General features: G+C 62.5%; 111 protein-coding genes and 1 pseudogene (1 of these 112 running past the window's edge). 57 read left to right on the forward strand and 55 right to left on the reverse strand.

The window, feature by feature from the left end; all coding sequences use genetic code 11:
* Positions 1–59 precede the first annotated feature (59 nt).
* Both trxA and P1M51_RS06655 read left to right on the forward strand, forming a co-directional pair.
* Positions 60–473, forward strand: coding sequence for a thioredoxin (gene trxA / locus P1M51_RS06650; protein WP_276247399.1), 414 nt, complete (start codon positions 60–62; stop codon positions 471–473).
* A 45-nt stretch (positions 474–518) separates the two neighbouring features.
* Positions 519–1,622, forward strand: a complete 1,104-nt coding sequence (locus tag P1M51_RS06655; RefSeq protein WP_276247400.1) for a CNNM domain-containing protein — start codon at positions 519–521, stop codon at positions 1,620–1,622.
* Here the strand turns inward: P1M51_RS06655 and P1M51_RS06660 are convergent.
* Both P1M51_RS06660 and P1M51_RS06665 read right to left on the reverse strand, forming a co-directional pair.
* Complete coding sequence (locus tag P1M51_RS06660) at positions 1,612–2,031, reverse strand: universal stress protein (RefSeq protein ID WP_276247401.1); 420 nt, start codon at positions 2,029–2,031, stop codon at positions 1,612–1,614. The two genes, P1M51_RS06655 and P1M51_RS06660, sit on opposite strands and share 11 nt — an antisense overlap.
* 95 nt (positions 2,032–2,126) lie before the next feature.
* A complete protein-coding gene (locus P1M51_RS06665; protein ID WP_276247402.1) occupies positions 2,127–2,357 on the reverse strand; it encodes a hypothetical protein in 231 nt (76 codons plus the stop codon).
* 136 nt (positions 2,358–2,493) lie between these two features.
* Here P1M51_RS06665 and P1M51_RS06670 point away from each other — a divergent pair, with 136 nt between their 5' ends.
* Together P1M51_RS06670 and P1M51_RS06675 are read left to right on the forward strand one after the other, a co-directional pair.
* Positions 2,494–2,937, forward strand: coding sequence for a universal stress protein (locus tag P1M51_RS06670; protein ID WP_276247403.1), 444 nt, complete (start codon positions 2,494–2,496; stop codon positions 2,935–2,937).
* 75 nt (positions 2,938–3,012) lie between these two features.
* A complete protein-coding gene (locus P1M51_RS06675; protein WP_276247404.1) occupies positions 3,013–3,942 on the forward strand; it encodes a DMT family transporter in 930 nt (309 codons plus the stop codon).
* On the opposite strand, the gene P1M51_RS06680 is transcribed toward P1M51_RS06675, so the two are convergent.
* From P1M51_RS06680 to P1M51_RS06700, 5 genes are all read right to left on the reverse strand, one after another.
* Positions 3,931–4,989 (reverse strand): phosphotransacetylase family protein, encoded by a 1,059-nt coding sequence (locus tag P1M51_RS06680; protein WP_276247405.1) that lies wholly within the window; start codon positions 4,987–4,989, stop codon positions 3,931–3,933. The two genes, P1M51_RS06675 and P1M51_RS06680, sit on opposite strands and share 12 nt — an antisense overlap.
* Positions 4,986–7,079 carry an acetate--CoA ligase family protein gene (locus P1M51_RS06685; protein WP_276274907.1) on the reverse strand — a complete coding sequence of 698 codons (2,094 nt, stop codon included), beginning with the start codon at positions 7,077–7,079 and terminating at the stop codon, positions 4,986–4,988. Before P1M51_RS06685 ends, P1M51_RS06680 begins: the two co-directional genes overlap by 4 nt.
* Positions 7,080–7,138: 59 nt before the next feature.
* Positions 7,139–7,615 carry a YbaK/EbsC family protein gene (locus P1M51_RS06690; protein WP_276247407.1) on the reverse strand — a complete coding sequence of 159 codons (477 nt, stop codon included), beginning with the start codon at positions 7,613–7,615 and terminating at the stop codon, positions 7,139–7,141.
* 64 nt (positions 7,616–7,679) lie between these two features.
* Positions 7,680–7,982 (reverse strand): MazG nucleotide pyrophosphohydrolase domain-containing protein, encoded by a 303-nt coding sequence (locus tag P1M51_RS06695; protein WP_276247408.1) that lies wholly within the window; start codon positions 7,980–7,982, stop codon positions 7,680–7,682.
* Between the two features lie 45 nt (positions 7,983–8,027).
* Positions 8,028–9,371 (reverse strand): transposase, encoded by a 1,344-nt coding sequence (locus P1M51_RS06700; RefSeq protein ID WP_276274908.1) that lies wholly within the window; start codon positions 9,369–9,371, stop codon positions 8,028–8,030.
* Between the two features lie 178 nt (positions 9,372–9,549).
* On the opposite strand from P1M51_RS06700, the gene P1M51_RS06705 reads away from it, so the two are divergent.
* The 3 genes from P1M51_RS06705 to P1M51_RS06715 all read left to right on the forward strand — a co-directional run bounded on the left by P1M51_RS06705 (position 9,550) and on the right by P1M51_RS06715 (position 11,629).
* Complete coding sequence (locus tag P1M51_RS06705; RefSeq protein ID WP_276247410.1) at positions 9,550–10,863, forward strand: MFS transporter; 1,314 nt, start codon at positions 9,550–9,552, stop codon at positions 10,861–10,863.
* A 63-nt stretch (positions 10,864–10,926) separates the two neighbouring features.
* Positions 10,927–11,379, forward strand: a complete 453-nt coding sequence (locus tag P1M51_RS06710) for a bifunctional nuclease family protein (protein WP_276247411.1) — start codon at positions 10,927–10,929, stop codon at positions 11,377–11,379.
* Positions 11,372–11,629 (forward strand): hypothetical protein, encoded by a 258-nt coding sequence (locus P1M51_RS06715; RefSeq protein ID WP_276247412.1) that lies wholly within the window; start codon positions 11,372–11,374, stop codon positions 11,627–11,629. Before P1M51_RS06710 ends, P1M51_RS06715 begins: the two co-directional genes overlap by 8 nt.
* 69 nt (positions 11,630–11,698) lie before the next feature.
* Here the strand turns inward: P1M51_RS06715 and P1M51_RS06720 are convergent, their stop codons facing one another.
* A complete protein-coding gene (locus P1M51_RS06720; protein WP_276247413.1) occupies positions 11,699–12,391 on the reverse strand; it encodes a hypothetical protein in 693 nt (230 codons plus the stop codon).
* 105 nt (positions 12,392–12,496) lie between these two features.
* Here P1M51_RS06720 and P1M51_RS06725 point away from each other — a divergent pair, with 105 nt between their 5' ends.
* Positions 12,497–13,144 carry a hypothetical protein gene (locus P1M51_RS06725; RefSeq protein WP_276274909.1) on the forward strand — a complete coding sequence of 216 codons (648 nt, stop codon included), beginning with the start codon at positions 12,497–12,499 and terminating at the stop codon, positions 13,142–13,144.
* A 106-nt stretch (positions 13,145–13,250) separates the two neighbouring features.
* Complete coding sequence (locus P1M51_RS06730; protein ID WP_276274910.1) at positions 13,251–13,712, forward strand: HTH domain-containing protein; 462 nt, start codon at positions 13,251–13,253, stop codon at positions 13,710–13,712.
* Here P1M51_RS06730 and P1M51_RS06735 read toward each other — a convergent pair whose 3' ends face one another.
* The 6 genes from P1M51_RS06735 to fabG form a co-directional block, all read right to left on the reverse strand.
* Positions 13,713–14,117 carry a VOC family protein gene (locus P1M51_RS06735; protein ID WP_276247416.1) on the reverse strand — a complete coding sequence of 135 codons (405 nt, stop codon included), beginning with the start codon at positions 14,115–14,117 and terminating at the stop codon, positions 13,713–13,715. It abuts the gene before it with no gap.
* Positions 14,118–14,221: 104 nt separating this feature from the next.
* On the reverse strand, positions 14,222–14,587 hold the full coding sequence (locus P1M51_RS06740) for a Zn-ribbon domain-containing OB-fold protein (protein WP_276247417.1): 366 nt from the start codon (positions 14,585–14,587) through the stop codon (positions 14,222–14,224).
* Positions 14,584–15,735: a thiolase family protein gene (locus P1M51_RS06745; protein ID WP_276247418.1), complete on the reverse strand. Its 1,152-nt coding sequence runs from the start codon at positions 15,733–15,735 to the stop codon at positions 14,584–14,586. The genes P1M51_RS06740 and P1M51_RS06745 overlap by 4 nt, the downstream gene beginning before the upstream one ends.
* A 43-nt stretch (positions 15,736–15,778) precedes the next feature.
* Complete coding sequence (locus tag P1M51_RS06750; protein ID WP_276274911.1) at positions 15,779–16,132, reverse strand: hypothetical protein; 354 nt, start codon at positions 16,130–16,132, stop codon at positions 15,779–15,781.
* A complete protein-coding gene (locus tag P1M51_RS06755) occupies positions 16,129–17,688 on the reverse strand; it encodes an acyl-CoA carboxylase subunit beta (RefSeq protein WP_276274912.1) in 1,560 nt (519 codons plus the stop codon). The genes P1M51_RS06750 and P1M51_RS06755 overlap by 4 nt, the downstream gene beginning before the upstream one ends.
* Positions 17,689–17,691: 3 nt before the next feature.
* On the reverse strand, positions 17,692–18,435 hold the full coding sequence (gene fabG / locus P1M51_RS06760; protein ID WP_276247421.1) for a 3-oxoacyl-ACP reductase FabG: 744 nt from the start codon (positions 18,433–18,435) through the stop codon (positions 17,692–17,694).
* A gap of 289 nt (positions 18,436–18,724) precedes the next feature.
* Between fabG and P1M51_RS06765 the strand changes: the two genes are divergently transcribed.
* From P1M51_RS06765 to P1M51_RS06785, 5 genes are read left to right on the forward strand one after another with little or no spacing between them, the layout of a single operon-like run.
* On the forward strand, positions 18,725–19,891 hold the full coding sequence (locus P1M51_RS06765) for an alpha-1 4-glucan-protein synthase (RefSeq protein WP_276247422.1): 1,167 nt from the start codon (positions 18,725–18,727) through the stop codon (positions 19,889–19,891).
* 49 nt (positions 19,892–19,940) lie between these two features.
* A complete protein-coding gene (locus P1M51_RS06770; protein ID WP_276247423.1) occupies positions 19,941–21,146 on the forward strand; it encodes an extracellular solute-binding protein in 1,206 nt (401 codons plus the stop codon).
* A gap of 7 nt (positions 21,147–21,153) precedes the next feature.
* Positions 21,154–22,788: an iron ABC transporter permease gene (locus tag P1M51_RS06775; RefSeq protein WP_276274913.1), complete on the forward strand. Its 1,635-nt coding sequence runs from the start codon at positions 21,154–21,156 to the stop codon at positions 22,786–22,788.
* A complete protein-coding gene (locus P1M51_RS06780) occupies positions 22,778–23,935 on the forward strand; it encodes an ABC transporter ATP-binding protein (RefSeq protein WP_276247425.1) in 1,158 nt (385 codons plus the stop codon). Before P1M51_RS06775 ends, P1M51_RS06780 begins: the two co-directional genes overlap by 11 nt.
* The gene (locus P1M51_RS06785; RefSeq protein ID WP_276247426.1) at positions 23,928–26,129 is read left to right on the forward strand and encodes a glycosyltransferase family 39 protein; all 2,202 of its coding nucleotides are present in this window, start codon (positions 23,928–23,930) and stop codon (positions 26,127–26,129) included. Before P1M51_RS06780 ends, P1M51_RS06785 begins: the two co-directional genes overlap by 8 nt.
* On the opposite strand, the gene P1M51_RS06790 is transcribed toward P1M51_RS06785, so the two are convergent.
* From P1M51_RS06790 to P1M51_RS06820, 7 genes and pseudogenes are all read right to left on the reverse strand, one after another.
* Positions 26,126–26,824, reverse strand: a complete 699-nt coding sequence (locus tag P1M51_RS06790) for a dolichyl-phosphate hexose transferase (protein WP_276247427.1) — start codon at positions 26,822–26,824, stop codon at positions 26,126–26,128. The genes P1M51_RS06785 and P1M51_RS06790 overlap by 4 nt on opposite strands.
* Positions 26,825–26,912: 88 nt before the next feature.
* On the reverse strand, positions 26,913–28,028 hold the full coding sequence (locus tag P1M51_RS06795; protein WP_276247428.1) for an AI-2E family transporter: 1,116 nt from the start codon (positions 28,026–28,028) through the stop codon (positions 26,913–26,915).
* A gap of 52 nt (positions 28,029–28,080) precedes the next feature.
* The gene (locus P1M51_RS06800; protein WP_276274914.1) at positions 28,081–29,559 is read right to left on the reverse strand and encodes an AMP phosphorylase; all 1,479 of its coding nucleotides are present in this window, start codon (positions 29,557–29,559) and stop codon (positions 28,081–28,083) included.
* Positions 29,560–29,665: 106 nt separating this feature from the next.
* Positions 29,666–30,640 carry a transcription initiation factor IIB family protein gene (locus tag P1M51_RS06805; RefSeq protein ID WP_276247430.1) on the reverse strand — a complete coding sequence of 325 codons (975 nt, stop codon included), beginning with the start codon at positions 30,638–30,640 and terminating at the stop codon, positions 29,666–29,668.
* A 119-nt stretch (positions 30,641–30,759) separates the two neighbouring features.
* Positions 30,760–31,918, reverse strand: a pseudogene (locus P1M51_RS06810) (putative manganese transporter).
* Positions 31,919–32,395: 477 nt separating this feature from the next.
* A complete protein-coding gene (locus P1M51_RS06815) occupies positions 32,396–33,454 on the reverse strand; it encodes a tyrosine-type recombinase/integrase (protein WP_276274915.1) in 1,059 nt (352 codons plus the stop codon).
* A complete protein-coding gene (locus tag P1M51_RS06820; RefSeq protein WP_276247432.1) occupies positions 33,441–33,842 on the reverse strand; it encodes a DUF5805 domain-containing protein in 402 nt (133 codons plus the stop codon). The genes P1M51_RS06815 and P1M51_RS06820 overlap by 14 nt, the downstream gene beginning before the upstream one ends.
* A gap of 1,973 nt (positions 33,843–35,815) precedes the next feature.
* Here P1M51_RS06820 and P1M51_RS06825 point away from each other — a divergent pair.
* Positions 35,816–36,601: an HpcH/HpaI aldolase/citrate lyase family protein gene (locus P1M51_RS06825; RefSeq protein WP_276274916.1), complete on the forward strand. Its 786-nt coding sequence runs from the start codon at positions 35,816–35,818 to the stop codon at positions 36,599–36,601.
* On the opposite strand, the gene P1M51_RS06830 is transcribed toward P1M51_RS06825, so the two are convergent.
* Together P1M51_RS06830 and P1M51_RS06835 are read right to left on the reverse strand one after the other, a co-directional pair.
* On the reverse strand, positions 36,602–36,964 hold the full coding sequence (locus P1M51_RS06830; protein WP_276247434.1) for a hypothetical protein: 363 nt from the start codon (positions 36,962–36,964) through the stop codon (positions 36,602–36,604). It abuts the gene before it with no gap.
* A 51-nt stretch (positions 36,965–37,015) separates the two neighbouring features.
* Entirely contained in the window at positions 37,016–38,686 is a 1,671-nt protein-coding gene (locus P1M51_RS06835) for an aldehyde ferredoxin oxidoreductase family protein (RefSeq protein WP_276274917.1), read from the reverse strand.
* A 117-nt stretch (positions 38,687–38,803) separates the two neighbouring features.
* Between P1M51_RS06835 and P1M51_RS06840 the strand changes: the two genes are divergently transcribed.
* The gene (locus P1M51_RS06840; RefSeq protein WP_276274918.1) at positions 38,804–39,496 is read left to right on the forward strand and encodes a hypothetical protein; all 693 of its coding nucleotides are present in this window, start codon (positions 38,804–38,806) and stop codon (positions 39,494–39,496) included.
* A gap of 56 nt (positions 39,497–39,552) precedes the next feature.
* On the opposite strand, the gene P1M51_RS06845 is transcribed toward P1M51_RS06840, so the two are convergent.
* Together P1M51_RS06845 and P1M51_RS06850 are read right to left on the reverse strand one after the other, a co-directional pair.
* Positions 39,553–40,779 (reverse strand): CaiB/BaiF CoA-transferase family protein, encoded by a 1,227-nt coding sequence (locus tag P1M51_RS06845; RefSeq protein WP_276247437.1) that lies wholly within the window; start codon positions 40,777–40,779, stop codon positions 39,553–39,555.
* A gap of 6 nt (positions 40,780–40,785) precedes the next feature.
* Complete coding sequence (locus P1M51_RS06850; protein WP_276247438.1) at positions 40,786–41,949, reverse strand: acyl-CoA dehydrogenase family protein; 1,164 nt, start codon at positions 41,947–41,949, stop codon at positions 40,786–40,788.
* Positions 41,950–42,075: 126 nt separating this feature from the next.
* On the opposite strand from P1M51_RS06850, the gene P1M51_RS06855 reads away from it, so the two are divergent.
* The 9 genes from P1M51_RS06855 to P1M51_RS06895 all read left to right on the forward strand — a co-directional run bounded on the left by P1M51_RS06855 (position 42,076) and on the right by P1M51_RS06895 (position 51,822).
* Positions 42,076–42,867 (forward strand): SDR family oxidoreductase, encoded by a 792-nt coding sequence (locus P1M51_RS06855; RefSeq protein WP_276274919.1) that lies wholly within the window; start codon positions 42,076–42,078, stop codon positions 42,865–42,867.
* Between the two features lie 79 nt (positions 42,868–42,946).
* Positions 42,947–43,294, forward strand: coding sequence for a cupin domain-containing protein (locus P1M51_RS06860; RefSeq protein ID WP_276274920.1), 348 nt, complete (start codon positions 42,947–42,949; stop codon positions 43,292–43,294).
* Positions 43,295–44,113 (forward strand): fumarylacetoacetate hydrolase family protein, encoded by an 819-nt coding sequence (locus tag P1M51_RS06865; RefSeq protein WP_276274921.1) that lies wholly within the window; start codon positions 43,295–43,297, stop codon positions 44,111–44,113.
* A 302-nt stretch (positions 44,114–44,415) separates the two neighbouring features.
* Positions 44,416–45,414, forward strand: coding sequence for a TAXI family TRAP transporter solute-binding subunit (locus P1M51_RS06870; RefSeq protein ID WP_276247442.1), 999 nt, complete (start codon positions 44,416–44,418; stop codon positions 45,412–45,414).
* Between the two features lie 9 nt (positions 45,415–45,423).
* Positions 45,424–45,918 (forward strand): DUF1850 domain-containing protein, encoded by a 495-nt coding sequence (locus tag P1M51_RS06875; RefSeq protein ID WP_276247443.1) that lies wholly within the window; start codon positions 45,424–45,426, stop codon positions 45,916–45,918.
* Positions 45,915–47,909, forward strand: coding sequence for a TRAP transporter permease (locus tag P1M51_RS06880; RefSeq protein WP_276247444.1), 1,995 nt, complete (start codon positions 45,915–45,917; stop codon positions 47,907–47,909). The genes P1M51_RS06875 and P1M51_RS06880 overlap by 4 nt, the downstream gene beginning before the upstream one ends.
* A 159-nt stretch (positions 47,910–48,068) precedes the next feature.
* Complete coding sequence (locus tag P1M51_RS06885; protein ID WP_276274993.1) at positions 48,069–49,955, forward strand: ABC transporter ATP-binding protein; 1,887 nt, start codon at positions 48,069–48,071, stop codon at positions 49,953–49,955.
* Between the two features lie 36 nt (positions 49,956–49,991).
* Positions 49,992–50,372 carry a hypothetical protein gene (locus P1M51_RS06890; protein WP_276247445.1) on the forward strand — a complete coding sequence of 127 codons (381 nt, stop codon included), beginning with the start codon at positions 49,992–49,994 and terminating at the stop codon, positions 50,370–50,372.
* 88 nt (positions 50,373–50,460) lie between these two features.
* On the forward strand, positions 50,461–51,822 hold the full coding sequence (locus tag P1M51_RS06895; protein WP_276274922.1) for a GntP family permease: 1,362 nt from the start codon (positions 50,461–50,463) through the stop codon (positions 51,820–51,822).
* On the opposite strand, the gene P1M51_RS06900 is transcribed toward P1M51_RS06895, so the two are convergent.
* Entirely contained in the window at positions 51,819–53,144 is a 1,326-nt protein-coding gene (locus P1M51_RS06900) for a glycerate kinase (protein ID WP_276247447.1), read from the reverse strand. The two genes, P1M51_RS06895 and P1M51_RS06900, sit on opposite strands and share 4 nt — an antisense overlap.
* A gap of 124 nt (positions 53,145–53,268) precedes the next feature.
* Here P1M51_RS06900 and P1M51_RS06905 point away from each other — a divergent pair, with 124 nt between their 5' ends.
* Positions 53,269–54,654, forward strand: a complete 1,386-nt coding sequence (locus P1M51_RS06905) for a lamin tail domain-containing protein (RefSeq protein ID WP_276247448.1) — start codon at positions 53,269–53,271, stop codon at positions 54,652–54,654.
* Positions 54,654–54,938 (forward strand): DUF3006 domain-containing protein, encoded by a 285-nt coding sequence (locus P1M51_RS06910; protein ID WP_276247449.1) that lies wholly within the window; start codon positions 54,654–54,656, stop codon positions 54,936–54,938. The genes P1M51_RS06905 and P1M51_RS06910 overlap by 1 nt, the downstream gene beginning before the upstream one ends.
* A gap of 15 nt (positions 54,939–54,953) precedes the next feature.
* Here P1M51_RS06910 and P1M51_RS06915 read toward each other — a convergent pair whose 3' ends face one another.
* Genes P1M51_RS06915 through P1M51_RS06925 form a run of 3 tightly spaced genes read right to left on the reverse strand, consistent with a single transcriptional unit; the run spans position 54,954 to position 56,967 of the window.
* Entirely contained in the window at positions 54,954–55,328 is a 375-nt protein-coding gene (locus tag P1M51_RS06915; RefSeq protein ID WP_276247450.1) for a VOC family protein, read from the reverse strand.
* Positions 55,329–55,371: 43 nt separating this feature from the next.
* A complete protein-coding gene (locus P1M51_RS06920) occupies positions 55,372–55,854 on the reverse strand; it encodes a DUF4112 domain-containing protein (RefSeq protein ID WP_276247451.1) in 483 nt (160 codons plus the stop codon).
* Positions 55,855–55,893: 39 nt separating this feature from the next.
* Positions 55,894–56,967 carry an NADH:flavin oxidoreductase/NADH oxidase gene (locus P1M51_RS06925; protein WP_276274923.1) on the reverse strand — a complete coding sequence of 358 codons (1,074 nt, stop codon included), beginning with the start codon at positions 56,965–56,967 and terminating at the stop codon, positions 55,894–55,896.
* Positions 56,968–57,079: 112 nt separating this feature from the next.
* On the opposite strand from P1M51_RS06925, the gene acnA reads away from it, so the two are divergent.
* Positions 57,080–59,857, forward strand: a complete 2,778-nt coding sequence (gene acnA, locus P1M51_RS06930; RefSeq protein ID WP_276274924.1) for an aconitate hydratase AcnA — start codon at positions 57,080–57,082, stop codon at positions 59,855–59,857.
* A gap of 119 nt (positions 59,858–59,976) precedes the next feature.
* Here the strand turns inward: acnA and P1M51_RS06935 are convergent, their stop codons facing one another.
* Positions 59,977–61,014, reverse strand: a complete 1,038-nt coding sequence (locus tag P1M51_RS06935) for a sodium:calcium antiporter (protein ID WP_276274925.1) — start codon at positions 61,012–61,014, stop codon at positions 59,977–59,979.
* 129 nt (positions 61,015–61,143) lie between these two features.
* Between P1M51_RS06935 and P1M51_RS06940 the strand changes: the two genes are divergently transcribed.
* The 6 genes from P1M51_RS06940 (at position 61,144) to P1M51_RS06965 (ending at position 66,691) form a co-directional block, all read left to right on the forward strand.
* Complete coding sequence (locus P1M51_RS06940; protein WP_276247455.1) at positions 61,144–61,971, forward strand: M48 family metallopeptidase; 828 nt, start codon at positions 61,144–61,146, stop codon at positions 61,969–61,971.
* Positions 61,972–62,116: 145 nt separating this feature from the next.
* On the forward strand, positions 62,117–62,467 hold the full coding sequence (locus P1M51_RS06945) for a hypothetical protein (RefSeq protein ID WP_276247456.1): 351 nt from the start codon (positions 62,117–62,119) through the stop codon (positions 62,465–62,467).
* Between the two features lie 57 nt (positions 62,468–62,524).
* Positions 62,525–64,099: a succinic semialdehyde dehydrogenase gene (locus P1M51_RS06950; protein ID WP_276274926.1), complete on the forward strand. Its 1,575-nt coding sequence runs from the start codon at positions 62,525–62,527 to the stop codon at positions 64,097–64,099.
* Positions 64,100–64,103: 4 nt separating this feature from the next.
* On the forward strand, positions 64,104–65,192 hold the full coding sequence (locus tag P1M51_RS06955) for an SDR family oxidoreductase (RefSeq protein ID WP_276274927.1): 1,089 nt from the start codon (positions 64,104–64,106) through the stop codon (positions 65,190–65,192).
* 479 nt (positions 65,193–65,671) lie between these two features.
* Positions 65,672–66,352, forward strand: coding sequence for an AzlC family ABC transporter permease (locus P1M51_RS06960; protein ID WP_276247459.1), 681 nt, complete (start codon positions 65,672–65,674; stop codon positions 66,350–66,352).
* Positions 66,353–66,691: an AzlD domain-containing protein gene (locus P1M51_RS06965; RefSeq protein WP_276247460.1), complete on the forward strand. Its 339-nt coding sequence runs from the start codon at positions 66,353–66,355 to the stop codon at positions 66,689–66,691.
* Here P1M51_RS06965 and P1M51_RS06970 read toward each other — a convergent pair.
* Entirely contained in the window at positions 66,688–68,202 is a 1,515-nt protein-coding gene (locus tag P1M51_RS06970; protein ID WP_276274928.1) for a DASS family sodium-coupled anion symporter, read from the reverse strand. The two genes, P1M51_RS06965 and P1M51_RS06970, sit on opposite strands and share 4 nt — an antisense overlap.
* 86 nt (positions 68,203–68,288) lie before the next feature.
* Here P1M51_RS06970 and P1M51_RS06975 point away from each other — a divergent pair, with 86 nt between their 5' ends.
* Entirely contained in the window at positions 68,289–68,675 is a 387-nt protein-coding gene (locus tag P1M51_RS06975; RefSeq protein ID WP_276247462.1) for a hypothetical protein, read from the forward strand.
* 15 nt (positions 68,676–68,690) lie between these two features.
* Here P1M51_RS06975 and P1M51_RS06980 read toward each other — a convergent pair whose 3' ends face one another.
* A complete protein-coding gene (locus tag P1M51_RS06980) occupies positions 68,691–69,386 on the reverse strand; it encodes a CAP domain-containing protein (protein ID WP_276247463.1) in 696 nt (231 codons plus the stop codon).
* Positions 69,387–69,637: 251 nt separating this feature from the next.
* On the opposite strand from P1M51_RS06980, the gene P1M51_RS06985 reads away from it, so the two are divergent.
* Positions 69,638–70,543, forward strand: a complete 906-nt coding sequence (locus tag P1M51_RS06985; protein WP_276247464.1) for a plastocyanin/azurin family copper-binding protein — start codon at positions 69,638–69,640, stop codon at positions 70,541–70,543.
* A 9-nt stretch (positions 70,544–70,552) separates the two neighbouring features.
* On the opposite strand, the gene P1M51_RS06990 is transcribed toward P1M51_RS06985, so the two are convergent.
* Both P1M51_RS06990 and btuC read right to left on the reverse strand, forming a co-directional pair.
* Positions 70,553–71,791 carry a heme ABC transporter ATP-binding protein gene (locus P1M51_RS06990; RefSeq protein WP_276247465.1) on the reverse strand — a complete coding sequence of 413 codons (1,239 nt, stop codon included), beginning with the start codon at positions 71,789–71,791 and terminating at the stop codon, positions 70,553–70,555.
* Positions 71,788–72,897 carry a vitamin B12 ABC transporter permease BtuC gene (btuC, locus tag P1M51_RS06995; protein WP_276247466.1) on the reverse strand — a complete coding sequence of 370 codons (1,110 nt, stop codon included), beginning with the start codon at positions 72,895–72,897 and terminating at the stop codon, positions 71,788–71,790. Before btuC ends, P1M51_RS06990 begins: the two co-directional genes overlap by 4 nt.
* 61 nt (positions 72,898–72,958) lie before the next feature.
* Between btuC and P1M51_RS07000 the strand changes: the two genes are divergently transcribed.
* From P1M51_RS07000 to P1M51_RS07015, 4 genes are read left to right on the forward strand one after another with little or no spacing between them, the layout of a single operon-like run.
* Positions 72,959–74,050, forward strand: coding sequence for a PGF-CTERM-anchored ABC transporter substrate-binding protein (locus P1M51_RS07000; RefSeq protein ID WP_276274929.1), 1,092 nt, complete (start codon positions 72,959–72,961; stop codon positions 74,048–74,050).
* A 57-nt stretch (positions 74,051–74,107) separates the two neighbouring features.
* A complete protein-coding gene (gene srp19 / locus P1M51_RS07005; RefSeq protein WP_276247468.1) occupies positions 74,108–74,386 on the forward strand; it encodes a signal recognition particle subunit SRP19 in 279 nt (92 codons plus the stop codon).
* The gene (locus P1M51_RS07010) at positions 74,383–74,604 is read left to right on the forward strand and encodes an H/ACA ribonucleoprotein complex subunit GAR1 (RefSeq protein WP_276247469.1); all 222 of its coding nucleotides are present in this window, start codon (positions 74,383–74,385) and stop codon (positions 74,602–74,604) included. Before srp19 ends, P1M51_RS07010 begins: the two co-directional genes overlap by 4 nt.
* Before the next feature lie 36 nt (positions 74,605–74,640).
* Entirely contained in the window at positions 74,641–75,627 is a 987-nt protein-coding gene (locus P1M51_RS07015; protein ID WP_276247470.1) for a presenilin family intramembrane aspartyl protease PSH, read from the forward strand.
* Between the two features lie 52 nt (positions 75,628–75,679).
* On the opposite strand, the gene P1M51_RS07020 is transcribed toward P1M51_RS07015, so the two are convergent.
* Both P1M51_RS07020 and P1M51_RS07025 read right to left on the reverse strand, forming a co-directional pair.
* Entirely contained in the window at positions 75,680–76,690 is a 1,011-nt protein-coding gene (locus P1M51_RS07020; protein ID WP_276247471.1) for an ornithine cyclodeaminase family protein, read from the reverse strand.
* Positions 76,691–76,803: 113 nt separating this feature from the next.
* On the reverse strand, positions 76,804–77,037 hold the full coding sequence (locus tag P1M51_RS07025; protein ID WP_276247472.1) for a hypothetical protein: 234 nt from the start codon (positions 77,035–77,037) through the stop codon (positions 76,804–76,806).
* 427 nt (positions 77,038–77,464) lie between these two features.
* On the opposite strand from P1M51_RS07025, the gene P1M51_RS07030 reads away from it, so the two are divergent.
* Positions 77,465–78,721 (forward strand): MFS transporter, encoded by a 1,257-nt coding sequence (locus P1M51_RS07030; protein WP_276247473.1) that lies wholly within the window; start codon positions 77,465–77,467, stop codon positions 78,719–78,721.
* Here the strand turns inward: P1M51_RS07030 and P1M51_RS07035 are convergent.
* Together P1M51_RS07035 and P1M51_RS07040 are read right to left on the reverse strand one after the other, a co-directional pair.
* Positions 78,709–79,095, reverse strand: a complete 387-nt coding sequence (locus tag P1M51_RS07035) for a DUF3054 domain-containing protein (RefSeq protein WP_276247474.1) — start codon at positions 79,093–79,095, stop codon at positions 78,709–78,711. The two genes, P1M51_RS07030 and P1M51_RS07035, sit on opposite strands and share 13 nt — an antisense overlap.
* Before the next feature lie 9 nt (positions 79,096–79,104).
* Entirely contained in the window at positions 79,105–79,707 is a 603-nt protein-coding gene (locus P1M51_RS07040) for a class I SAM-dependent methyltransferase (RefSeq protein WP_276247475.1), read from the reverse strand.
* A 99-nt stretch (positions 79,708–79,806) separates the two neighbouring features.
* Here P1M51_RS07040 and P1M51_RS07045 point away from each other — a divergent pair, with 99 nt between their 5' ends.
* Positions 79,807–81,024: a hypothetical protein gene (locus tag P1M51_RS07045; RefSeq protein ID WP_276247476.1), complete on the forward strand. Its 1,218-nt coding sequence runs from the start codon at positions 79,807–79,809 to the stop codon at positions 81,022–81,024.
* A gap of 38 nt (positions 81,025–81,062) precedes the next feature.
* On the forward strand, positions 81,063–81,575 hold the full coding sequence (locus P1M51_RS07050; RefSeq protein ID WP_276247477.1) for a GNAT family N-acetyltransferase: 513 nt from the start codon (positions 81,063–81,065) through the stop codon (positions 81,573–81,575).
* An 18-nt stretch (positions 81,576–81,593) separates the two neighbouring features.
* Here the strand turns inward: P1M51_RS07050 and P1M51_RS07055 are convergent, their stop codons facing one another.
* Positions 81,594–81,788 carry a cold-shock protein gene (locus P1M51_RS07055; protein WP_276247478.1) on the reverse strand — a complete coding sequence of 65 codons (195 nt, stop codon included), beginning with the start codon at positions 81,786–81,788 and terminating at the stop codon, positions 81,594–81,596.
* Positions 81,789–81,878: 90 nt separating this feature from the next.
* Here P1M51_RS07055 and fen point away from each other — a divergent pair, with 90 nt between their 5' ends.
* Complete coding sequence (gene fen / locus P1M51_RS07060; RefSeq protein WP_276247479.1) at positions 81,879–82,859, forward strand: flap endonuclease-1; 981 nt, start codon at positions 81,879–81,881, stop codon at positions 82,857–82,859.
* 6 nt (positions 82,860–82,865) lie between these two features.
* Here the strand turns inward: fen and P1M51_RS07065 are convergent, their stop codons facing one another.
* The gene (locus P1M51_RS07065) at positions 82,866–83,582 is read right to left on the reverse strand and encodes a hypothetical protein (RefSeq protein WP_276247480.1); all 717 of its coding nucleotides are present in this window, start codon (positions 83,580–83,582) and stop codon (positions 82,866–82,868) included.
* Between the two features lie 98 nt (positions 83,583–83,680).
* On the opposite strand from P1M51_RS07065, the gene P1M51_RS07070 reads away from it, so the two are divergent.
* On the forward strand, positions 83,681–83,926 hold the full coding sequence (locus P1M51_RS07070; protein ID WP_276247481.1) for a BolA family protein: 246 nt from the start codon (positions 83,681–83,683) through the stop codon (positions 83,924–83,926).
* 20 nt (positions 83,927–83,946) lie between these two features.
* Here the strand turns inward: P1M51_RS07070 and P1M51_RS07075 are convergent, their stop codons facing one another.
* From P1M51_RS07075 to P1M51_RS07090, 4 genes are read right to left on the reverse strand one after another with little or no spacing between them, the layout of a single operon-like run.
* Positions 83,947–85,080 (reverse strand): ABC transporter ATP-binding protein, encoded by a 1,134-nt coding sequence (locus P1M51_RS07075; RefSeq protein WP_276247482.1) that lies wholly within the window; start codon positions 85,078–85,080, stop codon positions 83,947–83,949.
* Between the two features lie 31 nt (positions 85,081–85,111).
* On the reverse strand, positions 85,112–86,002 hold the full coding sequence (locus tag P1M51_RS07080) for a carbohydrate ABC transporter permease (RefSeq protein WP_276247483.1): 891 nt from the start codon (positions 86,000–86,002) through the stop codon (positions 85,112–85,114).
* A complete protein-coding gene (locus tag P1M51_RS07085) occupies positions 85,999–86,979 on the reverse strand; it encodes a carbohydrate ABC transporter permease (protein ID WP_276247484.1) in 981 nt (326 codons plus the stop codon). Before P1M51_RS07085 ends, P1M51_RS07080 begins: the two co-directional genes overlap by 4 nt.
* Before the next feature lie 6 nt (positions 86,980–86,985).
* On the reverse strand, positions 86,986–88,299 hold the full coding sequence (locus P1M51_RS07090; protein WP_276274930.1) for an ABC transporter substrate-binding protein: 1,314 nt from the start codon (positions 88,297–88,299) through the stop codon (positions 86,986–86,988).
* A 165-nt stretch (positions 88,300–88,464) separates the two neighbouring features.
* Here P1M51_RS07090 and P1M51_RS07095 point away from each other — a divergent pair, with 165 nt between their 5' ends.
* The 3 genes from P1M51_RS07095 (at position 88,465) to P1M51_RS07105 (ending at position 90,890) form a co-directional block, all read left to right on the forward strand.
* Complete coding sequence (locus P1M51_RS07095) at positions 88,465–89,874, forward strand: aspartate ammonia-lyase (protein ID WP_276274931.1); 1,410 nt, start codon at positions 88,465–88,467, stop codon at positions 89,872–89,874.
* A gap of 101 nt (positions 89,875–89,975) precedes the next feature.
* A complete protein-coding gene (locus tag P1M51_RS07100; protein ID WP_276247487.1) occupies positions 89,976–90,407 on the forward strand; it encodes a hypothetical protein in 432 nt (143 codons plus the stop codon).
* Positions 90,408–90,491: 84 nt separating this feature from the next.
* On the forward strand, positions 90,492–90,890 hold the full coding sequence (locus P1M51_RS07105) for a hypothetical protein (protein WP_276247488.1): 399 nt from the start codon (positions 90,492–90,494) through the stop codon (positions 90,888–90,890).
* Here the strand turns inward: P1M51_RS07105 and P1M51_RS07110 are convergent.
* Entirely contained in the window at positions 90,887–91,561 is a 675-nt protein-coding gene (locus tag P1M51_RS07110) for a DUF47 domain-containing protein (RefSeq protein ID WP_276247489.1), read from the reverse strand. The two genes, P1M51_RS07105 and P1M51_RS07110, sit on opposite strands and share 4 nt — an antisense overlap.
* A 135-nt stretch (positions 91,562–91,696) precedes the next feature.
* Here P1M51_RS07110 and gatE point away from each other — a divergent pair, with 135 nt between their 5' ends.
* Complete coding sequence (gatE, locus tag P1M51_RS07115) at positions 91,697–93,565, forward strand: Glu-tRNA(Gln) amidotransferase subunit GatE (RefSeq protein WP_276274932.1); 1,869 nt, start codon at positions 91,697–91,699, stop codon at positions 93,563–93,565.
* 66 nt (positions 93,566–93,631) lie between these two features.
* Positions 93,632–94,087 carry a hypothetical protein gene (locus tag P1M51_RS07120; RefSeq protein ID WP_276274933.1) on the forward strand — a complete coding sequence of 152 codons (456 nt, stop codon included), beginning with the start codon at positions 93,632–93,634 and terminating at the stop codon, positions 94,085–94,087.
* Between the two features lie 47 nt (positions 94,088–94,134).
* Here the strand turns inward: P1M51_RS07120 and P1M51_RS07125 are convergent, their stop codons facing one another.
* From P1M51_RS07125 to P1M51_RS07150, 6 genes are all read right to left on the reverse strand, one after another.
* On the reverse strand, positions 94,135–94,533 hold the full coding sequence (locus tag P1M51_RS07125) for a cyclic nucleotide-binding/CBS domain-containing protein (RefSeq protein ID WP_276274934.1): 399 nt from the start codon (positions 94,531–94,533) through the stop codon (positions 94,135–94,137).
* 50 nt (positions 94,534–94,583) lie between these two features.
* On the reverse strand, positions 94,584–96,281 hold the full coding sequence (locus P1M51_RS07130; RefSeq protein WP_276274935.1) for a hypothetical protein: 1,698 nt from the start codon (positions 96,279–96,281) through the stop codon (positions 94,584–94,586).
* Positions 96,278–98,194, reverse strand: coding sequence for an asparagine synthase-related protein (locus tag P1M51_RS07135; RefSeq protein WP_276247494.1), 1,917 nt, complete (start codon positions 98,192–98,194; stop codon positions 96,278–96,280). Before P1M51_RS07135 ends, P1M51_RS07130 begins: the two co-directional genes overlap by 4 nt.
* A gap of 728 nt (positions 98,195–98,922) precedes the next feature.
* The gene (locus tag P1M51_RS07140) at positions 98,923–100,059 is read right to left on the reverse strand and encodes a hypothetical protein (protein ID WP_276274936.1); all 1,137 of its coding nucleotides are present in this window, start codon (positions 100,057–100,059) and stop codon (positions 98,923–98,925) included.
* A 218-nt stretch (positions 100,060–100,277) separates the two neighbouring features.
* Positions 100,278–101,015 carry an RNA methyltransferase gene (locus P1M51_RS07145; RefSeq protein WP_276247496.1) on the reverse strand — a complete coding sequence of 246 codons (738 nt, stop codon included), beginning with the start codon at positions 101,013–101,015 and terminating at the stop codon, positions 100,278–100,280.
* Positions 101,012–101,545 carry a hypothetical protein gene (locus P1M51_RS07150; protein ID WP_276247497.1) on the reverse strand — a complete coding sequence of 178 codons (534 nt, stop codon included), beginning with the start codon at positions 101,543–101,545 and terminating at the stop codon, positions 101,012–101,014. Before P1M51_RS07150 ends, P1M51_RS07145 begins: the two co-directional genes overlap by 4 nt.
* Before the next feature lie 88 nt (positions 101,546–101,633).
* On the opposite strand from P1M51_RS07150, the gene folP reads away from it, so the two are divergent.
* The 3 genes from folP (at position 101,634) to P1M51_RS07165 (ending at position 105,035) form a co-directional block, all read left to right on the forward strand.
* Positions 101,634–102,764 carry a dihydropteroate synthase gene (folP, locus tag P1M51_RS07155; RefSeq protein WP_276274937.1) on the forward strand — a complete coding sequence of 377 codons (1,131 nt, stop codon included), beginning with the start codon at positions 101,634–101,636 and terminating at the stop codon, positions 102,762–102,764.
* A 122-nt stretch (positions 102,765–102,886) separates the two neighbouring features.
* A complete protein-coding gene (locus P1M51_RS07160; protein ID WP_276274938.1) occupies positions 102,887–103,576 on the forward strand; it encodes a 6-hydroxymethylpterin diphosphokinase MptE-like protein in 690 nt (229 codons plus the stop codon).
* A 40-nt stretch (positions 103,577–103,616) separates the two neighbouring features.
* The gene (locus P1M51_RS07165) at positions 103,617–105,035 is read left to right on the forward strand and encodes an FAD-binding oxidoreductase (RefSeq protein WP_276274939.1); all 1,419 of its coding nucleotides are present in this window, start codon (positions 103,617–103,619) and stop codon (positions 105,033–105,035) included.
* On the opposite strand, the gene P1M51_RS07170 is transcribed toward P1M51_RS07165, so the two are convergent.
* On the reverse strand, positions 105,032–106,726 hold the full coding sequence (locus P1M51_RS07170) for a thiamine pyrophosphate-binding protein (RefSeq protein ID WP_276247501.1): 1,695 nt from the start codon (positions 106,724–106,726) through the stop codon (positions 105,032–105,034). The two genes, P1M51_RS07165 and P1M51_RS07170, sit on opposite strands and share 4 nt — an antisense overlap.
* Positions 106,727–106,823: 97 nt before the next feature.
* Between P1M51_RS07170 and msrA the strand changes: the two genes are divergently transcribed.
* Positions 106,824–107,366, forward strand: a complete 543-nt coding sequence (msrA, locus tag P1M51_RS07175) for a peptide-methionine (S)-S-oxide reductase MsrA (protein ID WP_276247502.1) — start codon at positions 106,824–106,826, stop codon at positions 107,364–107,366.
* Positions 107,367–107,453: 87 nt separating this feature from the next.
* Here msrA and P1M51_RS07180 read toward each other — a convergent pair whose 3' ends face one another.
* From P1M51_RS07180 to P1M51_RS07190, 3 genes are all read right to left on the reverse strand, one after another.
* Positions 107,454–107,870 carry an ester cyclase gene (locus P1M51_RS07180; RefSeq protein WP_276274940.1) on the reverse strand — a complete coding sequence of 139 codons (417 nt, stop codon included), beginning with the start codon at positions 107,868–107,870 and terminating at the stop codon, positions 107,454–107,456.
* 117 nt (positions 107,871–107,987) lie between these two features.
* Positions 107,988–108,998 carry a TIGR04024 family LLM class F420-dependent oxidoreductase gene (locus P1M51_RS07185; RefSeq protein WP_276247504.1) on the reverse strand — a complete coding sequence of 337 codons (1,011 nt, stop codon included), beginning with the start codon at positions 108,996–108,998 and terminating at the stop codon, positions 107,988–107,990.
* A complete protein-coding gene (locus P1M51_RS07190) occupies positions 108,995–109,771 on the reverse strand; it encodes an SDR family NAD(P)-dependent oxidoreductase (protein WP_276274941.1) in 777 nt (258 codons plus the stop codon). The genes P1M51_RS07185 and P1M51_RS07190 overlap by 4 nt, the downstream gene beginning before the upstream one ends.
* Before the next feature lie 136 nt (positions 109,772–109,907).
* Between P1M51_RS07190 and P1M51_RS07195 the strand changes: the two genes are divergently transcribed.
* The 3 genes from P1M51_RS07195 to P1M51_RS07205 all read left to right on the forward strand — a co-directional run.
* Positions 109,908–110,876, forward strand: coding sequence for an MBL fold metallo-hydrolase (locus P1M51_RS07195; protein ID WP_276247506.1), 969 nt, complete (start codon positions 109,908–109,910; stop codon positions 110,874–110,876).
* Positions 110,877–110,926: 50 nt separating this feature from the next.
* The gene (locus P1M51_RS07200) at positions 110,927–111,610 is read left to right on the forward strand and encodes an HAD family hydrolase (protein ID WP_276274942.1); all 684 of its coding nucleotides are present in this window, start codon (positions 110,927–110,929) and stop codon (positions 111,608–111,610) included.
* A gap of 67 nt (positions 111,611–111,677) precedes the next feature.
* Positions 111,678–111,728, forward strand: the 5' portion of a protein-coding gene (locus tag P1M51_RS07205) for an SDR family NAD(P)-dependent oxidoreductase (protein ID WP_276247508.1). Its footprint extends 726 nt past the window's final position; the window shows 51 of its 777 coding nt (coding positions 1–51); it begins with the start codon at positions 111,678–111,680; its stop codon lies off the right edge, out of view.

Below are 111,728 nucleotides of genomic sequence, written 5' to 3' on the forward strand. Positions count from 1 at the left end.
GTGTACTGAGCCGGCACACGAGCAATGTCATTAAAGCCGTTGGCGCAATATGTCTGGGCATGAGCGATTCATCGAGCACGGACGAGATTGACGCGATTCGCCAAAAGAAACTCGAAGAGATGCAATCGAAAGCGACCGGTGACACAGCGGAGTCGCCGGCGGAACCGATTCATCTAGAGAGCGACGCCCAGTTCGACGAACTCGTAGACGCCCACGACGTGGTGCTCGTGGACTTCTACGCGGACTGGTGTGGCCCGTGCAAGATGCTCGAACCGACCGTTAAGGAACTCGCCGCTGAAGGCAAGGCAACCGTCGTGAAAGTCGACGTAGACCAGCACCAGACGCTCGCCCAGTCGAACGGCGTCCAGGGTATCCCAACCCTCCTGCTCTACGCCGACGGCGAGCAAGTAAAACGCCTCGTCGGCGTCCAGGACAAGGCGACGCTGTCGTCGCTCATCGAACAGGTTGCCTGATTCGGCCCGTAGGTTTACCAACGCCTGGTTCAAACCACCGGGCAGATGAGTGAGGTCGTAACCGCATTTCGACTGCTAGGTGGCGTGTTATTGTTGCTTGCCAACGCTTTTTTCGTGACGACTGAGTTTTCGCTGACGAGAGTCCGGCAGTTCTCCCGTGAGGAGTTCTCGGGTGCGGGCCTCGACCGCGCCTGGGAGATGACCGACAAACTCGAAATCTATCTCTCGGGCTGTCAGGTTGGGATTACCATATCGAGCGTCGGCCTCGGCGTCGTCGCAGAACCGGCCGTCGCCGCAGTGATGTCGGGAGCGCTTGGCCTCGTCGGCCTGACGAGCGGCGGGCACACCGCACTCTCAGTCGTGCTCGCGCTTGGACTCATCAATATCGCCCACATCGTCGTTGGGGAGCAAGCGCCGACCTATCTCGGCGTCGAACGCACGAAGTTCGTCGCGAAGTATTGTGCGCCGGTGCTCTACTGGTGGACGAAGGTGATGGCGCCGGTCATCATCCTCTCCGATAAGATTGCGAAAGCGATTCTTCGGCTGTTCGGGGTCGAAATCGACCGCTCGTGGACCGAAGGCGAGGAGGGGGACGGCCCGAGCACGCGCCGGGAACTCAGAAGCCGTGTCGGCGACATGCTCGACGAAGGCGACCTCACGGAGGAACGACGCGATGAGGTCATAAACGCCCTCGAAATCGGAATGACGCCGGTCCACGAGGTCATGGTCCCCCGCGAGGAGATGGTGACACTCTCGACGGCCAATACGGTAGAAGAAAACCTCGACATCGTCGCCAACCAACCCCACGGTCGCTTTCCGCTGGTCGGTGAGACCCCCGAGGAGTTCCTCGGCATCGTCTACGTCCCCGCCTTGCTCCAGGACGTCGAAGCGGTGATGGACGGCTCTGTGACGCTCGAATCGGTTGCCGCTCCGCCAATGACGGTCGATGGTCGCACTTCCGTGAGCGAAGTCATCGACGAGTTCCAAGAGGCGAATCAGGAGCTCGCGCTGGTCACCGAGGTGCCGGATTCTGCGGCGGATGTAGACGACGTGACCGGGTCGGTAGTCGGCCTGGTCACCGCGACCGACGCCTTCGAAGCGATTACCGGCGACTTAGAAGACCCGCTCGACCGCGAAGCTACGTCGTGAGGACGGGCCGGTCCGCACTGCGAACGACGCGTTCTGCGACGCTGCCAATCGGAATTCTGTTCGACCCGGTTCGGCCGTGCGACCCAAGGACGATGAGGTCTGCGTCGATTTCGGCCGCGTAGTCGACGATTTCCTCGTGTGGAACGCCGTGACAGACGCGAGTGACGACCGAGAGACCGCTGTCGGTCGCCTGTCGTTCGACGTCGGCGATCAGTTCGGTCCCGATGTCCTCCATCTGCGTCATGATGAGTTCGATGCTGCTCAGCGCCGGGTCGCCGTATCGGCGGGTGTCCACGACGAACATCGTGTGGAGCGTCGAGTCGTTCTGTGCGGCGAGTTCGAGACCCTGTTCGACGGCCCGTGCGGCCGGTTCGCTACCGTCGGTCGGGACGAGAATGGTTTTGTACATGAATACCCCCTGTTGAAATCCCGCTTCTATAATGGTCCGTTTCGGGCTTAAGCCACGCGCAACCTGCCGGTTTTCGCGACACTGGGCGTCGGCAACTACTCCACGGTCACTGTCCGCTCGAACAATCTCGAGAGCAGCGCATACATCTCCTGTCTAATACCTTCGCGCGAGCGTGAGAAGCAGCCGCGGATGTGCTGGTATTCCAGTCTCAGGGTGAGCGCGTAGACGCGTTCGTCACCGGCGTAAATCACGAGCGCGTTCAGGTTGTCGACGGCGACCCAGCCGCTTTCGGACTCGACGTGCCGGAGGCCGTCTACGAACCGCATGAGAACAGACGGAGGTGTTCGAGCACCGCGGGTCAACATCTGCTTACGTCCACCCCGTGATAATTGTTTCTTGCAAGACAGTCGAGTCGGAGAAGAGCTGGCCGACCTTTTTGTCCTATCACGCGTACATCCTGTCATGTACGACGTGATTCTCGTGCCGACTGACGGCAGTGACGCAGCGCGAGCGGCCGGAACGTACGCCATCTCACTCGCTACAGAAGTCGGTGCGGCACTCCACGTCGTCTACGTCGTAGACGAGGGTGCAGCGAACCTATTGCTCAGTTCGCATTCGATGAGCGACCTGCTGAAGGGGCTAAACGAAGCGGGCGAACAGGCCGTCGGCGACCTTGAAGCCGCCGCGACGAAAGCGGGCGTTTCAGTGACGACCGAGGTCGTCCAAGGAATTCACGTGAACGAGGCCATCATCGCCGCTGCAAAACGGGCGGACGCGGACCTCATCGTGATGGCAACCTATGGTGAGCGTGGCCTCGAACACATCCTCGGGAGTACGACCCAGCGCGTCCTCGCGCGGTCGCACATCCCCGTCCTCGCGATTCCATCCGACGAGATGCCCACGTAGGCCAATTCCACGTGTTCTTTTCCAGAGTAAGAACTAGAATAATAACGGTGGGGGGCGAACCTTCAGCTGATCAAGGTGACACAATTTCGTTCCCTCCTGTTGTTTTGCCTGCTCGCGCTCCTGTTCGGCGCGTCGTTTCCAGCCATCAAACTCGGGCTCGAATACGCCCCACCGCTGCTGTTCGCCGCCCTCCGATTCGACGTGGCGGCGATTTTGCTGCTCTCCTACGTCGTGTTCGTGACCGACGATTGGCGGCCGACCACGAGGGGTGACGTTCTCTACATCGGCGTCGGTGGCCTGTTCCTCATCACGCTCGGCAACGCCCTCCTGTTCGTCGGGCAGGGTGGCACGACGACGGCCGTCTCGTCGGTGCTGTTCAGCCTGATTCCACTGCTGACGGCGCTGTTTGCCATCGCCATCTATCCGGAATTCAAACCGACCGTCTACTGCATCAGTTCGCTCATCCTCGGGCTCATCGGCATCGTCATCATCGCGAACCCCGACCCGGCGAACCTCTTTGGCTCTGCTGCCCTCCCGAAATTTCTCGTCACCGGGGCCGCGGCGAGCATCGCGCTCGGGAGCACCATCGTCTACCGCATCGAGCACACGATTTCGAACGAGGCCGCCGTCGCCTGGTCGATGGCCCTCGGCGCGGTGTTGCTCCATCTGCTCGCCGCGACGGTGACCAAGGAACCACTCTCTGCGGTAACGGTGACGCCAACGCTCGTCGGAGCCGTGCTCTACCTCGCGCTGTTCGCGAGTGCGTTCGCCTACCTCATCTACTTCCACCTGCTGCGCGAACTCGGCCCGCTCGAAGTCAATCTCAACTCCTACGTCGTCCCCGTCTATACGGTCGTTCTCAGTTGGGTGCTCCTCGACGAACTCATCGACCCCCAGACCGTGGTCGGGTTCCTCGTCATCTTCGCCGGATTCGCGCTGCTCAAGCGAAACGACATCCGCGAAAAATTCCCCCGATTCGGGCGAACGCCCTCCTCAACCGAGTAGGGCGTCCACGTCAACGTGAGCCGTGAGTAACTCGCGCATCGATTCGACCGTCTCCTCGTCGCGCGTCCGCCCAGCGCGAATCACGTCCTCTGCACGCTCGATGGTTGTCATCGTGTCCGTCTGCATGAGCAAGATTGGAATGCCACGCGACTCCGCCTTCCCGATGACGGCTCCCGGCGGGCTGAACCCGCCCGTCAGGAGCAGGCACTTGATTCCCGAGGCTTCGAGCGCCGCCGTCTGAATGTCGGTGCGGTCGCCGCCCGTAATCATGGCCGCGTCCTTCGAGCGTCTGAACTGGCTGAGCGCGGCCTCCGGTCCCATGGCTCCGACGACGAACCGCTCGACGAAACCGTCGGTGGGGGTGTTCTGCGTGACGATTTGCGCGCCGAGTTCGGCTGCGAGGTCTGCCACCGAGATGCCGGCGAGTTCGCGCTTTCGCGGGAGCACCCCGTAGACCGGGATGCCGCGGCCTTCGAGAAACGGAACGACATCCGTCGAAACCCGGTCGTAGCTCGCGTCCTCGACAGCGTTGAACAGGACGCCACCGAGGCGGTCACCAAACCGGTCTGCCGCCGCGAGCACGTCGTCTACGTCACCCGGTTCGCTGTACGTCGTCACCAGCACCACCTTCGCGTCGAGGAGGTCTGCGACGTCTGCGTCGGTGAGGTTCACGATGCCACCCGTGGTGTAACTCCCCCCGCCTTCGACGACCATCAGGTCGCGGTCTGTGGCGAGCGACTCGAAGTTCTCCCGAACCCGTGCCTTGAGATCGTCGGGGTTCTCCTGGCCGCGAAGCACACTCTCTACGAACGTCGGCGAGTAGACGATTGGCTCCATCTCGCTTACGTCCGCGTCGGTGTCGAGCAGGTCGCGGGCGAGCATCGGGTCCTCGTCGAGAATCTTGCCGACGTTCGACTGGAGACGCGTCCCCTTCGGTTTCATGTACCCGACCGCCTTGCCCTGATTCGCCGCGAGCGTCGCGAGCGACAGGGCAATGGCGGTCTTGCCGGTGCTTTCTTCGGTTGCAGTGATGAGTAACGTGTTCATTGGTCGATGGTGAGTCTGAGGTCGATGGCCGTCGCGCCCGCTGGTGTGGCGACCAGTGGGTTGATGTCCAGTTCGAGAATTTCGGGGAAGTCACAGACGAGCTGTGAGATGCGCTGGATGGTGTCTGCGATGGCCGCACGGTCCACTGGTTCGCGCCCCCGCGCCCCGCGCAGGAGCGGTGCGGTCTTGATTTCGTCGAGCATCGCCGTCGCGTCCCGTTCGCTCACGGGGGCGACGCGGAAGGTGGCGTCTTCGAGCACTTCGACGAAGATGCCGCCGAGGCCGAACATGACCAGCGGGCCGAACTGCGGGTCGCGATTCATGCCGACGATGGTCTCGGTTCCACCGGATACGTCCAGCAGTTCCTGGACCTGTACGCCGAGGATGGTCGCATTTGGCTGGTACTCCCGGGCGCGGGTCACGAGGTCCTCGTAGGCGTCGTAGACGTCTTCGAGCGCCACGCCGACTTTCACGCCGCCGATGTCGGACTTGTGCGGGATGTCCGGACTGACGATTTTCATGACGACTTCCGGGTCGCCGATGTCCTGGGCGGTCGAGACGGCGTCCGCCGCGGAATCGACCACCGCCCCCGTCGGCGTGGGAATGCCGTAGGCAGAGAGCAGATCCATCGCCTCGACGCCGAGTTGCGTCTGCCCGCGCTCTTTTGCGGCGTCGAGAATCTCGCGGGCCTGTTCGTGGTCCACGTCGAACTCCGTGGGTGGCTGGTACTCGCGGTCCCGAATCGTCCGGTACCTCCAGAGGGCGTCGAGACTTCGCACGGCCCGCGCCGGGTCGAAGTACGTCGGGATGCCGGCACTGTTGAGCGCGGCCTCGGCTTCACGGGTCGAATCGCCACCCATCAGGCAGGCGGCGACCGGTTTGTCGTGGGTCGCCTGCAGGTCGATGACCGCCGCCGCGAAATCCTCGAAGTCGAGGACGGCGGTCGGGCACGTCAGGACGACGGCGCACCCGACCCGGTCGTCGGCGAGTGCGAGGTCGATGGCCGTCTCGAACCGGTCGATTCCGGCGTCCCCGATGACGTCGATTGGGTTGTGGATGTTCGCCTCCTCGGGCATCGACTCACCGAGCGCGTCGAGCGTGGCCGGTGAGAGCGAAGCGAGCGAGAGCGACGAGTCGCCTACTGCGTCGGTCGTCATCACGCCGGGGCCGCCCGCGTTGGTCACGATGGCAACCTCTCCCGCGTTCGGGAGTGGCTGGCCCGAGAGAATCCCGGCGAAGTCGAACAGGTCCTGGACCGTCTCGACGCGGAGGACGCCCGCCTGTTCGAGCCCCGTCTCGTAGGCTCGTTCGCTCCCGGCGATTGCGCCGGTGTGCGAGGAGGCCGCGCGTGCGCCGGCCTCCGTGCGGCCGGATTTCACGAGGACGATTGGCGTGTCCTGAGTCACCTCGCGGGCGGTGCGGACGAACCCCTCGCCGTCCGTGATGGCTTCGAGGTAGCCCATGATGACGTCCGTCCCCTCGTCGTCGCCCCACTCGCGGATGAAGTCGGATTCGTCGAGGACGGCCTTGTTGCCGAGCGAAACCACGTCGCGAAAGCCGATGTCGCGGTCGTTCGCCCAGTCCAGGACGGCCGTGATGAACGCCCCCGATTGGCTCATGAACGAAATCGAGCCGGGAAGGGCGTTCTCCGGGCCAAAGGTGGCGTTCATGCCAACGTCGGTGGCGATGACGCCGAGGCTGTTCGGGCCGACGAGATTGAGGTCGTACTCGGTCGCGACGGCCGTGAGTTCTGCTTCCCGGGCGGCCCCGCCGCTGCCAGTCTCTGAGAAACCGGCCGTAATGACGACGACGTTCGCCACGCCCGCCTCTCCAACCTCGCGGACGACGTCCACGGCGACGGCCGGCGGCACGACGACGATGGCGAGATCCACGTCGCCGGGGACCGTGGCGATGTCTTCGTAACTCTCCACCCCGAGGACGGTGTCCGCGTTCGGGTTGACGGGGATAGTCTCACCGACGAAGTCGGCGAGCAAGTTTGCCGTGATGGCGCGGCCGACAGACCCCTCGCGCTCGGTCGCGCCGATAACGGCTACCCGCTCCGGTGCGAACAGTGACGATAGCGTTCCCATCTAGTGGGAGATGCTTCGGGACGCGGACAGATAATACCCGATGCGGAGGGGCGACCGATTTAGGTGCTCACGTCCACGACTCGCGCTTTCGAGTACGACGAGAGCGCGTCGGGGTCGATAGGAAAAACCGTCTGGGGCGTGCCCGCCGCCGCCCATACCTGCTCGTGGTTAAGCAGCGTCTCGTCCAGATAGACCGGCACCCGCGTCGAGTGGCAGAAGGGTGGCACGCCGCCAATCGACCAGCCGAGCGTCTCCTTTATCTCCTCCGGCGTGGCCATCCGAACCGTCCCCTCGGGGACTTCCTGTAAGTCTGCGACCTTCTCGAAATCGACGTGATTTGCCCCAGACGTGACGACGACGACGAGGTCGCCGTCCGCGACGATTGCGATGCTGCTCGCGATTTGCGCGACGGTACACCCGACGGCCTCGGCGGCGTCCGCCGCCGTCTTCGTGCCCTCCGGAAACTCGTGAATATCGACTGCAAACCCGTACTCCTCTGCGGCGCGTGCCGCGAACTGCGAGGCGCGTTCGTGCATATCCACCGATTTTTCCGCCATCCACCATATGTGCTGGTGTGGCGGCAGCGCCTACCCGAAGACGTCAGGTCGAATCGGGCGACCCGGTGTCTGCAATCCGGGACTCGTACTTTTCGAGACTGGTTTCGAGGGCGGCTCCAGCGTCCATTTCGAGGGCGTCCGCGAGTGCGAGCAGGGTGAACAGCGCATCGCCGAGTTCGTCGTCGCGAATCGAGAGGGCGGTGGGCCGCGCGCCGTAGTCGGTCGATTCGGTAGCGTCACCGGCGAGTTCACCCACCTCGGCGACGAGGTCAAGCAACCGGTAGGCGGGGGGCGCGTGCAGGTCGTGCGTCGAGAGGAATGCGGCGACTTCGTCCTGACTGTCCATGGCGGCCCGTCGCAGACGGGCGAGAAAGTCGTTCCCATCAGTGAACTACCCCGCCCTACTCAGCCGCTTCGCGGCTTCGTTGAGGGCGGGGCTTCCTGCTTCTGAGACGCGACTTGCATCCACGACGATTGACGATGACTCGCCACCGTCAGTAGACACAGCGGTCGCAGTCTCCACAGGCGGTAACGAATCGCGACGCGATTCGTTCGCACACCAGAACGCGCAGCGTTCTGGGGACGTTTCTTCGGAGTGAACCACTCCTAGTTTCTTCAGTCCTCGACTGAGGACGTTCAGCGCCGCGTTCCAATCCCTATCCGTCTCGAACCCACACGTTGGACACGAGTGGTCTCGAACCCACAACGGTTTATACACACTTGTTCCACACGATGCGCACTCCAACGTCGTGTTCTCTGGTTTCACCGTGACCACGTAGCACCCATTCTTCTTGCCATGGTGCTTGAAAATAGTGATGAGGTCACGCCACCCAGACTCAGCCTTGTTCCGCGCGTTCTGTGGGGCTTCGAGCAGTCCTTTCACATTCAAGTCTTCAAGCAACACCGCCTTGTAGTGCGTCGTGTAGTAGTGCGCGAGTTTGTTCTTGAAATCCCACTTCTTCTGATTCATTCGAGCATGGACTTTCGCAACCTTCTTCCGTTGCTTGTCCCAGTTGTTCGACTCGTGTTCTTTGCGAGATAACGCTCGTTGTTCGCGTTCAAGTCGGTCTCGGTCGCCGGACAAGTCAAGGCGGTCAACGACGAGACCGTTCGAGTCGTGGATGTAGTTGAGAACACCGAGGTCGATACCCACACAGTCATCGGGAGTGAGGGATTCGACTGGTGGTTTCTCAGGTTCTTCTACGTCGATGCAGAACGACGCATACCATGCCCCAGTCGGTTCTTTCTTCACCGTTACCTCTTTGATTTCGGCGTTTTCGAGGATGTCGCGGTGGAGACGGATTGGAATCCAACCGATTTTCGAGAGTCGAAGTTTGCCACGTCCGTTTGGGCCACTCTTGGTGTCGAGTTTGAAGCCCGATTGGTTGTACGTGAAACTCCTGAACTCTCGTGGTTTCTTCCAGTTCAACGAGCCGACGTTGTAGCCTTTCGCTTTGCGTTTCCCGAGGTTAGTGATGTTACGAGCGATGCGCTCGATGTGCGTCTGTAAGACCTTCGAGTACACGTCTTGCAAGTCAGTCCACCATGTTTTGAGTTCGGGTAGCTCGTTGCGGACTTGCCGGACTCGTTGTTTCACGGTTCCCTCGGATTCGTCGAGTTGGTTGAATCGGTAGAGGCCGTGATTGTACACTTGTCGCACAGTGTTTCGCGTCCAGTCCAGTGTGTCGCGTTGCTCTTTGGTCGGGAGCAAGCGGAAGCGTGGGCTGTACTCCATGCGACTTGTCAAAACATTCGAAACAGGGTGTATTAATGATATGGATGAGGGTGTTTGCAACTCGTGCGGGTGCTGTCTCCCCTCCCTACTCGCTCCACTTCGTTCGCTCCTTGAGGACGGGGGCTTAGCACCCTATTTTTCAGCTAAAGCAAAGTGGACGGTCTACGTTGCTGGCACTATGTCGGACGACCGCTGGCTCTACGCGTGGGGACTCGGCTACGCCGCCGTGGGAGCCGCCTCGCTGTTGATTCCGTTGTACGCACTCACACTCGGGAGCAGTGCGCTCCTCGTCGGTCTGATGGCCTCGACTGCCGCATTTGCGGGGGTTCCGGGGGCGTTGCTCTGGGGCAGACTCGCCACGCGAACCGGGCGACGCAGGCCGTTCGTCCTCGTCGCACTGGCCGCGGCGGCCATCGTCCTCGCCGTCGTGCCGTTCGTCACAGAACCGTGGTTGTTGCTGGTTGCGAACGCCACCCTCTGGTTCGTGGTCGCCGCGGCGGCTCCCGTGTTGAACCTCATCGTCGTGGACGGCGTTCCTGACACCCACTGGGACGACCGCATCGCACGGCTGAACGAAATTCAGGGGTACGGCTGGCTGCTCGGCCTCGTCTCGGGGGCTGGCTGGATGGCGCTCGCCGAACCGCGACTCGGGAACGTAGACGCCCAGCAACTGTTCTTCTCGCTCATCGCGACCACGACGTTTCTCGCCTTCCTGCTCGCGCGAACGTGGTATCCAGAGCCGTCGATGATTAGCCGCGACCGGTTCATCCGCGTGTACCGGACCCTCGGACGCGGCAGGTGGGGCGCGGGGCGCTACGTTCGCGCCATTCCGTACGGTCCCGCCCGTATCTACTGGGGGCTCGCCTCGTTCAACGTCCGGCGGTTTACCGACCGGGCCACCTCGTCGCTCGGGGCCTACTTGTTGGCTGCCGTCGTCTTCTTCGTTGGCTTCTCGGTCTACTTCGGCCCGCTCCCGGCGTACCTCACCGACCTCCAGTATTCGACTGACCAGATTTTCATCCTGTTCGTCGTGAACAGCGCGGGGTCTGCGGTGTTCTACGGTCGCGTCGGCGCACTCGCGGCGAAGTGGGAATCTCATCGCCTTCAGACGGGTGCGCTCGGTGCGCGAACCCTCTTGTTTCCCGGCGTGGCGCTGGTCGGCGGCATCGGCGCGCTTGCGGGGTTCTCCGGCCTGCTCGTGTTGTTCGCGCTCATCGGCGTGACGTGGGCCATCATCGCCGTCACCGCGACGAGCATCGTCACGCGCCTCGCGCCGGCCTCAGTTCGCGGCGAGGCGCTCGGGGCGTACACCGCCCTATCGAGCATCGGTGGGGGCATCGGCAGCGCAATCGGCGGCGCACTCGCCGACTCGATGGGCTACGGCGTCACCTTCGGCGTGGCCGCCGCGCTCGTCTTACTCGGCGCGGGGTTGGTCCTCGCCGGGCGAGCGGGAATCCTCGGGACGCGCAGTCCGTTCGGCGATACTATCTGAGAAACTGCGGTGGGCGTGACCACACCACAATCGCTTTTCATGGTGGGGGTCGTATGTCGTCGTATGACTCATCGAGCCGTCGTCCGGGGCGTCGGGGTCAGCGTGGGGAACGAGGGTCCCGGTGCACCTGCGGTGGTTCTCGAGGTGCGGGGCGAACTCCTTCCGATTTACGTGAGCGCAGACCAGGCCCAGTCGATGCAACTCGCGATGCGCGGCCGACACTTCGAACGCCCGTTGACGCACGACCTCCTCGTCGACATGGTCGCCGAGTTCGGAGGCGCAATCGACAAAGTTCGCATCGACGACCTCGCAGACGGCACCTTTTTCGCGAAAATCGACGCAGAACAGTACGTCGGCGGCGAGAGTCGTGAAGTCGTCTTCGACGCCCGTCCGAGCGACGCCATCGCTATCGCCCTCCGCGCTGACTGTCCCATCTTCGTCTCCGACGCCGTCGTCGACCGCGCTGGCTACCACCCCGAGGAGTTTTCGCTCCAGGGGTTCGACGAAGATGAGTGAGGCGACGCGGCTGTCGGTTTCCGTCCCGGAGTCGGTCTCTTCGTGGGTGCTAGACGAACTCCAGAGCGACGCCTACACGAGGTATCTGCGCCGGGTTCACGCCGGCCCGGTCGGACAGGGAACAGAGTGGGAGGAGTTCGTCAGTCGCGGCTGTGGGCTGCCGAAAACGGTGGTACTTCGCGTCGAAACGGTGACGGGCGGCGACGAAGTCGGCCGTGCCACGACGTTCGAGTTCACGAGACGGGCGTAGTGTGGGTCGGCCATCGGGAGGCCGGTACTAACTGGTGGTGGAAGCCGCGAACGGAGAAACTGTCGGGAGTTAGAGTGCGAGCCAATCGGTCGAGAGGCGACCGTCCTGTAAGTGCCAGCGCTGGTATTCGACGTCGCCCTCACAGCGCGTTTCGATGACGGCGTCGAACAGCGGCTCGATGAGCTGGACGGCTTCAGCGTCGTAGCTGAGCGGGAGGTGGAAGTGGCCCATGCCACCGACACGGTGGAGTTCACCCGCGAGCGCGTGGAGGAAGGCGAACACGTCTTCCTCGTCGTGGTCAGCGAGGAGCGGGACGAGCGAATCGATGCAAACGCGCAGTTGTGCCGCGTCGAGACCGTCGCTGATCATGTCGAAGGTCTCCATGTCCGCTGAGATAGCGCGGCCGAGTCCGGCGAGGTCGTCCTCGTCTACCGTCGTCGTCGGGAACGAAATCGAACCAGGCTGGGCGGTCGTCGCGGCACTGCGTGTCAGAACCGTCGAGTCGATGACTCGGACGCTGTCTCCTCCCCAGTTTCCGGAGGGAAGGCGGCGATCTACGTCGATTGGGCTGTCTGTAAATACGAACAGTCTGCGGCGGTCCTCTGCTGGGTCGTCGCCCAGCAGTCGCTTACAGGCGTGGTCGTGGGCTTCCTCACAGCCCGAACCGACGAGCAAAATGCTGCTCCCTCTTCGCTTTAGTGCGGCAAGTGCCTGCGTGATGGCCGTCGTTTCCGTCAGACCAGTTCCTCCCTCCGATGGCATCTTTCATATTAGGTGGAATTGGTCGCTAATAAAGATTGTGGAGGTCGTTCAGGGTAGCTTCGTCGAATTACCACCTTTTTCCATGCTGACACCGTATGCTATGCTATGTCATCAGACGCTCGCGACGACGTGCCTCGCCTCGTCGACGAACTGGAGGACACGCTCGCAGAACTCAGACAGGCGCTCGAACCGACGACCCGACGAGGGCTTCCGATGCCCCCCTCTCCACGCCGCCTCCTCTCGTTTACCGACGAGTACGCCATCCCGACGGCCATCGCCGTCCTCGAGGCGAACATCCGGGCACTCGAATCGCTCCAGGAGGTCATCCATCTCACGAACCGCGGCCTCGACGCGACGGAGTCCACTCAGGCCGGGTCTCGCCGCGCCCGCGACGTGAGCCAAAAGGCCGTCACCCGACTGGAGCGCGCGCTCACCGACATTCAGGTTGCCCTCGAAGAGGGCGCGCTCCCAGAGAACCCCGAGGCGAGAAAACTGCTCACCGAAGCCCGAGACCTTCGGACCGAAATCGACGACCGACTGGCCGAATCGAGGGGAACGACGCGACCCGCCGAACGCCGGGCCAGCAGCCAGCCAATCGTCATCCCGGTCGAACCGGACGACGAAGACCGGGCCGCGGACGAACAGGCAGCACACGAGCTAGAAGACGCCCTCGCGGAGGAGGAAATCGAAGCCGAACTGGAGACGATTCGAGAAGAACTCGACAAGGTCGACGACGAGGACGACGAAACCTGATTCCGTGCCTGACTGACGCTTCTGCCAGCAAAAATCTTCATACCCATGGGTTGTGTTAACAGTGCTAATCTAGCGTGCGAGAATCGTCCGCACCGGGGGACCCAAGATGAGAGATACGACCGTCAGCAGGGTGGAATTGTTCTACAGAGCGCACACGCCGGACGTGGCCCGCGTTTCACAGGACCTCGTTATCGACCGACTCGACGAACTCGACCACGCCGGCGCAGTGCGTATGGAGAAACACCTGTGGCCCAACCGAATCGTCCTCGAAGGCGACCACGACGAATCGACCACGCTGGCGCTCGATTCCTACGTCGCGTTCACGCAGTGGGCACGCGAACACCGCGTGGAGTTGGCTCCGTACTTCCACATCCACGAGTGCCACTGGTTCACCGGCGAGGACTGCACCGAACTCGTCCTGCCGGTGATGTGCCTCGCGGCCTACGACGACCGCGACCACCTCGTGAACGTGCTCCCGCACACGGCCGACGGTCGCCACGTCTCGGTGGTCGAGTTCGTCGCCAGCCTCGAAGCGAACGCTGGTCGTACCACTCCACCCGCCGTCTAATCACTCGACGTCCCAGTAGGGATTCCATGCGACCTCCCAGAGGTGGCCGTCCGGGTCTGCGAAATACCCAGAATATCCACCCCAGAACACCTCCTGTCCGGGCTTGACCAGCGTCGCACCTGCGGCGACGGCCTCGTCTAACTGCGCATTGACGGCGTCGGCGGACCGAACGTTGTGCGCGAGGGTGATTCCCGCGAATCCCTCACCGTCCGGCGAGACAGTCGCATCCTCGGCCAGTTTCTCGCGCGGGTACAGTCCCAATCGCGTGTCGCCGAGCGAGAAGAATGCTACGTCGCTGTCCGCCTCCCGGTCGTCCATCGGCAGTCCGAGGCCGTCGCGATAGAATTCGATTGCTCGGTGCAAGTCTGCGACGCCAAGCGTCACGAGGGTAAGCCGTGGCTCCATGCGAAGAAGACGACAACAGACTGCAAAGAAGTAGTGGTCAGTGAGCGTTACTGGAACCGCTCGAATCTCCGACTCGAACGTGTCTTACGCGACCTAAACATCGCTTATTGGACACGTTCGAATCGGTACCCATCCCACTCCTGACTCTCCGGCTCCCGGATTCCCGCGCCGGGTTCGCGGAGTTGCTCGACGTACACCGGGCGAACCTCGTCGCCGATGTCGATTTCGTCGGTCGTGGCCTGTCCGATGGCGCGGACAGGCTGGCCGTCTACGTCGAATTCGACGATTGCGAGCGTGTTCGGCGCGGTGACGCCCGGCGGCGTCGCGGTGCTCGTTGTCCACGTGACGACGGTGGCCGTCTTCTCAGCGAGGTCGATGGTCTCCTCCTGTTTCTCGCCGCACTCCGGACAGCGCGGGTGCTGGGGGTACGTCACGTGACCGTTGACACAGCGGAACGCATCCATGCTCATTGTCGGGCCTCCATGATGGTGGTGATGACACAATTCCCAAAGCCGCCGACGTTACAGCAGAGGCCGACGTCCGCCTCGACCTGTCGCTTCCCGGCGTCGCCCATGAGTTGCTGGTAGATTTCGTAGCCCTGGGCCACGCCCGATGCGCCGAGCGGGTGACCCTTCGACTTCAGCCCGCCGGAGGTGTTGACGGGGAGTTCGCCGTCGCGCTCGGTGACGCCCTCCTCGATGGCCTTCCAGCCCTCGCCCTGCTCGAAGAAGCCGAGGCCCTCGCTCTGGAGGAATTCGAGGATGGTGAACATGTCGTGAAGTTCGGCCACGTCGATGTCCTCCGGGCCGTAGCCGGACATCTCGTAGGCCTTCTTCCCGCTTTCGACGACGCCGCCCATGACCGTCGGGTCGTCGCGCTCGTGGACGACGTGGGTGTCAGTCGCGCCCCCGACGCCGGAGACGACGACGTACTCGTCTGTGTACTGCTTCGCGACTTCCTCGGGGCAGAACATCAGTGCCGCACTGCCGTCCGTAATCGGACAGAAGTCGTAGAGTCGAAGCGGGTCGGCCACGATGGGCGACTCCATGACCGTCTCAAGGTCCACTTCCTTGCGGAACTGGGCGTGGGGGTTATCCACGCCGTTTTTGTGGTTCTTGACTGCGACCTTTGCGAGACTCTCGCGGGGTGCGTCGTACTTATCGAGGTAGAGTCGGGCGGTGAGGCCGGCGAAACTCGGGAGCGTCACGCCGTGTTTGTACTCGACTGGGTGGGTAATCGAGGCGATGACGTCCGTCGCTTCCGCGGTGGAGCGATGGGTCATCTTCTCGCCGCCGACGAGCAACGTCATGTCGCTCGCGCCTGAGGCCACCGACTGCCACGCGTGGAACATCCCCGCGCCGCCGGAGGAACTCGTCTGGTCGATGCGGGCGCTGTACGCCGGCATCACGCCGAGGTCGTGGGCGAGCATATTGGGCACGCCGGTCATGCCTTCGAACTCGCCGCTGGCCATATTCGATACGTAAAGATGGTCTACGTCTGTAGGGGCGACGCCCGAGTCGTCGAGACACGCTTCGCCGGCCTCCGCGAGCAAGTCGCGAATCCAGCCATCGCGTTTCCCGAACTGGGTCATCGACGCCCCGATGATTGCGACGTCCATATGTTGGGTGATTCAGTGAAAGAGTGTGTTTGTTTCGGTGGGGCTAGCAGTGAAGGCGACCCGCGAGTTTCCAGGCGTCGCCCTGCGATGCGCGCGGCAGGTTGCGAGCGGCGCGGCCCGCCCCGGTGTGGCGGGCGACCGCCCAGTTGCTCACGTACTCGGACGATTGGGTTTGCTGGTCAGCCGTCGCCGCATCCGCGGAGAGATGGGCGCTCACGGCGGCAGCGATGGCTGCTGCTTCGGGAGCCGTTGCGTCAGCGGGGAGCGTCAGTTCGACGCCCGTTTCGAGTTCCACGGTCGGGCTGTCGGCCGCTTTCTGATCGGGCGATTCGGTCGGCTGCTGGTTGTCTGTTTGCTGTTCTTGTTCCGGTGGGCGCTGAAGGAGTTGTGGTGTCATAGTGGTATGTTTCCGTGTGCTTTGTCTGGTCTGTCGACGCGTTTTCGTTCGAGTAGTTCGAGGTCGTCGATGAGCCGCGCTCGCGTCTCGTGCGGGTCCAACACGTCGTCAACGTAGCCGCGCTTCGCCGCGGCGTACGGATTCGCAAACTCCTCCCGGAAATCTTCCATGAGCCGTTCTCGCTCTGCGTCTGGGTCGTCTGCGGCGGCGATTTGTTTTCTGAACAGGATGTTCACCGCACCCTGTGGTCCCATCACGGCCATCTCGGCCTCGGGCCAGGCGTAGTTCACGTCCGCCCCGAGGAATTTCGAGGCCATGACGATGTACGCCCCGCCGTAGGCCTTGCGCGTGATGACGGTGAGCAGTGGCACCGTGGCCTCCGCGTAGGCGTAGATGAGTTTCGCGCCGTGGCGGATGATGCCGTTGTGCTCCTGGTCGGTGCCGGGCATGAACCCGGGCACGTCCACCAGCGAGATGATGGGGAAGTTGAAGGCGTCACAGAAGCGGACGAACCGCGCTGCCTTCTCGCTCGATTTGATGTCGAGGGTGCCCGCGTTGACTTTCGGCTGGTTGGCGACGATGCCGACTGGCCGGCCGTCCATGCGGGCGAACCCGGTCACGACGGTGCGCGCGAAGTTCGGCTGGACTTCGAGGAACGACTCCTCGTCTGCGACGCGGTCGATGACGTCCCGGACGTCGTACGGCTTTTTCGGCGCGGCCGGCACGATGTCGAGGATGTCGTCCAATTGTCGGTCGGGGTCGTCCCACGACTCCACGCGCGGTGGGTCTTCCATGTGGTTCGACGGCAGGTACGAGAGCAACGCCCGAATGTGGTCTAACGCTTCCTTGTCGTCCTTGCAGACGAAGTGTGCGACGCCGCTCTTCTGTGAGTGGGCCCCCGCTCCCCCGAGTTCCTCCATCGTGATTTCCTCGCCCGTGACGGTCTTGATGACCTCCGGGCCGGTAATCATCATGTGGCTCGTATCCTCGACCATGATGGTGAAGTCAGTCAGCGCGGGCGAGTAGGTCGCCCCGCCGGCGCACGGCCCCATGATAGTCGAAATCTGTGGGATGACACCCGAGGCCTTCGTGTTCAGTTTGAACAGTTTGGCGAACCCGACGAGGGCGTCGAGTCCCTCCTGAATGCGGGCCCCGCCGGAGTCGTTGAGTCCGATGACGGGCACGCCGTTGTTGATGGCGTGTTCCATCACCTTCTCCATTTTCTGTCCGACGACTTCGCTTACGGACCCACCAAAGACGGTGAAGTCGTGAGCGAACACGAGCACCTTCCGGCCGTCGACCTCGCCGTAGCCCGTCACGACGGCGTCGCCAGCCTGTTTCTTCTCGTCCATGTCGAAGCTGGTACACCGGTGTTCGACGAACTGGTCGAACTCGCGGAAGGTCTCCTCGTCGAGGAAGTAGTCGATGCGCTCGCGCGCGGTCAACTTCCCTTTCTCGTGCTGTGCCTCGATTCGTGCTTTACCGCCACCGTTTGCGGCCTCTTCTCGTCGTTTCTCGAGCTCGCTAACCCTGGCAGTTCCCTCGTTCCCACTCATGGCCTACCACTCCATGCCGCCGTTAACGCCGAGAATCTGTCCGGTCATGTAGCCCGATTTCGGGCTCGCGAGGAACGACACCATTCCAGCGATGTCGTCTACCTCGGCGAATCGGCCGAGCGGAATCCGCGAGATGATTTTCTCCTGGACGCGGTCTGGAACCGTTTCGAGCATATCGGTCTTGACGAAGCCGGGAGCGACACAGTTTGCCGTGGCACGCGAGCGAGCCATTTCGAGAGCGATGGTCCGGGTGAACCCGAACAGGCCACTCTTGGTCGTCGCGTAGTTGGCCTGCCCGTAGTTGCCTTGCTGGCCCACGACGCTCGAAATGTTGATGAGGCGACCGTCTTTGGCGGTGGTGATGTCGTCGAAGAAAACCTTCGTACAGTTGTACACCCCGCCGAGGTTGATTTCCATGACCCGGTCCCAGTCCTCGCGGGACATGTTAGAGAACTTCTTGTCGACGGTGATGCCCGCGTTGTTCACGAGCACCGTCGCTGGACCGAACGCCTTGCTAACGCGCTCACGCATCGCCTCGACTTCCTCGAAGTTTGCGACGTCGGCCTGCACCGCGATGGCCGACCCGCCGGCCTCCTCGATTTCGTCGACGACGTCGTACGCCTCGCCCTCAGAGGAGCGGTAATTGACGACGACGTTTGCGCCTTGCTTGCCTAATTCAACTGCAATCCCTCGCCCGATGCCTCGCGAGCCACCGGTTACAACGCACGTTTGGTGTTCCAGATCCATTTTTTTATCTCCAGGTGGGATTCTGGGGGGTCAATCCTATCGAGGAATCTCGAAATTATAATTGTTCCTCACCCCCGTCTCCCTTATTCAAAGCGTCCCATGATAGAGGCATAAATATTGTCCTTATATGGGATAATATTCAAAATGTGAAACGGAATAGTATGGGTCTGTGCATCAAGATTCACATTCTCACACCAATAAATTATCGATTGTTACAATCTGGTTTTTCTGACTGTCTGCAAACGACAGGTACTTTAGGCCGACCTAAATAGGTAGCCCCAACTGACCAATGACGACCGACATCTGCGTCATCATCCCGACTATCCGCGAGTACGAATGCGTCCGGGCATACATCCAGAACGCCCGCGACCACGACTTCGACCTGTCGCGTCTACACTTCGTCCTCGTCACGGAGGACTTCTGTGACACCGATGCGATGGAAGCCATGCTCGAAGACGAGGGTGTCTCCGGCGAGGTGTTCGACGGCTCCAGTCGCGACGTGTGGTACGACGAACACGACGTCAGCGAGTACTCCCATATCGTCCCCGCCGCGAGCCACGCCGAGACGAGCTTCGGTCTGCTCTACATGTGGGCGAACCCGCAGTTCGACATCGGCTTCTTCATCGACGACGACACCCTGCCCCACGACGGTGACTTCTTCGGACAGCACCTCACCAACCTCAACTACGAGGGCGAAATCGAGGAAGTCAGCTCCGACACCCAGTGGGTGAACGTCCTCTACCAGAACGCCGACGACCATGGCCTCTACCCGCGAGGCTACCCCTACGCCGCGATGAACGAAACGGTGGAAACGGGCACGACCGAAATTTCGGACGTCGTCGCCTCCCAGGGCCTCTGGACCAACGTCCCCGACTTAGACGCCGTGCGCATCCTCATGGACGGCGACCTCGAGGGCCAGGCCCAGACGCGCACCGACCGCACCGACTTCACGAAGGACTTCGTGGCCGCCCGCGACAACTACCTCACCGTCTGCTCGATGAACCTCGCCTTCCGCCGCGAGGTCATCCCGGCGTTCTACCAGTTACCGATGGACGACAACGAGTGGAACGTCGGCCGGTTCGACGACATCTGGAGCGGCGTCTTCCTCAAACGCGCCTGCGACATCCTCGACAAAGAGGTCTACAACGGCTTCCCGCTCTGTGAGCACAACAAGGCGCCACGCTCTACCTTCGACGACCTGAACAACGAGGTTCCCGCCCTCGAACTCAACGAACACGTCTGGGAACTCGTCGACGAGGTTGGCGAGGATGCAGACACCTACGCAGAAGCCTTCGAGGCGATGGCCACGGCGCTCGCAGACGGCGACTTCGACCAGTGGAACAACGGCGAGTTCCTCAACTTCGTCGGCGACCACATGCACGACTGGCTCGCCTGCCTCGACGAACTCGGTGGCTTGCAGTCGACGCAAGTGGCAGAAGCCGTCGCCGACGACTGACCGCGAACCGGCACGGTTAAGTGATTTAGGCGGCCCTAAATTACTAACAATGGATTCGCGAGACACGTCCGGCGCCAGCGAAACTGGCGGCCGGAAGCGTCGGGCAGAATCGGCTGGCACGTCACGACGACGATTTCTGCAGTCTGCCGGCGTCACCGCTGGCATCGCATCGCTTGCCGGGTGTACTGACTTCCTCTCGGGCGAGAGTGACGAACCCGGAAACAACACCACGACCACCTCGGACTTCGGGCAAATCGGTTCCGGGCGAACCGGCGACCAGATTCAGGGCGGCACCTCGATGCAGGACATGCCGGACCTCTCCGGTGAGATTACCGTCTACTCCGGGCGCGGCGAGGCGCTCGTGGGCGAACTCATCTCCTACATCGAAGGGCTGTACCCCGACCTGACCATTCAGCCACGGTACGAAGGGTCAAGTCAACTCGTCCAGAAGATTCTGAACGAGGGCGAAAACAGCCCCGCAGACGTGTTTTTCTCCGTGAACGCCGGGTCGCTCGGCTTCCTCAAAGACGAGGGACGCACCGTGGAACTGTCCGACGAAATCACGGGCATGGTCCGAGAAGAGTTCCACGACCCCGACGGAAACTGGGTCGGCACCTCCGGGCGCGCGCGGACGATTCCGTACAACACGGACACGTTTTCCGAATCGGACATCCCGACGGACATCATGGCGTTCCCCGACGCAGACCAGTTCAGCGACGATATCGGCTGGGCCCCCTCCTACGGGTCGTTCCAGGCGTTCGTCACCGCCATGCGCATCCTGAACGGTCGTGAGGCCACGAAGCAGTGGCTCGAAGGCATGATAGAACTCGGCGTCCAGGAATACACCGACGAGTTCGCCATCGCCCTCGCCGTCGCAGACGGGGAGATTAGCGCCGGCTTCACGAACCACTACTACATCCAGCGCGTGCTCGCAGACCGCGAAGACGCCCCACTGGCAACCGCTTTCACCGAGGGCGACGCTGGCGCAATCTTCAACGTCGCAGGCGCGGCCGTCGTGGACACCGCACAGGACCAGGAGATGGCCGCAAACTTCGTGCGCCACCTGCTCTCCGCCGAGGCACAGGCGTACTTCGCCACGACGACGTACGAGTACCCACTCATCCCCGAGGTCGAACCCATCGGCGACCTGCCGACTATCGACGAACTCAACCCGCCTGCGGACCTCGACCTCACCCAGTTGTCCGACATTCGCCCCACCCTCGACCTGATGCGCGAAGTCGGAATCAGCGTCTAACCAAACTATGGCACCAGAAACAGACTCGCTGTTCGCCCGCGTGACGAGCAGCGAGTCCGAACTCCCACTCGGCCTCACGTTACTGTCTGGTGCCATCGCCGCCGCCGTCGTCTTCCCGCTTATCTGGATTCTCGCGAACGCACTCGAAGTCGGGGCCGGAACGGCCATCGACCTGCTCACTCGCGAGACGACCCTCCGCGTTTTCCTCAACAGCACGCTGCTCGTCGCCGTCGTCACGGGCGCGTCCATCCTGTTCGCCGTCCCGCTCGCCTTCCTCACCGTCCGAACGAACCTCCCGCTCAAGCGGTTCTGGACGGTTGCGCTCTCGATGCCACTGGTCGTTCCGAGCTACATCGGCGCGTTCGCCTTCGTCTCCGCGTTCGGCCCACGGGGCGAACTCCAGACGATGCTCGCACCGCTCGGCATCGAGAAGCTCCCCGAGATTTACGGCTTCACGGGTGCGGCGCTCGTGATGACCCTGTACACCTACCCCTACGTCTTCATCTCCACGCGGGCGGCCCTCAAGACGATGGACGCCCGTCTCGTGGACGCCGCCCGCACGCTCCAGCACTCGCGCTGGGAGGCGTTCCGTCGCGTCACGATTCCACAGATTCGCCCGGCGGTCACCGCCGGCGCACTCCTCGTCGCTCTCTACACGCTCTCTGATTTCGGGACGCCGGCAATCATGCGCTTCGACGTGTTCACGAAGGTCATCTACGCAGAACAGAACTCCCTTTCGACGTTCGGTCAAGACCTCGCCGCGCTGCTCTCGTTGCAGCTCGTCGTCGTGACGTTCGTCATCCTCGCTGTCGAGTCCCGCGTGCGCGGCGGCGACAACATCGCCACGAACCGAGCTTCGACCCGGGGCGCGATGGTACGCCTCGGGAAGTGGAAGTGGCCCGCGCTCGCCCTGTGTCTCAGCGTCGCCGGCCTCGCGCTCGTCGTTCCGGTGGGCATCCTCATGGCGTGGCTGATTCGCGGCGGGTCGTCCTCTGCGGCCGCGTCGCTCGAATTCCAGTGGCAGTACGCGTTCAACACCGTGGGCGTCTCCGCCATCGCCGCGCTCGTGGCGGGTCTCGCGGCGCTGCCCATCGCCTACCTCGCCGTGCGCCACCGCTCGCGGGCGTCGTGGCTCATCGAACGCGCCTCTTACGTCGGCTACGCCGTCCCGGGCGTCGTGATGGGCCTCGCGCTCGTCTACTTCGGCGCGCGCTACGGGGGGCGATTCTACCAGCAGGAACTCATCCTGTTCCCGCTGCTCATCTTCGCCTACGTGGTGCGCTTCCTGCCGCAGGCGGTCGGTTCGACTCGCGCAGGGTTCCTGCAGGTCAGTCCGACGCTCTCTGACGCCGCCCGCACTCTCGGGCGCTCGCCGGTGGCCGCGTTCCGCGAGGTGACGCTGCCGCTTGTCGCACCCGGCCTCATCGGCGGCGCACTGTTGGTCTTCCTCACGACGATGAAGGAACTGCCGGCGACGCTGCTCCTGCGGCCGACGGGCTTCAAGACGCTCGTCACCCACATCTGGTCTGCACAGGCCTCTGGCCACTTCGGGCACGCGGCCATCCCCGCGCTCGTGCTCGTCGTGGTCTCTGCGGTGTCGATGCTCGTGATGCTCGCGATGGAGGGATACGATGTCAAATAGCCACGTTGCACAGCGAAACGTCTCGGTCGATGAACAGCACTTCGAACCATCCGAACAGACCGTCCTCACGCTCGCCGACGTGGGCAAATCGTTCGGCAGCGAGTGCGTTCTGGAGAACCTCTCGTTTACCGTCCGCGAGGGTGAAATCCTCACCCTCCTCGGCCCCTCCGGCTGTGGGAAGACGACGACGCTCCGCCTCATCGCCGGTCTCGCCCGCCCCGACGAGGGTGAGATTCGGCTGAACGACACCGCCGTCGCCGGCAATGGGTCGTTCGTGGAACCAGAGACCCGCGGCATCGGCGTCGTGTTCCAGGAGTTCGCTCTCTTTCCTCACCTCACCGCCGCGGAAAACGTCGCCTTCGGCCTCAAAGACCGACCGAAAGCAGAGCGCGAACAACGCGTCGAGGAGCTCCTGCGGCTCGTCGGCCTCACCGAACACCGCGAGAGCACCCCAGACCAGCTTTCGGGCGGCCAGCAACAGCGCGTCGCTCTCGCCCGGTCGCTCGCCCCCGAACCGGAAATCCTCCTGCTCGACGAGCCGTTTTCCAACCTCGACGTGGACCTCCGCGTCGAGATGCGCGAAGAGGTCCGCCGCATCATCAAGGAAGCCGGTGTCACCGCGATTTCGGTCACCCACGACCAGGAGGAGGCCTTCTCGATCTCCGACCGTGTTGCGGTGATGAACGACGGCCGACTCGAACAGATCGGCACGCCAGAGCAGGTGTTCCAGCATCCAGAATCCCGCTTCGTCGCGGGCTTCCTCGGTCACGCCAGTTTCCTCTCCGGAACCGTCTCGGGCGACACCGTCCACACCGGCATCGGTGCGATTCCCCGCGAGCAGATTCACGGCCTCGTCGCGGAGTACGACGAGACGGAAATCGACGTTTTAGTGCGGCCAGACGACCTCGTCGCCCGCCCAGCGGACGAGAAACAGGCAGGGGGCCACGTCGTCTACCGCCGTTACCTCGGGCCAACAGTCCTTTATCGGGTCGAACTCGAAACTGGAGACGTATTAGAGTGCATGCACAACCACGATGCCCGCGTCTCCCTCGGGATGCCGGTCACGGTCTCGCTTGCGGCTGGGCACGAACTGGCGTGGTTCCCGCCGGACAGCCGCTGGAGGGTCGACAGCCCAGCGGATGACTGAGGATACGCCAGCGTCTCCGTCGTCAACGCCACCTGCAGGTGATTCGACCCGGGCAGACGAACGGGATACGGACCCCAATTCGGATTTTTCAGACCTGAAACGCGCCGTCCTCACGTCGCTCGCGTTCGCCCTCCTCGGTGCACTCGTCGGCGTCGTCATCTACGTCGTCGCTACTGACCTGTTTCCGTACCACTCCTCGAATCACGACGAGGGCGTCTACCTCCAGCAGGCAGCGTTGTTGCTCTCGGGCGAGCTCTGGTTCGCCACACCGCTCCCGGACGCCTTTCGCCCATGGTTTTTCGTCCAGGACGGCTTTCGCCTCTACCCGAAGTATTCGCCCGTGCCAGCGGCGATGTTCGCCATCGGAATGGTCCTCGGCGAACCGCGCATCAGCCTCGCGTTGATTGCGTCGGGGTCTGCCCTTCTCGTGGGCGCACTCGCCACGGAGGCGTTCGACGAGCGAACCGGCCTGCTCGCGATGGTCGTCCTCCTCGTGAGTCCGCTGTTTCTCATCTCCTCGTCGGTGTTCCTCCCGTACGCGCCGACGTTCTTCCTGAACCTGCTGTTCGCCCTCGGCTACGTGCGGGCGATTCGCCGCCGGAGCTATAGCTACGCCGCCCTCGCCGGCATCGCCATCGGCCTCGCCTTCTTCGCCCGGCCCTTCACCGCCGTTCTGTTCGCCATCCCATTTATTGTTCACGCCCTCGCTACTGTCGCCGTCTCCCTGCCCGCCGGTGAACCGTTGCTCACGGTCACCTTCAGAAACGGCGTCATCGCACTGCTCGGCGGAACAGGCGTCGCACTCGCGCTCGCGTACAACGCGGCCGTCACCGGGTCGCCGTTCCTATTCCCGTTCGAGGCGTTCGCCCCGCTCGACGGCATCGGCTTCGGGCGGCGCGCGCTGCTCGGCTACGAGCGCATGTACACGCCGACGCTCGCGCTCGAAGCCAACGCCCACGTCATCTGGGAGTTCGCCACGCGCTGGATGCCCGCCGGAATTCTCGGCACGGCGCTCGCCGCCCTCGGCATCGGCGCGACCGTGGGCCGTGACGACATCGCGGTGAACCCGTGGAGCCTCTCAGACGGTACGCTCCGCTGGATGCTCGCCTCGCTGTTCGTGAGTATCTCTGCCGGGAACGTCTTCTTCTGGGGCAACGCGAACATCCTCGCTCGTCTCGAAACTCCCGCAGACGGCCTCATCGCCCAGTTCGGGCCGTTCTACCACTTCGACCTGCTGTTGCCCATCGCAGTCTTCGGCGCGGCGGGCATCCTATTCCTCACAGACCTCGCCAGAGAGACGACGTACGCCCGATTCGACACCTCCGTCGCCCGCGCCATCCTGCTCGTCGCACTCGTCGTGAGCGTCCCCGTCGTCGTCTCCGCAGAGCAGTCCGTGCTCGCGGACCCGGTTGCGGAGAATCGCCAGTACACGGAGCGATTCGAAGCCGCGTACGAGCCATTCGAGAACCAGGAATTCGACAACGCCCTCGTGTTCATGGCGACCCCGTACGGCGACTGGCTCAACCTTCCCTTCCAGGCGGTGCGCAACGACGCACACCTCGGCGGTGAGGCGGTATATGCCATCGACCGCGCCCCGGGCGACGATTTCGCAGTCATCCAGCGCTACCCCGACCGGAACCTGTATCGCTACACCTTCCGCGGCGAGTGGACGCCAACCCCTGCACCCGTCAAGCCGGCGATTCAGCCACTCGACGTGCGAAACGGCTCCTCGCACACCGTCCACACCGACGTCGGCGTCGTGAGCGGGGCTCAGAGCGCGACGGTGCGCATCGAAACGAGCGACGGCGCGATGCAGTACGCCTACACCGGCGACCTGAATGAGTCGGTCGCGCTGAACTGGACCATCACCCCGCAGAACGCGAGCGTTGTGGGTGAAAACCTGCGAAAACTCGGTTCCTCGTCGAACGAAACGGTCGCGCTGAACGGGAGCGACGAGGCGGTTATGTCCGTGACGTTCCTGCAGCCGGGCGGGTCGACGGTAACCTACCGACAGGCCGTCTCTGTCGATGCCCATCCAGAGACGAATACGGTGCGGGTCATCTGGCCGCCAGAAAAGCGCGTCTGCCGCCTGCGGGCGAACTGCGGCTACGAGGGCACGTACCTAAAGAACGCCACCGATTACGTCTCCGGGGTCTCCTTCGAGACGAACGTCACCTCACAGCCGGCCGACTAGCGAAGGTGTTCTTCTATGGCGACCTTGACGATGGATTTCGCGATGGCAGCACCGCCAGCGAGCGGGTCTAATTTCGTCTCGCCTGCACGTTCGCGGTACTCGATTGGCATCTCGTAGACGCGATAGTCGCGCATCAGCGGGCGCATCAACAGTTCGGCGGAGAGACCGGTGTTCTCGGTCCAGCGCGTCTGCTGGATGACGTCGCGGCGGTAGGCACGCATTCCCGTCGTCGTGTCGTGGACGCGCTTGCCCATCAACGTGCTCGCGAGCAGGGCGAACGCCTCGTTGCCCATCCGATTAAACTCCGGCATCTCGTCTGCGCCGTAGTAGAGGCGGTCACCGCTGACCACGTCGTAGCCCTCGTTGATTTTTTCGAGGAAGTCGGGCAGGCGCTCCATGGGGTAGGTGTCGTCACAGTCCGTCGTGACGATGACCGGGCGCTCCGGCGTCTCGACGGCTTCTTTCACGGCGATGCCGTAGCCCTGTGGTTCCTGCTCGATGACCGTCGCGCCGTGCTCGCGGGCGATTTCGGGCGTGCGGTCCGACGAGCCATCGACGCAGACGATTTCTGCCTTTCCATCCGTTATTTCGTTGATGTCAGAACAGACGGCTTCGATGGCTTCTTCCTCGTTGTACGTCCCCATTACGACGGCGAGGTCATCGAACGTGAACGACTCAGCCTCGTGCGTACTCATTGGATTCTCGAAATGGGCCGGGAGACTTGAACGTGCGGTTTGCGAAAATCTCCCCCAGATTACTGACAGGCCGGCTCTGCGGCGACGCTCACTCCTCGGTGAATGCGCCCGCACTCGACTGCTTTGGGTCTGACCCCAACCCCTCTGCAGCATTCACCCGTGGCGTAACATGTTTGTGATGAATTAATTCGGTGAACACGATGCGGACGAACTGCACCATCAGCACCATCAGCAGGGGGCCGAGGAACAGGCCGTACCAGCCGAACAGCGACGGCCCAAGGATGTAGGCGAAGACGGTGAGCCCGACGTGAATCGTCCGCCCGGCGACGTAGGGCTGGACGAACGTTTGGGGGATGACGTCGAGAATCACCAGCGAGACGACGAACAGGCCAACCGGGTACATCAGCGACCCCTCTCCCTGTATCGCCAGCCAGCTCAGATAGCCACTCACGGGGACGTAGACGAGCTTCCCGACCACGATGGGGACGAAACTTGCAACGCCCGTGAGCAGTGCGAGCGCCGTCGGGAAGGGAATCGAGAGACCCGCCGGAGCGACGAGGTTGTACCCGTTGTACGTCACCACGGCGAGCAGGCCAATCGCCAGTGCGGTCAGCGTGTTCCCCAGATAAACCGCTTCGAGGTCGCGGTCTACCGCAGAGAAATAGGCGTATACCGCCGAGTTCTGACCGCCGATTTCCGAGCGAAACCAGTCGGCGAGGCGGTAGTCGTCGCGGAGAAGGAAGAACACGAACGTGAGCGCGATGAACGACTGAATGAGGACGCTCGAGAGAATCGCGAAGGTCGTGCTCCCGACCTGCAACGCCTCCCGTGAGCGGAGCATCGACACCAACTCTCGGGGGTTTTGCGCGAGCGTCGAAACGTCTACGTAGGGCTGGACCAGCGTCTTGAATTGGTCGGTCGAGAGCGTCCCCATCTCCACGACGAGTCGCGACGCGAGGTAGCCGATGAGCGCGAGCAACGGGAGGGCGACGAGCAACAATGTCGCCGTCGCGGCGAGGCCGGGCGACTCGACCACCTTCGTCGTACGGCGATCGACGGGTCGCACCGCGTAGTAGACGAATAGGCCGAGAACGAACGCGCCGAGATACATTCGCACGGCGAGCAACAGCAACGCTGCGAGAGCCCCCCCGAGCGCCCACCACCCGATTCGTGACCGGTCTGCACCGACTGATAACCCGTTCATCGTCTTTCGACAGACAGGGTCGAGTCGGATGTATCTGATGTCCGTTTTGGCGTCAGATTCGTTCGACGAGTGCCTCACCCACACTCCGCACGCGCACGGGTTCGCTCACGGCGAGCAACTGCGTTGCCTCCGCCAATTTCGCTTCGTGTTCTGCGTGAATCGTAAACAGCGGATGACCCACCTCGACGTGCTCGCCGACGGTGCAGTTCAGGTACAGTCCCGCCCCGGCGTCTTTTGGCGCGCCCGCCCGCCGGGCAAGTTCGCTGACGAGGGCGTTGTCGATGTGCGTCACCACACCGGCGCGGTCGGCCCGGACTTCGACGGTTTCACCGCCAGGGACGAGGTCTGCGATGGTCACGTCGGGGTCGCCACCCTGTGCGGCCACGATTTCTCTGAACTTCGCGAGCGCTGCTCCCGATTCGAGCAACGTACTCGCGTTCGCGTCAGAAGTGCAACAGCCCAGGAGTATCTCGGCGATTCTGAGACTCTTCAGCCTGAGTTCCTTGGGACCACCTCCATCCAGCACGGCGAGGACGTCTCTGGCTTCGAGAACGGGGCCGATTCCCCGGCCAATCGGGGCCGACCCGCTCGTAATCGTACACTCGACGGTCAGTCCGAGGTGCTCGCCGACGCGCTTGAAGTCCTCCGCCAGCTCTCTCGCGTTCGGCAAGTCGCGCACTTTCGCCCCCTCACCGTAGGGGATATCGATGACGACGTGGGTGGACCCCGCGCTTTTCTTCTTCGAGAGGACGGAGGCGATGATCTGGCCTGGGGGGTCGAGCGAGAGGGGCGTCTCGACGCGGATGATTTTGTCGTCTACGGGAGAGAGATTCACGCCACCGCCCCATATTAGACAACCACCCACCTGTTCGACGATTTGCTGTATCTCTGCGAGCGTGAACTCGACCGGGCAGAACACGGCCATCGTGTCCGCGGTTCCGGCGGGCGAGGTAATCGCTCGCGAGGAGGTCTTGGGAATCTTGATTCCAGCCGCGGCGACGATGGAGACGACGATTGGCGTGATGCGATTGCCCGCGACGCCCCCGATGGAGTGTTTGTCGGCGATGATAGGGTCTTTCCAGACGAGCGACTCGCCGACGTCGGTCATTATCTCCGTGAGCGAGCGCGTCTCCGCAAGCGAGAGCCCGTTCGTGTACGTCCCCGTGACGTATGCAGCGAGCTCCACGTCGTTCAGTCGGTCTGCGTCGATATCCTCGACGATGGCACGCAGTTCGTGGTGTTCGAGTTCGACGTCGTCCAGTTTCTTGCGAATGAACGAAACGGAGACTGGTCGGGGGGCGAGCGTCACGTCCACGACACCAGCGACGTGTCCCAACCGTCGGGTCACCCCGAGCGTGCCGCGAGAAACGAGTCCATCGGTCACTTCGACAATTCCAATCGAAATGCGGTCGCCGTGACTGAGTTGGACCCGGTCGAGTGGACGGACGCCGAGTTCCGTGGCGTCGGCCCGATTGAGCAGAATCGTCGGCGAACGGGTCCCAATATCCACTTCCACCGCCGTGAGTTCCATTCCAGGAGATACGCGGGAAACGGAGAAAACAGGTGTAGGTCGATACTTTCGATGCCGGCCTCTGTCGGATGCTCCTCGAAAACCACTGAAATCTTCAAAAAATCGATTAGCGAGGCTCACCGGCCGCCTCGAGCAGTTCCTGGTACCGGACGCGAATCGTCACCGTGCTCACGTCTGCGACGGCGCTCACTTCGTCCTGGGTCAGTTTCACGCCCGTCAGGCGGGCGGCTGCGTAGACCGCGGCCGCTGCGAGCCCGGTCGGACTCTTGCCGACGTGGATTACCTGTTCCTCGCCGATGCGCAGGAGTTCGCGGGCTTTCTGGACGGTTTCGTCTGGCAGGTCGAGTGCCGAGGCGAAGCGACCGACGTAGTCCTCGGGGGTGGCGAGGGCGACGCCGAGGTTGAGTTCACGCGTGAGGTAACGGTAGGTGCGTTTGAACTCCATCTCGTCGATGCGACTCACCACCGTCACTTCGGGAATGCTGCGAGGCGTCCCCTCGATGCGCGCTGCGGCGTACAGGGCGGCGGTTGCCATCCCCTCGATAGAACGTCCGGGGAGCAACTTCGCGGCGAGTGCTCGGCGGTAAATCGCGGCTGCCGTCTCACGGACCTCCTTCGAGAGGCCGAGAGCGCTTGCCATGCGGTCGATTTCGCCGAGCGCCTGCATCAGGTTACGTTCGCTGTGGTTACGCGTGCGGAAACGTTCGTCCCAGGTGCGAAGGCGGTTCATGCGTTTTCGCTGGCGGGAACTGAGCGTCTGGCCGTAGCCGTCTACGTCCTGCCAGCTGATTTTGGTCGACAGGCCCTTGTCGTGGAGGAGACCGGTGGCTGGTGCGCCGACACGGCTCGCATCCGTCTGCTCGCCGTCGTCGATGGAGCGCCACTCCGGTCCGAGGTCTATCTGGCGTTCGGTGACGACCAGTCCACACTGTGTGCAGGTGGTCTCTCCGTGTTCTGCGTCGTCCACGAGTCGACCGCCACATTCGGGGCAGGCACGCGGTTCGACGATGCGTTTCTTGTCTTCTGTCGAGACGAATGTCTCGTCGCTCGCATACGAGCGAATTGCTGCTGTGTCTGTCATAGATACGTGTGCGCACTCGCCGGGAGGAAACGAATCGGCGAGCGCCAAAAACACTCGAAATAAATAGGCAGTTGAAGCGGATAAGGTTGTCGCGCGTCGAAGTAAGGCGTTTAATTCAGTCAGAGGACTCCGAACCCGAAGTCTGCGAACGGCCAGAAGTAGTACACGAGGACGCCCGTAATGAGCGCCGGAATCGTCGTGTAGATGGTCGCGAGGATTGCTGCCTTCTTGTCGATTGCCAGCAGTGGGAACAGCGCGTCCCCATCCTGGCTAATAGCGTTGGCAGTCAGTGCCGAGAAGGGGATTGCACCCTCTGCGTAGAGGCCGGCGAAGACGATTTGTGGCGCACACCCCGGGATGAGGCCGAGTGCCGCACCAGCAATCGGGCGAGGACGCCAGCGGCAGCCGCAAGCTCCTGGATGTCGACGGCGAGGATGGCAATGCCGTATTCGTAGATGAGGTACGCACTGATGACCCAGACGGTTACCATGCTCGTCTCCAGTGCCGCGTGCTGGAACGTCTCGTAGGCGTTCGAGAAGTGCTCGCGAATGCGGCCCGCACCGCCCATGTCCATGTACGACCGATGAAATGGAGGTAGAACGACAACAAAGTACCAGTGATACCGGCGACGGTGAACAACCCGAAGAACGAGGGAGCGAACTGCATTGGGACGTCTGGTGCACCCCGTGCCAGGTACAGCACGCCCGCGACGAGGCCAGCGACAGCGACCACCCACCAGACGACGTGAACGCCGTGACTAAGGGTTGCCAGGGGGCCATCTTTCGTCTCGTGGGTCAGGTCACATGCAGCTAATTCACTCGCTGACGTACGATTCGACGCGAACCCGCCGTCAGTGTGCGGTCGGCTGAGCTGGTCGACCGCGTGGTCGACGCGGCTGATACCGAGCCCCCACAGGTCCACAGCGTAGCCGAACAGGATCGCCGCGACGAACGCGATACCGTAAGCGTACAGTGCCGCTTCGGGTGCGAGCGCGATGATGACGAACGCGGCGTCACCGGCCGTAGCCGCGAGCGTCGCGACGACCGTCCCGAAGCTAATCGTTCCGCGGACGTACAGCGGCATGGCGATAATCGCGCCGCCACATCCAGGTGTCAGCCCGAGGAGTGCACCAGCAACCGGTTGCAGTCGCCTATTGTTTTCGAGGAGCGTGATGAGGCGACCGCCGGTTCGGTACTGGAGGTAGCCGAACAGCAGGACGGTGATGGCGACGAAGGCACTCACCTGCACGAAGCCGTCACGGACGGAGAAGATGAACATCTCCCACAGTTCGCTTACGCTGAGATTGACCGTATCGAGGAGCCTGTTCGCCGACTGAAGGAGTGTCACGCGGGTGACACCCCCGTGTCGCGGCTCTCGCCAGTCAGAACCGCACCGAGAGCGTTCGCCCCAGAAGCCGCCGGGAACGAATGTATTCCATACTGTTGAGACATGGTAAGCTGCTAATTACCATACACATCTGTCTCGAAGCGTATAGAAGTTTTCGCTAAACATTTTGTTTAGACTAGTCTAATTCGTTCTGAATCGACGTCCTGCTACGGATTTTCACCAGAAGCGACAGTTAATTGAACCACGACATGATGTCCCCTACAAAAGTTGACCCAACCTCAATGAGCTACCCAACGGTCCTGAAACGATGGGGGATTTTCGAAGTTCTACAGCGAATTCTCGCGTCAGATTCAATATAGCAACATATAGTTTATTCGTCTGGAGTTGAACAGAGAACGCCAAACAGATTTATTCGAGAATCGAGTAGATGTTTGCCTCGTACACCTCACGAACACGGTCGCCCCAGTTGTGCGTGTAAGTGTCGATGATGTCCTCTGCGACGTCCCCACGAAGGTACTTCACGACCCCTCGCTCCCCTGTGGCATCCCGAAGATGGGTGGTGAAATAGTGTCTGAAGTAGTGGGGCGTGACGTTCTCTTCTGCGCCGCCACCAGAACGGTACCAACCGGCGTCTCGGGCGTGGGTTTTCACCATCGATCGCACCATCTCGGGAGTCACTCGCTGTCCCCACTCGTCGCCGGTACTCACGAACAGCGGTTTGGCCGAAGACGCCGCATCCGGGCGAATCCCAAGCCATCGCTTGAGAACCCGGCGTAACTCACCGTCGATTGGTATCACCGTATCGCGTTTACGTTTGTTCGAGGCTGTCCGGTGTTCGCCATTCACCACGAGGCCCCGCGCTGGCTCGCTGGCGACGAAAATCGAGTTCGGACGCCCCTCGATCGCCACCCTGAGCGGCCCGTCGTACGCAGAATTCACCCACTCGTCTGCGAGGTTTACGTCCTGTAAATCCAAGTTACAGAGTTCGCCGACACGCATGCCGGTTTTGAGGAACGTGATGACGATTGCTTGTTCGAGCGGATGGCCGAGTCCGCCCACGAATTCGCGCATCGCTGGAAGCGAAATCTCTCGGCGAGTTGGGTCCTTATTGATGCGTTCGTCCATCTCCTCACGAACGAGTGTCATCGGGTTCGAATCGAAGACGCCGACCTGCGTCATGTAGGCATAAAACCGGTGGAGGTAGGAGGCGTAGGTGGCGACGGTACTCTCTGCGAGCCGGCCCCGCATGGTGTGGACCCACGCCATGCAATCTCGTTGGCCCGCCTCTCCGGGCGTAATCGACGCACCGCGTGGATTGCTGTCTGCGTCTGCGAGAAATGCCTCGAACTCCCGCAAGACGCGCTCGTAGGCGTCTCTCGTCCGTTCGCTCTTCCCGTGATAGACCATATCCTGGAGGAAGTAGCCCACCGGGTCTTCGGCCGCGTCGGCCTTGTCACTGGCCGCCATTCATCCCTCCGGAAACGGTGTATCCGCCGTGGCGACCGGAGTACTGGATTTGATTGGCTTGCTGGAGGGTATCGAGAGCCGATTCGAGACGGTCATCGAAGGAACCCGACAGTTCTTCGACCAGCTCGTCCCACGACAAATATTGCCCGTTTTGAAGCAACGAGAGGATGCGTGTTTCGAGGCCATCACCCCCGGGGTTCGCGGGTGCAGAACGGGCTTCCGAAGGGCCGGATTCGAACCCTCGTCTCCCCGCCTGAACCATGGTCCTGACGTACTCACTCTGGCTCATGCCTAATTCCGCCGCGTGTTCTTGCCAAATTTCTTTCTGGTAGGCCGGCAGATACGCTTTGACCACCGTCCGTTCAGTGTTCACCTCGTCATCAGTCATTGTTTCTGAACACTCAGGCCACCCTCATCAGTGTATCCCCATATTACTCGATAAGAGACCTTATCCAGATATTCGGGACTCAAATAGCCGTGCCAAACCCATATAATCACTAAATTTAGTACCGTAAAATCGCCCGTTTAGTCCCACATATATTGCTAAAATCCCACCACTCGTGTCGGAATTGAAACGACAGAATACGCTCGAGGGTGGAACTCTGTGCTTCCATCACCTCAATAATCGTCCAAAAATGGGTCTGCAGTCAGTAAACTTACTGTATCAAAAATCGGAATTATCGGCATAGATTTCCGCCCGAACGTTGACGAAATGTGCCGATTTTCGACCTCCAAATCGAACGTTTTAGAGACGCCATTTTCTCCCTAACATGGGCGGGTAGCAGCGGGCCAACGCAACCTCGAGCCGAGCCTGTTGAATTCGAACGTAAGGAGCCAATCTGGCTGCAGTGAACGTAGAAAATTCGTCCCAAAAATACGGCAACCTCTCCAAACTTTGAGATTAATTTGGAGGTCCAGTTGCACGGTCAATTCGGGGGAACAATTTGCCGAGTTGCGCGCAAAACAGTCGAAATCGAGGACGTAGAGAGGACCCCTATTCTGGACGTGTGGACCCCCGGAGTAACGCGTCGAAAAGTGGGTTCTAGATTTGGTGGTCAGTGCATATTCTGTTCTTCTACAACCGACCCAATGCGTTCGATGCAACTGGAAATTCGTTGGTGTAGAAAATTGGACCAAGGGTATGATGTGTTAGCATGGGTTGCGGTGTGGAGAAGATGTCGTGAACCAATCGGGTAACGAAACTCAACTGAGTATCACGAGTAACTCACTCGCCGCGGCCGATCGTCGAGCCCGGTGGACCGTCGCCGAGGAATCAGGATGCGCAGTTGGTATCTCTCACGTTGGTATCGCCGGTCCTCCGTTGCATTACCAAAGATGGTTCGCCCCCACTGCTCGTCTTCTCTGTGGAGTGCTGAGGGTACCCACGACGCGTCTGCACCGGCCCAGCCCGTCACGGTCTTGGTTTCTCCCACCGTTCCGCTGAGAGCCCTACACGCACGCAGAGCAAGTCCCTGGGCAGGTGGGATGGCTGGTAGATGCCTGGACCTCCAGTACCAGCAATGGCTTGGACAAACCCCCTGGGATACCTGCAACTCGTCACGAGGTCCGCCGCCGAAATCTGGGCCATCCTCTCTGAAATCACGCCCATCCATCACCAGTGGGCCGAAAAATAGCCTTCACAGCACCGCCACCATAGCAACGGAGCAGGATTTCCGACCGTGGATGCATTCGAGTTCACGAATCCTACAGCAGGCCACACAGGCTGTCTGCGGCTGTCGCGGAACGAATTGCAGGCTAATGTGGGAAGATGGAGACACATGCCCATTGAGACCCTCTCGGAGTCGCAGCTGGTCGAACCACTAACCGCGATTCACCAATGTGCCGGTTTTCGCCGTTTCTGCGACAAAATTTTTTACCCGGTGAGTGAATTCGGTGTTCGAAATCAGAGATATATACTGCATATTGCTATACAGAATGTTGGGTCCTGGGCTTCGTCCGAAATGACTCGTATAGTGGCCACATCCACGAATATCCCTCAGAAAAATCGCCGTCGGGTCACGGAGTCCCAAGACCACTCAAATCGGTTGATGGCATTCCCTGGTGGTACGCGATGCGTCCGGAGCTTATCCACGCCCAACTGACGTTGTTGTCAGATCACTCGGGAGGCTCCCATGGAACAATCACAATATTCCACTGCGCGGGGACTTCTCTCATTTCAGTATCGACGGGCGGCTTTCCACAGGTACTTACCAATCAGGGCCGAATCGCCACTCGTCTGTTGACGTAGGATACCAACAGACGGCCTCGGGCAACCTTACGCCCGGGGGATTCAACGTTCGTGAGCGATAGTGCTGTCCGTTACTGACGTACAGTTTTCCCGTTGGCTCGCCAAGATGTCGTATGGCGAATCTGCAACAAAACTCACTTCGGCGAATGCTGACAGACGGCGACGTCGCACTCGGCGTCCTCGACAACACGTACAGTCCGACACTCGTCGAGTTCTACGGGGAACTGGGGATGGACTTCGTCTGGATCGATTTAGAACACGGCGGCCCGAGTCCGTGGGACGGTGAGCGCCTCGAAGGGTTGCTTCGCGCCGCAGAACTCGTCGATACCGAATTGCTCGTTCGTCTCCCCTCGACCGAACCTGGTCTCATCAGGAAGGCACTCGACGTCGGTGCTCGAAACCTGTTTCTCTCGCGCGTGAAGACTCCCGAAGAAGTCGAGCAGGCAGTCGAAGCAACTCGATTCCGTTACGACCACGGGGTCGGTGAGCGGGGTCTCGCGAACCCACGAGCGGCCCGCTGGGGACTCGCGGAGGATTACGTCGGCGGCGAAGATGCAGAGACGGTCATCGGCGTGACCATCGAAACCCGCGAAGCGGTCGAGAACATAGCGGAGATTCTCGCCGTCCCGGAACTCGGGTTCGTCTTCGCGGGGCCCCTCGACCTCTCGGTCGCACTCGGACACCCCGGTGAAGTGAATCACGACGAAGTCACGGAGGCAGTCGAGACGATTCGGGCGGCAGCAGTCGAGGCAGGCGTCCCGCTCGGCGGCCTCGGATTCGGAATGGACGACGTAAACGAGAAGGCGAAAGACGGGTATCAACTCATCAACGTCGGCAGCACCACGGGGGCGCTCAAAGGAGCCGTGCAGGGTTGGTTAGACGATTTCGAACAGCCCTGACTACCGTTCCTCGGGGGGTGCCCACTCGGGTGGCGTCGTCTCGTAGTGATTCGAGTCTGGGTCTTCAGGGGCGAGTCGGTACAGGGCGTCGTGGGCGTGGCGATAGACCGTCTCGTCGTCGGTTTCTTCGGAGTCCTCCCTGGCAGAATCGTACACCACTCGCCAGCCATCGTCTTCGGCGAAGTGGACGGCGAGCACACCGCGCCCGACGATGTTGACGAGCAACTGGTAGGCGAGTTCCTCACCTTCGTAATGTCCGCGGACGGCGACGCACTGCTCAACGCCGTCCAGGGCTTCGATGTCGTTTGCGAGACTCGCCGGGACTGGGTTGTTCGGAAGCGTGTCTGCGAATGAGTCGGTCATCGTATCTTGGTCTTGGTCAGTGGCTACAAAAACGCACGCTTCGAGGGCGATTTAGGTTGCGAACTCGGCGACCGAGTCGTCTGTTACGGTGCCGTCGTCTGCCCAGCCCCGAAGTTCGTAGTACTCGGTCAGTGCGTCGTCGAACCCATCTAAATCGTAGGGGAGCGTGTCGTCTGCGCGGCCGAACCCGCGCTTGTTGTTGAAGTGGCGTTCGAGGGCCACGATGCGCCCGCCAACGGCGAGGAGGTCGTCGTAGTCCGCGCCGAAGAGCAGTTCGTAGCGTTCCGGGGTCATCGACCCGCGCGAGAACTTACAGACGATGCCGCTGTCGTTTATCGCCATCTGGTTTTCTTTCTCGACGAGCACCTTCGGTTTGCCCTCGAAGCCCTCAGGTGGGAACGCATCCTTCGGGGACACGAGCGGGTATTCGAGCGAGTAGAACGTCGCGTACATGTGGTCTGCCCCACGGTTTGCGACCGCGAAAGAGAGGCCCTGACCGTTCAGGGTGCGCCCGTCGTGAGCGGGGAATTCCATGTCCTTTACAGTCCAGTTTTCGACGCCGAGTTCCTCGTGGAACCGGGCGATGCCCTCGGCGAGGAGGTCTCCGTCACCCTCGCGGTAGGCGATTTTCTCGACCAGTTCGTGGATGAGGTCGACGTTGCCGAACTCGTCGTTCGCCGCGAGGTAGGCAGAGACGGCATCCCCACACGAGATGGTGTCGAGACCGTACTCGTCGCACAGTTCGTTCGACTTCATCACGTCCACGATGTCGTCTACGAGGGCGTTCGACCCGAACGCCATCACCGTCTCGAACTCCGGCCCTTCGGTTTCGACGCCAGACGCTTCGTCTTTGGTCGGGAGTTTGCACGCAAAGGCGCACGCAGAACAGGTGCCCTTCTTGTACTTCTTCGATTCGACGGCGTCGCCGTTGATGCCGGCGGCTCCCTCGAATGAGGTCTCGGCGAAGTACTTCGTCGGGAACGCGCCGACTTCGTTCGCGAGGTCGGTCACGCTGGTCGTGCCCTGGCGTTTCATGATGTTGTCGCTCGTCGCCGCCTCGCGGTGGATGTCCATCTGGGTCGCCGGGATGTCGATAGCCGGGGTGGAGTCACCGTCGAAACTGATGGCTTTCACGTTTTTCGCGCCCATGACCGCGCCGAGACCGCCGCGCCCGAATGCCCGGCTCTCCGAGGTCATGATGCAAGCGAAGCGAACCTGATTCTCTCCAGCTGGGCCAGCGACGACGAGTTGGTCCTCGCCGAGGTCGTGGGTCGCTTTCATGTAAGCGTCCGTCTCGCTGACGGTTGCGCCTTTCAGTTCGGACACTTCCTCGAAAGTTACCCCTTCGTCGGTGACGTGGAGGGCGACCAGTTCGTCGCTCTCGCCGACGATTTCGAGTGCGCTGTAGCCCGTCGCGCCGAAGTTTCGCGAGACGAACCCGCCCGCGTTAGAGGAGAGCAGTCCGTCTGTAAGCGGCGAGATGGCGGTGGCGTTCATACGCCCGGTGAAACTCATCTGGGAGGTCTGCATCGGCCCGGATGTGAAGTAGAGTCGATTCTCCGGTCCGAGTGGGTCCGCGTCGAACGGCGTCCGCTCGTGGGCGAGCCGAGTCGCGAGTCCTCGCCCGCCGATGAATTGCTCCAGTATCGCGTCGATGTTCGTCTCTGTAATCGACTGCGCACCGACATCGACGGTACACAGCGGCCCGCGTGCGTGTAACATACACGTACCATCGGCTGGGGTCTCAAAACAGTACTGGTCGGGAACCAGCCACGGGTATGACAAATAGCGATTTGAGACTACGCGACAGTTAATGTCCGAACCGCGAAAGGTTAGGCCATGTCCCCAACACGACGCTCGCTGCTCAGAGTGGGCGGACTCACGGCCGTAGGCCTGCTCGCCGGCTGTATCGCAGATAGCGGCGAACCAGCCGACAACGACACGACAGAGCCAGGGGACGATACGACAGAACCCGGCAACAACACGACGAACGATTCGCTGCTCGACCCCGGCAACCAATCGGGCGACCCGGCAGGTGGCACCCGTCCAGCGGGAACCGGCGGCCCCGGCGTCACGGTGGTTCACACCGACGAACAGCCGTCCCTCCCACTGGAGGTAGCCGTGACCGTCACGAACGAAGCGGCGACGGACGACGCACCGCCGCAACTCGAAGTGTCGATTACGAACACGTCCGAACAGCCTGTGAACGTGGGCGAAGGACGCGCCATCTTCTTCCAGTACGCCATCGACGACCGCGAACAGCTCCAGTTGCTCCCCGCGGGCGAAGCGTACCCGACGAAGAAGGGATGCTGGCGACTCACCGACGGTATCGCAATCACCGAAGAGTACCGGATTCGAACCATCGAAGCTGGAAAAACCGTCACGGAGAAACTAGACGTCTACGCGCTCAAGGGCGGCGATGGCTGTCTACCGGTCGGCACGTTCGACTTCGAGACCACTTACACCGTGATGAACGAGACGGGAGAAGAACAAAAACAGGATCGCTGGGGCTTTACCATCGCGATGGAGTAGGCCTCCCTTTACTGTCTACACTGCGCGCGTGAAGAAAATCGAGACAACTTTTTCGCTCAGATGATGCCGTCGGCTTCGAGCCGTTCGATGTCTGCTTCGGTGTAACCGTATTCCTCGAGAATTTCTGCGGTGTGCTCACCGAGCAGCGGCGGGTGGTCGCGGACGCTCGTGGGCGTCTTCGAGAGGTGCATCGGACTGCCGGCCATTTCCACGTTGCCTGCCGTCGGGTGGGCCACCGACTGGCGCATCCCGCGGGCTTCGACCTGTGGGTTGTCGAAGACGTCCTCCATGTCCTTTACGTCGCTTGCCGGGACGCCGAATTCGTCCATCGTGTCGAGGACTTCCTGGGTCGTAAACTGGGCAAACTCCTCCTCTAAGAGCGCGTCGAGCGTCTCTCGGTTCTCGACCCGCGCGGCGTTGTCGTGGAATCGGTCGTCGTCCACCAGGTCCTCGCGGTCGATTGCGGCACAGAATTTCGGCCACAGGTTCGGCGAAGGGACGGCGATGACGACGTAGCCGTCTTTCGTCGGGAACGCCTGGTACGGCGCGATGGTCGGGTGCTTGCTCCCCATCCGCCCGGGAGGCGTTCCCGTCGCGAAGTAGTTCGAGGCCATATAGCTCATCCACGCCACCTGCCCGTCGAGCAGCGAGACGTCGATTTTCTGGCCCGTGCCGTCGCCGAGTTCGCGTTCGAGGAGCGCCGCGAGGATGGCTTGTGTCGCGTACATCCCCGCGCCGATGTCGGCGATGGCGACGCCAACACGCACTGGTGCGCCGTCTTCCTCGCCGGTGATGCTCATCATGCCGCCTTCCGCCTGCATGATGAGATCGTAGGCCGGGCGGTCGCGGTCCGGGCCCCACTCGCCATAGCCAGAGAGGGCACAGTAGACGAGGCCGGGATTCTCCTCGCGCAGTGATTTGTAATCGAGACCCCAGTCTTCCATCTTGCCCACGCGGAAGTTGGCCACGACGATGTCTGCCTCACTCGCCAGGTCACGAAACAGTTCACGCCCTGCTTCGCTGGCGAGGTTGAGCGTCATCGAGCGTTTGTTGCGGTTGACGCTCAGATAGTAGGCACTCTCCTCGGAATCGCCGTAGGTCGGTGGGTGCCACCCACGGGTCTGGTCGCCGCCGTCGGGGCGTTCGACTTTGATGACGTCCGCGCCGAGGTCGCCCAGTTGCATCGTGCAAAACGGGCCGACGAGGACGCGCGAGGCGTCCAGGACGGTCACGCCGTCGAGCGGGCCGGTGTTCGTCTCCGGCTTTTTCGCTTCGCCAACCATGGTCGATTACTCGTAGGCCGGGATGCCAGTCAGGTCGTGACCGAGGATGAGGGTGTGGATGTCGTGGGTGCCCTCGTAGGTGTACACCGTCTCCATGTTGGCCATGTGGCGCATCGGCGAGTAGTCGGCGGTGATGCCATTGCCACCGAGCATCTCGCGGGCGATACGCGACTGGTCACGCGCCATGCGGACGTTGTTGCGCTTGGCCATCGAGACGTGTTGTGGTCGCAGGTCGCCGCGCTCTTTGAGTTCCGCGAGGCGGAAGGCGAGCAGTTGAGCCGTCGTAATCTGGGTGGCCATCTCCGCGAGTTTCTCCTGTTGGAGCTGGAAGCGGGCGATTGGACCGCCGAACTGGTCGCGGTCGATGGCGTACTGGCGAGCCGTTTCGAAGCAGTCGCGGGCCGCGCCGATTGCGCCCCAGGCGATGCCGTAGCGCGCCTGCGTGAGACAGGAGAGTGGGCCCTTCATGCCTTCGACGCCAGGAAGGACGTTGTCTTCGGGGATGCGCACGTCGCTCAGGCCGATTTCGCCCGTAATGGACGCGCGAAGCGAGAGTTTCTCGTCGATTTTGTTCGTGGAGACGCCGTCGCGGTCGGTCTCGACGAGGAAGCCGCGAACCGGTGTATCCTCGGCCGAGCGGTCACGTGCCCAGACAACGGCCACGTCTGCGATAGGCGAGTTCGTAATCCAGGTTTTCGCGCCGTTCAGGACGTACTCGTCACCGTCTTTCTCGGCGTAGGTCTCCATCGCCGTCGGGTTCGAACCGTGCTGTGGTTCGGTGAGGCCGAAACAGCCGATGGCTTCGCCCGTGCCCATGTCGGGCAGCCACTTCTCTTTCTGCTCGTCGCTCCCGTACGCGTGGATGGGATACATGACGAGCGCGCCCTGGACGCTGGCCATCGAGCGAAGCCCGGAGTCACCGGCTTCGAGTTCCTGCATCAGGAGGCCGTAGGCCGTCTCGCTGATGCCCGGAAGCCCGTACCCCTCCAGGTTCGGCGCGAAAAAGCCCAGTTCCCCCAGTTCCGAGATGAGTTCCGTCGGGAACGTCCCGTTGATGTAGTGTTCGCCGATGTCCGGTTTGACCTGCTCGTCGACGAATTTGCGGGCGGTGTCTCGGACCATCCGCTCCTCTGATGAGAGGTCTGCTTCGAGTGAGACGAAATCTAACATAGTCGTACTAGACCAATCGGAAATTCTGCGTTAAACTATTTCGATGGGGATTTCTCGGCAAATTCAGCCGTCTCGTGGTTCGTCGCTTTCTCAATACCTAAGTGCGAGGGGGAGGGTTTGTCACACATGGACCTACAGATTTCGGGTAACTCGGCCCTCGTCACGGCATCGAGCAGCGGGCTCGGCAAAGCGTCCGCGAAGGCACTGGCACGCGAAGGCGCGAACGTCGTCATGAACGGGCGCTCACAGGAATCACTCGACGAAGCGGTCGAAGAGGTACGCGAAGTCGCAACCGGCGAGGTCGTCGGCGTCACAGCAGACCTCACGGAACCTGACGACATCGAGAATCTCGTCCAGACGACCGTGGACGAATTCGGCGGCCTCGACCACCTCGTCACGTCCGCGGGCGGTCCACCGTCCGGACCGTTCCTCGAGACCACCGACGAGGATTGGTACGACGCCTTCGACCTGCTCGTGATGAGCGTCGTCCGCCTCGTTCGTGAGGCCGCAGACCCCCTCGCGGCGGGCGACGGCGGCACCATCGTGAACATCACCTCCCGAAGCGTGAAAGAGGCGATTCCGTCGCTCGTGCTCTCGAATTCGGTGCGCATGAGCGTCATCGGCTTGGAGAAGACGCTCTCGACCGAACTCGCCCCCGACGTGCGCGTGAACGCCGTCCTGCCGGGGCCACACGAGACTCGACGCATCCGCGAACTCATCGAGCAGGGCGTAGACCGCGGCGAATACGATTCTTACGAGGAGGGACTCGCGGCACGCGGTGAATCGAACCCGCTCACGCGTATCGGCAAGCCAATGGAACTCGGCGACACCGTCGCCTACCTCTCCTCGCCGCTCTCGGGGTACATCAACGGGACGGCGCTTCCAATCGACGGCGGCCTCGGCAACTCGAACCTCTAAGAGTCCCGTCCTTCGATTTTTTGCGGAGTGTGGTACAGGGTATCGCTACACTAATGTCTGTGCCTCGTGACAAATGCCCATGGAACCAGTCGATTTCGACGAAGCAGAAACGTACGAACCGGAGGACGGGTGGCGACGGGTATCGCTGGCGGGCAGCGAGAAGTTCACCTTCGAGTGGTTCGAGAAGCCACCGGGCCACTCCTCGCCCATGCACGACCACGAGAACGAACAGGTCTGTCTCGTGCTCAAGGGCGAACTCTCTATCTACACCGACGACGACGAGGTCACTCTCAGTCAGTACGACTCCGTCTGGCTGGACGCGTGGGAGTCCCACCGCGTCGAGAACACGGGGGACGAACTGGCCATCGGCCTCGACGTGTTCGCGCCGGGCCGTGGCTTCGACTTCTGGACGGACCGGGAGGAATAGATGCGGTATCTCGCACGCAGCGCCGACGGCACGGTACTGCTCGGCGACGACGAGGGGTTCGTCCCGCTTGCAGCGGCGGACTCGTCGCTTCAAACCATGGGCGATGCGCTCCGACGCGCGCCCGAAGGCCTCCCCGCACCCGGTGACGCGCGGGCGGCCCGCATCCCCGCCGAAGACATCACCTTTGGCCTGCCGCTCGCGCCGGTGAAAAAGCTCTGGGGAATCGGCCTCAACTACGCAGACCATGCCGCAGACCTTCACGAGGTGCGCCCGGAGGAACCCGCAAGTTTCGTCAAGCCGCCGAGCACGGCGACCGGACCCGGTGGCCCGATTCGCCTCCCCGACCCCGAGATTACGAATCGCGTGACCGCCGAAGCCGAGCTTGGCGTCGTTATGGGTCGCACCTTCTCGCACGTCGACGAAGACGAGTTCGACGACGTCGTCGCCGGATTCGTCCCCATCATCGACATGACCGCGGAAGATGTCTTGGAGAAGAACCCGCGATTTCTCACGCGGGCGAAAAGCTTCGACACGTTCCTCGTGGCCGGACCGTGGATTGCGGTCCCCGACTCACCGACCGAATTCTTGGACTCCGTGGCCGTTCGCACCGTCGTAAACGACGAGGTTATCGCCGAGAACACGCTCGAAGGAATGTTGTTCGAGCCGCCGGAACTCGTCTCCTTCCACTCGCAGGTCATGACGTTCGAACCGGGCGACGTTATTAGCACGGGCACGCCCGGTGCAGGCGTCATCGAACCCGGTGACAGCGTCCGGGCAGAGGTAGACCCGGTCGGCGTGCTCGAAAGCGAGGTGCGGTAGGCAAAGGCCGACGAGTGGCGGTCTCGGGGGTTTTTGCTGGAACCGGAACTGCCGGCAAGCTATTGTTCGGTCATTTTGGTTTTTAATTTACACATGTGGAATTGGATTCGGCTCGATTGTAACGCGATACGTGGCTATCAACCGATATTAGTTCAGAATTTCGAGGCAATATTTAAATTTCAGAGTTCGGGGCTGAAATTGGCAGCCAGACCCCCTCCATCGTGAGAGTGCATCACATAACAAGAATCATTATATACCAAGAGATTCGGTGCATTTATTATTATCTATCAGGGTTCTCGGATATGGTTCGTGGTAATTCCAAACACGGTATCGACCGCCGTCGTTTTCTGAAATCGACCGCAGGCGTGGCTGCAGCGGCCGCAATAGCCGGCTGTTCGGGCGGCCCCGGCGGAAGCGGTGACGAAGGCGGCGACGGAACGCAGTTCGTCACCATCGGCACCGGTGGCACGGGCGGTGTCTACTACCCGCTGGGCGGCGGGATGGCAGACATCATGAACAAGAACTTAGAGAACGTCGAGGCCACGGCGGAGTCCACAGGGGCCTCCGTCGAGAACTGTCGTCTCGTCGCTGACGAGGAGATGACGATGGCGCTCGCCCTCGGCAACGCCGTCTTGCTCGCGGTCAACGGCGAGGGCGACTTCGACGAAGCGCTCGACCTGAAGGCGGCGTTCGGTGCCTACCAGAACAGCACGCAGGTCATCACGACGCAGGGCTCGGGCATCGAGACCATCCCGGACATGGAGGGCAAGTCCATCTCCGTGGGTGCACCCGGCTCCGGGACGGAGGTCATCGCGAAGGAACTGCTGAACTGGTACGACCTCACCTACGACGACATTGACGCCCAGCGTCTCTCCTTTTCCGAGACGGCGACGGCGATTCAGGACGGACAGGTCGACGCCGGCTTCTGGTCGGTCGCCTATCCTGCCTCCTCGATTCAGAACCTCGCGAGTCAGCGTGACATCGCCTTCGTGACGTTCCCAGAGGAGGACCTAAACCAGATTACCTCCGAGTACGACTACTACTCGAAGGGCACGATTCCAGCGGGCACCTATCAGGGTGTAGACGAGGAAGTGCAGGTTCCCGGCGTCACGAACACGATGATCGTCCGCAGCGGCATGAGCGAGGACTTCGTGTACAAACTCACGAAGGCGGTCTTCGAGCACCTCGATTCGCTCGCTGACGTCCACCCGGCGGCAAACCAGTTCGAGAGCACGGCTCGCGCCGCGCCAATCGAACTGCACCCCGGCTCTGTGAAGTACTTCGACGAAGCCGGACTCTGAGGACCACACATGCGCACTCGTCTCGCCTTCGTCCTCGTGGCCTGCAGCCTGCTCGTGGGTGCGGGCGCAACGACGAGTGTGACTGTGCTTCACATTCAAGACGCGCGAACTGACGAGACGGTGGGAGTAGAGCGGGTCGAACCGGGGCAAGAAATCGCCCTCCACTACATCCACTCGTTCGATAAAACACCGATTCGTGAGGTGTACGTCATCAGAGACGGGAAACTCGTCCAGATTAGAGAGGAGTTCCAGTTTTATGCAATCGGTCTCGAGTACACCGAACGCGACCAAGAACGAGTGGGGAACTTCACCGTCCTCCACATGGAACGGGAGTTCGACTCCTTTGTCCTGCGCGTCGCGACGTACACCAACCAATCGCTAGTTATCGGTGACCAAGAGAAACCACTCACCGCCTACGCAGACCGGTGGGACACCGTCGAACTCTCTCCGAAGCGCGTTTCGTATCTCGAATATGCCTATCTCAAAGCCAAAGCCACGTTATGACAGACACACCTGAATCAGCACCCGAAGAACAGACCGAAGCGGAAACGAAAAAGGCCAGAGACGTCACCGGGTTCGCCCGCTATCTCGCGATGGCGGTTGCCGTCCTTGCGGGCGTATACCACATCTACACCGCCGGGTTCGGGACGCCCGGCGCGTTCATCAACCGGCCGCTCCACCTCGCGTTCGTCACCATCCTCGCATTCCTGTTGTTCCCGGGCCGCGAGAAGGATACCGACGGCGTGCCGTGGTACGACTGGTTGCTCCTCATCGTCTCGGTGCCGTCGGTGCTCTATATCGCCTACGCCATCGAGTTTGGCACGCTCGCAGATCGGTCGGGCAACCCCGTGATAGCGGACCTCGTGTTCGGAGCCATCACCATCCTCGTCGTCCTCGAAATCACGCGCCGGGCGACCGGACGCGCCCTGCCAATCATCGCCGGGTCGTTCCTCGTCTACGCGTACTACGGGCGATTCATGCCCCAGCCAATCATCCACCGGGGCTACTCCATCGAGCGCATCATCTCCCACACCTACCTCACGACCGAGGGCATTTTTGGAATCCCACTGGGTGTCTCCGCGACGTTCGTCGTCGTGTTCATCATCCTCGGGGCGTTCCTCGAAGTGACGGGCATCGGTGACTGGTTCATCGACCTCGCCTACGGCGCGACCGGCCGCACGACCGGCGGCCCGGCGAAAACCTCCGTGATGGCCAGTGGCTTTCTCGCCAGCCTAAACGGCAGCGCCGTCGCCAACACCGCCACGACTGGCGCGTTCACCATCCCGCTCATGAAGCGCACTGGATTCAAATCACGTTACGCCGCCGCCGTCGAATCTGCGGCGTCCAGCGGTGGGCAAATCATGCCTCCGGTGATGGGCGCGGGCGCGTTCATCATGTCCTCGTGGACCGGCATCTCCTACGTCACCATCATCGCCGCGGCGTCGATTCCTGCGCTGCTCTACTTCCTCTCTATCGGTGCAGCAGTCCACTTCCGCGCGAAGCGCCAGGGACTCGAAGGCGTACCGGCGTCGGACCTGCCGAACCCGCGCAAACTCCTCATGACAGGCGCACACTACCTGCTGCCGCTCATCTTGCTGGTCTACATGCTCGTCCAGGGGAACTCCGCGATGAAGGCGGCGTTCTACGCCATCATGCTGACGATGGTGGTCGCGATTCCGCCCGCTCGGGTGAAGGAAATCGTCGGCGCGCTCGTAGATGGCGACACCGCGACGGCCGGCCGCATCGTCCGGAGCGCACTCGACACCATCGTCGCCGCGCTCGAACGCGGGATGCGCATGACCATCACCGTGGCGGCGGCCTGTGCCACCGCCGGCCTCGTGGTGGGCATGGTCACGCTGACCGGGCTGGGCCTCAAATTCAGCACGCTCATCACGAGCCTCTCCGGCGGGGTGCTTATCATCGCGCTCATCTTGACGATGCTCACCTCCATCATTCTCGGGATGGGGCTTCCGACGACGGCGGCGTACGTCGTCCTCGCAGCACTCGGCGCACCCGCCCTCACGGCGATGGGCGTCGAACTGCTCGCGGCTCACATGTTCATCTTCTACTTCGGCATCATCAGCGCCATCACGCCGCCAATCATGCTCGCCGTCTTCACCGCGAGCGGGATTGCGGAGTCCGACCCGTGGAAGACCGGGTTTACGGCGCTCAATCTCGCAGCCGCAGGATTCCTCGTGCCCTACATGTTCGTCTTCGGGCCGCAACTCCTGCTCATCGGGACCACGACCGAAATCGCAATCGGCGCAACGACCGCCATCGTGGGCGTCCTCGCACTTTCGGCCGGGACGCAGGGCTACCTCTACATGCCGGCAAACTACGTCGAACGCGTCGCGCTCGTCCTCGGGGCCGTCGTCCTCATCGCGCCGGGTCTGACGACTGACGTCGTCGGCTTCGCGATTATCGCGGGCGTGCTCCTCAAACAGTACGTGCTGAACGACCCGCCAAAATCGAAGGCAGTCGCTGGCGCGGACTAAACTGCGACGCTTCTTTTCTCTCGAACAGCCACGGCGACGGACTGCGCCGTCGGCAAGGGGATAACGTTTCCGTACCTCTAGGAAAGGTAAGTGACGGACCAGACGCCGGCTTCAGACACCCGAGTCGCCCGACTGCGCACACAGGTACAGTCGAACCCGATGTGGCGGCTGTACGCAGAGTACGGCAGAGCGCAGGTGCCACAGGCAATTCTCGGGGTGCTCGGGACGCTTACCTCGCGGAGCGTCGGCCTCATCTCGCCGTTCGTCCTCGGCCTCGCCATCGACACCGTGTTTCTAAGCCAGCGCCAGTACGCCCTGCCGTTCGTCCCCCAGGCGTGGGTGCCGGGGACCCCCACAGGGCTGCTCTGGTTCTCCATCGCCGTCATCGCGGTGGCCACCGTCGTCGGGGCCGTCTTCCAGTGGCTCGCTAACTGGGGCTGGAACAACTTCGCCCAGCACGTCCAACACGCCCTGCGCGTGGACACCTACGATACGATGCAACTGCTCGACATGGGCTTTTTCGACGAGAAGCAGACCGGTGAGATGCTCTCCATCCTCAACAACGACGTGAACCAACTGGAGACGTTCCTGAACGAGGGAATTAGCTCCGCCCTGCGCATCGGCGTGATGGTTCTCGGCATCGGCGTCATCATGTTCGCCATCAACTGGCCGCTCGCGCTCATCGCGCTCGTTCCCGTTCCCCTTCTCGCCGTGTTCACCTACCTGTTCGTAAAGCGCATCCAGCCGAAGTACGCCGCCGTCCGGGCGAGCGTCGGGGCACTCAACAGCCGACTCGAAAACAACATCGGCGGGATTCAGGTCATCAAGACCGAGAACGCAGAGTCCTACGAAGTCGAACGCGTCGAAGGTGCGTCACAGCACTACTTCGATACGAACTGGGACGCCATCACGACGCGCATCGTCTTTTTCCCCGGCCTCGGGGTCATCACCGGCCTCGGATTCGCGCTCACCTTCGCCGTCGGCGGTTTCTGGGTGCTGAACGGCGCACCGGCCGGGCTTCCGGGGACGCTCACGGCTGGCCAGTTCGTGACGTTCATGGTGTACACCCAGCAGTTCATCTGGCCGATGGCGCAGTTCGGGCAAATCATCAATATGTACCAGCGCGCGAAGGCGAGCAGCGCCCGCATCTTCGGCCTGATGGGTGAGACGGCCCGACACATGGAATCTTCCGACGCGCCAGCCCTCGAGGTCACGGCGGGAACCGTCGAATACGACGACGTGTCCTTTGGCTACGCGAAGGCTGACGAACTCGTGTTACACGACGTATCGCTCACGAACGCTCGTGGCCGCCTACTCGGCGTCGTCGGGCCAACCGGCGCGGGCAAATCGACGCTGCTCAAACTCCTCGTCCGGATGTACGACGTGGCCGAGGGAGCCATCCGCATAGACGGAACGGACATCCGCGACGTGAGCACCCAGAGCCTCCGTCGAGCGGTCGGCTACGTCAGTCAGGACCCCTTCCTGTTCTATGGAACCGTAAAGGAGAACATCGCCTACGGCACCTTCGACGCGACGGACGCAGAGATTCGGGACGCCGCAAAGCGCGCGGAAGCCCACGAGTTCATCGTGAACCTTCCCGACGGCTACGACACGATGGTCGGCGAGCGCGGCGTGAAACTCTCGGGCGGCCAGCGCCAGCGCATCGCCATCGCGCGGACGATTCTCAAGGATCCGCCCATTCTCATCCTGGACGAGGCGACGAGTCACGTCGACACCGAGACGGAGGCACTCATCCAGCGCAGTCTGAACCGGCTTGCCGCGGAGAAGACCACGTTCGCCATCGCCCATCGCCTCTCGACGATTCGGCAGGCCGACGAAATCATCGTCCTCGACGACGGGCGCGTGGTCGAACGCGGCACGCACGCAGAACTCATCGACAACGACGACCTGTACGCGAACCTCTGGCGGGTGCAGGCCGGCGAAATCGACGACCTGCCCCCCGAATTCATCGAACGCGCCATTCGACGGCGGGCAGAGATTGCAGAGACTGAGTTCGCAGAGGCCGACACGAGCTGGGACTACTGACCACGCCCTTTTGTGCGCCCGCCTCCCTGAATGCACATGGACGAATTCCTGCGACGCGTGTCCGCCATCGAACCGGGCGACGTCGAACACCTCGCGCTCGTGCTCACCGACCGCATCGAGCACCTCGCGGCCATCCTCGACGAACTGGAGGCCATCCGCACCGAGCAGGACGCCACGCTCACCGAACTGGGTGAACGCCTCGAAGCGGCAGACGCCGTAGACCACGAGGAAGTGGCAGACGAGTCGCTCACTGTCGCCGCCCAACTCGACGAGATGGCCCGATACAACGACGAGGTGACGGCGGAACTCCGCGTCCACCGCGAAATCCTAGACGGCCTGCTCGCGGACTCCTACTCGGTCAGAGAGGCGAAAGCGCGAATCGCCGAATTTGCGGATGGTCGAAAAACGACGTTCTAAATGGTATATTTCTAACCAATCGTCGCAATATTTACTGTTTTTTCTGAATTTGTAATTTATTTACGGGACGTCACGAACCGTCTGGTGTATGCTAGAAGGACTCCCGCTCGTACTGTTACTCCTTGGCGCCGTCGCCTTCATCATCCTGGCGACGGCCAAGTTGAATCTCCACGCATTTCTCGCATTGCTCATCGCCGCCTACGGAACCGGGTTGGCGGCCGGACTCGACCCCAAAGAAGTGGCCTCGCTCGTCACCGAAGGATTCGGCGGTGTGCTCGCCTACATCGGTGTCGTCATCCTCGCGGGGACGATAATCGGCATCGTCTTAGAACGCACGGGTGCAGCCATCGTCATCGCCGAGACGATTCTCGACATCATCGGTGAAGAACACACGACGACGGTGATGGCCATCACGGGCAGTGTGGTCAGCATCCCCGTCTTCTGTGACTCCGGGTTCATCATCCTCTCGTCGCTGAACCGGTCGCTCGCAGAGCGGTCGAAGCTTTCGCTCGCCACGCTCGGGGTTGCCCTCGCTGGCGGTCTCTACGCGACACACGTTTTCGTGCCGCCAACGCCCGGTCCCATCGCAGCCGCCGGGATTCTCGGTGCAGACATCGGCCTCGTGATGCTCGCCGGTATCCTCGTCTCCGTCCCGGTGACGCTCGTCGCAGCGAAGTGGGCGTCTACGGTCGCCGCGAGGTACCACATCGACCCGAACCCGGACATGACCATCGAGGACATCAAGGCCGAGTACGGCCGCCTCCCCTCGAAAGTGGCCTCGTTCGCGCCGCTGCTCGTCCCAATTCTCCTGATTACACTCGGGAGCATCGCGGCGTACCCGGAGGTCGAAAACCCAGCAATTTTCACCGGCACAGTTCAGTCCGTCTTGCTGTTCCTTGGCGACCCTGCCGTCGCGCTGCTCATCGGTGCGTTCGTCGGATTCACCACCGTTCCGGACTACTCCGCTGAAGTCACGAGCGACTGGGTCAGTGACGGCATCGAGAGCGCCGCCGTCATCCTCGCCGTGACCGGCGCTGGCGGAGCCTTCGGGACGGTTCTCAAGGCGCTCCCGCTCAAGGGCTTCATCGGTGATACGTTCGGCGGCCTCGGTATCGGTCTCATCGCCGCGTTCATCATCGCCGCCGCGCTCAAGTCTGCGCTCGGCTCTTCGACAGTTTCCATCGTCACGACGGCGGGTCTCATCGCGCCACTGCTTCCCGAGCTCGGCCTCGCCTCGACGTGGGGTCGCGTGTTCGCCGTGCTCGCCATCGGCGCGGGAAGCATGACCGTCAGCCACGCGAACGACTCCTACTTCTGGATAATCAAGGAGTTCACCGACATGAAGACGGCCACGGCGTACCAGGCGTGGACGCTCGCGACGCTCATGCTCGGGGTGACCAGTATCCTCTGGATTCTCGTGCTCAGAAACGTCGTCGCCGTGGTGCTCTAGGCGTCCACGACGACGATTCGCAGGTCGTTTACGTTCGTCCCCGTCGCGCCGGTGTGCAGGTGGGCACCTGCCGCCGCGAGCAGGGGATAGACGTCATTTTCCCGCAGGGCCGTGCTGGCAGCGGTGCGGTCGTCGAACGTCTCCGTATCGACGAGTGCGCCGGCCACGTCGGTGGCCCCGTCGATGCCGTCTGAATCGACCGCCGCGACGGTGATTCGCTCGTCTCGGAGTTCGAGCGCCGCGCTCACACAGAACTCCTGGCTCGGGCCACCCTCGCCGTCACCACGAACCGTGACAGTGCACTCGCCACCCGCAAGGAGAACGCACGGGGCGTCCAGTGGATTCCCCGTCGCGAGTACTTCCTCGGCCACGGCGACGTGAGACTTCGCCGCCTCGCGGGCCTCACCGCGGACGCTCGACGAGAGGACGAGCGGGTCGTACCCCTGTTCTTTCGCGACCTCACGGGCAGCGTCGAGCGCCGTGAAATTGTCCGCGAGGATGTGGGTGGTCACCCGGTCGAAAATCGGGTCGTCCGCCCGGGGCGTCTCCTGTAAGTCACCCGACGCGCCGCGTTCGAGGTGTGCCGATACCGCGTCCGGGACGGGCACGTCGTACTGTGAGAGCACCGACAGTGCGTCCTCGTAGGTCGAATCGTCGGGGACGGTCGGGCCGCTGCCGATGACCGAGAGGTCGTTGCCGACGACGTCAGAAAGGACGAGGCCGACGACCGTCGCGGGGGCGGCGAGACGGGCGAGTTGCCCGCCTTTGAGCGCAGAGAGGTGTTTTCTCACGGCGTTGATCTCGTGGATGGTCGCCCCCGATTCGAGCAGCGCGTTGGTCGTGGCCTGGAGGTCGTCGAGTGTGATTGCATCGACCGGTGCGGGCAGGAGGGCGCTCGCCCCGCCCGTGATGACGGCGAGGACGAGGGTGCGTTCGTCGGCGCGTTCTGCGGCCACCATCACCGCGGTGGCTCCTTCCACGCCGCGCTCGCTCGGGACCGGGTGGTCGCCGCGGTGGACGGTCACGCGGTCAGTTTCGGCCGGGTCGTCGGTGACCACGACGCCGCCGGAGAGCCGGTTCCCGAGGGCGGTTTCCAGGGCCGCGGCGACGTGTGCGGCTGCGTTCCCGCCTCCGAGGACGACTACGTCGTCGAACGCCGTGAGGTCGTAGGTGACGTTCGCGACGGTGAGGGTGTCGCCGTCGAGCGAGACGGCGTCGGCGATGACGCGGCGGGGGTGGGCCGCCTCGATGCCCGCTTTGAGACAGTCTAGGGCTACCGTCCGGGCCGGGGTCGTCGCGTGAATTTCTCGGTCAGTGAACATCGGTGAGTTCCTTCAGTTGCATGATTGTCACACGTTTTCACCCCAGTCCCAAGTGCGTTTCTTTGCCCGCAGATTTCGAAATCAAGCGAGAAGGGTAATGTGGCCGGAACGCCTACACAGCGCGATGGCACGCGCTCCAGTCGCGGCGGGATTGCTGGTGCTCGTCGTCTTCGCGGGGTGTCTCGGGGGCATCAGCGGCAGCCCAGACGGCACGACACCGACCGCAGAGACGACGACGGTCACGACGGCCAACGGCACGTTCTCGGTTCACTACATCAACGTCGGACAAGGAGATAGCACGCTGCTCGTCGGTCCAGGGGGCGAGACAGTCCTCATCGACACGGGCGACTTCAAGGACGACGGTGAGCACGTCATCGCCTACTTGCAATCGCAGGGCATCACCAGACTGGACGCACTCGTCACCACGCACGCGGACGCAGACCACGTCGGCGGGAACGCCGCCGTCATCGAATACTTCGAGACCGAAGCCGACGGCGTCGGCGCGGTGTACGACCCCGGTATCGTCGCCGACACGGCGACGTACACCCGGTATCTGGACGCCGTAGAGGAGTACGACGTGACGCTGTTCCGAACGCAAGCCGGAGACACGATTCCGATGGAAGGGGTGGACATCTCCGTGTTGAGTCCTCCCGAGAACTACCTCGCAGACGAGAATCGAAACGAGAACAGTATCGTCCTCCTCGCCACCCACGGCGAGAACCGCTTCCTGTTCACCGGCGACGCAGAGCACGAGGCAGAGGACTATCTCGTCGAAAAGTACGACCTCGACGTGACCGTGTTCAAAGCCGGTCACCACGGCAGTTCGACGAGCAACAGCCCCGAACTGCTGGACGAGGCCTCACCGGCCGTCGCGGTCATCTCCAGTGATTTCGACTCGCGCTACGGCCACCCCCACCGAGAGGTGTTAGACGCGTTCGCCACCCGCAACATCCCGACGTTCTGGACGGGCACGCACGGTGACGTGGTTGCTGTGAGCAACGGGACGGCAGTGACTCTCAAGACGCAACGCGCCGCGCCGACGGACGCCGCCGACCTGCGGAATGCCGCGCCTGCGTCCCCGGACCTCGACGCGCCGGTCGAGCCTCGATTGGTCGTCCGCGGCGAGGCGACCAGTCCCGTCGGCGAGACGCCCACGACGGCCGAGCCGACGCCCGACGGCGGCGTCTCCTTCGTCGTCAAGGAGGTTCACGAGGACGCCGAGGGGCCGGACGGCGACAACCTGAACGACGAGTACGTCGTGTTCGAAAACACGGGTGAGGAAGCACTCGACCTGTCCGAATGGACCGTCCGCGACGAGGCCGGAAAGACGTACACTTTCGAGGACCTGACGCTCGCTCCTGGCGCGACAGTGACGTTGTACACTGGTTCCGGAACCGACTCGGCGACCGAACGCTACTGGGGCGCTGGTAGTCCGGTCTGGAACAACGACGGCGATACGGTTACTGTCACTGACGCCGAAGGAGGAGTCGTGGTGGAGGTAACCTACTGATGGTCACAGACGGGGCGTACACGGCGGTCATCGACCGAATCGAGGACAACCATGCAGTCTTGCTCATCGAGGAAGGCGGCAAGGACGTAGACGAACTCGTCGTCCACGAGACGAAACTGCCGTTCGACATGCGCGAGCCAAATCTCGTCGTCCACGTCACCCTCGAAGGCGGGAAACTCCGATCGGTGGATGCAGACCGTGAGGAGACGGCAGAACGCATGGAAGATGCCCAGAGCCGCTTCGACCGATTGGCGAAGCGCCCGCCAGAAACAGAACAGCCCTGAGGCCCGAATTTTCGACTATCGAGGCGAGTGGAGGCCAATCGCGTTCCCCTCTGAATCCCGAATCACGCCGTAGAACCCCTCCTCGCCGAGCGACGTCTTCGGCGTGAGGACGCGACCCCCCGCGTGTTCGACCTTCGAGAGCGCGTTGTTGATGTCGCCGTCGACGCGGAGGTAGACGCGAGTCCCGTGCTCCGCCGGTTTCACGTCTCTACGCTGGGTGAGTGCCCCGCTCACCCCGGTTTCGGTGACGGGAAACAGGGCGTGGGGGACGCCCATCAGGTTCGTCACTTGCAAGTCGATACCGAGTATCGTCGTGTAGAACGTTACCGCCCGGTTTAAATCTCGAACCGGAATCTCGAACCAGGTGATGGCATCTCCGGTTTGCATCATCCCTAGGGAATAGGCCCGGACCGAGAATAACGTCTCGCAGACTTCAGAGGAGGCCAAGCCGGGTCACGAGCAACGACACGAGCGCGACCACCGCGAAGGCGACGACCACGAGAACGAGCAACAGACCCGCGCTCGCGAGCAGGAGGAATCGTTCGTCGGCGACGGCCCCCGAGGCGTCTTGATGGCGCGCTTCGAGGAGCGCGACGTTCCGGGCGTTTGCTTTCCACACGGCGTCGAACAGGTCGCCGATGATGGGTATCGACCCGACGGTGGCGTCGATGACGAGGTTGAACACCATTCGGTACAGGGTCGGTCGTGGAACGCCGATAGAGGCGGCCTCGAAGACGATGTAGACGGAGAGCGCCGTCGTCGGCAGGTCACCGACGACCGGTAGCATTCCGACCAGCGGGTCGAGGCCAATGCGGTAGTTCGTCCCGGGGACGCGAATCGAGTTGTCGAGCAGCGTGCTCAGCGAGCGCAGATTATCGAGCGTGTCCTCGGTCTGCTCCGCGGGCGTTTTTCTCACACTCGAGTCCACGCGCGCCGGGGTTTTCTGTGTTGTTGCTCACACCGCCCGGCGGTACTGAACCGGCCACTCAGCCTCCTCGCCGAGTTCTTCTGCGGCGTGGAGGGCAAAGTACGGGTCACGGAGGTGTTCGCGCCCGACAATGGCGAGGTCGGCACGACCGTTTCGGATGAGGGCGTCTGCCTGTCGCGCGTCCTTGATACCGCCGACTGCGCCGACGAGTGCGTCGGTCGCCTCCCCAACCTGCTCTGCGTACGGGACCTGATAGTTGGGGCCGCTGTGGGGTAGTTGCTGGTCGGGGTGGAGGCCACCCGCGCTCACGTCGATGAGATCTGCACCGTCTGCGGCGAGCAGTGGGGCGAGTTTCACCGAGTCCTCGACCGTCCACGACTCGCGGTCTGGCAACCAGTCGGTCGCGGAGATACGCACGAATACGGGTTTGTCCTCGGGCCACACCTCGCGGACGGCGCGAGTTACTTCGCGGGTGAGGCGCGTGCGATTCTCGAAACTGCCGCCGTATTCGTCCTCGCGGTCGTTGCTCGCGGGCGAGAGGAACGAATGGAGGAGGTAGCCGTGAGCGGAGTGCACCTCGGCGATGTCGAACCCGGCGTCGCGGGCGAGTTCTGCCGACCGGACGAACTCGGCTTTCACGTCCTCGATATCTTCGGCAGTCATCTCGCGGGTCTGGGGGGCGTCGTCTTTCGGGTAGGGACCGCTCGGCGCGAGCGTCTCCCAGCCGCCTTCGTCGGGCGAGAGTCCGTGACCGCCATCGAAGGGGCGGGCGTTGCTCGCCTTGCGCCCCGCGTGGGCGAGTTGGATGGCCGGAACTGACCCCTGTTCGGCGATAAAGTCAGCAATCGGGGCGAGTGCGTCAGCGTGCTCCTGACTCCAGAGACCGAGGTCGTTCGGGGAGATGCGCCCGGCGGGCGAGACGGCCGTCGCCTCGGCCATGACGATGCCCGCACCGCCGACGGCGCGACTGCCGAGGTGGACCTCGTGCCAATCGGTCGCCAGCCCGTCGGTATCACAGGAGTACTGGCACATCGGCGAGACCATGATTCTGTTGCGCGCGGTGGTTTCGCGGATGGTGAGCGGGTCGAAGAGGTGTGTCATACCGGGGGTAGGCCACTTTCCCTTAAATTCGTGCGTATGGTGGAGGGACTTGCCGCGGGTCAAATCCGCCACAACGACACCTTTCAATACGCGTGGGTCTGTACCAATTCACATGGACGGACCGAACCCATTCGGTGCCATTCGCGAATTCGAACACGATGGTACCACCTACAAAATGGCGGACCTCACAGTCCTCGAAGACGAGGGTATCTGTGAGCCGTCTCGCCTCCCAGTCAGCATCCGCATCCTCCTCGAATCTGTCCTTCGCAACGTAGACGGCGAGCTGATTACCGAGGAAGACGTGCGCAACGCCGCCTCGTGGGCTCCCGACGTGCCCGACGTGGAAGTACCGTTTACGCCCTCGCGCGTCGTCCTCCAGGACCTGACCGGCGTCCCCGCAGTCGTGGACCTCGCCGCGCTCCGCTCTGCGGTCGAGCGCAAGGGCAAGGACCCGAAACTCGTCGAACCGAGCGTCCCCTGTGACCTCGTCATCGACCACTCCGTGCAGGTGGACTTCTACGGTTCGGAGGACGCCTACGAGCAGAACGTGGAACTCGAGTACGAACGCAACAAGGAGCGCTATCGCGCCCTGAAGTGGGCCCAGCAGGCGTTCGACAGTTTCCGCGTGGTGCCGCCGGGAACCGGCATCGTCCACCAGGTGAACTTAGAGTACCTCGGCCAGGTCGTCCACGACCGCGAGACGGACGGCGAAAACTGGATCCTCCCTGACACCCTCGTCGGAACCGACAGCCACACGCCGATGATCGGCGGCATCGGCGTCGTCGGCTGGGGTGTTGGCGGCATCGAGGCCGAAGCCGCGATGCTCGGCCAACCGATTACGATGAAACTCCCCGAAGTCGTCGGCGTTCGCCTCACGGGCGCGCTCCCCGAGGGCGCGACGGCGACCGACCTCGTGCTCCACGTCACCGAAGACCTCCGCGAGGTCGGCGTGGTCGACCGGTTCGTCGAGTTCTTCGGGCCCGGCGTCGGTAACCTGACCGTCGCAGACCGCGCGACCATCTCCAACATGGCTCCGGAGCAGGGGTCCACTATCAGCGTCTTCCCGGTGGACGACGCGACGCTCGACTACCTCGAACTGACCGGCCGCGACCCGGAACACATCGAACTCGTCAAGGAGTACCTGCAAGCGCAGGGCCTCTACGGGGAGCAGGAACCGGAATATACGGAAGTCGTCGAAATCGACCTCTCCGAGATTACGCCGAGCCTCGCCGGGCCAAAGCGCCCCCAGGACCGCGTCGGCATGCCCGAGATGAAGCGTCACTTCCGGAAGCTCGTCCACGGCGAGTTCGAGGACGAACTCCACGAACTCGACGAGGAGCAACTAGCCCGCTGGCTCGGCGAGGGCGGCCACGAGGACGACCCACGCCGGAAACCTGACGTGCCCGAGGTCGGCGAACTCTCGAAGAAGATTCCCGTCACGATGCCCGACGGCACGGAGACCGAAATCGGCCACGGCTCGGTCGTCGTGAGCGCGATTACGAGCTGTACGAACACCTCGAACCCGTCGGTGATGATTGCCGCCGCCCTGCTCGCGAAGAACGCAGTCGAGCGCGGCCTCGAAGTGCCGTCGTTCGTGAAGACGAGTCTCGCACCCGGCAGCCGCGTCGTGACCGCGTACCTCGAAGCCTCCGGCCTGATGCCGTATCTGGAAGAACTCGGCTACAACGTTGTCGGTTACGGTTGTACGACCTGTATCGGGAACGCCGGGCCGCTCCCAGAACCAATCGAGGACGCCATCGACGCCCACGACCTGTGGACCACGTCGGTGCTTTCAGGGAACCGCAACTTCGAAGCCCGCATCCACCCGAAGGTGCGCGCGAATTACCTCGCCAGCCCACCGCTCGTCGTCGCCTACGGCCTCGCCGGGCGGATGGACATCAACTTAGAGAAGGAACCACTCGGCACGGACGACGAGGGCGAGCCAGTGTACCTCGCGGACCTCTGGCCCGGCGTCGACGAGATTCAGTCCACCATCCAGCAGAGCGTCGCTCCGGAGATGTTCAAAGAGAAGTACGCGGACGTGTTCGAGGGCGACGAACGCTGGGAGGCGCTCGAAGCCCCTACGGGCGACGTCTACGAGTGGGACCCCACCTCGACGTACATCCGCGAACCGCCGTTCTTCAAGGACTTTCCGCTCGAGAAACCCGGCGTCTCCGACATCGCGGACGCCCGCTGTCTGATGCTCCTCGGGGACACGGTGACGACAGACCACATCAGCCCCGCCGGGCCGTTCAGTTCGAACCAACCGGCCGGCCGGTGGCTGCTCGACCAGGGCGTCGAACCCGTGGACTTCAACACCTACGGCTCCCGCCGCGGGAACCACGAAGTCATGATGCGCGGGACGTTCGCGAACGTTCGCATCCGAAACGAGATGTTAGACAACGTGGAGGGCGGCTACACCATCCACTTCCCGACGAACGACGAGACCACCGTCTTCGACGCGAGTGGCCGCTACCGCGACGAGGACACGCCGCTCATCGTCATGGCCGGCGTCGAATTCGGGACCGGCTCTTCTCGTGACTGGGCCGCGAAGGGGACGGACCTCCTCGGCATTCGCGCGACAATCGCAGAGAGCTACGAGCGCATCTACCGCGACAACCTCGTCGGCATGGGCGTCCTCCCGCTCCAGTTCCAGGAGGGCGACGGCTGGGACAGCCTCGGCTTAGACGGGGACGAGCACTTCCACATCAAGGGTCTGGACGACGGCCTCTCGGTGAAGGACGAACTCACCGTCGTCGCCGAACGTGCTGACGGTTCGACCGTCGAGTTCCCAGTGACGGCACAGGTCGGGACGCCTGCGGCCGTGAAGTACGTCGAAAACGGCGGCATCCTGCACCTCGTGCTCCGCCGACTGTTGCAGAACAACTGAAACGAACAGGGGCATCCCTCGTTTTAACCGGCGAGGAGTCCCGCACGGAAGCCACCGCGGCCGTCGTGCTTTTTTGTAGATGTATTTTGCGGGTGCTCGTATGCGCTCTCCAGCCCGTATCAAGAGCTACTGAGTAGTTGTGTGAGTCCAACGGTTTCTGCAAAGACCCACCCGAAGAACAGTATATACAGGATGAGGAGGACGTACGCTTCGGGGCTAGACAGCGAAAGATTCGTTCGCAGAAGGGTAAACAGCACCACGGTTACGACGGTTAAAACGGCAAGCATCGGTATCGCGACCGCGAAGTCGATGCTGACACTGCCTACGATAAGCACCCCAATGGGGATGGCGACGAGGAGGTCGAACGTGTTCGACCCGAACACGTTTCCGAGGCTGGTTACGCCTCGTCCGGCCCGCGCTGAGCGAACACTCACGAGCAGGTCTGGCAGACTCGTTGCCGCCGCGAGGATGGTCACGCCTGCGAGGAAGTCGGGGACGCCGAACGTCTCACCTGCCGATTCGATACCGCTGACGAGCAACTCGACGGCGATGAGGATGACCACGAGGCCGAGGAGTAATCGTCGCCATTCGTGGCCGACGGCGATTTGCTCGGGTTCGACGCCGGGGTCGAAATCTGAAACATCTTGCCACTGGATGAACAGATACAACCCATACAGCAACAGTGGAATCAGGGCGAGAAGCCGTGTGAGTTCTCCGACCAACGCACCGGCGGCTGGAACTGGTTCGTAGATGACGGCGAGCGCCAGTGTCAACACGAACACGGCCACGGCAACCATGTAAAACAGCGCCTCTTTGTAGACGATCGCGCGACCGGCCTCGAGGTCCTGGTCGGACAGGATGTTCGAGACGGCCGGGATGACGAGGATGTTGAAAATAGCCGACCCAACGATTGCTCCCACCCCCATATCGAACACCCCAGAGAGCGCAGTAAAGACCACACTGGCGAGTTCCGGAAAACTCGAACCGACAGCGACGACGACGGAGCCTTGCACGACGGCAGGAAGCCCGTAGTACGCAGACAGCTGCTCGGCTGATTCTTCGAGCCATTGACTGCCGAACCAGGTGGCGACGGTCCCTGCCAGGATTACGATGGCTGCGATACCCGGCGCATCGGCGGGCACGAAGTCGAAGACCATTCGATTTGGGTATTCAACGCTGACAGAAAGAAACCACCGATGTGTCTGCCGATTCGAGGGACAATCCAGTCGGCACAATTCGACAGCCAGATGAAATACATAAGTAGTTCAAGAGAGATACTTCGCCAAATGAGACATTTCGGCCTCAAAGTACGGATGGCGGTTGCAGGGACAATCCTGTTCGCCTTCTACATGGTGATTGCCACAATTGCGTGGAGCATGACGGGATCTATCGCTCTCGTCGCCGTGCTGAGCCTGCTGCTCGTCGCCGGGCAGTACAAACTCGGCAAGTGGCTCGCGGTTCGCAGCGTCGGCGCGGAGGACTTGCCAGAAGACCGCTTTGCGGACATCCACCGCACGACCGAGCGCCTGAGCGAGGACATGGGCATCCCGAAGCCACGGCTCATGTACGCGCAGATGGGGTCGCCGAACGCCTTCGCCGTCGGGCGCAAGGGCAGCGGCACGGTCGTCATCAGCACGGAACTCATGCAGCTTCTCGACGACGACGAACTGGAGGGCGTCATCGCCCACGAACTCGCGCACATCATGAACCGCGACGTGGTGACGATGGTGCTCGGCCAGTCCGTCGCGATGCTCATCGGCTGGGGCGTCTACTTCATGGTGCGCCAGGTCGCAGACGGCATCTTCGGCTGGATTCTCGCGTGGATTGCGAGCGTCATCGCCAACATGCTGGTCATGATATTCGTGCTCGTCATCTCGCGGGTCCGCGAGTACGCCGCAGACGAGGACGCCGCCTACTACACTGGCAACCCGGAGGCACTCGCCAGCGCGCTCGCGAAACTCGGCCACGTAAACCAGCAGATAGAAGAGACGAACATCGACGACAGCGTGAGCGCGATGTGCATCTTCGGCGTCCAGAAGGGCCTGTTCGCCTCGCTGTTCGCCACGCATCCGCCAATCGAGAAGCGCATCAACCGGCTTCGCCAGCGGAACTGAGTCACCCTCGGCTTAATCGTGTTTCCTCGCTTTCTGATATAAATTTCAGATCTATAAAATACAGAAAAAATATATCTAACTCACACTTATTTTGGTTATGGAATATTCGCGTCGGACTGCTCTCAACTTATTGAGTGCTGGATGTATGGCTGGACTCGCAGGCTGTTCACTCCCATTTAATCAAGACGCTGCCTCTATTGTGATAGTAAACAATCACGATATTTCACACACATTTGCAATCAGGGTAACCACACAAGGTGAAGATGAAACGGGAGGCACTGACTATTACGGGGGCAAAGCATCGGTAAACTCAGGTACAGAACATAGGATCAATAACGCAATCTCCCATCCAGATTATGTACCAGACGTATATGTCTACGTCGTCGTCGATACCGAGAAGAAGGGGCAGAACGAAGTCGCATTTGATTTTCGGGAGCTGCGAATAACCTATACAGCAAACGAACAGATTGAGATTGAACCGGTCGGAAAAGTATAAACTCGCTGCCTGTCTCCGCGCTAACGTTTTTCCACCCTGACCGAGTAGTGAGCAGTAGTGACTGCTTCGACAATCTGGCCCCCGCGAACCGACCGGGAGCACCTGGACGACCTCGTGAAGACGGTCACGGTCGCGGCCGACGACCGTGCGCAACGCCCGGTGTTGTCGCCCTACTCCGACGAGAACGTCGGGTCGGTCCCCGACTGTACGGCAGACGACGTGGAACTGGCCGTCTCTCGCGCCCGGAAAGCCCAGCGTGAGTGGGCCGACCGTGACCCAGCGGAGCGTGCCGCCGTGTTCACGCGCTACCACGATATGGTGCTCAACCGGCAGGACGAACTGCTCGACGTGATGCAACTGGAGAGCGGGAAGGCTCGCCGCCACGCCTTCGAGGAAGTCCTCGACGTGGCGAACACGGCCCGCCACTACGCCCACCGCGCCGAAGGGTATCTCAAAGATGAGGAGCGAAAGGGCGGCCTTCCACTGCTGACGAAAACACACCAGTATCGCCACCCGATCGGCGTCGTGGGCATCATCTCGCCGTGGAACTACCCGCTGACGCTCGCCGTCTCGGACGCGATTCCTGCACTGCTCGCGGGGAATTCGGTCGTGCTCAAGCCGGCGGAGGAGACACCGTACACCGCCCTGCTCGCCGTGAAGTTGCTCCGAGAGGCAGGCATCCCGCCGAACGTGTTTCAGGTGGTTACGGGTTCGGGGTCGAAACTCGGCCCCGCGCTCGTAGACGACGTGGATTTCGTCCAGTTCACCGGGAGCACAGAAACGGGGCGGAAAGTGGCGGAACAGGCGGGGCGCAACCTCGTCCCTTCGTCGCTCGAACTCGGCGGGAAGAACCCGATGGTCGTCTTCGACGACGCGGACATGACGTGGGCCGTCGACGGCGCGATTCGCGGCTGTTTCACCAACGCCGGCCAACTCTGCATCGCCTTCGAGCGCCTCTACGTCCAGTCGGGCGTCTACGAGGAGTTCCGCGACAAACTGGTCAACCGGACGCGCAGCCTCCAGCTCGCGGCGAGTTACGACCACGACGCCGAGGTGGGGTCGTTGATGGGCGAGGAACAATTGCAGAAGGTCCAGGACCACGTGGACGACGCCGTCGAGAAGGGCGCGAAGGTGCTCACGGGCGGCCGACACCGCCCCGACCTCGGGCCGTACTTCTTCGAACCAACCATCCTCGAAGGCGTCACCGACGACATGAAAGTCGCCCGCGAGGAGACATTCGGGCCGGTCGTGACGCTCCGGTCGTTCCGCCGGGACCAGGAAGCCATCGAACTCGCGAACGACTCCGAGTACGGCCTAAACGCGGCTATCTGGACGGAAGACACAGAGCGGGGCCGCGACGTCGCCCGGCAAATCGAGTGCGGAACCGTGAATCTGAACGACCCCTACACCGCGGCGTGGGGGTCTGTAGACGCGCCGATGGGTGGGATGAAACAGTCGGGACTCGGCCGACGGCACGGTGCGGAGGGATTCTTGAAGTACACCCAGACCCAGACGGTCGCAGAACAGCGCATCCACCCAATCGCCCCACCGCGGCCGATTCCGATGCGTCTCTACGCGAAGGGGATGAGCGCGATTCTGAAGGTCATGCGCCGAATTCCGGGGCTGCGGTGAGCCGATGACGCACGTTCTGTTCACCGGCTTTCCCGGCTTCCTCGGCGACGCGGTGCTCGAACGCCTGCTCGCGGTAACCGACGAGGAGACGACGTTCACCTGTCTCGTCCAGCCACGCTTCCGAAAGCGAGCAGAGCGCAGGCGCGGTGTCGTCGCCGCGTGGGCAGACACGACTCCAGACCGGGTGGAATTCGTCGAGGGCGACATCACGGTGGAAGGATTGGGCCTCGATGCGCCCGAGGAATTACACGAGGCGGTGGACCAGGTGTTCCACCTCGCCGCCGTCTACGACCTCGGCGTCTCGCGAGACGTGGCGATGGCAGTCAACCGCGACGGGACGGAGAACGTCCTCGCGTTCGCCCGAGAAGCCGACGCAGACCGGTTTCACTACGTTTCGACGTGCTACGTGAGCGGTCGTCACGAAGGCGTCTTCGGCGAGGAAGACCTCGACGTCGGTCAGTCGTTCAACAATCACTACGAAGAATCGAAGTTCGAAGCCGAACTGGCCGTCCAGCGAGCGAAGCGCCGGGGACTCGCGACGACCATCTACCGGCCCGCCATCGTCGTCGGCGACAGCGACACCGGCGGCACGCAGAAGTACGACGGGCCGTACTACATTCTCCAGTGGATGCTCCGCCGGAGCGGGCGCGTGGTGCTTCCGGTCGTCGGGAAACCATCGCGAACGGAGGTGAATCTCGTCCCCCGCGACTACGTGGCGGCGGCCATCGCCCACCTTAGTCAACAGCCGGAATCGAAAGACACGGTCTACCAACTCTGTGACCCCGATCCGCCAACGGCGAGCGAACTACTCGCCGCGTTCGAGGCGGCGGCCGACCGGCGCTTGCTCCGTGTTCCGCTGCCGAAATTCCTCGCGAAGAACGCGCTGGACTACGTGCCCGGCGTGTACGACCTGTTCCGAATTCACCCGGCGGTCGTCGATTACTTCGACCACCCGACGAGTTACGTCTGTCCGAACACGATTCGCGACCTCCACGGCTCTGGTATCGAGTGCCCGCCGCTCGTGACCTACGCGCCGGCGCTCGTCTCGTTCATGCGCAAACACCCCCACCTCGGCTGGGGAGCGCGGGTGTGAACTACCCTGCCCTACCGCGCTCGGGGCTACTCGCCCCTCGCGTGTTGAGGACAGGGCTTCCTGTTTCTGTGTCGGAATTTATACCCGAAGGCACAGGGATTCCAGACTCCGCAGGCGACTTCCCTTTACAGGCGGTTCGGAGTGTCCCACTCCTACCAGATGGACACTCGGCCACAACCGACGGTGCGCGCTTCTTGTCGGCGTTCGAAAGGCGCGACGCGCCTTTCGTGATGACGAAACGGCTTCGCCGTTTCGAACCACGCTTGAACACCGTCGGAGACGTGGTGAGCATCGTACTACCGCGTTCGACCGTGTGGGTAGTAAACATATCGATAGACGTGCAAACAAACTGTGCGGCGCTGAATCCCCTCCCTACGCCCTCACTCCGTTCGGGCGTTGAGGAAGGGGGCTTAGCGCCTCAATTATGCTAATTTCGTCGGAAAGCAAGCGTTATCCGCGACTGCGGCCGACCATTGTGTATGTCTGCTGCTCGGGCCAGTTTTCGCTCGGGAGTCGTCGATTGTCTCCCCCTCATCCTCGGCATCGTGCCCTTCGGCCTCATCTCCGGGGTGGCCGCCATCGAGGTTGGGCTCTCTGCGGCCCACGCTCTCGGCATGTCTGTCATCATCTTCGCGGGCGCGTCGCAACTCGCGGCCATCGAACTCATCGGTCAGGACGCCCCGGCGCTGGTCATCGTCGTCACCGTTCTCGTCATCAACGTTCGCATGATGATGTACAGCGCCTCCATCGCACCACACTTCCAGCGGTTAGAGGAACGCTGGAAACTCATGCTCTCCTACGTCCTCACTGACCAGGCCTACGCCCTCTCAATTCTCAAGTTCGAACAGGAAGACGTCCAGAAGCGGTGGTACTACCTCGGCGTCGCGCTCCCGCTGTGGATCGTCTGGCAAATCGCGACCGTGGTTGGCATCGTCCTCGGCGCGAGCATTCCGTCGGAGTGGAACCTCGGCTTTACCGTCCCGCTCATCTTCCTCGCGCTACTCGTCCCCACGATGAAAAATCGCCCCTCCGTCGCGGCCGCAGTCGTGGGCGGAGGTGTCGCTGTCGCCGCGGCGGGATTCCCGTTCAACCTCGGCCTCCTCGTCGGCGCACTGTGTGGCATCGTCGTCGGCGTCGTCGTCGCGGAGCGTGGTCGGTAGATGGCGGTGAACATCGACCCGCTCACCCTGTGGGGCATCATCCTCGTCGCAGGCCTCGGAACGTTTCTCATCCGTCTCTCGTTCATCCAATTGTTCGGCTGGATGAACGACCTTCCGCCGCGAGCAGAGCGCGCGCTCGGATTCGTCCCGGCGGCGGTGCTTGCGGCGCTCGTCGTCCCCAGTTTCCTGCTCGTAGACGAATCGCTCGCCCTCACGTTTTCGAATCATCGACTCATTGCGGGCATCATCGCCGGAGCTGTCGCCTGGCGCACCGAGAACCTGGTCGCGACGCTCGTGACGGGCATGGTCGTCCTCTGGATTCTCACCGTCCTGCTCTAGGCGAGCAGGACGGGCCACACCCGAAGCAGCAGCGAGAACAACACGGTCAGGACGAGCGACATGACCACGTCGAGGAGGAGCCCCGCCCGTAACATCTCTCCGCGAGTGAGTTCGCCCGTGCCGTACACGATGGCGTTTGGCGGCGTCGCCACGGGAAGCGCGAAGCCGTAACTCGCGGCGAGTGCGCCGGCCAGCGCGAGCGACAGGGCGACGTCAGTTGGTCCGACGCCGAACGCACCCCCACTTTCGAGGCCGGCGGTGATGAGAACCGGGGCGAGAATCGCGGCCATGGCGGTGTTCGATGCGAGTTCGCCCGCCAGGATGGTCACGGACACGATGACGAATAGTACCACGACTAGCGGTGCGTCGATGACCGAACCGAACACACTGGTCGCGAGCCACGCGGTGGCTCCGGTTTCGGTGAGTGCGTTCGCAAGCGAGAGGCCGCCACCGAGAAGTAAGAGCGTGCCCCAGTCGATGTCCGCAAGGTCGTCCCAGGTTACGGTGTCAGCGAGGAGGAGTGCCGGAATCGAGAGCAAACCGACGATGACGAAGTAGAGCGCGCCCTGGTGAGCACCGCCACCGACCAGACTCGGTCCCGGACCGCCAAACAGCGTCGTATACACCGGGGCTGGCAGGACGTCCTCGAAAAGAACCCCGAGTCCGCCGAGTACCCACAGGCCGGCTGTCACGCAGAAGATGAGGGCGACACGGCGAGCTGCTGGCGTGAGCGGACCGTCACGTTCGAGCGCGGTCTTCGTCTTGCGGCGGGCCGCAGAGACGTCGCTTGTGGCCGGTGGAAAGACCACGAACGTGAGAACGAACCAGACAAGCGGGAGTGTGAGCGCGACCACTGGGATGCCGACGACCATCCACTCGAGGAAACTGATTTGGATGCCCGCAAACTCGTCGAGTGCCGCGACCACGATGGCGTTTGGTGGTGTGCCGATGAGCGTCCCGACTCCGCCGACGCTCGCCGCGTAGGCGATGCCGAGCAGCAACGACCGATGGAGATTCGTGTGCCCGGCGTTCGGCCCCGTCACCTGCGTCGCCAGACCGAGTCCGATAGGGGCCATCATCGCCGTCGTCGCCGTATTCGAGATGAGCATCGAGAGTGACGCCGTCGCCACCATCACCGCGAGGACAAGTCGTCGCGGCGACGTGCCGAGCCTGAGCAGCAAGACGTACGCGATTCTGCGGTCCAATCGCTGACGCTGGAGCGCCGCGGCGAGCATGAATCCCGCGAGCAACAGGAAGACGACGGGGTCTGCAAATCCGGTGAGCGCGTCTCCCAGTTGCGGAGTGACACCAAAGAGCGTGAGCAGGACGGGTATCAACAGTGCCGTGACCGGGAGCGGGAGTGCCCCAGTCACCCAGAGAACCGCGGCAAAAATGGCAGTCGCGAGTGCGAATTGCCCCGTCTGTGTGAGTCCATCTGGTGTGGGAATGGTCGCGAAGAGCCCTGCCAGTGCAACGGCGAGCACGACGAGCCTCGCGTCTCCCGAACCCATTGCCATCGATAGGTCTCCCTGGCTCAAAAATACTGCCCAGTGACCTGTCACAACACCTTTGGTACTGACCTCGGTAGCAACGAGCGATGGACGACGCCCCCACCCGGAAGCCCGTACTGCAAATCGGCGGGTTCTTCGTCCTCGTGAACGCCGGCCTCGGGAGCATTGGACTGCTTGCGAGTCTCCTTCGGGGGCAGTTTCTCGGCTCGATTTTCGTCCTCGTCGCGGCCACCGTGACGCTGCTTTGTGGCCCGCTGTTGGCCGGCATCTGCGGGTTCTGGGTCGGGACGAGAGAGGCTGCCCGGCTGGTCGGCGTACTCGTCGCCCTCGGCTACGTTGGCGGGAGCCTCGTCTCGCTCGGCCTGTTGAGTCTCGTCGGTGACCTCCCGCTCGCCCAACTCGGCGGCAGTCTGCTGTTGTTCGCGGTGCCGACGGGGCTGGTCGGCGCTGGCGTGAGCTATCTGGTCAAATAAAGGAAAAAGCCGACGTTAGCAGTACGTGGCGGTGGCGTACACGATACCATCGTCGGTGACTCGAACGCCCACACCAACCTCGTCTGCGTCCTCGAAGACGACGTATCGCGAGTCAACGTTCCGGTCGAGCCACGCATTCACCAGTGCGTCTGCGACCTGCTGTTCGTTCTCGTTGATGCGCTGTTCGCCGTTGACGGTGTAGTTCATCCCGACTGTGGTGCGACCGATGTTCTCTGCGCCGCGGTGGTAGTAGCCCTTCGAATTATCGAGGATTTTACACTGCTCGTAGAGGCCGTAGTTGCGATACCGGTCCTCTGCGGTTTCACCGCTCGGCGAGGTGTGGCTGTAGTAGTCCTTCTCAACCATATCGTCGGTGTGGTAGGTCGCCATCTCTACCAGTGTCTTGTCAGTTCGAAGCGTCTGCACGCCCCGGTCTTTCCGCTCTGCGTTGATCCGTTCGTAGACGAGCAGCTCGACCCGCGTCTCGTTTATCGAATTGGGCCGGACCGATGGACGCTCGGTGGTCGCGACTTCCGTCGTCTGTGCTCCCGGTTGTTGTGTCTGTACGTCCGTCTGCGTCGTCGTGCTGTCTCCCCCAAGGTCAGCGTCATCTCCTTGCTTCGTCGCCAGTTGCATCCCCAGCAACCCCCCAACTGACAGGGAGGTAAACACGACAACCGCGAGCGCGATAACTGCGGCCTTGTTTACCATCTTCAGGTAATATACACAGAATGAATAGATTAATGTATCGGACAGTCAGATAATCGTGAACATTGGGCTCGGTTCCGTCCGCAGAACCGAGATACGCTGACGCATAGGGCAGCGAACACAAACGAATCATCGTTCAAACAATAGTGACTTCCCGTCGGTCGAAACCATCTGGATTAAGATATCAATAATGGCCCCAGTCACGTATTCGTGAAGTATACCAAAGATTCGACCTGGTGAACTGTCACTTGCCCATGGTACATATCGATGATGACCAGACAGGCGAGATGAAGACCGCGTGGCCGCGACGCCGCAGCGTGCTGAGAGCGGTTGGCGCGGGTGCCGCGATACCGTTTCTGACCGGCGTTGGAGCGTCCTCGACGGCCGACCCGGCTACCTGGACCTACGGTCGGTTACAGGAAGACGACGAGGGAGAAAATGGAGAAAATGGCGATGGAGAGACGGTGACGGCACACGTCGTCCACTTACTCGAGACCTTCCCGCCGACGAATCCGAATCGACCGCTCGATTTCTTCTTCCAGCCGACGGGACTGCACGTCGAACCGGGCGACGTCTTGAAATTCGTCTTCGACACGCCGCGACACACGGTAACGTCGTATTCGAACGCATTCGGCCAGGCGAGACGCCACCCGGAGGGGGTTCGGGGGTTCTCCTCGCCAGTCCTCGGTTGGGTCCCGGGGACCGCACCGGTCCCGGGCGAAGGGGGTGACGGTGGCCAAGGCGGCAACGGCGACGATTCCGGTCAGAACGACACTGACGACCAGACGGGACCGGTTCCCGAAGTCTGGCTGCTGACGCTCGAAGAGGCAGGCGTCTACGACGTCTACTGTGCCCCGCACGAGGTGTTCGGCATGGTCATGCGCGTCGTCGTCGGCGACGTCGCAGACGAGGACGTGGACTTCGAATTCGAAGACGCGGAGAATCTTCCCGAAGAGGGAGTCGGTCCGGTGGGTCTCGCACGGGAAGTCCTCACGGACCCGCAACTCACGCCGGCGGCGATTCAGGAAGCCGGGTCGGTCCGGTGGGAAGACCTCGATGCGAACCAGTCGAACGGTAGCGACGGAAATGGGAACGGAACCGATGGCAACGGAAACGGTGGCGAAGGCTCCGACGAAGACCCGGACGCTGGTGGCCAGTAACGGTTCCGACTATACACTGTTTTGCGGCGAGACGAGCGAATCGACGGCTCCGAGGAGGTCACTCGGCGTGACGACGGCACCCCACGCACAGAGGTCACGGTAGGCGATGCTCGCCGCCGAGCCGGCGTAGTTTCGCTCGGCGAACGGTCGTTCTTCGACGACGAGCAAGCGGTCTGCTGCGCCCGCGAGGTCGAGGATGGGCTGATTGCCGATGCCGATTTCCACGTCCGCGAGGACGGTTACGTCGGCTTCCCTAACGAATTCGCGGGCCGCGGCTATCGTCTCGTCTGAAAGTGGGGCGAACGGGGCTTCGACCACGGTTTCTAAGCCGAGCAACCGCGCGGTTTCGAGGTCCGAGTCACCCTCGTTGAGAACGCCGACGGTCACCTCGTAACCCGCCGCAGAGAGGAGATACTGGAGTCGTGAACTGGTGCCACCGCCGCCGATGACGTGGACGTGTGCGTCTCGGGATGCGCCGCGTTCGGGCAGTGCGGTCACGTAGACGGAGTGGGTTACCGGGTGGCGGGCGACGACCGCTCGCGTGTCGAATGCGCTCGCGAGAGCCTCTTCCGTGAGGACGGACTCCGGCGCGCCTGCGGCGAGCATCTGCCCGTCTGCGAGCAAGAGCAGTTCGTCGCAGTAGTGGGCCGCGAGGTTCAGGTCGTGAATCGCCGCGACGGCGGTCTTGCCCTCGGCGACGAGGTCGGAGACGAGTTCGAGCGTCCTGACCTGGTGGTTGATGTCGAGACTTGCCGTCGGTTCGTCGAGCAGGAGCACGGGCGTTTCCTGAGCGAGTGCGCGGGCGAGGATGACGCGCTGGCGTTCCCCGCCCGAGAGTTCGTCGATGTTCCGGTCGGCGAATTGTTCGGTCTGCGTCCGTGCGAGGGCGCGGTCTACCGCGTTCGCGTCAGCCGTCGTCTGGCGGTCGAACCGGGACTGGTAGGGATGACGCCCCATCGCGACGATGTCGCGGACGGGGAACGGGAAGGCCACCGACGTGTCCTGCGGGACGGTCGCGACCAGCCGACTGGCCGCCTTCGCCGAGAGGTCGTGGACGTTCTGTCCATCGACCGCAACCGTCCCAGAATCCGGGTCGATTGCACCGTTTATCGCCCGAAGGAGCGTCGTCTTGCCCGCACCGTTCGGGCCGACCAGTCCGACGAACGTGCCAGCCTCGACGTTCGCGGAAATCGCGTTGAGCACGTCCACCGGGCCAAAGGATACGGAAATTCCGTCTATTGAAATCACAGGCGATGCACCTCCCGACGACGGAGCAAGTAGAGGAAGAAGGGAGCGCCGAGGGCGGCGGTGACGATGCCGACGGGAAGTTCTGCGGCCCCCGCTCGGGCGACGGTGTCCGTGGCGACGAGGAACACTGACCCGGCGATGGCACTCGTCGGCAACAGAATGCGATGGTCGGGGCCGACGAGCAGGCGCATGACGTGGGGGACGATGAGGCCGACGAAGCCGATGACGCCAGAGACCGCGACTGCGGCGGCGGTGACGATGCTCGCGACGGCAAGCAGGATGCGCTTCGTCCGCTCGACTTCGACACCGAGTGAGTGAGCATCTTCCTCGCCCATGAGCAGGATGTTGAGGTCGCTCGTGTAGGCGAACAGAATCGCCACGCCGAGGCCGACGAACGGGATGGTCACGGTGACGCTCGCCCAGGTGCTCGCGTGGAGGTGCCCCATCAACCAGAAAACTGCCTCCCTGAGGCCGTCGCCGCTCTGGAGCAGGGTGTACGAGATGACCGCGCCGAGGAAGGTCTGGACGGCGACCCCGGCGAGCAGGAGCGTGGCGACGGGGGTTCGACCGTTCTCGGTGGCGAGGACGTACACGGCGAAGGCGGTGACGAGTGCCCCGGCGAACGCCGCCGCCTGCAGTCCGAAGGGGATGGCGAGGGGGAAGGCGATGGTCGCGACCGCGCCGAGGGCCGCCCCGGAGGAGACGCCGACGATGGACGGGTCGGCCATCGGATTGCGGAAGAACCCCTGCATCACCGTGCCGGCGGCGGCGAGGGCGAACCCGACGACGGCCCCGAGCAGGATGCGTGGCAGTCTGAGTTTGAAAACGATGGTCTCGCTCGTCGCGGGGACGTCAAACGCAAGGAGTGGGCGAACCGAGACGTCGATGTTGGGGACCGGAACGCCAGCGTTGAGGAATGGAATCGACGCGGATTGCAGCTGAAGCGACACGTCCGAGGGCACAACGAGGGTGTGTTCCAGGAGAATTTTTGCCACGGTGAGTGGGTCGATGCGGACCGGCCCCATGGCCGCGCTCACGAGGATTACCGCGAAAAGCGCGACCAGCAGGCCCGAAACCCACGCACTCACTCGTAGCTCCTGGCGCATGATTGAAAGCGTGCTTGCGTTAGATAAATACTTATTGCATAACGGGCGAGGGTGTACTACGATGAACACGAGACTCATCCGAGTGCTTGCGGTTTTCGTGGTGCTCGTCGGCGGGGTTGGTCCCGCGATGGCTGCCACGTCCGACACAGCACCCGCGATGCAACAGGAGAACTGCTCGTTCCCGTTCACGGCGACGGACGCCACGGGAACCGAAGTCACCGTTGACGGCGAACTCGAATCGGTCGTCGCCCTTCAGCCGAGTGCCGCCCAGACGATGTGGGAAATCGGCGCGGAAGAGAAGGTCGTCGGGATGCCCGTAAACAGCTACACCAGCTCCCTCGAAGGGGCTGACTCCCGCGAAAACGTCGTGAACGAAGACCAGTTTTCGGTGAACGTAGAGAAGGTCGTCGCGCTCGACCCGGACCTCGTTCTCGCCCCGAACATCGTCCCCGACGAAACGGTGTCGAAACTCCGTGAGGCCGGCCTCACCGTCTACAAATTCGAAGCAGCTGCATCTCTCGACGCCGTCTACGAGAAGACGCTGTTGACCGGCAACCTCGTGGGTGCCTGTGAAGGCGCAACCGAGCGAGTCGACGCCATGAAAGGACAGGTCGCCATCGTCGAGAACGCCACCGAGGGCGAGGACGAACCCCGCGTGCTCTACCTGACCGGTGGCTTCACCGCCGGTAACGGGACGTTCATCCACTCGCTCATCGAGCGCGCCGGCGGCCAGAACGTCGCCGCAGAGGCGGGCATCACGGGCTACGCCCAGATTTCCGACGAAGTCGTGGCCGAACAGGACCCCGAGTTTATCGTCGTGGACACGGGCGTCCCGGAGCCGCGCGTTCCTGAGCAGGCTCCCTACACAGAAACGACCGCCGTGAAGCAGGGGCAGATCGTGACCCTCGACGCGAACGAACTGAACCAGCCGGCGCCTCGAGTCGTCAACCCGCTCGCCGAGATGGCGAAGGCGTTCCACCCCGAGGCGTACGCCGCAGCGAACATCACCGAGACGGCGACGGCCACGCAGACCGAGGCGAACGAGACGACGGAGAATTCGACCGAGACGAACGCTGACGGACCCGGCTTCGGCGTCACGGCCGCCGTCGTCGCGCTCGTCGCAGCGACGCTGTTCGCGCTCCGGCGCGTCTAAGCTACCACCCGTTTCGACAACAGAAGGCGTTTAATCCGGGCGGGCATTCTCACGGATATGGTCGAGAACGTCATCTGGCCCGCCTATCTCGATGCTGCGTTGACGCGAAGCGAGGGCCGTCGCGTCCCAGAAGACCTCGCCGTCGAGAACCCCACGGTCGATGAAATCGCAAAGGCCGTCCAGCAGGTCGGCTACGACGCGGTCATCGAGCGCGACAAAGCCTACTCCCGCGAGTTCGAGACCCGCGGGCGCGTCCTCGTGAAGAACGCAGACGATGCGGGCAAAAGCGACCTCGTGCAAGCGGTCGCCGTTTACGTCGGAGTCCTTCGCGAATGAAGCGCGTCGGCGAGGTGTCGCGGGTCGCACAGGGACTCGCCATCGTTCGGCTTCCGGGCGAGGAATACCCGAACATCGGGACCGAGGTGATAGACGAGAATCTCGAGGAAGTGGGCCGCATCGTGGACGTGTTCGGCCCCGTCTCCCAGCCCTACGTCGCCATCTCGTCTGACCGACGCCCGGCGACACTCATCGGCGTGAAGCTCTACGCCCGGTAGCGAAACGAAAAAGGCGACGGCCCGCCTGCTTTTTGTATGGACCATCGCTCGCGGATGTATCTCGCCACCGCCGCCACGGTCGGCATCTTCCTCCTCGTCCAACTGGGTGCGCTCGCACTCGTCCAGCCCTTCGATACGGCCGGCTATCAGGCAGTCGAGAACCCCGAAGACCCGACGAACAGCGTCGTCTACATCGCCGCAATACTCGTCGCAACGGGCGTGATGCTCCTCGCATTTAAACTCGACCTGACGTGGATCATCCGCGGCCTCATCGTCTTCTCAAGCGCGCTCGTCTCACTCTACGTCTTCACCATCCTCATTCCGCCAGTCGTGACTGTCTCCATCGGTGGTGCGCCAACGCACATCCTCCCGGTGGTCGCCGCAGGGTTGCTCGCCGTCCTCCTACTCGCCTACCCCGAGTGGTACGTCATCGACGCCGTCGGCATCGTGATGGGCGCGGGCGCAGCAGGCCTCTTCGGCATCAGCTTCGGCCTCCTGCCGGCCATCGTCCTGCTCACCGCCCTCGCCGTCTACGACGCCATCAGCGTCTACGGCACCGAACACATGCTCACGCTCGCCGAGGGCGTGATGGACATCAAAGTGCCCGTCATCCTCATCGTCCCGCTGTCGCTCTCGTATTCGTTTCTCGCAGAAGGCTCCGACGACGATGCGACGGAGGATGACGACGCAGAACCAACGGAAGCCGACGACGACGGCGAGCGCGACGCCTTCTTCATCGGCCTCGGCGACGCCGTCATGCCCACCGTGATGGTGGCCAGCGCGGCCGTGTTCGCGCCCGCGCCGATGTTCGACGTTGGGGCACTCACGATGAATCTTCCAGCCCTCACCGCCCTGATTGGGACGATGCTGGGGCTGCTCGTCCTGATGTTCATGGTCATGAAGGGGAAGCCACACGCCGGTCTGCCACTGCTGAACGGCGGCGCAATCGGCGGCTACTTGCTCGGTGCGCTCGTGAGCGGGATTTCGCTGGTGCAGGCGGTTGGACTGGCGTCGTATCTCTGATTATACGGCGGTGCGGGCGTGGGAAGCCCACGACTTTAGTCGTGGGAGGATGTCACTCGCCTGTCAACGCCTGACTCGCAGGCGAGAAGTCGATTTCCTGTCCTAATTCCTGCTCGACTGCTTTCTCGTAGAGCAACTGCGCCGCTGCCACGGTTTCGATACCCGTGCCGCCGCTGTCGAAGACGGTGATTTCGTCGTCGGATTCGCGACCCGGTTCCTTTCCGGCGACGATTTCACCGAGTTCGGCGTGGATGTGGTCTTCGGTGACGACGCCCTCGTCCATCGCTTGCAGGAACGACCCGGCGTCAGAGAGTGCCCGGGCGCGGAGGTCGGGGACGTACTTCGCGTTCTGGATGGTCGTCGCGTCGAGTTCGCGTTTGGTCGGGTTGTACTGGCCCATCGCGGTGACGTGGGTGCCGGGGGCGAGTCGGTCGCCGTCGAACACCGGTTCCGAGGCGTTCGTCGCGGTGATGACGATGTCCGCCTTCTCGACGGCGGCAGCGCTTGAGGCGACGGCCGCGACGGTGGCGTCGAGTATTTCGTTGAACTCGGCAGCGAACGACTCGCGATTCTCCTTTGTCGGCGAATAAACGTACACCGACTCGAGGTCGCGGACGGTGGCGGTAGCTTTCAGTTGACCGCGGGCCTGTGCGCCGCTGCCGATGATAGCAAGCGTAGAGGCGTCTTCACGGGCGAGGGCATCGACGCCCACCGCGCCTGCCGCGCCGGTCTTGAAGGGGTTCATGCTCGCGCCGTCAAGGAGGGCCTTCATCGCGCCCGTCTCGGCGTCGAACAGCGGCGTGGCGAACTGGGCGTCCCGGCCGGTGAAGCCGGCGGCGTACATGTAGCCGCCCATCACGCCCATCTCGGGGAGGATGGCGAGGTAGCTCGTGAGCATCCCCGGTGGTGACTCGTTTACGAGTTTGGTTCGGGGTTCGGCTGGTGCGCCGTTTCCGCGTTCGCGGTAGCCCTCGCGAACCGCGGCTAGGTACTCTGCGGGCGTTGCCAGTCCGGCAAGGTCGTCGCTGGTCAGGAATCTGACGGCGGCGCTCTCGTGGGGCATAGCGAGAGATAGTGGCGTCTCCGCCTTAGGTGTGGTGACAGCAGAAATCGCGGCAGGAACGCGCGCAGAGAAAAGCGCCGAGAGAGTAGAGAGAGAGAGAGAGGTGACTGGTGTTAGTCTGCAGAGCCGATTTTCGGTGGTCGTTCGTTGGCCGTGTTCGGGGCCGGTGGCGTGGTCGCATCGACGGGGCCGTTTACGAACAGGCCGTGGACGATGAGCCCGACGGAGACGAGTGCCGCAATTGGCACGGCGGTAGTCAGTTCGAGGCCTGCGAGCATGAGCAAGCCGGTGATGCCTCCGAGGGAGAGGGGGATGAGTCCCAGAATGATGTCGTAATAACCAGTCATAATCTGTTACTAACAAGGGGAATTAGATGTATAAGTGTTTCCCATAGGTGGCAGATATCATAAGGAAAAGGTACTACATAAATTCGAAATACGATATTCAAATTATCCTCATAACTTATAGAAATGGCAGATTGGCGAAAAACCGAATCCCAGGGGCGTACTACACGAAATCTCCCGGGAATCGTCCGGTGCGCATATATGTCTGATTTTGTATGTATCAACAACTTGAAGGCGAAACTTAACTCCATCTCAACGTTCATGCTGTGTGTAACCGTACCACAATGCGCGAGTTCATCCAATTCACGTCACGTGGATGCTGTTACTGTCAACTCGCACAATACGACGGGACGTGCCGGCGCGCCCCGGCACGACCTATCATCTGCCGGTACCGACGGTTTTTCACCCCTGGCAGGCGACTTCCTGGCCAGTGAACCGTAACGACAAATCCATCGTGGGGCTCGTGATGGTCGCCCACGCGATGGTCCACACCTACGAACTCTCTATCCCCATCCTATTACTCATCTGGATGGCCGAGTTCGGCGTAAACGAGGCCACCATTAGCCTCGTCGTCTCCGCCGGGTTCGCGCTGTTTGGCATCGGGGCGCTCCCGAGCGGCGTGCTGGTAGACCGGTTTGGCTCCGGCCCGCTCATCACCGCGTGCCTGCTCGGCATGGGCGGCTCGTTCCTGCTGCTCGGCCTCGCACCGAATCTGCTCGTCGTCGCCGCCGCGCTCCTGCTGTGGGGCGTCGCCGCGAGCGTGTACCACCCCTCTGGCCTCGCGCTCATCAGCCGCGGGGTCACTGAACGCGGCAGCGCCTTCGCCTACCACGGCGTCGCCGGGAATCTCGGCATCGCGCTCGGCCCGCTCGTCACCTCGCTGCTCTTGCTGGCCTACGACTGGCGCATCGTCGTCGGTCTGCTCGCGATTCCGGCGGGCCTCGCCGCGCTCTACGCCGGGCGTGTCAAGGTCGACGAACAGGCCGCAGTCACTGCTGACGGCGGTGAGGAGACGGACAGCGAACCCATCTCTTCGGTTTCTGAATTCGTTAGCGAATCGCGGGCGCTCTTCGTCGGTGGATTCGCCCTCGTGCTCACCGTCGCCATGATGTCGGGGCTCTACTACCGCGGCGCACTCACTTTCCTACCCGCACTCATCACCGAGTTCCTCGGCTTCGACGGCACGACCGTACAACTGGCCGGCTTTTCCTTTGACATCGCTCGTGACGAACTGAGCCGGTACGTCTACTCCGGCCTCCTGATGGTTGGGGTGATGGGGCAGTATGCTGGTGGCAAACTCACCGACCGCGTCCCCGTCGAGTACGGCATCATGGCCGGGTTCGGCACGCTTTCGGTCATCGCGCTCGTCATCGTCCCGGCCGCAGCAATTGGCGTCATTCCGTTCTTGCTGGTGGGCGTCGCACTCGGCTTTACGCTGTTCATGGTGCAACCAATCTACCAGGCGAGCATCGCCGAATACACGCCTGCCGCGGCTCGTGGGCTCTCCTACGGCTACACGTACTTCTTCGTCTTCGGCGTGGGGGCGGCCGGCGGCGTCATCGCAGGAACCTTACTCACGTACTTCTCACCGATGGTGCTCTTTACCGTCCTCGCCTGCTTCGGCGCGACGGGGTCGCTCATCGGATTCGTCCTCTCCCGGCGTGCCCAGCGCGCTCAAGTCGCGTAGGCCACGAGCGCCCGGAAGGGGACGAGCAGCACGAGACCGACCACAATCGAGACGATGACGAAGGCGATGGCCAAGCCACCGGGGAAGAATTCTGTCGCACGGAGCGCCTGCCCAATCAGCGCCGCGCCGACCCAAGCCCCGGCCGTGAGGCCGACGGTTGTCTTCAGGTCGTACTGGCGGCCGTCGTAGAGGCCGACGAGCGGAGCGACGAGGAGCCAGCCGATGAGGAACGGCGCGGCGACCATGAGCAGGCCCTCGGTGCCGTGTTCCTGTTGGCCGAGGAAGACGAACAGGGCGATGAGGGCGAGGTCACCGAGCGCGAGCAGGGCGGTTCGAGGCGTCGCAGCGACACGGGCGGAGGCGGTGTCACTCATACGAAGTACTCAGGACTCGGAGACTATGTGCGTCTCGCTTTCAGTCATCCGCCCGACGACGGTGAAGCCAAAGCCGGTGTCGGGAACCGCGGGTTCAAGGCCCGCAGCCTTCATCAATCCGGCGAGTTCGTGAGGCGTGTCGAACGTCGAATCGAATCCCACCAACCGCTCCACGGCGACGAGCGCCCGCCCGCGGAGCGTTTCGGGGTCAAATTCACGAACCACGAGGACGCCGCCGGGTCGCAGGACGCGGGCCGCCTCCGCGATTACAGCGCGATGCCGAGGCATGTGGTGGAGCGCATCCACGATGACCACCGCGTCCACGCTCGCCGTCTGCACCGGCAACCGGGTCGCGTCGCCCTGGACGGCGGCGAGTCCGCGCGTGGTCGCCTCACGAAGCATTCCGCCTGCCGCATCGACGACGACGGGTTCTGGGACCGAGAGCGCCCGCGAGGCCCGTCCCGTGCCCCCGCCAACGTCGAGCAGACGCGTGACTGGGCGGGTCGCATACGCGAGTCCCGCTTCGAGCACGTCGCGGTCGGCAGCGGGCATGGCCCGTTCGTAGAGCGGAGCGAATCGGTCGAAGAGCGTGACATCACGTCCACCGTGCATACTGAATTTATTCACACAGGAGTGATTTACGTTCATCGCCGGTCAGTCTGTTACTCAAAGCATGACAAGTATTAAGATAATCTCGGAAAATGTCGGAGTATGCAACGGGCGCTTCCCATTTTGCTTGCATTACTCGTTTCTCTCGCCGGGTGTGGGGCGACGAACCAGACGAATCAACAACTTCCTGCGGAATCAGAGACCGCCACACAGACCGAAATCGTCACTGCGAACGCGACGGCGAAGACGGCCGATTCGACGACGGCCGTCACGAAGACCGAGACGGGCACCACGACCGCTCCGCCGGCAACGACAACACAGACTGCGACGCAAACACCCGCACCCACCGCGACTCCCGCGGTGACGCCGCCGCCAACGACGACAGCGACACCGACGCAGACAGCGATGACCACACAACCGTCGGCACAGCCGGCCCCCTCGGGCGGGAGCAGTGCGTCGCCAACATCGGGTGGGAGTTCGGGCGGTCAACAAACCACAGAACCGACGGCGACGGCAACGCCGACGGTAACCCCGACGCCAACGCCGACGCCGACTCCCACGCCCGAACCGCTCGACAAATTCGAGGGTCCATCCTACTCTGACGCCGAAATCGAGGCCGGGGAGGCAGTATCGCTCGACGCGGGTCGCCTCGTTGCCGCCCACGTGACCGGGCTCGCTGGCTTAGAGAGCGTCACGAGTTTCGCCCGCCACTGGTCTGCGAACGAGGGCGAAGACCGCGAGTTCCGGGCCGAGGAGACCATCGAAGTGGACGAGAGCCGCGACATCTCCCACCTCCACTGGGCCGACCACATCCGGAGTGCCGGGAGCACGACGCGCCACTTTGACCGGCGAGTGACCACCGACGCGTGGACCGCCTATAACGCGACGACGGTGTACCCCGAGAAGCCGACCAACTACCTGACGGGGAAGACGTGTGAACCGTACGAGAACGACTCACTGCGCGTACCGGTGGACGTGGCCGCCGTCGCAGACGCCCACCGCCTCACCTACCTCGTCTCCGAACTCGACTTCGCGAAAGTCGAGCGGATTCGCTACGACGGCGTGAACGCGACGGTGTACGCCACCGCAGATCCGCAGGGGACGCTCTCGACCGGCGCTGCGACCACCGTCGAATCCTACCGAGCCGTCCTCGTAATCTCTACGGACGGCCTCGTGCGCTACTCGCACACCGACGTGACGCTCACCCGCGACGGCGAAACCGTCACGTGGGGCGAGACGCGCACGCTCAGGGACATCAATTCGACCACCATTGGCGTCCCCGACTGGACCGACGACGTTGAGCCGGGGCCGAACTGCTAGTCGGAGGCTACTTCTCGCGGGCGTTCCGTATCGGTCGTATGGAGTACGCGGTACTCGGCTGGCCGCCCGACGGGCCGACGCTCAGACTCGACTATCGCGCGTTTTCCTACGCCGGTAAGTTCGTCATGTCCAGTACCGGGAAGGCGGTGGCCCGAGACGGCGAGGAACTCGTGGCCGCCATCGCGTTCAACGAGGACCGAACCGACGAGACGACCCTCTGGTTGCGCTACGTGACGGTGAAGAAAGCACGTCGCGGCGAGGGCATCGGGGCTGAACTGGTCTCGTTTGCCACCGACGCGGCTCACGAGCGAGGGTACGAGACGGTGAAAATCGCCGTCAACAACCCCTTCGCCTACGAGGCAGTCTGGAAGGCAGGGTTTGGCTACACCGGGGAACAGACGGGGCTCGCAGAACTCGTCTGTGCGCACCCGGGCGACCGGTCTCGTGACCGTTACCAAGCGGGTCTCGACGTGTTTCGGAGCCGTGATGGACTCTCTGCGGAGGAACTGTCGTTTCTCGAAGACAAACGCTCCGCTCAGCCGCCGAAATAAGGAAAATACTCAGTTTCGCTAGAGTCGCTTTACGTTCTGTGCGCGAGGACCGTTGTCCGATTCGACAATGTCGAATTCAAGCTCCTGACCCTCTTCTAAGTCGGGGCCGCCGATGTCTTCCATGTGGAAGAACACATCGTCGTCGTAATCGTCGGTCTCGATAAATCCGTACCCCTTCCGGTCGTGGAAGAAGGTCACTTTGCCTGTAGCCATTCGATAAGCTCCAGCTTCATATTGAGCCTCTGACGATAAATACCCACCGGCGGTCGGGAGATTGAAACGCTCACCGCCGAATGGAGGAGTATGGGAAACGCAGACCTCCGCCAGCTCGCCGTCATCGAGGACGTGTCGTTCGACGAACTCGGAGGCTCCGTCGTGGCGGTGGACGCCCACAACTGGCTGTATCGCTACCTCACGACGACGGTCAAGTGGACCCGCGACGAAATCTACACCACGAGCGGCGGCGAGGAGGTCGCGAACCTCATCGGCCTGATTCAAGGTCTTCCCAAGTTCTTCGAACACGACCTCACGCCGGTGATGGTGTTCGACGGCGCCGTCGTCGATTTCAAAGCAGACGAAATCGAGGAGCGCCGCGAACAGAAGAAGAAGGCTGAGAAAGCTGCCGAGGAGGCACGAGAACGCGGCGACGCCATCGAGGCCGCCCGTCAGGAGGCGCGGACGATTCGCCTCACCGACACCATCCACCAGACGACTCGGGACCTGCTCAGGCTCCTCGACGTTCCCATCATCGAAGCACCCGCAGAAGGTGAAGCACAGGCCGCGTACATGGCCCGCAACGGCGACGTGGACTACGTCGGGAGCGAAGACTACGACGCGCTCTTGCTCGGCGCACCCTACACCCTGCGACAACTCACGAGCAAGGGCGACCCCGAACTGATGGACCTGGAAGCCACGCTTGCGAAACACGACATCACGTGGGAACAGCTGGTCGACATCGGGATTCTCATGGGCACTGACTTCAACGAGGGCGTCTCGGGCATCGGGCCGAAAACGGCCGTGAAGCTGGTCAAAGAACACGGCGACCTCTGGGCCGTCCTCGAAGCCAGAGACGCCTACATCGAACACGCGGACCTCATCCGCGGCCTGTTTCTCGAACCGGACGTAACCGACGACTACGAGTTCAACACCGACATTTCACCCGACCTGAAGGCCGCAAAGGAGTACGTCACCAAGACGTGGGAGATTCCGGCAGCCGAAGTCGCCCGCGGGTTCGAGCGCATCGAAGAATCCGTCGTCCAGACCGGCCTCGACCGCTGGACCTGAGCCGAGTTAAGCGAACTCCGCGGCGAGTTCGAACTGGCAGGAGAGGGTTGTGGTACAATAGTCTCGGAGCATCGCCTGCAGTTCGGCGAACTCATTGCTCGACCCTTCACCGGCGTCACACCGCGACAAGTAGTGGTTGCCGAGCAGCGGGATGTCTGTGGCCTGGAGTTCGGGCGAAGTGGGGTCGAGACCCGCCGTCTCTCGCGCCCCTTCGATGTCGAATCCGTGGTCGTACGCCCGCCAGCGGGTCGCCGGAACGGGCCGTCCCGTCGCCTCGTAGACCGCCTCGTCGAATTTGAGCACCCGACCGAACCGTGACCAGACCGATTTCTTCAGGTCGATGCTCCGCGTCGTGCGGAGAAATTCCTCGACTCGTTCGGTCGCCGTCTCCGAGACGCCAGCCTCCGCGGCGGCCAGTTCGGGTCTACGTGCCAGCTGGACGAATCCGACGGACTCGCCGTTGTAGGAGTACACCACAGACGGGTTCTGTGCCGTACACCACTCCATCGCCGTCTCGATGAGGGAGAGTTCGCTCGTCGGTCCCGATGCATCGCGAAAGAAGGTTCGTGTCGAGATGTCGCCACTATCGTCGCGAAGAGCAGCATTGACGGCAAAAATCTCAAAATCAGAAGAGTTTCGAAAGCGCGGCTGTTTCCCGGGAGCGAGCGCCGGAGCTATCGTTTTGATATCGAGTGCCAGCGCATTCTGTTCGGTTCCAGTCATGTCCACAATAGTTATCGGTAATCACATATGATACTTTCTGTGACAGACGCGACCGCCCGACCTGAACCGTTTTCAGGCTCGGGCAACCTTGTATGGGCATGGACCTCGCAGCAATCGAGCGGCTCATCGAGGAGAACATCGAGGATGCAGAAGCCACCGTCAGCGACCCGCGAAACGACGGCGAACATCTCGCCGCCCTCGTCGTCTCGCCCGCCTTCGAAGGCAAGACGCTCGTCCAGCAACACCAGATGGTGTACGACGCCCTCGGCGAGCATATGACGACGGACATCCACGCCCTCGAACTGAAAACGTACACGCCCGACGAGTACACGTCACACCAATAGTAAAGAAGTAGGAACCGGGGTCAGGGACGGGGTTCGGGGGCCGATTCGAGCGTCCGATTGTGAAGCGCCGCCCCGGAATCGCCGAACAGATGAATCGCTTCTTCTGGAATGTGGACGACGACGTGGTCACCCGCGGTTGCCGGACGAAGACTTCGCTCGCTCACGACGAACTGCGTCTCGGACTCGTCGTCGGCAAAGCGGAGGTAGATGTGGTTTTCGTTGCCCATCGGCTCGACGACGTCCACGACGGCTTCGAAGTCGTGTGGGTCGGTCGCCGTCTCGACGAGTTCGATGTCGTCAGGTCGGACGCCGAGCGTAACTCTGTCTTCGCCCGCCACGGCCTCCCGTCGCTGGCCGGTGAGTGAATAGTCGAGCCTGTCTGCGACGAGCCGGTCACCCTCGACGGCGCACTCGAAGAAGTTCATCGACGGGTCACCGATGAACCCGGCGACGAAGCGATTGGCCGGCTGGTGATAGGCTTCGAGCGGCGTCGCCACCTGCTGGAGTTCGCCGTCGTCGAGGATGGCGATGCGGTCGCCCATGGTCATGGCCTCGGTCTGGTCGTGGGTGACGTACACCGTCGTCACGCCGAGGTCTTCCTGTAACTGCTGAAGTTCGAGACGCATCTGCGAACGCAGTTTTGCGTCCAGATTCGAGAGCGGTTCGTCCATCAGGAAAATGGCCGGGTCGCGGACGATAGCGCGGCCGAGCGCGACGCGCTGTTGCTGGCCCCCAGACAGTTCCGCGGGCTTGCGACCGAGCAACGGTTCGATGCCGAGTTTATCGGCGGTGGCCTCGACTCTGCTGTCGATTTCGGCCGACGAAAGGTCGCTCGACTCTTCTAAGCCAAATCGCATGTTCGCCCGGACGGTCATGTGTGGGTAGAGCGCATAGGACTGGAACACCATCGCGATGTCTCGGTCCTGTGGCTGGCGGTCGTTGATGCGCGTCCCGTCGAGTTTGAGTTCACCCTCGGAGATGGTTTCGAGACCGGCAATCATCCGGAGCGTCGTCGATTTCCCACAGCCAGACGGGCCGACGAGAACGAGGAACTCGCCGTCTTCGATTTCGACGGAGAGGTCGTCTACGGCGACGACCTGATTGCCGCCGTCGTCGAAGAACTTGCTCACGTGTTCGAGCGTCAGTGCTGCCATCGGTCTTTCCTCCGTTGAATCGAATGTCGTCTCATGTTTCTCCTGCAACCCCGCGTGCGAATTGGTCGCCGAACAGGACGTAGACGACCAGCGTCGGCAGCGCCGCGAGGAACGCGCCTGCCATCTGTAGGTTGTACTGCGTCACCATCGAGCCCTGAAGTTCGTTCAGCGCAAGCGTGACGACCTGATTCGACGGGGACGTGACGAGCACCAGTGCGAACAGGAGGTCGTTCCAGATGTTCGTGAACTGATAGATTAGCGTCACGGCGAACATCGGCTTCGAGAGCGGGAGGACGATTTTCCGGTAAACCCGCCACAGCGACGCGCCGTCCAGTCGCGCGGCTTCGAGCATCTCCGTGTTCAGCGTCTGGTAGTAGCCCCGAAAGAGCACGGTACAAATCGGAATCCCGTAGGCCGTGTGGGTCACCGTCAACTCGATGAGGCCCACCCGCTCCGCGAGGAACGGCACGCCCGCGAGCAGCGATTGCAGGTTTACGATGGTCCAGAACCGCGAGAGCGGGACGAGCACGGACTGGTAGGGAATGAACACGCCGGCGACAAACAGGAGCAACACCACGACCTGTCCGCGCCAATCGACGTGGGTCAGCCCATACGCCGCGAGACTGCCGAGAACCGCAGAGAGGACGGTCGCTGGAATCGCGAACAGCATGCTATTGACCATCGGTCCCTGTAGCGTGGCCCACGCATCCATCCAGGCGGAGACGGTGAAGCCATCGCCAAATGCGGGGACGAACGGCGTCGTCTCGAAGAACGCAGACTGCGTCTTGAACGCCGTCGTGAGGCCGCTTTCGAGCGGTGCGAGGTAGAATCCAGCGAAGCCGAGGAGGACGGCGTACAGCCAGACGCGTCGCCAGTCGAGACCCTCGAAACGGGCGGTGAGACCGGTCTGTTCGGTGCTCATAGGTCACCCCGCTGGTACTGTTTGGCGAGATACGGGCCGATGACCGCGAGGGCCATCAGGAACAGGACCGTCGCCACCGCAGAGCCGTAGGCCCAGTTCGTCGACGAAAACGCCTGTCTGAACATCATCACCGAGAGGATATCCACCGAGGGGCCGGGCGTGTCGCCGAACAAGACGTAGAGGAAGTCGAACGCCTTGAGCGCGAACACCATGAGGACGACGGCGGCGCTCATCGTCGAACCGCGAAGTTGTGGGATGATGACCCGCCGATAGACGCGCAGCGTGCTCGCGCCGTCTACTTTCGCGGCCTCGTACTGGTCAGATGGAATCGCACGCAATCCAGCGAGATAGACGACCATGCAGTAGCCGCTGAACTGCCACATCAGCGCGAAGATGACGGCGGCGAGTTTGAACTGCGGGTCGCTAATCCACTGCTGTTTGAGGAAGCCGAGGCCGACGGTGTCGAGAAAGACGTTTATCAGCCCGATTTCCGGGTTGTACATCCACGACCAGAAGATGGCCGTCACGACGAACGAGAGGCTCATCGGCAGGAGGTACACGGTCCGAATCGTGTTCTCGAACCGGATGTCCCGGTCGACGAGGATGGCGAGAATTAGCCCGAGGACGAGCGAGACGGCCGTGAACGCGACGAGCAAGACGACCGTGTTTCGCGCGGCGGTGATGAAGGTGGGGTCTGCGAGCAGCTGGCCGTACATCTCGAAGTCGACGGTCGCGTAGTCGGGTTGGCCGAGGCCGCTCCAGTCGGTGAGCGAAATGAGGAAGTTCCAGCCAACCGCGCCGTAGACGAACAGCACGACCAGCAGCGTCGGGGGCAACCAGAACGGGAGCGAGCGAACGAAGTCACTATCGAGCGAGCGGCGCGTGCCCGTCTCCGTGACGGTCCCGCCGTCGGTTCGGGCGGGTGATTCGTCTCCGCCCCGAACGCGGTCACGAAGTCGCCTGAGCAACGAGTACATGAGACGTTACTCGAAGGCGCTCTTGATGCCCTCGTAGGCCGCCGCCACGTCCCACTGTTCGGTGAACCCGGAGAACGCTTGCTCTACGCTGCTCTTGACCTCCGGCGTGACGCCCGTGCCGTGGGCGATAGTCGGCGGCTGCGTGTCCGAGTTCTTGAAGTCCTCGATTTGCTTCGTGAGGAACGGCCCGAAGGCGTCCGTTGGGACGTCGGTTCGCGGCGGAATGGAGCCTTTCTCTCGGTTGAACCGCTTCTGTGCGTCGACCGACCCACAGTATTTGAGGAACTTCTCGGTGGCAGCTGGTGACGGATTGTTCTTCGGGAAGACGAACGAGTCCATGACGAGCGTGTAGACACCCTCGGTTCCCGGGAACGGTACCTGTCCCCACTGGGAGTCGTACTCGAAGTTCTCAGCAGCGCGGTATTGGCCTGCCGCCCAGTCGCCCTGCTGGATGAATGCGGCGTCGCCGTTCACGATTTTCCCGTTCGCCTGATCCCAGGCGATGGACCCGGCGTCGTCGTTGAAGTACTGTTCGTACTCCGTGACGGTGGTGAGCGACGATTTGACCGCCGACTCGTGGGCTGCGACATTACCAGAGAGCAGGTCGAGGAAGGCGTCCGTCCCATGCTCACCGATGAACACGGCCTCCCAGAGTTGGAGCGTGGACCACGGCGATTGGGTCTGCTGGGCCATCGGAACCGCGTCGGTTTCCGAGGCGACCGTTTCGAAGGCATCGACGAGCGCCTTCGGGTCCGAGATGGACGCGGGGTCGACACCCGCCTGCTTGACGACATCGACGTTGTAGAACAGGTTGTTCAGGCGGTGGATGTTGATGGGAACGGCGACGAACTCGCCGTTGGCTTTCGCCGCGTCTTTGACGCCCCCGAGGTAGTTGTCCTGCATCTCGCTGCTCCAGACCGACTCTGTGAGCGTGTTGAGGGTGTCGCTCTCGGTGTAGGGGGCGAGCGCCTTCCCTGGCCAAATCTGGAATGTACTTGGGGGGTTCTCGTTCAGGACGCGGTTTTTCACGACCGTGTCGAGGGCACTGCCTGCTCCGCCCGGAGCCGGGTTGTTCTCGACTTCGACATCTGGGTACTCCTCGCCAAATCCTTCGAGGAGGGCGTTCAGCGCCGCTTTTTCGCCACCGGCGGTCCACCAGTGAACCACTTCGAGTTTGTTGCCGCCGTCTCCGCCGCCCTCATTGCCCTCGTCGCCACCGCCGGTACACCCGGCGAGCGCAGAGAGCCCGAGCGTGCTTGCGAGTGCGGTTGCTTTGAGATACGAACGACGGGACTGCTGTGGGGAGGGGGTTTCTGTCATAGTACGATAACACCAATGGGGTGCATTGTCAGACATAGGAACACCCTCTGATTAATAATTAACCATATTTATTCGGAAACGAGTGAATTTGCCCGTTTTGGGGCAGTGCGAGCAATTCGGGCCAGTATCGGTGGGTTTTACCTCAGGCTTCGTGTACGCACGTCCATGAGCGAGGAATTCAGGACCGAGAAGGACAGCCTCGGAGAGATGCAGGTGCCAGCCGACGCCTACTGGGGTGCCCAGACCCAGCGCGCGATTCAGAACTTCCCAATTTCGGGGATTACGTTCGGTCGCCGGTTCGTCCGCGCCCTCGGCATCGTAAAAAAGGCCGCCGCACAGGCGAACAAGGACCTCGGCATGATTCCCAACGACAAGGCGGACGCCATCATCGAGGCCGCAGACGAGGTCATCGCGGGCGACTTAGACGACCAGTTCCCCGTCGACGTGTTCCAGACTGGTTCGGGAACCTCCTCGAACATGAACGCAAACGAGGTCATCTCGAATCGCGCCACCGAGATTTACGGCGGCGAAATCGGCACGCGCGAGATCCACCCGAACGACCACGTCAACTTCGGCCAGTCTTCTAACGACGTGATTCCGACGGCGATGCACGTCGCCGCCTACGAGGCAGTCGAGAAGGACCTCCGTCCGGCACTCGAACAGCTCCGCGACGCCCTCGCCGCGAAAGAAGACGAGTTCGACGACGTCGTGAAGACGGGCCGTACCCACCTCCAGGACGCCACGCCGGTTCGTCTCGGACAGGAGTTCGGCGGCTACCGCACACAGGTAGAGAAGGGACTCGACCGCCTCGACGACATCGGCCCGCACCTCGCCGAACTCGCCCTCGGCGGGACGGCCGTCGGCACGGGGCTCAACACACACCCAGAGTTTCCACCGAAAGCAGCCGAGTACATCGCAGAAGAGACCGGTCTCGCCTTCCGCGAAGCGGACAACCACTTCGAGGCGCAGGCCGCCCACGACGCCATGGGTGAGGCCCACGGCGCACTTCGCACCATCGCGGGTTCCACCAACAAAATCGCGAACGACCTGCGGCTGCTCGCCTCCGGCCCGCGAAACGGCCTCGGCGAAATCGACCAGCCGGAGAACCAGCCCGGCTCCTCCATCATGCCCGGAAAGGTCAACCCGGTCGTCGCGGAAGCGGTCAACCAGGTTCACAAGCAGGTCGTCGGTAACGACGCCGCCGTCGCCGCCGGGGCCGCGGAGGGTCAACTCGACTTGAACCTCTATAAACCGGTTCTCGCCTACAACTTCCTCCAGTCGACCGAACTGCTCGCGAACTCCGCTGCGGTGTTCGCAGAGCGCTTCGTCGCCAAACTCGAAGCCGACCGCGAACACTGCGCCGAGCAGGTCGAACAGAGCATGGCGCTCGCCACGGCGCTCAACCCGCAAATCGGCTACGACAAGGCCTCCGAAGTCGCGAAGACGGCGCTCAAAGAGGGCAAGACCGTCCGGCAGATCACGCTCGAAAAGGGATATCTCACCGAAGCAGAGGTAGACGAGGTCTTAGACCCACGGAAGATGACCGAGCGCGGCATCCTCAGTAAGGACGACTGAGGCCTCCGGACCACCCGGGGCTATCACTTTTGCCGACGTTTTGTCCGTGTGACCAGTCAGTGACGGCAACATTCTTATCACCGGGGCTGTGTGTGAATACCATGGCTGATGCCAAACGGCAATTAGTGGAGTGCATCGAGTCGTTCGGTGGCGACGCACTCCGAGATATCTGGCTCTTCGACCCCTCACGGTACGAGGCGCTCTACATTCGGGAGGACGTGAAGGCGAACATCGACAACATCGAGGTGAACGACTTCGTCGACAACGAACGCTTCGGCTACATCACCCGCGATACGTACAACGCTCTTTCACACGCCACGTACCAGTACTCCGTCCACGGCTTCGACGAGTTCGAGCAGTTCCGGGCATTTCTTGGGTCGAACACGACTGACCCGGGCGTCTTCATCAGCTTCGACTGCGATACCGACGGCTACAACTTCGCTAAACTGTACGGAACACTCATGGATTTCAGCGCGACGACCGACAGTTCCAGACTCACGCCCGAAAACAGCGGACGCTGGGCGGGCGACTGACCAACCGGCCGGTTGGTTTCTCATCTCGGCTCGATTCCTGTTTGCCGAAATATTGATGAATTAGCGAATGAACTGTTCTGTAACATGATCGCAGCGTCCGAGCAACTGCAGACAGCAGTGCTCGAAAAAGCGGGCGATGCAGTGACTGCAATCGTCGCATACGACGGCGACTCCCACCGCGGGGTGTATCTCAGAGACGACGTGAAATCCAGATTCAGCGAGGCGGAAAACGACGAGATACGCAAGGAGTTCTTCCTCGCCGCGCTCTCAGACCCCGCAACGAATCCAGATTCTGCGTACTTTGGCCCCCTCGAATTCACGATACGGTGCTTTCGAAACGAGTTCATCGCCCACCTCCCAGTTGGAGAGTGGACTGGCGTTCTCGTCGGATTCGAGCGAAGGGAAATCACGAACAGCGCCCAGTTGTTCGACTGGCTCGAAGCCATCCACCGTGACCTTCAGGACGGCGAGACTGTCGCCTAGACCTGCGAGGTGCTCATGTAGAGCAATTGGTCGAGGGCGTCTTCGACAGCATTGGTGACGTCGTCGAGTGCGAACAGGAGTTCCCGGAGGACGAGCGCGTTCACCGAGGCCCCGGGGTCGAAGATGGTCGAGAGGAGGTCGTACTGTTTCTCGTCGCAGGTGACTTCGAGCGTGCGAATGTCTTCTTCGACAGTGGGCAGCGTCGGGTTAAGAGTAGGGTTACAGAGCGATTCGACGTAGTGGGTCGTCGCGTTGACGAGCGCGACCGTCGCCTCGACGGTCAGTTCCGCCATCTCACGGAGGCCCTCGTGGACCACGTCGGGGATGTCCGGTTGAATGGCGAGCAGTTCGTTCGCGAAGCGCTCTGCGTGGTTCGCGATGCGGTCGACGTCGTCTACGTACTCGACGAAATCGTCTGCACGGAGGTAGAGGCCAGTGAAGTTCGGCGACTGACGACGGCCGACGAGCGTCTGTACTCGCCTACCAGTGCGGTCACACTGGGCCTCTCTGGCGCTCAGCCTGAGGACGCTGTCACGGACGCGATCCCAGTCGTCGGGGTAGGCGTCGAGCGTCGTCTCGAGACAGGTGACGCACTCTCGAATCCCGTCCATAAAGATGCCAGTCGTTTCGACCACCGCCGTTGGAAGGTCCGCCGTCTCCTGCGTGCTCATACGCTGGCTTTCGCCCGCCGGTCTAAAGCGACTGCTAAGAGCCCAATTGACCACTCGGGAGGGCTCAATAGCCAGTCGCGCACGCCCGCCGGCGACTGGATGGTTTTTTGCCCTTCGATACCCCATCGCCGAGTAATGAGTGAGTACGATTACGAGGAACTCGGCCTTATCGCGGGGCTCGAGATTCACCAGCAACTCGACACCGCGAGCAAACTGTTCTGTAACTGTCCGACGGTCCGCCGGGAACCCGACGAGTCGGTGCGCAGTTTCACTCGCTATCTCCATCCGACGCGCTCCGAACTCGGCGAACTGGACGACGCCGCCGTCGAAGAAAGCCGCGTCGAACGCGAGTTCACCTATCTCGCCTACGACACCACCTGTCTCGTCGAAGAAGACGACGAACCGCCCCACCGCCTCGACCACGAAGCGGTCACGGTCGTCCTCGAAATCGCCCAATTGCTCGACATGGACGCGCTCGACCAGGCGCAAATCATGCGCAAAATCGTGGTCGATGGCTCGAACACGTCCGGGTTCCAGCGGACGACCCTCATCGCGGGCGACGGCGAGATTCAAACCTCCGAGGGGCCCGTGGGCATCGAGGACCTCATGCTCGAAGAGGAGAGCGCCCAGCGCATCGAGGAATCTGACCGCGCGGTCACCTTCGGTTTAGACCGCCTCGGCATTCCACTGGTCGAAATCGGCACGAAACCGGACATCCGAACGCCGGCACAGGCCCGCGAGGCCGCCGAACAGATCGGGATGCTGCTTCGCTCTACGGGGCAGGTCAAACGCGGTCTCGGGACCATCCGCCAGGACGTGAACGTCTCCATCGCCGACGGCGCGCGCGTCGAAATGAAAGGCGTCCAGAGTCTCGACGGCATCGAGGACCTCGTGCACAACGAAGTCCACCGGCAGGTTCGCCTGCTCGAACTCAAGGACAAACTGAACGAGCGCGGCGCGAGCGTCGGGAACGTACAGGACGTGACCGACGTGTTCGCAGACTCTGAGAGCGGCGTCATCAAGGGTGCACTCGACGCCGGCGGCAAGGCGATGGCCGTCCCCCTCTTTGGCTTCGACGGCCTCGTCGGCGCGGAGATTCAGCCTGACCGCCGCCTCGGCACGGAGTTCGCAGACCACGCCAAACGCAACGGCGCGGGCGGCATCTTCCACACCGACGAACTCCCCGCCTACGGCGTGACCCAGGAGGAAGTAGACGCCCTCCGCGAGGCAGTCGGCGCAGGCGAAGCCGACGCCGTCGCCATGGTCGCCGCGGGCGCAGACGTGGCCGAACAGGCAATCGAGGCCGTCGCCGCTCGCGCGACCGTGGCCCTCGAAGAAGTCCCAGAAGAGACGCGCGGCGCGAACGAAGACGGCACCTCCCAGTACCTCCGGCCACTCCCCGGCGCGGCCCGGATGTACCCCGAGACGGACGTTCCACCGGTGGACTTAGACCCCTCTGAAGTCGAGATTCCGGAACTCCTCACCGAGAAGGAAGAGCGCTACCAGAAGGAATACGGCTTCAACGCGGACCTCGCGAACCAGATGGCCTACTCGCGGCGCATGCCGCTGTTCGAACGCGGCGTGGAGATGGGCGTGGACGCGAACACCGCCGCAAACGTCGTCGAGAGCACGGTCATTGAACTCCGCCGCGACGACGTGCCCGTGAGGCAACTCACCGAGAAGCACTTCGAGGGCGTCTTCCAACTGCTCGCAGACGGTGAGCTGGCAAAAGAGGGGATTCCAGAACTCCTCGCCGCGCTCGCGAAGAATCCTGAACTGGACGCAGAGACGGCCGCAGAACAGGAAGGGCTCGGCTCTGCCGGCGCAGACGAAGTCCGTGAAATCATCGTGGAAGTCGTCGAACGAAACGAGGACCAGGTCAAAGAACAGGGCATGGGCGCGTTCTCCGCGCTGATGGGCGAGTCCATGGGCGCACTCCGCGGCAAAGCAGAAGGCGAAGTCGTCAGTTCGATTCTCCGCGAGGAGATTCAAAAGCGTTCGTAGCGTCTCGCGTCCTTTTCTTCTGCCGTAGGTGGCAAGATATTTAGCAGTGTGCTTCGAGCGGAAACTATGGATTTCCGTGTTTTTGGTGTTGCCCTTCTCGTCGTTCTTGCAGGGTGTGGCGGACTCGGTGGGACGGAAGAGGACGGCCATCCAGGCCCCGATGTCTTTGCCGATGTTTACGTTGCAAATGAGGACTCGAAACCGTACACGGTCGATATCCTCATCCTCCACAATGGGAGCATCGAACATTGGTCGACCCAGCACATCGCGGCCAGCAATGAGAGTGTCACCCACGGCGCGCTCATCAGGCCAGACGGAATCTCGAATACGACGCGTGACTACAGTATCCTCATCCGGTTGAACAACAGTTCGGAAGGGGTTCGCTACGAAACCGAACCGTACGCAAGGGAATGCTATGGTATCGGGGCAGATATCGTGGACGGCGAGTTGACCGGCCCGATTATCATGCATCACCAGGAGCGTTACTGCACCTTCCCGAACGATACGACGAGTAGTGCGTAATCCTCGTTGCCGAACCAACAAATCAGTTCTAACCGAAAATACGAAGCTTACGAACTGACCGTGTGAACGTTCGAGAGGTACTTCGCTAAGTCAGTCGTCGTGATGATACCGAGCACTTCGCCATCTTCGACGACGGGCATGTGGTGGAAGCCGTGTTCTATCATCTCGTCTGCGACGTCGCGAATAGAGACTTGCGCCGTCGTCGTAATGACGTCCGTGCTCATGTACTTGGAGACGGGCGTCTGGTCTTTCGGCTTTTGTTCGGCGACGATTTTCACGAAGTCGGTGGTCGTGAGGATGCCTTCGAGGTGGTTGGCCTCGTCCGTGACGATGACCGAGCCAATCTTGTTCTCCAGCATCAACTGGGCGGCGTCCTCTACGAGCGTGTCCAGGGAGACGGTCTTGAGCGAGGTGGACATGAGTTGCGCGACGAAAATATCATCCATACAGACACGAGAGGAGTCCCAGCCTTAAGCCTTGGCCGGGTTCCAGGTCGTTATCGGTCGAGCCACCAGCGCGTGTTGTGGACACGCAACTGGAGGCGCACCGGAAGCGTGTGAATCTCGCGGTTGTCGGGGAACAACTTCTCTGCGAGGCCGTACTCGTCGTAAATCTGCTTGCGATTTGGCCACGCGGGTTCGAACTCCTCGACGAACGGGAGTTTTCGGCGGAAAAAGCGTTCGAGCTGGTTGATTTTGTTCGAGTCGTGGGGTTGGCTCGGCGGGCGGTGATGGAGGATGTCGCCGTCGATGCGCAAGAGCGCCTTGCGGAACGTCTCGCTGTTGCGGTGTTCCGGCGGCGTCTTCAGGTGCCAGTCGAGCAGGCGGGTGTCGATGGCGACGAACGGTTCGTGGTAGTTGTCGGCCAGTTGTGTCCGGAAGGGCATCACCGGCTGGTTGCGGATGACCAGCAGGTCCATCGCGTTGTGGACGGAGTCGGTGCGGTCCCAGCAGCGGTTCAGTTCCTCTTGGAGGCTCGATTTGAGGAATTCCCGCGGGGAGTCGATATCGAGGTCGAGTTCCGGGAACGTCGCGCCGACGAATTGGGTCAACCGCTCGCTCGGGCCGGGGAAGAAGCCGAGGGTCGAGAGCAGCGAGTCGACCGGGTTCGGGTCGGAGACGAGCGTCGTGGAGGGGAGTTTCGAGCCGAGGACCTCGACACCGTCCCACTCGAGGAAGTACCCCTTGAACAGGGTGTCGAACAGCAGGCCGTGGTACATCACGTCGACGTCGAGCAGGTCGTCGTAGCCGGCGTGGTGGATGTGGAGCGCCTCTTTTATCGACTGAGAGTAGCGCAACTTCTCGTCGCTCGTAGAGAGGTAGCGGTCGCTCGGTTCGAGCACGGAGTGGGCGGCGTCGTACTGATTTGCGATTCGCCGCGCGACGCGTACCTCCCGCGAATTCTCCCGTCCGATGGTGTACGTCTGTTCGATATCGGGCAGCTGCGAGAGGAAGACTCGCGAGTCTTTACCACCCGAGAGGAGGATGCCCTTCTTCCCGGGGAAGTGCGAACGGAGGTGGACCGCCCGCCGGAGTCGGGTCGTGAGTTCGCTGACGTAGTCGAACTCCTGTGGTTCGTATGTAAACCGCGAGAGGGGACGAATGTCGGTCGCCGTCAAGCAGCTATCCAGCGGGGCGCGTGAAATCTCCTCGAACAGGGTTCGCTCGCCGAGGACGGTTCCGAGGTGGAGGAATTCGAGTACGGACCGGCGGTCTGGCGTCGGGTCTGAGACGAGGTGTTTCAGCATCGCGATGTCGGTGCTGAACACACGCTTGCCGTCCACCTCAGTGTAGTAACACTCCCAGGACCGAATCGAGTCCGTCGCCACGAACGAGTCGCCCTCGTACGCGATAAACGCGAGGTACGAGCCGTTGAGTTGCGAGAGTGCGTCGAGGCCAGAGTCGGCGTAGCGGTCGAGCAGCCACCGTGCTGTGTTCGGCGTGCTCTCGCCGCGCGGATACGCCTCGCCGAAGATGATACAGGTGCCTTCGGTTCCCGTGTAGAGCGAACTGCACCCGCGGATGCCCAGGCTGTGGGATCTGACCCCGACGGTCGCCGCCGATTCACTCACGACGGTGTCGAACTCGTCTACCGATCGGAATCGCTCGAAATCACCCTGACTGCCGAAGACGCCGAACAGTTCCGTGTTCATCGAGGCGCGCTGGGCCTGTTCTGTCTGCCCTTCGACACTCACGGGGACCCCTCCGGCGTGGACGGTTCCCGGTCCGCGTTCGGCCCGGTACCCAGGGTGAGGGAGTCGTCGGGAGACGACGAGCGGGCGACTGCTTCGGTGACGGGCATCTCGAGAAGCGTGAGGAGGGAGTAGAGAAGTGTCATGTGATCGTCGCCGTCGAGGTGGGCTTCGTAGGTCTCCTCGATTCCCGACGCGTCGAGGAAGGGCAGGGCGCGAATCAGGTCGGCCCGCCGGTCGAACGTATCCGGGGCGAACCACTTCGCGCCGAGCAGTTCGGTGCGGTTCGGCCACGGACTGTGGTCGATGTGCGGGGCCGGAGTCGGCCGGTCGTGGATGTGCTTTCTGTAGAAGGCAGTGATCATGCCACCAATGTATTCGAACGGGTAGGCGTACGAGAGTGGAACCCCGGTTCTGGCGTGTGGAATCGCGGCGAGGTCGGGACTCACCGCGTCGAGAGCCGCGTTGACGACGTTGCGTCTTGCACAGTACTTCATCGGAATTTGCTGGTGGAGGTCGAAGATGCGATTGTCTAACAGGGGTGTTCGGACGGGGCGCATGTGCATGAGACTGCGCGGGAAGATGGCTTCGGTATCTCCCCCGAACGGATAGTAATCGCTGTACATTGCGAGGTCTGTGAGCGATTCGTACCGTACCCCATGGCTTACGATACCGTCGCCGTCCCAGTAGATATTTGTTCGCAGTTCATCTCGCAATGAGTACTTTGGGGTAAAGTACGGAAGACGGTCGGTGCTCTCTGCAAGTTTTGCGTCGAGATAGTCGTCGATGGTGTCGATGGATTCTCGCGCCGGAAGCGGAACCGTCCCGACCGGGCCGAGCGACAGTGAGCGCGTCTCGAACGATTCGCCGTCGAACAGCATATCCGCGAACAGGCCCGTAACAAGCACGTCCACCGAGGAGACGATTTCGGCTTCGAACTCGCTGAAGTAGGCCTGGTCGAACCAGCCGCTGAAGTTCGCCCGCCGCGGCGTTCGCGCCAGCGTTCGTGCTTCGTGGTCGTCGTAGCGTTCGAGCAGGCGGAACTCGTCACCTGCGGTCTCCGCGACGCGCTTTGCCACCTCGGCTTCGTGGCTCATCCAGTCTGCGTTGTGAAAGCCAATCGCTGGCTGGTCGAGGGTGGCCTGAATCAATCGTGAGTCCGCGCCGCCGCTCAACAGCGTGCCGTAGGTAAGGTCGTCGCGCGTCCACTCCGCGAACAGGTCCTGTAACGTCTCTGCGAGGGTATCGACGAAGTAGGAAAACGGCTTGTCGACGGGGTCGTAATGGGGTCGCCAATAGCACCTCGATTCCAGGGACAGGTCCGCGAGGTCGATAGTCGTCACCGATGCCGGTTGTAATTCCGTAACGCCTTCGAGGGGCGTCTCGACGCCGAACACGCGCCTGAGCTGGAGGTACTGATACAGCTTCGGCAGGTCGAACGCCGCCTCGAAGTCGGGGTAGGCGGTGAGCGCCTGGATGTCCGAGGTGAAGACGAACGAATCCGCTGTCGGTCGTGTATAGTAAACGCTCCGACTGGCGAAGCGGTCGGTGATGAGCTTGAGTTCGTCCGCGCGCTCGTCGTGGATGACGATGAGGAACTCGCCGTTCAGCGCCGGGAGGATGTCGTGGCCGTGGTCAGCGAGGAGCCGTGCGACGTATGTTGGGCCGTCTACGCCCGACGGCTTTGGCGTGTATTCCGCGAGTCCACCGTGGCCATAGACGTCACCCCACAGCCAGAGCGTCCGATGGCCATCGACAGAAACCGGCTGTTCGCCGGCGAGTAACTCGTGGACCGAGAGCGAGAACTCGACGCTCGGTGCGTCGAAATCGTACGAGACGCTCTCGGGCCGGTCTTCCCACGATTGCATCTCAGTCGGGAGCGACCCCGAACCGAGCACTCCACGTAGTCCCACCATCACGGAACTCCGTGGCCCATCTGTCGCGCTCCGACGCCCGATCGGTCGCGTTGCCCGTATATTTCCTCTGACACGGTCTTCGTTGACAGATAGTGGTTCGTATTAATGTGCCCTTCGGCCAACGTGCGGCACGACAACACACGTCTCCTCGAATCCAGAACTGCGCGAGAGCGCCCTCGCTCACCCAAGTGAGCCGAGTCTTTGTGACATCCTCCCACGACTAAGTGGGCTTCCCACGCCCACCAACGGGCGGTTCGTTGGTCTCTTCGGGTTTCCGGTCCGACGTGCCGGTGGGAGTGCCACGCCCTCGTTACTCCTATCCCGCGAAGGATTCGGAGGTACCTGCTTATTTTGTGTCGGGTCTGGTGTCCACGGGCGTACGTTTTGCTGAGGCAAACACCGAGTCAACTGCCAGTTTGTGGACTGCCGAGAGTCGATGGGAGTCCATCGCTCCGACAGCCACAGAGACGACGTGTGGGCACTCATACGTGCGGGTTCAGTGGTTGCGAACCGTGCGGCGTGGACAAGACGCTTCGCGTCTTGTTCGCATCGCGCAGGACCACAGGTCCTGCGGACTCGTCGGAATCCAGCGGATACCGAGACACCAGAACGCATCGCGTTCTGGGGACGATTCATCCCACGACTGAAGTAGTAAGGTTTCTCGCCTAATCTCTATAACAGATGACGTGACCACCGAACGCTGGAGGGCAATCCCACGATTCGGCGACTCAGAATCGCTTCGCCAGCGGCGGGTGTGCAGCCAGTACGTCGTCGATAGCGTCGCGTTCGTCCCGCGCCGCGGCGAGTTCACGGTCGATGCTCCCGTCGCGGAGGCGCGCTCGCTCCTCGGCCGTCAGGTCCGCCTGCGCGCTCGCACTCGTCCGTAGCTCCTCAAAGTCCGACCGGCGACAACACTCGCGCACGTCCCGGGCGAGTGCGACTACGTCGTCCACAGCGAACCGGCCGACCACGGCGATGTACTCGCGGAGTCGAAAGCGGAGCGCATCGGCCGACTCGGGCGGCCACGAGACGCACAGCGGAGATGCGTCGAGCGTCGCGAGATACGTCCGGTTCGTCGCCACGTTCGCACGGAACGCCTGCGGGTCTGCCACGTAGTGGTCGAGTTTCGACGTCGAGTAGTCGGCGAGGTCGAGCAGGCGAGAGATAGACTCGTCTCCAGCAGGCGAATCGGCAAGGAATCGCCGAAGGTTGTCCGGCGGCGGCCGGAACCCGACGAGTGGATACGCTGTGGTGTCTGCGACGAGGTCGAGAACCTCCCGGGCCGATGTCGACCGCTTGAACGACTCGAACGCCTCGCGCACGGCGTCGTTGTACGCGTCGATAGGTTCGTGGATGAGTTCCACCGGTGCGTCGAGGTCCGCCGCGCCGAGTTCCTGGATTCGGGTCAGTTCGTTGACCTCATCTTCGCGCTCAGAGCGGTTGCGCTGGAGTGCGCTGCGCGCAGAGCGGTAGCGCTCTTTCGTCTCCGCCCACTCGTCACGCAGCTCGGCGAGTTCCCGGGCGGGTTCGAGGTGGCCGCGCGCCCGGTCGAAGTTGCGCGGCTTGAGCACGGACGTGACGCCCGTCGTGAGTTCCTCGTCTGCGGCTTCGAAGGCGTCTCGGTGTGGGAGGTCGTCGGGCAGCGACGCCAATTGCTCCGAGAGCTTCTCGCGAAATTCGATGTACCCCTGAAAGTCGTCTCGGTCGGTGGCGCGGTCCTCGTAGCGGTCGAGAATCGCGGTGAACTCGTCGTACGCCTCGCTCACGACATCGACGGTCGACCGTCCGTGCTCAGTGAGGTCGTCGTGCAGCGTTTGCAGTTCCGTATCCGCCTCGCGGAGCACCTGCTCGGGGTTCTGCGTCACGGTTCCCTCCCGGAGTCTGGTCGTGGTGGTCGCTGACGTTTGCCCATCGCTTGTCGTCTCTCTTTCGGCGACGGAAAAAGGATTGTTGGTCAGCGTCGCCTGACGACGTATTTGACGCCTCCACAGAGCGCGTAGAGACCCAGATACATCGGGCTCAGAAGCAGGGCGTAGTACACCAATCCGGCCAGTGTAGCGGCGCTGGGGGCGGAACTGGCGATTCAGTCGTCTGCGCGTTCGGGGTGCTCTGCGCGCTGGCGTGCCCGTCGAAGAATGCCGTGGAGGGTGGCGATTTCGCGACCGGTCGGATGGGCGCGGCCGAGCAGTCGCCGAAGCATACGCTGGGTCTTCGACCGCTTCTCGACGGGGTAGTTGATGAATTCGAGAAAGTCCGCGAAGTGGCCGTAAAAGCCCTCGATTTCGTCTTCCGGGGCGCGTTCGTGGACCGAGGCGGGCAACTGAAACTCATCGACGCCGAGGTCTCGCAGTTCGTAGAGGACGATGGTCGCCGCCTGTCCGAGGTTGAGCACGGGATACGCCGCGTTCGCAGGAATCGAGACCACTTCGTCGACGCGGGCGAGTTCCTCGTTCGTGAGACCGACGCCTTCGCGCCCGAAGATGAGGGCGGTGTCCGTATCGACCGATTTCAGCGATTCGCGCAGTTCGACCGGCGTCTTGAACGGCCAGCGCATGTGTTTCGTCTCGTCTTCGTTCGTGACCGCCGTCGTCCCCACGGTGTGGAAGTTCTCCACGAGGTAGTCGAAACTGACCTCGCGTGCGTTCGGGAGCACGTCATCACGAGCGTGGCCGGCAAAGCCGTAGGCCTCGCTATCGCGGCCGAGATACGGCGGGTCCACGAGGTAGAGGTCCGAGAGGCCGAAGTTCTTCATTCCTCGGGCGATGGTTCCGATGTTGCCCGGCGTCTTCGCGTCCACGACGGCGACGACGAGGTCGCTCATTTTCGCGGGTAATCCTGTCCGAAGTCGACGCTGTCGAAGTCGAGTTCGTCGATGCTCTCGACGCCGAGTTCCTCCTCTAACGACGGCAACTGCTGGTCGTCACGGGGCGATTTCGGCACGCTGTCCGGGTCGGTATCGACGTGCTCGTCAGGGCCGTAGCCCTCCGGTGCACGCCCGCCGTCTAAGAACCATTCGTGGAAGTAATCGTCCATGTCGAGATGTCCGGCGTGTTCGTTGCCGCCCTCTTCGCGCCACCAGTAGAGAAAGTCGGCCTCGTGGTGGTTGCACAGGAGCACTTCGCCGAGTGGTTCGCCGTAGACGACCTGCGTGATTCGACAGCGGCGAATGTCTTCGTCGCCGTGAATCAACCAGCAAGCGTCACAGGGCGAACCGACGATTTCGGTGAGGCGAAGCACCTGTCGTCGCGTCTCGACCGGCATGTCGGCGAGCGGTTTGAGGTTCCCCTCCTCGTCGAACACCTCGTCTTCCTCGAAGCGCCACCCGCGGACGCCGATGCTGACCTTGGCCATATCCGGGGGTAGCAGATAGGTGAATAAAAAGAGCGTGTCTGCGGCCGATGGCGGGGTGCTTTTTGCCGTCGCTCCCCTTCGGTCTGCCATGCAAACGGTCTACGCCGCCGGCCTCGGAATCGGGGACGACCACCCGCCGCGAATCATGGGCGTCCTGAACGTGAGCGAAGAGTCGCCGTACAAGCCAAGCGTCTTCGACGACCCCGCGGACGCGGCGAGCTACGTAGACCGAGAACTCATCGACCAGGGCGCGGACATCGTGGACGTGGGCCTCGAATCGGCGAACAAACGCTTCGACGTGCTCTCGGCCCAACAAGAACTCGACCGACTCGACACCGCAATCGAGGCAATTGCCTCGGTGTCGGGCGACGCCGTCTTCTCCATCGAAACGCGGTATCACGAGGTAGCCGAGAAGGGCCTCCAGAACGGCTTCGACATGGTCAACGACATCTGCGGGTTCGCCGACCCGAAGATGCCCGAAATCTGTGCGGAGTACGACGTCGCGGTGGCGAAAATGGCCAGTCCGCCCGACCTGACCCGCCCCGGTGCAATCGAGGACGTAGACGACATCTACGAGGCGCTGAAGATGAACGGCCTCACCGACAAGACCATCGTCGACCCCGCCTTCGGCGGGTGGTCGGAAGAAAAGACGCTCGAAGATGACCGGGAAACCTTCCACCGACTCAGAGAGTTCCGCGGCCTCGGGCAGCCGATTCTCGTCTCCATCAACCGCAAGAACTTCCTTCGGGACATCGCCGGGCGCTCGACCGAAGACGCGCTCGCGGTCAGCCTCGCCGCCACGTCGATGGCCGTCGAGCGAGGGGCACACGTCATCCGAACGCACGACGTGGCAGAAACACGTGACGCGGCGCTCATCGGGCGGGAATTCAGCCGCCGCCGTGTCCGCGATGACGACCTCGGCGTCGAAGAACTCGACGTGACGACGACCCGCGAGGCGGCGCGACACCTGACCCGCGTCGGCGGCGACCCGGGCCACGCCGCCGAGTCGGTCACGCGAGTGTTCGAGTTGACCGACCTGCAACCGGAGGAACGGGCCGCCCTGACCACCGCCGCGGCCGATGCGGGCGCGGTCGTGGCCGGGAGTAAGGGAGCGACGTTGCTCATCGGCACGCCCAGGTCGCTCGGACAGGTATCAGAAGCCATACCACCCGAATTTGGCCGACTCGAAGCCGTATGCGTCGAAATTTCTGACTTCTAGGGGTAAGAGAAAACTTATGCCGGAGGATTTAGTATTAGCCAATGGTAGCCGGAAGGGCCCTACGGGTAGGGGTACACGTATGCGCCATTCCGGCTCAATACAGATTTATCGAGTGGAGACACATGGACTATAGCACCTGGTCTCCCGTTTATCACGCCATTCTCGGAGACTTCGGGTTCCCCGAAGCGGCCGACGAGACCGCGCGCGACGAGCTCGCTGCGCGCACCGACCCATTCGACCTCGACAGACTCGGCTTCCTCGCGGGGGCGACTGTCGCCATCGCTGGTGCGGCCCCGTCACTCGCTGGCGAACTCGACATTGCACGCGAAGCGGACGCCGTGGTCGCCGCCTCGACCGCCGCGGACGTTCTCCGCGAGGCGGGCATCGCGGTGGACCTGATGGTGACCGACATCGACAAGAATCCGGAGACGATTCGTACCCTCACCCGCGAGGGGACGCCAGTCGCGGTGCACGCTCACGGCGACAACATCCCTGCCATCCGCGCAGAAGTGCCGACGTTCGTCCGCGAACACGTCCTGCCGACGACGCAGGCTGCTCCCGTCGCACCCGTCGAGAATTTCGGCGGATTCACCGACGGCGACCGCGCCGCCTTTCTCGCAGACCACTTCGGGGCGGGAGCCCTCACGTTTCTCGGATGGGACTTCGACGACCCGGCCGTAGACCCAATGAAAGCGAAGAAACTCGACTGGGCCGAACGTCTGCTCTACTGGCTCGAACGACGGCGTGGCGAGCAGTTTACCATACTCGACGGGCGCAGGGAAGCTATCGACACGAGTGACATTCCGCGCTGACGGGATACGTTTACGACACTGGAGCGTCGTGTGTGTGTCAATGCCTCACGATTGTTCATTCCTCTCTGACGTGCTCGACGAGCCACAGGTCTCCTTCGGCGAGTCCGCCAGAAACAGCCATGCGGGTGACTGGGGAACGCCAGAGGAAAGTCGAGTCGTGCCCGACGCGGTCGTGTTTCCGGAAGCGACCGCCGACGTATCCGCAGTTCTCGAAGCCGCGAACGACCGCGGCGTGCCGGTGACGCCCTACGCCGCCGGGACGAGCCTCGAAGGCAACGCCACGCCCTCCCACGGCGGCATCAGCATGGACCTGACGCGGATGAACGCCGTCCTCGACGTCCGCCCCGACGACTTCCAAATCGACGTCGAACCCGGCATCATGGGCGGGGCGGTTGACGAGGAGGCAGCGAAGTACGGGCTGTTTTTCCCGCCGCTTCCCTCCTCCGGGGATATTTCGACCATCGGCGGGATGATTGCGAACGACGCGAGCGGGATGAAGACCGTGAAATACGGCGAGGTCGGAGACTGGGTTCTCGAACTGGAAGCCGTTCTCGCGGACGGCACCGTCATCGAGACGGGTAGCAAGGCAGTCAAAACGTCGAGTGGCTACAATCTGAAAGACCTCATCGTCGGCAGCGAGGGAACGCTCGCGGTCGTCACGCGGGCGACGCTCGAACTCGCGGGCGTCCCCGACCAGATTCGCGGTGGCCGCGCGCAGTTCGAGTCGCTCGACGACGCTGCCGGAGCCGTCTTCGACGCGATTCGCTCGGGCGTGGACGTGGCCACCATCGAACTCATGGACGCAGAGAGCGCGATGATTGCAAACGCCTACACCGGGTCGAACCTGCCAGACGCGCCCATGGTGTTCCTCGAATTCCACGCGAACCACGGCATCGAGGAGGAAATCGAATTCTGTAAATCTATCTTCGAAGCCCACGACGTATTACGTTTCGAGATGGCCGCAGACGAGGCAGCGATGGCCGACCTCTGGGAGGCGAGAAAGGACATGGCCTTCGCCCTCCAGTCGTGGGACCCGGACCTGACGCCGCTCAGCCCCGGTGACGTGACCGTCCCCATCAGCAAATATCCCGAAATCATCGAGTTCGCAAAACGCCTCGCCGCCGAACACGACCTGCTCGTGCCCTGCTTCGGCCACGCTGGCGACGGCAACGTCCACTATACCGTACTCGTGGACGACTCGGACCCCGAGGCAGTCGAACTGGGCGAGAAGATTTACTCGAACATCGTCAGGCGAGCCATCGAACTTGGGGGAACGGCCACCGGCGAGCACGGCATCGGACTCGGCAAACGCGAGTACCTCGACTTCGAACACGGGCCGGAAACGGTCGAAGCGATGCGAGCGATAAAACGCGCACTCGACCCCAACGATACGTTGAATCCGGGAAAACTGTTTCCCGAGACGGCAGACGGAAAGCGGGTGCGACTCGAACCGAACTAGTCGTGGACGAGCACGTCGAGTACGTCCGTACACGAGGAATCGAGGGCCTCGGCGAGCGCTGACTCGATTTCGTCGGGCGTCTCGACGAGGTGGCCGCGTGCACCGTGACTCTCCGCGTTTTTCGCGATATCCACCGCAGGTTCGAAGTCCATGCCGACGAACTCGTGGTCGTCGTAGTCGCCCCCGAGCATCTCGACGGTGTTGTCCTTCAGAATCCGGTAGTTGCGGTTGTCCGAGACGACGACGGTGAGGTCGAGGTCGTACCGGGCCGCAGAGTAGATAGCATGTGGATAGTAGAGGTACGACCCGTCGCCGACGAACCCGAGGACGTCACGAGGTTGGTCGCGCATGGATTCTGCGAGTGCCGCACCGACCGCCGCTGGCAGGCCGTAGCCGAGACCGCCGCCCTTGTTCGAGATGTACTGCTCGGCTTCGAGCGGGAAGCGGGTGAGCAGGGCGTACTTCGAGGTGACGCCCTCGTCGACGATGTACGCGTCCGGGGCGACCTCGCGGATTGCATCCACGAGTTGCGCCTTCGAAGCGCGCGTCTCCCCCTCCTCCTTCGGGTCCTCCCCCATCTGTTCGATGGTCGATTCGAGCGACTGCTTCAGCGTCTGCACCTTCCGGCGGCGTTGTTCTGCCACGTCGGGGTCGAGCACCTCGCCGAGGCGATCCGTGATCGCGTCCATGACGAGGCCGGGGTCACCCACGACGGCCGCATCCGCCGCCTGATTCTTGCCAACCTCCCAGGCGTCCTGGCTCACGTGGATACACGTCGTATCCGCGGAGACGAGCGGTTCTGCGTGCCGGAGTATCGTGGTGTTGGTCGAACACCCGACGAAGACGAGCGTGTCCGTCTGCATGAGCATCCGCCCGAGGCCCTCTCGCGGCGGCAGGAACGACACCCACTGGTCGTGGTCGGTCGGGAAATTCACCTCACTGGAGAGCATCTCACCGTGAACTCGCGCCCCCGAGGCTTCGGCGAGCGAGACGGCGGCCTCGACCGCCTGTGACCCCGCCCGGGCGACGTGGTCGCCGAGGACGAACACCGGTTCGTCGGCTTCCACGAGCAGGTCTGCGGCCCGTTCGATTTGGGCTGGGTCGCCCCCGCCGGCGTTCTGGATGGGGCCGAGGCGTTCGATTTCCGCGTCCGTTTTGGCCTGCATCACGTCGGCAGGAAGCGCGAGGAACACTGGCCCAGTCGGCGGCGTAAGCGCGACCCGAACCGCCCGACGAAGCATCGTCGGCAGGGCCTCGACCGAGAGCACTTCGGCGGACCACTTACAGAACTGGTCTGCCAGTTCGGTGAGGTCGCCCGAAAGAATCGGCTCTTCGTGGCGAAAGTCGCGCTCGTGATTCCCGGCGGTGACGAGCAGCGGTGCACCCGTCATCTTCGCGTCGTAGAGGTTGCCAAGGCCGTGGGCGAGGCCGGGCGTGACGTGGAGGTTCACGACGCCGAGCGGATTCACGGCATCGTCGTGGTGGCCGTGGTAGCGCCGCGTGCTCGCGTATCCAGCGGCCATCCCCACCGCCACGTCCTCGTGAAGGCCGAGGACATAGTCGAGGTCGCTGTCAGCGAGTGCCTCCATGATGGGAAGTTCGGTCGTTCCGGGGTTGCCAAAGAGGTGGGTGACGCCGTAGTGTGAGAGAGCGGAGACGAAGTAGTCGGCTCCGGTGGTCGTGTCACGCATTTGCACGCAGATTCAAAGGGCGGAACCTTAAGCCCTCGTTTGGTCCTGGCCCACCGACTCCCCTGAGTTCTTACGTTCGGAGCGCCAACTATCGAGTATGACCCAATCACTGGCCACGGCGACGTTCGCCGGTGGCTGCTTCTGGTGTACCGAAGCCGCGTTCAAGGAACTCAAAGGCGTGACCGAGGTGACCTCCGGCTACACCGGTGGCGAGACGGAGAATCCGACCTACGAGGAAGTCTGCTCGGGCAACACCGGCCACGCGGAGGCGATTCAGGTCACCTATGACACGGACCAGCTTTCGTACATCGATCTCCTGCGCGTGTTCTTCACCGTCCACGACCCGACGACGCTGAACCGCCAGGGCAACGACGTGGGCACGCAGTATCGCTCGGCCATCTACTACCACGACGAATCTCAGCGCGAGCGCGCCGAAGCCGTCATCGACGAAATCGAAGCCTCCGGGACCTACGACAGCCCGGTCGTCACCGAAGTCGAGCCACTCGGCACGTGGTACGACGCCGAGGAGTACCACCAGGACTTCTACGAGAAGAATCCGAGTCAGGGCTACTGTTCGGTGACGATTCCGCCGAAACTCGACAAGGTGCGAAAGCAGTTCGGCGAATTGGTCAAGTCGTAGGCGCGAAGGCGGTCAGTAGAACGTTTCTCGCGAGTGAGACGGAGACACGAGTACGAAAAATTGCGGATGACTTGGTTACCGACGGGCCTACATCGCACCGAGCTGCTGGAGCAGTCCGGACATGTCGCCGTAGTTCCACTCCTCTACGACTTTCCCGTCCTTGAATCGGAGGATGGCGCTCCCCTGCATCTCGGCCTTGTTTCCCGTCGGAGCGATGCCCATCATCTCCCCGTCGTGGGTTCCTCGGACGGTGTATCGCATGGTCACCACATCGTCTGCGGGAATTAGCTCTTGAATATCGACCGTGAAGTCTGGGAAGGCAGTGCGGTAGGCCTCCACTGCCCGTTCGTAATCTTCCCGGGTGTGGAGGTCACCGACACCTGGCAGTTGCCCGCCCACCTCGTCCGCCATCACCTCTTTCAACACGTCCATTTTGCCCTCGCTCCAGACCTCTGTCGCGATTCGTGTGAGGATTCGTTCGTTCTCTGACGCAGGTACAGCCATGTTGTTTTCACCCCATGGAAAGAACGCCACTAACCGGCTCAATCGTGCTATACAGTGTCACGGCGACTTTACCCTCTGGAAACGCAGGTTGTGGATGTCGAGATGGATACGTGCAATTCAGGCGTCCGGTGCGAGTGCTTCGAGCGTCTGCTCGATTTCCTCTGCTGAGGCCGCTCGCGGGAACGAGACGTTGATGGCGTCCACGCCGTCGATGCTCGCAAACCGGTCGAGCGTGTCGCGGGCCTGTTCGAGCGACCCTGAAGCCGATAGCTGGTCGAGCAGTTCGTCGGGAATCGCGTCCATCGCCGCGTCCTTGTTGCGGTTCGCCCACTCGGTCGAAACCGTCGTGGCTACGTCCTCCCAGCCCTGTCGAGCGACCGCGTCGCGGTAGAACGTGCCCATCCCGCCGATGTAGAAGGCGAGGTGCTGGCGGGCGAGTTCGCGGGCGTACTCGGCGTCGTCCAGCACACAGCAGCCGAGCGAGACGGACACGCGGAGGTCGTCTGGGTCCTTGCCAGCGAGTTCCGCGCCCTTCCGGAGGTCTTCGAGGCGGTCTTTGAGTCCCTCCTCGGTCATCATGAGCGCGTGCCAACCGTCGGCGAAGCGCCCGGCGAGTTCGACGGATTTCGGTCCCATGCCGGCGGCATCGACGGGTGGCGGCGTCTCCGGCGGGTCACAGCGGAGGCGGAACCCGCCGAGGTTGAAGATGTCGCCGTCGTAATCGACCTGTTCGCCGGCGAGGACGAGTTTCACGATTTCGATGGTTTCGCGGGTGTAGCGAAGCGGCCGCTCGAACGACTGACCGTGCCAGCCCTCGATGACGATGGGGCCGCTCGGTCCGAGGCCGAGACGGAACCGGTCGTCTGAAACCTCCTGAAGCGTGGCCGCAGTCTGCCCGATGAGCGTCGGCGAGCGCGAGTAGATGGGCATGATGCTCGTCCCGATGCCGATTTCCTCGGTCTCGTGGGCGATGGTGGCGAGCGTGGTAACGGCGTCGCGGCCCCACGTCTCGGGCAGCCACGCCCGGTCGTAGCCGAGTTCTTCTGCGCGCTGTGTGTAGGACACGAGCGACGACACGCTCGGCTGTGCGGCGACCGGCAAGAACACGTCGTAGGCAACGTCAGTCATACGTCTGGGGTCTCCATGATGTTCGGCACGCCCTGTGCTGTAATGGTTTCACCGACGATGTACGACGACGCCGGACTCGCGAGGAACTGGGCGATGTCCGCAATCTCCTCGCTCAGTCCGATTCGGCGTTTGACCGCGGTTCGGTCGATGTCCTCGCCGGTGACGCCCATCTGACTGGCGACACCCGGCGTGGCGACGAAGCCGGGCGCGATGCAGTTGACGCGCACGTCGTCGTCGGCCCACTCGTAGGCGAGCGTCGAGGTGAGGTTGACCACGGCGGCTTTCGCCGCGCCGTAGTGGCTCATGTACGGTGCGCCCATCTGTCCGGCCACGCTGGCGACGTTCACGATGACTCCGCCTCCGTTCTCGCGCATGACTTCGCCGGCGGCCTGCGAGCAGTGATACGTGCCGTGGAGGTTGATGTCCACGATGGTTTTCCAGCCGTTTTCGGAGATGTCGGCGAAGCCAGCCATGAACGAGGCTCCGGCGTTGTTGACGAGTACGTCCACGCCATCGAACTCCTCTACGGTTGCTTCGATGAGCGCATCGACCGCGTCCCGGTCGGTCACGTCGCACTCGACTGCGAGCGCCGTGCCGTCGCCCCCCTCGTTGATTTCGTCTGCCACCGGCTGGACGTTGTCCAGTTCGCGCGAGCAGATGACCACGTTCGCCCCGTCGTCTGCGAAACGACCTGCGATTACCTTCCCAATCCCGCTCGACGCGCCGGTGACGAGGGCCGTCCGGTCTGCGACGCTGAACTGGCCCGTCGTCATCGCGTTTCCTCCGTCGTGTCGTTGCTTCCCATTGTAAACCAGTTTACCGGTTATCACCCCGGTGGTATAAAGGTGGCCGCGGCAATTTCCGGTGAAAAGAGAACCCTTTTCGGGCAGACGGGCGACTCCGAACCCAATGACTGCAGACCCACCCGCCGTCCACCGCATCGAATTCGAGGTCGATTGGACGCCGGGACACGTCGCCGCCTACCTCCTCGCAGGCGAACAAACCGTGCTGTTCGACGCTGGAACGCCCGGCGAGGCCGCCCACGACGAACTAACCGCGGGCCTCGACGCCGCGGGATACGCACCCGCAAACGTAGACCACCTCGTCATCACCCACCCGCACATCGACCACATTGGCCAGACGCAGACGCTCGTGGAAGCGGGTGCAACCCTTCACGCGCCAGCGAGCGTCCGTCGGCGCTTCGCCCGCGACCCGGACGACCTTGCGACGGTCGTCACCGCGAACGCCCGCGCTGCGGGAACGCCCGAAGCACAGGTGGATTCTGCGGTTGAGATGTCGGTGCGGTCGCTCACCCGCAATCGGAAATTGCTCGCACCCGACGCGGTCGACGACTGGGTCGAACCCGGCGATAGCGTGTCGATTGACGATCTCGAATTCGACGCCATTCACGCGCCCGGTCACCAGGCGGACCACCTCTGTTTCGAGACGACGCTCGGCGGAGAGCGGGCGATATTCTCCGGAGACATGGCCATCGAACCCTTCCGCCCAGTGGCGCTCCACGTCGGTCTCGACCGCGAGATTGGCGACACGATTCCCGCCTTCTACGAGGCGCTCGACCGACTCTCGACGCGGGAGGTGGACACCGTCTATCCGGGCCACGGCCCGGTTCACGACGACTTCGCGGGGGCGGTGGGGCAGTCTCGTCGCAGCCTCGACCGACTCGAAGAACGGGTCCTGGAGATGCTCGCAGACGGCGCGGAGACGGCGGTGGACGTCGCCGCCCGCCGCAGCGCCGAGGGTCGTGACCTCGCCTACCTCCTGCCCGAATCGCTCGGAATGCTCCAGTCGCTCGAACGCGACGGCGCGGTCGTCTCGTCGGTTTCCGGGGACGTCCGCCGGTACGAACCCGCGAACTGACCGCTGCCTCTAGCCACACGCTCTTGTGTTCGGTCGGTCTACGAGGTGTAATGACCGAGTTCGACGCGGTTTTCTTCGACATCGGCGGCGTGCTTCTCGACCTCTCGTCGGTCCGCGAGGGCCACGACGAGTTCATCCGATTGCTCGCCGACGCCCACGACATCACAGACCACGACGCGGCGAAAGCCGAGTGGCGCGGAGCGCTCTCTGCGTACTTCAGCCAGACCGAGGGAACCGACTACCGTCCGGCGGCGGCGGGCTACCAGCACGCCGTCGACGAACTGCTCGGCCAGGCGGTTCCCGAATCGGCGTGGAAACCGCTGTTCGAGGAGGCAACTTACGGCACGATTCGACCCCACGACGGCGCGAAAGAGACGCTCGCCGCCCTCGACGACGCGGGCGTCTACCTCGGCGTCGTGAGCGACGTAGACGACCACGAAGGCAAGCGTATCCTCGAAACGCTCGACCTCCACGCCCACTTCGACCACGTCACCACCTCCGAAGCCGTGGGCAAGAAAAAGCCAGACCAGGCCATGTTCCAGACCGCGCTCGACCACGCTGGCGTGTCCCCCGAAACTGGCCTGATGGTCGGCGACCGCTACAGCCACGACATGGTCGGCGGTCGAGAAGCGGGCCTCACGACGGTCGCCTACGGCGCGAACGACGGCCCCGCGGTCGATTACGTCATCTCTGACTTGCGTGAAATTCTCCGCATCGTCGGCGTTCGAGAGTAAACGCCGAAAAACTCCTGTCTGGTTTTCCTGCCAAAATCTTAACAGACACCCCCGAGAAGCGGCGGGTATGGATTTCGGACTCGAAGACCGAACCGCTCTCGTGACCGGGGGCGCAGGC

This window comes from Haladaptatus sp. QDMS2, from assembly GCF_029338295.1.
Taxonomy (GTDB): Archaea; Halobacteriota; Halobacteria; order Halobacteriales; family Halococcaceae; genus QDMS2.

What these genes read in the sequence shown, in the direction of transcription:
- trxA (WP_276247399.1), top strand. Translation starts at nt 60, where the DNA reads ATGAGCGATTCATCGAGCACGGACGAGATTGACGCGATTCGCCAAAAG.
- P1M51_RS06655 (WP_276247400.1), top strand. Translation starts at nt 519, where the DNA reads ATGAGTGAGGTCGTAACCGCATTTCGACTGCTAGGTGGCGTGTTATTG.
- P1M51_RS06660 (WP_276247401.1), bottom strand. Translation starts at nt 2,031, where the DNA reads ATGTACAAAACCATTCTCGTCCCGACCGACGGTAGCGAACCGGCCGCA.
- P1M51_RS06665 (WP_276247402.1), bottom strand. Translation starts at nt 2,357, where the DNA reads ATGCGGTTCGTAGACGGCCTCCGGCACGTCGAGTCCGAAAGCGGCTGG.
- P1M51_RS06670 (WP_276247403.1), top strand. Translation starts at nt 2,494, where the DNA reads ATGTACGACGTGATTCTCGTGCCGACTGACGGCAGTGACGCAGCGCGA.
- P1M51_RS06680 (WP_276247405.1), bottom strand. Translation starts at nt 4,989, where the DNA reads ATGAACACGTTACTCATCACTGCAACCGAAGAAAGCACCGGCAAGACC.
- P1M51_RS06685 (WP_276274907.1), bottom strand. Translation starts at nt 7,079, where the DNA reads ATGGGAACGCTATCGTCACTGTTCGCACCGGAGCGGGTAGCCGTTATC.
- P1M51_RS06690 (WP_276247407.1), bottom strand. Translation starts at nt 7,615, where the DNA reads ATGCACGAACGCGCCTCGCAGTTCGCGGCACGCGCCGCAGAGGAGTAC.
- P1M51_RS06695 (WP_276247408.1), bottom strand. Translation starts at nt 7,982, where the DNA reads ATGGACAGTCAGGACGAAGTCGCCGCATTCCTCTCGACGCACGACCTG.
- P1M51_RS06700 (WP_276274908.1), bottom strand. Translation starts at nt 9,371, where the DNA reads ATGGAGTACAGCCCACGCTTCCGCTTGCTCCCGACCAAAGAGCAACGC.
- P1M51_RS06705 (WP_276247410.1), top strand. Translation starts at nt 9,550, where the DNA reads ATGTCGGACGACCGCTGGCTCTACGCGTGGGGACTCGGCTACGCCGCC.
- P1M51_RS06710 (WP_276247411.1), top strand. Translation starts at nt 10,927, where the DNA reads ATGACTCATCGAGCCGTCGTCCGGGGCGTCGGGGTCAGCGTGGGGAAC.
- P1M51_RS06715 (WP_276247412.1), top strand. Translation starts at nt 11,372, where the DNA reads ATGAGTGAGGCGACGCGGCTGTCGGTTTCCGTCCCGGAGTCGGTCTCT.
- P1M51_RS06720 (WP_276247413.1), bottom strand. Translation starts at nt 12,391, where the DNA reads ATGCCATCGGAGGGAGGAACTGGTCTGACGGAAACGACGGCCATCACG.
- P1M51_RS06725 (WP_276274909.1), top strand. Translation starts at nt 12,497, where the DNA reads ATGTCATCAGACGCTCGCGACGACGTGCCTCGCCTCGTCGACGAACTG.
- P1M51_RS06730 (WP_276274910.1), top strand. Translation starts at nt 13,251, where the DNA reads ATGAGAGATACGACCGTCAGCAGGGTGGAATTGTTCTACAGAGCGCAC.
- P1M51_RS06735 (WP_276247416.1), bottom strand. Translation starts at nt 14,117, where the DNA reads ATGGAGCCACGGCTTACCCTCGTGACGCTTGGCGTCGCAGACTTGCAC.
- P1M51_RS06740 (WP_276247417.1), bottom strand. Translation starts at nt 14,587, where the DNA reads ATGAGCATGGATGCGTTCCGCTGTGTCAACGGTCACGTGACGTACCCC.
- P1M51_RS06745 (WP_276247418.1), bottom strand. Translation starts at nt 15,735, where the DNA reads ATGGACGTCGCAATCATCGGGGCGTCGATGACCCAGTTCGGGAAACGC.
- P1M51_RS06750 (WP_276274911.1), bottom strand. Translation starts at nt 16,132, where the DNA reads ATGACACCACAACTCCTTCAGCGCCCACCGGAACAAGAACAGCAAACA.
- P1M51_RS06755 (WP_276274912.1), bottom strand. Translation starts at nt 17,688, where the DNA reads ATGAGTGGGAACGAGGGAACTGCCAGGGTTAGCGAGCTCGAGAAACGA.
- fabG (WP_276247421.1), bottom strand. Translation starts at nt 18,435, where the DNA reads ATGGATCTGGAACACCAAACGTGCGTTGTAACCGGTGGCTCGCGAGGC.
- P1M51_RS06765 (WP_276247422.1), top strand. Translation starts at nt 18,725, where the DNA reads ATGACGACCGACATCTGCGTCATCATCCCGACTATCCGCGAGTACGAA.
- P1M51_RS06770 (WP_276247423.1), top strand. Translation starts at nt 19,941, where the DNA reads ATGGATTCGCGAGACACGTCCGGCGCCAGCGAAACTGGCGGCCGGAAG.
- P1M51_RS06775 (WP_276274913.1), top strand. Translation starts at nt 21,154, where the DNA reads ATGGCACCAGAAACAGACTCGCTGTTCGCCCGCGTGACGAGCAGCGAG.
- P1M51_RS06780 (WP_276247425.1), top strand. Translation starts at nt 22,778, where the DNA reads ATGTCAAATAGCCACGTTGCACAGCGAAACGTCTCGGTCGATGAACAG.
- P1M51_RS06785 (WP_276247426.1), top strand. Translation starts at nt 23,928, where the DNA reads ATGACTGAGGATACGCCAGCGTCTCCGTCGTCAACGCCACCTGCAGGT.
- P1M51_RS06790 (WP_276247427.1), bottom strand. Translation starts at nt 26,824, where the DNA reads ATGAGTACGCACGAGGCTGAGTCGTTCACGTTCGATGACCTCGCCGTC.
- P1M51_RS06795 (WP_276247428.1), bottom strand. Translation starts at nt 28,028, where the DNA reads ATGAACGGGTTATCAGTCGGTGCAGACCGGTCACGAATCGGGTGGTGG.
- P1M51_RS06800 (WP_276274914.1), bottom strand. Translation starts at nt 29,559, where the DNA reads ATGGAACTCACGGCGGTGGAAGTGGATATTGGGACCCGTTCGCCGACG.
- P1M51_RS06805 (WP_276247430.1), bottom strand. Translation starts at nt 30,640, where the DNA reads ATGACAGACACAGCAGCAATTCGCTCGTATGCGAGCGACGAGACATTC.
- P1M51_RS06815 (WP_276274915.1), bottom strand. Translation starts at nt 33,454, where the DNA reads ATGGCGGCCAGTGACAAGGCCGACGCGGCCGAAGACCCGGTGGGCTAC.
- P1M51_RS06820 (WP_276247432.1), bottom strand. Translation starts at nt 33,842, where the DNA reads ATGACTGATGACGAGGTGAACACTGAACGGACGGTGGTCAAAGCGTAT.
- P1M51_RS06825 (WP_276274916.1), top strand. Translation starts at nt 35,816, where the DNA reads ATGGCGAATCTGCAACAAAACTCACTTCGGCGAATGCTGACAGACGGC.
- P1M51_RS06830 (WP_276247434.1), bottom strand. Translation starts at nt 36,964, where the DNA reads ATGACCGACTCATTCGCAGACACGCTTCCGAACAACCCAGTCCCGGCG.
- P1M51_RS06835 (WP_276274917.1), bottom strand. Translation starts at nt 38,686, where the DNA reads ATGTTACACGCACGCGGGCCGCTGTGTACCGTCGATGTCGGTGCGCAG.
- P1M51_RS06840 (WP_276274918.1), top strand. Translation starts at nt 38,804, where the DNA reads ATGTCCCCAACACGACGCTCGCTGCTCAGAGTGGGCGGACTCACGGCC.
- P1M51_RS06845 (WP_276247437.1), bottom strand. Translation starts at nt 40,779, where the DNA reads ATGGTTGGCGAAGCGAAAAAGCCGGAGACGAACACCGGCCCGCTCGAC.
- P1M51_RS06850 (WP_276247438.1), bottom strand. Translation starts at nt 41,949, where the DNA reads ATGTTAGATTTCGTCTCACTCGAAGCAGACCTCTCATCAGAGGAGCGG.
- P1M51_RS06855 (WP_276274919.1), top strand. Translation starts at nt 42,076, where the DNA reads ATGGACCTACAGATTTCGGGTAACTCGGCCCTCGTCACGGCATCGAGC.
- P1M51_RS06860 (WP_276274920.1), top strand. Translation starts at nt 42,947, where the DNA reads ATGGAACCAGTCGATTTCGACGAAGCAGAAACGTACGAACCGGAGGAC.
- P1M51_RS06865 (WP_276274921.1), top strand. Translation starts at nt 43,295, where the DNA reads ATGCGGTATCTCGCACGCAGCGCCGACGGCACGGTACTGCTCGGCGAC.
- P1M51_RS06870 (WP_276247442.1), top strand. Translation starts at nt 44,416, where the DNA reads ATGGTTCGTGGTAATTCCAAACACGGTATCGACCGCCGTCGTTTTCTG.
- P1M51_RS06875 (WP_276247443.1), top strand. Translation starts at nt 45,424, where the DNA reads ATGCGCACTCGTCTCGCCTTCGTCCTCGTGGCCTGCAGCCTGCTCGTG.
- P1M51_RS06880 (WP_276247444.1), top strand. Translation starts at nt 45,915, where the DNA reads ATGACAGACACACCTGAATCAGCACCCGAAGAACAGACCGAAGCGGAA.
- P1M51_RS06885 (WP_276274993.1), top strand. Translation starts at nt 48,069, where the DNA reads ATGTGGCGGCTGTACGCAGAGTACGGCAGAGCGCAGGTGCCACAGGCA.
- P1M51_RS06890 (WP_276247445.1), top strand. Translation starts at nt 49,992, where the DNA reads ATGGACGAATTCCTGCGACGCGTGTCCGCCATCGAACCGGGCGACGTC.
- P1M51_RS06895 (WP_276274922.1), top strand. Translation starts at nt 50,461, where the DNA reads ATGCTAGAAGGACTCCCGCTCGTACTGTTACTCCTTGGCGCCGTCGCC.
- P1M51_RS06900 (WP_276247447.1), bottom strand. Translation starts at nt 53,144, where the DNA reads ATGTTCACTGACCGAGAAATTCACGCGACGACCCCGGCCCGGACGGTA.
- P1M51_RS06905 (WP_276247448.1), top strand. Translation starts at nt 53,269, where the DNA reads ATGGCACGCGCTCCAGTCGCGGCGGGATTGCTGGTGCTCGTCGTCTTC.
- P1M51_RS06910 (WP_276247449.1), top strand. Translation starts at nt 54,654, where the DNA reads ATGGTCACAGACGGGGCGTACACGGCGGTCATCGACCGAATCGAGGAC.
- P1M51_RS06915 (WP_276247450.1), bottom strand. Translation starts at nt 55,328, where the DNA reads ATGATGCAAACCGGAGATGCCATCACCTGGTTCGAGATTCCGGTTCGA.
- P1M51_RS06925 (WP_276274923.1), bottom strand. Translation starts at nt 56,967, where the DNA reads ATGACACACCTCTTCGACCCGCTCACCATCCGCGAAACCACCGCGCGC.
- acnA (WP_276274924.1), top strand. Translation starts at nt 57,080, where the DNA reads ATGGACGGACCGAACCCATTCGGTGCCATTCGCGAATTCGAACACGAT.
- P1M51_RS06935 (WP_276274925.1), bottom strand. Translation starts at nt 61,014, where the DNA reads ATGGTCTTCGACTTCGTGCCCGCCGATGCGCCGGGTATCGCAGCCATC.
- P1M51_RS06940 (WP_276247455.1), top strand. Translation starts at nt 61,144, where the DNA reads ATGAGACATTTCGGCCTCAAAGTACGGATGGCGGTTGCAGGGACAATC.
- P1M51_RS06945 (WP_276247456.1), top strand. Translation starts at nt 62,117, where the DNA reads ATGGCTGGACTCGCAGGCTGTTCACTCCCATTTAATCAAGACGCTGCC.
- P1M51_RS06955 (WP_276274927.1), top strand. Translation starts at nt 64,104, where the DNA reads ATGACGCACGTTCTGTTCACCGGCTTTCCCGGCTTCCTCGGCGACGCG.
- P1M51_RS06960 (WP_276247459.1), top strand. Translation starts at nt 65,672, where the DNA reads ATGTCTGCTGCTCGGGCCAGTTTTCGCTCGGGAGTCGTCGATTGTCTC.
- P1M51_RS06965 (WP_276247460.1), top strand. Translation starts at nt 66,353, where the DNA reads ATGGCGGTGAACATCGACCCGCTCACCCTGTGGGGCATCATCCTCGTC.
- P1M51_RS06970 (WP_276274928.1), bottom strand. Translation starts at nt 68,202, where the DNA reads ATGGGTTCGGGAGACGCGAGGCTCGTCGTGCTCGCCGTTGCACTGGCA.
- P1M51_RS06975 (WP_276247462.1), top strand. Translation starts at nt 68,289, where the DNA reads ATGGACGACGCCCCCACCCGGAAGCCCGTACTGCAAATCGGCGGGTTC.
- P1M51_RS06980 (WP_276247463.1), bottom strand. Translation starts at nt 69,386, where the DNA reads ATGGTAAACAAGGCCGCAGTTATCGCGCTCGCGGTTGTCGTGTTTACC.
- P1M51_RS06985 (WP_276247464.1), top strand. Translation starts at nt 69,638, where the DNA reads ATGGTACATATCGATGATGACCAGACAGGCGAGATGAAGACCGCGTGG.
- btuC (WP_276247466.1), bottom strand. Translation starts at nt 72,897, where the DNA reads ATGCGCCAGGAGCTACGAGTGAGTGCGTGGGTTTCGGGCCTGCTGGTC.
- P1M51_RS07000 (WP_276274929.1), top strand. Translation starts at nt 72,959, where the DNA reads ATGAACACGAGACTCATCCGAGTGCTTGCGGTTTTCGTGGTGCTCGTC.
- srp19 (WP_276247468.1), top strand. Translation starts at nt 74,108, where the DNA reads ATGGTCGAGAACGTCATCTGGCCCGCCTATCTCGATGCTGCGTTGACG.
- P1M51_RS07010 (WP_276247469.1), top strand. Translation starts at nt 74,383, where the DNA reads ATGAAGCGCGTCGGCGAGGTGTCGCGGGTCGCACAGGGACTCGCCATC.
- P1M51_RS07015 (WP_276247470.1), top strand. Translation starts at nt 74,641, where the DNA reads ATGGACCATCGCTCGCGGATGTATCTCGCCACCGCCGCCACGGTCGGC.
- P1M51_RS07020 (WP_276247471.1), bottom strand. Translation starts at nt 76,690, where the DNA reads ATGCCCCACGAGAGCGCCGCCGTCAGATTCCTGACCAGCGACGACCTT.
- P1M51_RS07025 (WP_276247472.1), bottom strand. Translation starts at nt 77,037, where the DNA reads ATGACTGGTTATTACGACATCATTCTGGGACTCATCCCCCTCTCCCTC.
- P1M51_RS07035 (WP_276247474.1), bottom strand. Translation starts at nt 79,095, where the DNA reads ATGAGTGACACCGCCTCCGCCCGTGTCGCTGCGACGCCTCGAACCGCC.
- P1M51_RS07040 (WP_276247475.1), bottom strand. Translation starts at nt 79,707, where the DNA reads ATGCACGGTGGACGTGATGTCACGCTCTTCGACCGATTCGCTCCGCTC.
- P1M51_RS07045 (WP_276247476.1), top strand. Translation starts at nt 79,807, where the DNA reads ATGCAACGGGCGCTTCCCATTTTGCTTGCATTACTCGTTTCTCTCGCC.
- P1M51_RS07050 (WP_276247477.1), top strand. Translation starts at nt 81,063, where the DNA reads ATGGAGTACGCGGTACTCGGCTGGCCGCCCGACGGGCCGACGCTCAGA.
- P1M51_RS07055 (WP_276247478.1), bottom strand. Translation starts at nt 81,788, where the DNA reads ATGGCTACAGGCAAAGTGACCTTCTTCCACGACCGGAAGGGGTACGGA.
- fen (WP_276247479.1), top strand. Translation starts at nt 81,879, where the DNA reads ATGGGAAACGCAGACCTCCGCCAGCTCGCCGTCATCGAGGACGTGTCG.
- P1M51_RS07065 (WP_276247480.1), bottom strand. Translation starts at nt 83,582, where the DNA reads ATGACTGGAACCGAACAGAATGCGCTGGCACTCGATATCAAAACGATA.
- P1M51_RS07070 (WP_276247481.1), top strand. Translation starts at nt 83,681, where the DNA reads ATGGACCTCGCAGCAATCGAGCGGCTCATCGAGGAGAACATCGAGGAT.
- P1M51_RS07075 (WP_276247482.1), bottom strand. Translation starts at nt 85,080, where the DNA reads ATGGCAGCACTGACGCTCGAACACGTGAGCAAGTTCTTCGACGACGGC.
- P1M51_RS07080 (WP_276247483.1), bottom strand. Translation starts at nt 86,002, where the DNA reads ATGAGCACCGAACAGACCGGTCTCACCGCCCGTTTCGAGGGTCTCGAC.
- P1M51_RS07085 (WP_276247484.1), bottom strand. Translation starts at nt 86,979, where the DNA reads ATGTACTCGTTGCTCAGGCGACTTCGTGACCGCGTTCGGGGCGGAGAC.
- P1M51_RS07090 (WP_276274930.1), bottom strand. Translation starts at nt 88,299, where the DNA reads ATGACAGAAACCCCCTCCCCACAGCAGTCCCGTCGTTCGTATCTCAAA.
- P1M51_RS07095 (WP_276274931.1), top strand. Translation starts at nt 88,465, where the DNA reads ATGAGCGAGGAATTCAGGACCGAGAAGGACAGCCTCGGAGAGATGCAG.
- P1M51_RS07100 (WP_276247487.1), top strand. Translation starts at nt 89,976, where the DNA reads ATGGCTGATGCCAAACGGCAATTAGTGGAGTGCATCGAGTCGTTCGGT.
- P1M51_RS07105 (WP_276247488.1), top strand. Translation starts at nt 90,492, where the DNA reads ATGATCGCAGCGTCCGAGCAACTGCAGACAGCAGTGCTCGAAAAAGCG.
- P1M51_RS07110 (WP_276247489.1), bottom strand. Translation starts at nt 91,561, where the DNA reads ATGAGCACGCAGGAGACGGCGGACCTTCCAACGGCGGTGGTCGAAACG.
- gatE (WP_276274932.1), top strand. Translation starts at nt 91,697, where the DNA reads ATGAGTGAGTACGATTACGAGGAACTCGGCCTTATCGCGGGGCTCGAG.
- P1M51_RS07120 (WP_276274933.1), top strand. Translation starts at nt 93,632, where the DNA reads ATGGATTTCCGTGTTTTTGGTGTTGCCCTTCTCGTCGTTCTTGCAGGG.
- P1M51_RS07125 (WP_276274934.1), bottom strand. Translation starts at nt 94,533, where the DNA reads ATGGATGATATTTTCGTCGCGCAACTCATGTCCACCTCGCTCAAGACC.
- P1M51_RS07135 (WP_276247494.1), bottom strand. Translation starts at nt 98,194, where the DNA reads ATGGTGGGACTACGTGGAGTGCTCGGTTCGGGGTCGCTCCCGACTGAG.
- P1M51_RS07145 (WP_276247496.1), bottom strand. Translation starts at nt 101,015, where the DNA reads ATGAGCGACCTCGTCGTCGCCGTCGTGGACGCGAAGACGCCGGGCAAC.
- P1M51_RS07150 (WP_276247497.1), bottom strand. Translation starts at nt 101,545, where the DNA reads ATGGCCAAGGTCAGCATCGGCGTCCGCGGGTGGCGCTTCGAGGAAGAC.
- folP (WP_276274937.1), top strand. Translation starts at nt 101,634, where the DNA reads ATGCAAACGGTCTACGCCGCCGGCCTCGGAATCGGGGACGACCACCCG.
- P1M51_RS07160 (WP_276274938.1), top strand. Translation starts at nt 102,887, where the DNA reads ATGGACTATAGCACCTGGTCTCCCGTTTATCACGCCATTCTCGGAGAC.
- P1M51_RS07165 (WP_276274939.1), top strand. Translation starts at nt 103,617, where the DNA reads ATGCCTCACGATTGTTCATTCCTCTCTGACGTGCTCGACGAGCCACAG.
- P1M51_RS07170 (WP_276247501.1), bottom strand. Translation starts at nt 106,726, where the DNA reads ATGCGTGACACGACCACCGGAGCCGACTACTTCGTCTCCGCTCTCTCA.
- msrA (WP_276247502.1), top strand. Translation starts at nt 106,824, where the DNA reads ATGACCCAATCACTGGCCACGGCGACGTTCGCCGGTGGCTGCTTCTGG.
- P1M51_RS07180 (WP_276274940.1), bottom strand. Translation starts at nt 107,870, where the DNA reads ATGGCTGTACCTGCGTCAGAGAACGAACGAATCCTCACACGAATCGCG.
- P1M51_RS07185 (WP_276247504.1), bottom strand. Translation starts at nt 108,998, where the DNA reads ATGACTGACGTTGCCTACGACGTGTTCTTGCCGGTCGCCGCACAGCCG.
- P1M51_RS07190 (WP_276274941.1), bottom strand. Translation starts at nt 109,771, where the DNA reads ATGACGACGGGCCAGTTCAGCGTCGCAGACCGGACGGCCCTCGTCACC.
- P1M51_RS07195 (WP_276247506.1), top strand. Translation starts at nt 109,908, where the DNA reads ATGACTGCAGACCCACCCGCCGTCCACCGCATCGAATTCGAGGTCGAT.
- P1M51_RS07200 (WP_276274942.1), top strand. Translation starts at nt 110,927, where the DNA reads ATGACCGAGTTCGACGCGGTTTTCTTCGACATCGGCGGCGTGCTTCTC.